Source organism: Rhizobium centroccidentale, from assembly GCF_030182565.1.
In the GTDB taxonomy this organism is placed as follows: domain Bacteria; phylum Pseudomonadota; class Alphaproteobacteria; order Rhizobiales; family Rhizobiaceae; genus Rhizobium.
In genome coordinates this window covers 1-91,087 of sequence record NZ_JAQJCG010000023.1, presented here as the reverse complement: position 1 = coordinate 91,087, position 91,087 = coordinate 1, and the positions used below count along the sequence as shown (strand labels likewise).

The 91,087-nt window shown below is 60.4% G+C and carries 77 protein-coding genes, 1 pseudogene and 2 riboswitches; of the genes and pseudogenes, 40 read left to right on the top strand and 38 right to left on the bottom strand.

Features of this window, described 5'->3' with window-relative positions:
- Window positions 1-281: 281 nt before the first annotated feature.
- Window positions 282-1,577, bottom strand: coding sequence for an ABC transporter substrate-binding protein (locus PH562_RS24925; RefSeq protein ID WP_285176392.1), 1,296 nt, complete (start codon window positions 1,575-1,577; stop codon window positions 282-284).
- 151 nt (window positions 1,578-1,728) lie between these two features.
- Between PH562_RS24925 and PH562_RS24920 the strand changes: the two genes are divergently transcribed.
- The 4 genes from PH562_RS24920 to PH562_RS24905 all read left to right on the top strand — a co-directional run bounded on the left by PH562_RS24920 (window position 1,729) and on the right by PH562_RS24905 (window position 6,476).
- Complete coding sequence (locus PH562_RS24920) at window positions 1,729-2,751, top strand: LacI family DNA-binding transcriptional regulator (protein ID WP_285176390.1); 1,023 nt, start codon at window positions 1,729-1,731, stop codon at window positions 2,749-2,751.
- Window positions 2,752-2,792: 41 nt separating this feature from the next.
- Entirely contained in the window at window positions 2,793-4,649 is a 1,857-nt protein-coding gene (locus tag PH562_RS24915) for a DUF2264 domain-containing protein (RefSeq protein ID WP_285176389.1), read from the top strand.
- Window positions 4,646-5,671: a hydroxyacid dehydrogenase gene (locus PH562_RS24910; protein WP_285176387.1), complete on the top strand. Its 1,026-nt coding sequence runs from the start codon at window positions 4,646-4,648 to the stop codon at window positions 5,669-5,671. Before PH562_RS24915 ends, PH562_RS24910 begins: the two co-directional genes overlap by 4 nt.
- Before the next feature lie 217 nt (window positions 5,672-5,888).
- Complete coding sequence (locus tag PH562_RS24905; protein ID WP_113231365.1) at window positions 5,889-6,476, top strand: transglycosylase SLT domain-containing protein; 588 nt, start codon at window positions 5,889-5,891, stop codon at window positions 6,474-6,476.
- 153 nt (window positions 6,477-6,629) lie between these two features.
- Here the strand turns inward: PH562_RS24905 and PH562_RS24900 are convergent, their stop codons facing one another.
- From PH562_RS24900 to PH562_RS24890, 3 genes are all read right to left on the bottom strand, one after another.
- The gene (locus PH562_RS24900; RefSeq protein ID WP_285176385.1) at window positions 6,630-7,892 is read right to left on the bottom strand and encodes a Gfo/Idh/MocA family protein; all 1,263 of its coding nucleotides are present in this window, start codon (window positions 7,890-7,892) and stop codon (window positions 6,630-6,632) included.
- A 260-nt stretch (window positions 7,893-8,152) separates the two neighbouring features.
- Window positions 8,153-9,574, bottom strand: coding sequence for a mandelate racemase (locus tag PH562_RS24895; protein ID WP_285176383.1), 1,422 nt, complete (start codon window positions 9,572-9,574; stop codon window positions 8,153-8,155).
- A gap of 445 nt (window positions 9,575-10,019) precedes the next feature.
- Window positions 10,020-10,715: a TetR/AcrR family transcriptional regulator gene (locus PH562_RS24890; protein WP_285176382.1), complete on the bottom strand. Its 696-nt coding sequence runs from the start codon at window positions 10,713-10,715 to the stop codon at window positions 10,020-10,022.
- Window positions 10,716-10,895: 180 nt separating this feature from the next.
- Between PH562_RS24890 and PH562_RS24885 the strand changes: the two genes are divergently transcribed.
- The 6 genes from PH562_RS24885 (at window position 10,896) to PH562_RS24860 (ending at window position 17,330) form a co-directional block, all read left to right on the top strand.
- The gene (locus PH562_RS24885) at window positions 10,896-12,179 is read left to right on the top strand and encodes an ABC transporter substrate-binding protein (RefSeq protein ID WP_285176381.1); all 1,284 of its coding nucleotides are present in this window, start codon (window positions 10,896-10,898) and stop codon (window positions 12,177-12,179) included.
- 61 nt (window positions 12,180-12,240) lie between these two features.
- The gene (locus tag PH562_RS24880; protein WP_095436072.1) at window positions 12,241-13,152 is read left to right on the top strand and encodes a carbohydrate ABC transporter permease; all 912 of its coding nucleotides are present in this window, start codon (window positions 12,241-12,243) and stop codon (window positions 13,150-13,152) included.
- A complete protein-coding gene (locus tag PH562_RS24875) occupies window positions 13,145-14,029 on the top strand; it encodes a carbohydrate ABC transporter permease (protein ID WP_483315378.1) in 885 nt (294 codons plus the stop codon). Before PH562_RS24880 ends, PH562_RS24875 begins: the two co-directional genes overlap by 8 nt.
- 73 nt (window positions 14,030-14,102) lie before the next feature.
- Window positions 14,103-15,128 carry a Gfo/Idh/MocA family protein gene (locus tag PH562_RS24870; protein ID WP_285176380.1) on the top strand — a complete coding sequence of 342 codons (1,026 nt, stop codon included), beginning with the start codon at window positions 14,103-14,105 and terminating at the stop codon, window positions 15,126-15,128.
- 7 nt (window positions 15,129-15,135) lie between these two features.
- Window positions 15,136-16,206, top strand: a complete 1,071-nt coding sequence (locus tag PH562_RS24865) for a Gfo/Idh/MocA family protein (protein WP_285176379.1) — start codon at window positions 15,136-15,138, stop codon at window positions 16,204-16,206.
- Between the two features lie 44 nt (window positions 16,207-16,250).
- Window positions 16,251-17,330, top strand: coding sequence for an ABC transporter ATP-binding protein (locus PH562_RS24860; protein WP_285176377.1), 1,080 nt, complete (start codon window positions 16,251-16,253; stop codon window positions 17,328-17,330).
- Window positions 17,331-17,383: 53 nt separating this feature from the next.
- Here PH562_RS24860 and PH562_RS24855 read toward each other — a convergent pair whose 3' ends face one another.
- From PH562_RS24855 to epmA, 7 genes are all read right to left on the bottom strand, one after another.
- The gene (locus PH562_RS24855) at window positions 17,384-19,852 is read right to left on the bottom strand and encodes a glycoside hydrolase family 2 protein (protein ID WP_285176375.1); all 2,469 of its coding nucleotides are present in this window, start codon (window positions 19,850-19,852) and stop codon (window positions 17,384-17,386) included.
- A 77-nt stretch (window positions 19,853-19,929) separates the two neighbouring features.
- A complete protein-coding gene (locus PH562_RS24850; RefSeq protein ID WP_285176403.1) occupies window positions 19,930-20,889 on the bottom strand; it encodes a DUF1839 family protein in 960 nt (319 codons plus the stop codon).
- A gap of 8 nt (window positions 20,890-20,897) precedes the next feature.
- Window positions 20,898-21,806: an amino acid--[acyl-carrier-protein] ligase gene (locus PH562_RS24845; protein ID WP_285176373.1), complete on the bottom strand. Its 909-nt coding sequence runs from the start codon at window positions 21,804-21,806 to the stop codon at window positions 20,898-20,900.
- Window positions 21,807-21,811: 5 nt separating this feature from the next.
- Entirely contained in the window at window positions 21,812-23,005 is a 1,194-nt protein-coding gene (locus tag PH562_RS24840; RefSeq protein ID WP_285176372.1) for an acyl-CoA dehydrogenase family protein, read from the bottom strand.
- Complete coding sequence (locus PH562_RS24835; protein WP_075853503.1) at window positions 23,005-23,256, bottom strand: acyl carrier protein; 252 nt, start codon at window positions 23,254-23,256, stop codon at window positions 23,005-23,007. The genes PH562_RS24840 and PH562_RS24835 overlap by 1 nt, the downstream gene beginning before the upstream one ends.
- Before the next feature lie 357 nt (window positions 23,257-23,613).
- Window positions 23,614-24,666, bottom strand: coding sequence for a lysine-2,3-aminomutase-like protein (locus PH562_RS24830; RefSeq protein WP_285176368.1), 1,053 nt, complete (start codon window positions 24,664-24,666; stop codon window positions 23,614-23,616).
- Window positions 24,663-25,727 (bottom strand): EF-P lysine aminoacylase EpmA, encoded by a 1,065-nt coding sequence (epmA, locus tag PH562_RS24825; RefSeq protein ID WP_113231352.1) that lies wholly within the window; start codon window positions 25,725-25,727, stop codon window positions 24,663-24,665. The genes PH562_RS24830 and epmA overlap by 4 nt, the downstream gene beginning before the upstream one ends.
- Before the next feature lie 152 nt (window positions 25,728-25,879).
- On the opposite strand from epmA, the gene efp reads away from it, so the two are divergent.
- Entirely contained in the window at window positions 25,880-26,449 is a 570-nt protein-coding gene (efp, locus tag PH562_RS24820) for an elongation factor P (protein ID WP_028751515.1), read from the top strand.
- A 118-nt stretch (window positions 26,450-26,567) separates the two neighbouring features.
- Here the strand turns inward: efp and PH562_RS24815 are convergent, their stop codons facing one another.
- The gene (locus PH562_RS24815) at window positions 26,568-28,418 is read right to left on the bottom strand and encodes an ABC transporter ATP-binding protein/permease (RefSeq protein WP_113231351.1); all 1,851 of its coding nucleotides are present in this window, start codon (window positions 28,416-28,418) and stop codon (window positions 26,568-26,570) included.
- A 163-nt stretch (window positions 28,419-28,581) separates the two neighbouring features.
- Here PH562_RS24815 and PH562_RS24810 point away from each other — a divergent pair, with 163 nt between their 5' ends.
- The 10 genes from PH562_RS24810 to PH562_RS24765 all read left to right on the top strand — a co-directional run bounded on the left by PH562_RS24810 (window position 28,582) and on the right by PH562_RS24765 (window position 37,767).
- Window positions 28,582-29,424: an AAA family ATPase gene (locus PH562_RS24810; RefSeq protein WP_285176367.1), complete on the top strand. Its 843-nt coding sequence runs from the start codon at window positions 28,582-28,584 to the stop codon at window positions 29,422-29,424.
- Window positions 29,424-29,846 carry an NUDIX domain-containing protein gene (locus tag PH562_RS24805; RefSeq protein WP_285176366.1) on the top strand — a complete coding sequence of 141 codons (423 nt, stop codon included), beginning with the start codon at window positions 29,424-29,426 and terminating at the stop codon, window positions 29,844-29,846. Before PH562_RS24810 ends, PH562_RS24805 begins: the two co-directional genes overlap by 1 nt.
- A 79-nt stretch (window positions 29,847-29,925) precedes the next feature.
- Window positions 29,926-30,003: riboswitch (SAM riboswitch) on the top strand.
- Between the two features lie 47 nt (window positions 30,004-30,050).
- A complete protein-coding gene (gene metA / locus PH562_RS24800; protein ID WP_285176365.1) occupies window positions 30,051-30,977 on the top strand; it encodes a homoserine O-acetyltransferase MetA in 927 nt (308 codons plus the stop codon).
- Window positions 30,978-30,980: 3 nt separating this feature from the next.
- Window positions 30,981-32,174, top strand: a complete 1,194-nt coding sequence (locus tag PH562_RS24795; protein ID WP_285176364.1) for a vWA domain-containing protein — start codon at window positions 30,981-30,983, stop codon at window positions 32,172-32,174.
- A gap of 109 nt (window positions 32,175-32,283) precedes the next feature.
- Window positions 32,284-32,775 carry a hypothetical protein gene (locus tag PH562_RS24790; protein WP_285176363.1) on the top strand — a complete coding sequence of 164 codons (492 nt, stop codon included), beginning with the start codon at window positions 32,284-32,286 and terminating at the stop codon, window positions 32,773-32,775.
- A 133-nt stretch (window positions 32,776-32,908) separates the two neighbouring features.
- Window positions 32,909-33,934: an aldose epimerase family protein gene (locus PH562_RS24785; RefSeq protein WP_285176362.1), complete on the top strand. Its 1,026-nt coding sequence runs from the start codon at window positions 32,909-32,911 to the stop codon at window positions 33,932-33,934.
- Window positions 33,935-34,056: 122 nt separating this feature from the next.
- Window positions 34,057-34,830, top strand: a complete 774-nt coding sequence (locus PH562_RS24780; protein ID WP_285176361.1) for a GntR family transcriptional regulator — start codon at window positions 34,057-34,059, stop codon at window positions 34,828-34,830.
- A complete protein-coding gene (locus tag PH562_RS24775) occupies window positions 34,827-35,858 on the top strand; it encodes an SIS domain-containing protein (protein WP_285176360.1) in 1,032 nt (343 codons plus the stop codon). The genes PH562_RS24780 and PH562_RS24775 overlap by 4 nt, the downstream gene beginning before the upstream one ends.
- Window positions 35,858-37,015 carry an N-acetylglucosamine-6-phosphate deacetylase gene (gene nagA, locus PH562_RS24770; RefSeq protein WP_285176359.1) on the top strand — a complete coding sequence of 386 codons (1,158 nt, stop codon included), beginning with the start codon at window positions 35,858-35,860 and terminating at the stop codon, window positions 37,013-37,015. Before PH562_RS24775 ends, nagA begins: the two co-directional genes overlap by 1 nt.
- A gap of 23 nt (window positions 37,016-37,038) precedes the next feature.
- The gene (locus PH562_RS24765) at window positions 37,039-37,767 is read left to right on the top strand and encodes an SIS domain-containing protein (RefSeq protein ID WP_285176358.1); all 729 of its coding nucleotides are present in this window, start codon (window positions 37,039-37,041) and stop codon (window positions 37,765-37,767) included.
- A gap of 107 nt (window positions 37,768-37,874) precedes the next feature.
- Here the strand turns inward: PH562_RS24765 and PH562_RS24760 are convergent, their stop codons facing one another.
- The 5 genes from PH562_RS24760 to PH562_RS24740 form a co-directional block, all read right to left on the bottom strand.
- Entirely contained in the window at window positions 37,875-41,048 is a 3,174-nt protein-coding gene (locus tag PH562_RS24760; RefSeq protein WP_285176357.1) for an efflux RND transporter permease subunit, read from the bottom strand.
- Complete coding sequence (locus tag PH562_RS24755) at window positions 41,045-42,220, bottom strand: efflux RND transporter periplasmic adaptor subunit (RefSeq protein ID WP_285176401.1); 1,176 nt, start codon at window positions 42,218-42,220, stop codon at window positions 41,045-41,047. Before PH562_RS24755 ends, PH562_RS24760 begins: the two co-directional genes overlap by 4 nt.
- A 322-nt stretch (window positions 42,221-42,542) precedes the next feature.
- On the bottom strand, window positions 42,543-44,372 hold the full coding sequence (locus tag PH562_RS24750; protein ID WP_285176356.1) for an ABC-F family ATP-binding cassette domain-containing protein: 1,830 nt from the start codon (window positions 44,370-44,372) through the stop codon (window positions 42,543-42,545).
- Between the two features lie 2 nt (window positions 44,373-44,374).
- A complete protein-coding gene (locus PH562_RS24745; protein WP_285176355.1) occupies window positions 44,375-45,028 on the bottom strand; it encodes a thiamine diphosphokinase in 654 nt (217 codons plus the stop codon).
- Between the two features lie 72 nt (window positions 45,029-45,100).
- Complete coding sequence (locus PH562_RS24740) at window positions 45,101-45,628, bottom strand: MarR family winged helix-turn-helix transcriptional regulator (protein WP_167078080.1); 528 nt, start codon at window positions 45,626-45,628, stop codon at window positions 45,101-45,103.
- Window positions 45,629-45,795: 167 nt separating this feature from the next.
- Here PH562_RS24740 and PH562_RS24735 point away from each other — a divergent pair, with 167 nt between their 5' ends.
- The 5 genes from PH562_RS24735 (at window position 45,796) to PH562_RS24715 (ending at window position 52,773) form a co-directional block, all read left to right on the top strand.
- The gene (locus PH562_RS24735; RefSeq protein ID WP_285176354.1) at window positions 45,796-47,334 is read left to right on the top strand and encodes an MDR family MFS transporter; all 1,539 of its coding nucleotides are present in this window, start codon (window positions 45,796-45,798) and stop codon (window positions 47,332-47,334) included.
- A 71-nt stretch (window positions 47,335-47,405) separates the two neighbouring features.
- Window positions 47,406-47,521, top strand: a riboswitch (TPP riboswitch).
- Between the two features lie 51 nt (window positions 47,522-47,572).
- Window positions 47,573-48,601, top strand: coding sequence for a thiamine ABC transporter substrate binding subunit (thiB, locus tag PH562_RS24730; protein WP_285176353.1), 1,029 nt, complete (start codon window positions 47,573-47,575; stop codon window positions 48,599-48,601).
- Between the two features lie 10 nt (window positions 48,602-48,611).
- On the top strand, window positions 48,612-50,249 hold the full coding sequence (gene thiP / locus PH562_RS24725; RefSeq protein ID WP_285176399.1) for a thiamine/thiamine pyrophosphate ABC transporter permease ThiP: 1,638 nt from the start codon (window positions 48,612-48,614) through the stop codon (window positions 50,247-50,249).
- Complete coding sequence (locus tag PH562_RS24720) at window positions 50,242-50,970, top strand: thiamine ABC transporter ATP-binding protein (protein WP_285176396.1); 729 nt, start codon at window positions 50,242-50,244, stop codon at window positions 50,968-50,970. Before thiP ends, PH562_RS24720 begins: the two co-directional genes overlap by 8 nt.
- Before the next feature lie 378 nt (window positions 50,971-51,348).
- Complete coding sequence (locus tag PH562_RS24715) at window positions 51,349-52,773, top strand: M48 family metalloprotease (protein WP_285176395.1); 1,425 nt, start codon at window positions 51,349-51,351, stop codon at window positions 52,771-52,773.
- 33 nt (window positions 52,774-52,806) lie between these two features.
- Here the strand turns inward: PH562_RS24715 and PH562_RS24710 are convergent, their stop codons facing one another.
- From PH562_RS24710 to PH562_RS24690, 5 genes are all read right to left on the bottom strand, one after another.
- Complete coding sequence (locus tag PH562_RS24710; RefSeq protein WP_092719018.1) at window positions 52,807-53,670, bottom strand: RNA polymerase factor sigma-32; 864 nt, start codon at window positions 53,668-53,670, stop codon at window positions 52,807-52,809.
- A 407-nt stretch (window positions 53,671-54,077) separates the two neighbouring features.
- A complete protein-coding gene (locus tag PH562_RS24705; protein WP_069611538.1) occupies window positions 54,078-54,650 on the bottom strand; it encodes a CarD family transcriptional regulator in 573 nt (190 codons plus the stop codon).
- Between the two features lie 399 nt (window positions 54,651-55,049).
- Window positions 55,050-55,388, bottom strand: coding sequence for a ferredoxin FdxA (gene fdxA, locus PH562_RS24700; RefSeq protein WP_113231334.1), 339 nt, complete (start codon window positions 55,386-55,388; stop codon window positions 55,050-55,052).
- Between the two features lie 206 nt (window positions 55,389-55,594).
- Window positions 55,595-55,999 carry an RNA-binding S4 domain-containing protein gene (locus PH562_RS24695; RefSeq protein ID WP_113231333.1) on the bottom strand — a complete coding sequence of 135 codons (405 nt, stop codon included), beginning with the start codon at window positions 55,997-55,999 and terminating at the stop codon, window positions 55,595-55,597.
- A gap of 3 nt (window positions 56,000-56,002) precedes the next feature.
- Window positions 56,003-59,134, bottom strand: coding sequence for a helicase-related protein (locus PH562_RS24690; protein WP_285176352.1), 3,132 nt, complete (start codon window positions 59,132-59,134; stop codon window positions 56,003-56,005).
- Between the two features lie 1,262 nt (window positions 59,135-60,396).
- Here PH562_RS24690 and PH562_RS24685 point away from each other — a divergent pair.
- The 3 genes from PH562_RS24685 (at window position 60,397) to PH562_RS24675 (ending at window position 61,172) form a co-directional block, all read left to right on the top strand.
- Window positions 60,397-60,552 carry a DUF3309 family protein gene (locus PH562_RS24685; protein ID WP_285176351.1) on the top strand — a complete coding sequence of 52 codons (156 nt, stop codon included), beginning with the start codon at window positions 60,397-60,399 and terminating at the stop codon, window positions 60,550-60,552.
- A 46-nt stretch (window positions 60,553-60,598) separates the two neighbouring features.
- Window positions 60,599-60,853, top strand: coding sequence for a YMGG-like glycine zipper-containing protein (locus PH562_RS24680; protein WP_112410958.1), 255 nt, complete (start codon window positions 60,599-60,601; stop codon window positions 60,851-60,853).
- A 145-nt stretch (window positions 60,854-60,998) separates the two neighbouring features.
- On the top strand, window positions 60,999-61,172 hold the full coding sequence (locus tag PH562_RS24675) for a hypothetical protein (RefSeq protein WP_285176350.1): 174 nt from the start codon (window positions 60,999-61,001) through the stop codon (window positions 61,170-61,172).
- Window positions 61,173-61,318: 146 nt separating this feature from the next.
- Here the strand turns inward: PH562_RS24675 and phbB are convergent, their stop codons facing one another.
- Window positions 61,319-62,044, bottom strand: a complete 726-nt coding sequence (gene phbB, locus PH562_RS24670; protein ID WP_113231331.1) for an acetoacetyl-CoA reductase — start codon at window positions 62,042-62,044, stop codon at window positions 61,319-61,321.
- 164 nt (window positions 62,045-62,208) lie between these two features.
- Window positions 62,209-63,390: an acetyl-CoA C-acetyltransferase gene (locus tag PH562_RS24665; RefSeq protein WP_285176349.1), complete on the bottom strand. Its 1,182-nt coding sequence runs from the start codon at window positions 63,388-63,390 to the stop codon at window positions 62,209-62,211.
- A gap of 242 nt (window positions 63,391-63,632) precedes the next feature.
- Between PH562_RS24665 and phaR the strand changes: the two genes are divergently transcribed.
- On the top strand, window positions 63,633-64,205 hold the full coding sequence (gene phaR, locus PH562_RS24660) for a polyhydroxyalkanoate synthesis repressor PhaR (RefSeq protein WP_112341594.1): 573 nt from the start codon (window positions 63,633-63,635) through the stop codon (window positions 64,203-64,205).
- 335 nt (window positions 64,206-64,540) lie between these two features.
- Here phaR and rpmF read toward each other — a convergent pair whose 3' ends face one another.
- From rpmF to mtgA, 3 genes are all read right to left on the bottom strand, one after another.
- The gene (gene rpmF, locus PH562_RS24655; RefSeq protein WP_006724402.1) at window positions 64,541-64,726 is read right to left on the bottom strand and encodes a 50S ribosomal protein L32; all 186 of its coding nucleotides are present in this window, start codon (window positions 64,724-64,726) and stop codon (window positions 64,541-64,543) included.
- 172 nt (window positions 64,727-64,898) lie between these two features.
- Entirely contained in the window at window positions 64,899-65,546 is a 648-nt protein-coding gene (locus PH562_RS24650) for a glutathione S-transferase family protein (RefSeq protein WP_285176330.1), read from the bottom strand.
- A 127-nt stretch (window positions 65,547-65,673) separates the two neighbouring features.
- Window positions 65,674-66,468, bottom strand: coding sequence for a monofunctional biosynthetic peptidoglycan transglycosylase (mtgA, locus tag PH562_RS24645; protein ID WP_285176328.1), 795 nt, complete (start codon window positions 66,466-66,468; stop codon window positions 65,674-65,676).
- A gap of 134 nt (window positions 66,469-66,602) precedes the next feature.
- Here mtgA and PH562_RS24640 point away from each other — a divergent pair, with 134 nt between their 5' ends.
- Together PH562_RS24640 and PH562_RS24635 are read left to right on the top strand one after the other, a co-directional pair.
- The gene (locus PH562_RS24640) at window positions 66,603-67,517 is read left to right on the top strand and encodes a polyprenyl synthetase family protein (RefSeq protein WP_285176326.1); all 915 of its coding nucleotides are present in this window, start codon (window positions 66,603-66,605) and stop codon (window positions 67,515-67,517) included.
- 231 nt (window positions 67,518-67,748) lie between these two features.
- Window positions 67,749-68,390, top strand: coding sequence for a LysE family translocator (locus PH562_RS24635; RefSeq protein ID WP_285176324.1), 642 nt, complete (start codon window positions 67,749-67,751; stop codon window positions 68,388-68,390).
- A 261-nt stretch (window positions 68,391-68,651) separates the two neighbouring features.
- Here PH562_RS24635 and ispG read toward each other — a convergent pair whose 3' ends face one another.
- Window positions 68,652-69,905 (bottom strand): flavodoxin-dependent (E)-4-hydroxy-3-methylbut-2-enyl-diphosphate synthase, encoded by a 1,254-nt coding sequence (ispG, locus tag PH562_RS24630; RefSeq protein ID WP_285176322.1) that lies wholly within the window; start codon window positions 69,903-69,905, stop codon window positions 68,652-68,654.
- Between the two features lie 127 nt (window positions 69,906-70,032).
- Window positions 70,033-71,232, bottom strand: a complete 1,200-nt coding sequence (locus PH562_RS24625) for an MFS transporter (RefSeq protein ID WP_285176320.1) — start codon at window positions 71,230-71,232, stop codon at window positions 70,033-70,035.
- Between the two features lie 256 nt (window positions 71,233-71,488).
- Between PH562_RS24625 and PH562_RS24620 the strand changes: the two genes are divergently transcribed.
- Complete coding sequence (locus PH562_RS24620) at window positions 71,489-72,361, top strand: DMT family transporter (protein ID WP_285176318.1); 873 nt, start codon at window positions 71,489-71,491, stop codon at window positions 72,359-72,361.
- Between the two features lie 82 nt (window positions 72,362-72,443).
- Here the strand turns inward: PH562_RS24620 and PH562_RS24615 are convergent, their stop codons facing one another.
- Complete coding sequence (locus PH562_RS24615; RefSeq protein ID WP_285176316.1) at window positions 72,444-73,517, bottom strand: acyltransferase family protein; 1,074 nt, start codon at window positions 73,515-73,517, stop codon at window positions 72,444-72,446.
- On the bottom strand, window positions 73,510-74,583 hold the full coding sequence (locus tag PH562_RS24610) for an SGNH/GDSL hydrolase family protein (protein ID WP_285176314.1): 1,074 nt from the start codon (window positions 74,581-74,583) through the stop codon (window positions 73,510-73,512). The genes PH562_RS24615 and PH562_RS24610 overlap by 8 nt, the downstream gene beginning before the upstream one ends.
- Window positions 74,584-74,971: 388 nt before the next feature.
- On the opposite strand from PH562_RS24610, the gene PH562_RS24605 reads away from it, so the two are divergent.
- From PH562_RS24605 to PH562_RS24590, 4 genes are all read left to right on the top strand, one after another.
- Window positions 74,972-75,745, top strand: a complete 774-nt coding sequence (locus PH562_RS24605; RefSeq protein WP_285176312.1) for an amino acid ABC transporter substrate-binding protein — start codon at window positions 74,972-74,974, stop codon at window positions 75,743-75,745.
- A gap of 85 nt (window positions 75,746-75,830) precedes the next feature.
- Complete coding sequence (locus tag PH562_RS24600; protein ID WP_015341657.1) at window positions 75,831-76,511, top strand: amino acid ABC transporter permease; 681 nt, start codon at window positions 75,831-75,833, stop codon at window positions 76,509-76,511.
- Window positions 76,508-77,269, top strand: coding sequence for an amino acid ABC transporter ATP-binding protein (locus PH562_RS24595; RefSeq protein ID WP_113231317.1), 762 nt, complete (start codon window positions 76,508-76,510; stop codon window positions 77,267-77,269). The genes PH562_RS24600 and PH562_RS24595 overlap by 4 nt, the downstream gene beginning before the upstream one ends.
- A gap of 264 nt (window positions 77,270-77,533) precedes the next feature.
- Entirely contained in the window at window positions 77,534-78,790 is a 1,257-nt protein-coding gene (locus PH562_RS24590; RefSeq protein WP_285176310.1) for a multidrug effflux MFS transporter, read from the top strand.
- Window positions 78,791-78,887: 97 nt separating this feature from the next.
- On the opposite strand, the gene pyc is transcribed toward PH562_RS24590, so the two are convergent.
- Window positions 78,888-82,349, bottom strand: a complete 3,462-nt coding sequence (pyc, locus tag PH562_RS24585; protein ID WP_285176308.1) for a pyruvate carboxylase — start codon at window positions 82,347-82,349, stop codon at window positions 78,888-78,890.
- Between the two features lie 116 nt (window positions 82,350-82,465).
- A complete protein-coding gene (locus PH562_RS24580) occupies window positions 82,466-83,206 on the bottom strand; it encodes a helix-turn-helix transcriptional regulator (protein ID WP_285176306.1) in 741 nt (246 codons plus the stop codon).
- Between the two features lie 377 nt (window positions 83,207-83,583).
- Here PH562_RS24580 and PH562_RS24575 point away from each other — a divergent pair, with 377 nt between their 5' ends.
- Entirely contained in the window at window positions 83,584-85,353 is a 1,770-nt protein-coding gene (locus tag PH562_RS24575; protein WP_285176304.1) for a glucan ABC transporter ATP-binding protein/ permease, read from the top strand.
- Window positions 85,354-85,443: 90 nt separating this feature from the next.
- On the opposite strand, the pseudogene PH562_RS24570 reads toward PH562_RS24575, so the two are convergent.
- Window positions 85,444-85,815, bottom strand: a pseudogene (locus tag PH562_RS24570) (transposase); the annotation flags it as partial.
- 329 nt (window positions 85,816-86,144) lie between these two features.
- Here PH562_RS24570 and PH562_RS24565 point away from each other — a divergent pair.
- Together PH562_RS24565 and PH562_RS24560 are read left to right on the top strand one after the other, a co-directional pair.
- Entirely contained in the window at window positions 86,145-87,467 is a 1,323-nt protein-coding gene (locus PH562_RS24565) for a type II toxin-antitoxin system HipA family toxin (RefSeq protein ID WP_285176302.1), read from the top strand.
- Window positions 87,468-87,483: 16 nt separating this feature from the next.
- Window positions 87,484-87,762 carry a helix-turn-helix transcriptional regulator gene (locus PH562_RS24560; RefSeq protein ID WP_285176300.1) on the top strand — a complete coding sequence of 93 codons (279 nt, stop codon included), beginning with the start codon at window positions 87,484-87,486 and terminating at the stop codon, window positions 87,760-87,762.
- A gap of 367 nt (window positions 87,763-88,129) precedes the next feature.
- Here the strand turns inward: PH562_RS24560 and PH562_RS24555 are convergent, their stop codons facing one another.
- The 4 genes from PH562_RS24555 to PH562_RS24540 form a co-directional block, all read right to left on the bottom strand.
- Complete coding sequence (locus PH562_RS24555; RefSeq protein ID WP_285176393.1) at window positions 88,130-89,326, bottom strand: OpgC family protein; 1,197 nt, start codon at window positions 89,324-89,326, stop codon at window positions 88,130-88,132.
- A 14-nt stretch (window positions 89,327-89,340) separates the two neighbouring features.
- Complete coding sequence (locus PH562_RS24550; RefSeq protein WP_483315377.1) at window positions 89,341-89,865, bottom strand: GH36-type glycosyl hydrolase domain-containing protein; 525 nt, start codon at window positions 89,863-89,865, stop codon at window positions 89,341-89,343.
- Window positions 89,866-90,218: 353 nt separating this feature from the next.
- Window positions 90,219-90,377 (bottom strand): hypothetical protein, encoded by a 159-nt coding sequence (locus PH562_RS24545; protein WP_167078058.1) that lies wholly within the window; start codon window positions 90,375-90,377, stop codon window positions 90,219-90,221.
- Window positions 90,378-90,539: 162 nt separating this feature from the next.
- Window positions 90,540-90,728 carry a hypothetical protein gene (locus PH562_RS24540; protein WP_113231310.1) on the bottom strand — a complete coding sequence of 63 codons (189 nt, stop codon included), beginning with the start codon at window positions 90,726-90,728 and terminating at the stop codon, window positions 90,540-90,542.
- Window positions 90,729-91,087: the final 359 nt, after the last annotated feature.

Sequence of the window (91,087 nt, the reverse complement as noted above, 5' to 3'; positions counted from 1 at the left end):
TGCGACCATCAATGCTGACCTCCTCTCAGCCAGCATCTTGAATCATATTCGACATCAAAAGGGAATCCACGATTCAAACAAAATCTGAACCGCTCTAGCCTTCTCCCCGCAAGCGGGGAGAAGGAACGATCAAGAAACCGCCGATCGTCAAGGAGACTGAAGCTAAGTGAGGCACGATACCCCCTCGCCCCGCTTGCGGGGAGAGGGTTGGGGTGAGGGGCCAGGCACAAAATCAAGGCATAGCCGAACTGGCCTGACAGCCATCCACATAATCGGCCTTATCAGCTCTTCCGCTTCAGCTTCGTCGCACCTTCCTCCACCAGCCGCTGCGCTGCCTCGGCGACCGTGATCTTGCCGAAGGCGAGCTGGTCGGCGACGGGGCGGGCGACGTTCGCGTCGAATTCCTGGGAGCCGAGCGGCGCCGGTACGGGATAAGTACCGACCTGATCCTTCAACAGCTCGATATAGTGCACCGTCTGCTGCTCCACCGGATTGAGTGTCGGCAGGATGGCGGCGCGTACGGCGGGCGACATCGGCACGCCGCGCTCGACGCCGAGAATCTTACCGGCGTCGACATCGTTGACGAAGAAATTGATGAATTTCGCCGCCGCTTCGCCGTTCTTGCTGGTGGCGCCGACGCTCCAGATCAGTGCGGGGCGATAATAGTGACCGGAGGGGCCGTCCTTCTTTTCGCGCGGCAGCGTGGTGACGGCGAGCTTGCTCTTGACCACGAGCTGATAGCCGACCAGCTGGTTGGAATAGGCCATGCCGATCGCCGATTTTCCGAGTGCCAGGCAGTTGCTCTCGATGACGTTCTGGTCGAGCGTCTGGACATCGGCGGAGACCGTGCCGCCGCGTTTGCGCAGATCTTCCCAATAGCTGTACCATTCCTTGGCGTCGTCGACGCCGAAGCCGAGCCCGCCCTCCTCAGTAAAGAGGCTCTTGCCGCGCTGGCGCAGCCAGACATCGAGCACATAATTGTAGCGCGCGCCATAAGGGCCGCCCCAATAGCCGCGCTTGCCGGCAGCCTTGGTCATTTCCACCGCGAGATCGGCATATTCCGTCCATGTCGTCGTCGGACCGGGCGGCGTCAGGCCGGTCTTCTTGAACATGTCCTCGTCATAGAACATCGCAAAGGAATTCAGCCCGAGACCGACGCCATAAAGCTTGTTGTCGACTGTGGTCAGCTTCAGCACGTCCTTGCCGAAGCTGTCGACATTCAGCGTCGAGGGCACAAACTGGTCGAGTGGCATGCAGGCGCCGCGCTTCGAATAATCAGAGATCGTGCTCGGCTCGAGCTGGAAGACATCGGCGATGTTCTGGCTGGCCATTCCCGTCGCGAGCTTGGCCCAGTAGCCGTCGCCGCTGATGCTCTCACCGATGACGGACAGATCGGGGTTCTTGCTATGGAACAGCTCGGCAACGGCGACGGTGCGCTTGCCGCGATCGGGCGAACCCCACCACATTGCCCGAAGCTGCGTCGTATCGGCAAAGGCGGGCATTGCGCTTCCCCCGAAGGCAAGACCAGCTGCGGTTCCGGCAGCTCCGATCATGAACGAACGACGATTCATGCGCATGAGATTCCTCCTTCTCTTGCGTTGTCATCCGCGGCGATCTCCCCGACGCCTTGAGCGGACAAGTCTGCGCGACGATATGCAACTTCCTTGCACAGTGCAATAAAAAATCTTTCTGTTGCAAATTTGCATAATTTTGCATAGCGTTTGCGATATGAACGATATTCGCTCCAAACGCATCAGGCAGGCCGACATCGCCACTGCCGCCGGCGTCTCCGTCTCGACGGTGTCGCGGGTCCTCACCAATGAACCCGGCATCAGCGAGACGATCCGCCAGCACATCTTCAAGGTAGCGAGCGATCTCGGCTATCCGCTGAAGACCGCAGCCGAGACGGCGGCCGGTGGCCTGGCATTGATCGCCAGCGACAGCGTCACAGGCGGCCTCAGCGTCTTCTATGAGGGTATTCTGGAGGGCCTTCGCGCAGGCGCTGCCGAGCGCGGAATGCGTTTCGACATCCGCCTCATCCGCGAGGCAAGAACGGAACCGGAACTGGTGAAGGAGTATCTGCAGACCGCCGGCGCCGATGGTCTCTTCCTCGTTGGCATCGACCCCTCGGAAGAGCTCTGCCGGTGGCTCGACGCCAGCGGCACGCCGACCGTGCTCGTCAACGGCACCGATCCGAAGCTGCGCTTCGACGGCGTTTCACCCTCGAATTTCTTCGGCGCCTATAACGCGACCGGGCGCCTGCTTGATGCCGGTCACCGCCGCATCCTGCATTTGACCGGCTCGCATCGCCAGACGATCCGCGAGCGCATCCGCGGCTTCGAAGCGGCGATCGCTTCGGTGGAAGGCGCTGAAGGCCGCATCATGCCGATGAATTTCAGGGGCAGCTCCAGCCAGGAAGCCCACGACAAGACCGCCGAGATCCTTGCGGCAGACAAAGGCTATACCGCCGCCTTCTGCATGAACGATTTCATCGCCGTCGGCGTGCTCGACGCCGTCATTGAAGCCGGCCTGCGGGTGCCGGAGGATTTCGCCATCGTCGGCTTCGACGATCTTCCCTGCGCCCTGATGACCAATCCTCGGCTGGCAACCATGCGCGTCGATCGCGCAGCCCTCGGTCGTGAAGCGATTGGCCTGATGATCGCACGCTTCCGCGATCGCGATGCGCCGGCCCGCCACATCTGCCACGGCGTCCAGCCGATCGCCGGCGGCACGCTGCCACCCGAAACCTGAAGCTCAATCCCACCGCGGAAACGATCGAGAAGGCCGAACCGATGATCTATGACCCCGCCAGCTCCAATCCGCTTGCCGGCAACCCGTTGAAAACCCTCCCGGACATGCGCCGCGCGCTGACCGATCTGTTCGATCCGCTGCTGCCCTATTTTTCGCAAGGCAATGCCCGCGTCCGCATCGATGGCGCAGGCGCGCACTTCGACCGCGCCGCCGCCGATCTCGAGGGTTTCGCCCGCCCGCTCTGGGGCTTGGCGCCACTCGGCGTCGGTGGCGGCGACTTCCGCCATTGGGATCGTTACGCCGCAGGTCTCGCCAATGGTGTCGATCCGAAGCATCCGGAATATTGGGGCACGGTCAACGGCCGCGACCAGCGCATGGTCGAGCTGGCAGCCCTCGGCTTCGCGCTAGCCCTCGTGCCGGAAAAGATCTGGGAACCGCTCGATCAGCGCGCCCGCGACAATCTGATTGCCTATCTCAAGCACGCCCGTACCTTCGATTATGCCGACAACAACTGGAAATTCTTCCGCATCTTCGTCGATATCGCGCTCGATCGGCTCGGCGTCTCCTTCGACCGCAGCCTGACCGAAACCTATCTGAACGAACTGGACGGCTTCTACATCGCTGACGGCTGGTATCGCGACGGCAATATCCGGCGCATCGACCACTACATTCCCTTCGCCATGCATTTCTATGGGCTGATCTATTCCAAGCTGGTGGATGACGATCGCGCCAATCGCTATCGCGAACGCGCAATTCTCTTCGCGAGGGATTTCCGCCACTGGTTCGCGCCCGATGGCGCCACGATCCCCTTCGGCCGCAGCCTCACCTATCGCTTCGCCTGCGCCGGCTTCTGGTCGGCGCTCGCCTTTGCCGATGTCGAGGCGCTGCCATGGGGCGAAATCAAGGGCCTGTGCCTCCGGCATCTGCGCTGGTGGGCCGACAAGCCGATCGCCCATCGCGACGGCACCCTGCCGATCGGCTTTGCCTATCCCAACCTGCTGATGTCGGAGAATTACAATTCCGCCGGCTCCCCCTATTGGGCTTTCAAGGCCTTCTTGCCCTTGGCGCTGCCTGAAACGCATCCATTCTGGACAGCGGAAGAAAAGGCCCCGGAAAATGAGCCGGCTATCATCCCGCAAAAGCATCCCGGCATGGTCCTGCTGCGTGGTAGGGATGATGTCGTGGCACTCTCCTCCGGCCAGGAAAACCAGCAGATGCGCTTCGGCGCCGAGAAATATTCGAAATTTGCCTATTCCACCCGCTACGGCTTCAGCATTGAAAGCGACGAACGCATCTTTACCGGCGGCGCCTTCGACAGCATGCTCGCCTTCAGCGATGACGGCCTGCACTACCGCGTGCGCGAAACAAATGAAGAGGCGAAACTTGCCGGCGATACGCTCTATGCCAAATGGTCCCCCTATCCGGATGTGACAGTGGAGACCTGGCTGGCGCCGGCTGCGCCCTGGCACATCCGCCTGCATAGGATCAACACGCCGCGGCCGCTGCAGACGGCCGAAGGCGGCTTTGCCATCGCGCGGCGGGATTTCGAAGCCGACACGCTCTCCTCCACGACCGGTGCCGCCTATGCCATCGGCGAAGAGGATTTCAGCGGTATTCTCGACCTCGGCTCGACGATCCCTCGCGAAGGCGTCGCGCAGAAGGCCCCGCCGAACACCAATCTCATCGTTTCCAAAACGCTGGTGCCGCAGCTGCGTGGCACAATTCCGGCTGGCGAGACCATTCTCATCTCCGCCGTGCTTGCGGCGAAAGACCCATCCGCTGTCGATCACGCCTGGAGCAAGCCGCCAGCCAAACCCGATATCGATGCGCTGCGCGCACTCATTAAAGATAAGGGCGTCACGGTCAGCGCCATCGAGGCACCGGGTCGCCTGCCATGACGCCATCCCTCTCCAGTCGCCCGGCCATCGCCTTTGCCATGCTGCCGTCACGCACGCAGCATGTTCTGCCGGACGCACTCATTCAACGCCTCGGTGCCATCGGCCGTGTGCTCGATGCCGCACCGATGCAAAGTTTCGAGGATGAGCGTGCGGCCAAGCTGCTCGCGGAAACCGAAATCCTGATCACCGGCTGGGGTTCGCCGACGATCGATGCTGCCGCACTGGCGCAGGCGCCGCATCTGAAACTGGTGGTCCACGCGGCCGGCACAGTGAAAGGCCTGCTCGGCGACAGCCTCTTCGATCGCGGCATTCTCGTCAGCCATGCCGCGCAGGCCAACGCGCTTCCGGTCGCCGAATTTACGCTTGCTGCCATCATCTTTGCCGGCAAGAAGGTCTTCCGGTTCCGTGATTTCTACGTTGCCGACCGCAACCGCAATCGGACTATACCGATGCAGACCGACGCCATCGGCAATTACGGCCGCACCATCGGCATCATCGGCGCCTCGCGGATCGGCCGGCGGGTGATCGAGTTGCTTGCCCCCTTCAACTACCGCATCCTGCTCTATGACCCCTTGGTCGATATCGCAGAAGCGGCACGCCTCGGTGTCGAAAAGGCCGAGCTGGACACACTGATGGCATCGGCCGACATCGTCTCGCTGCATGCGCCTTCGCTGCCCGCCACACGGCACATGATCGACGCCCGACGCCTCTCGCTGATGAAGAAGGGCGCGACGTTCATCAATACGGCACGCGGCGCGCTGGTGGATGAAGCAGCCCTGATCGCCGTCCTAAAGACCGGGCGTATCGACGCTATCATCGACGTCACCGATCCAGAAATTCCGGAGGCCACCTCGGCGTTTTACGAGCTGCCGAACGTCTTCCTGACGCCGCATATTGCCGGTGCCGTCGGGCTGGAACGGACCCGCCTCGGCGAGATGGCGGTGGACGAAGCCATCCGCTTCATCAAGGGCAAACCGCTTCTCTATGAAATCCGCCGTGAAGACATGGTGCGCATGGCATGACGCAACGTAGCAAATCCATGAAAACACCCTGAAATCGCCTCATTTCGGCACAGGCCAACAACCCGTTTTTAATCATTCCGCGCTAGCAATCTCATGAGCGTGTGTCCGTCAAAAGCTCGGTTTCGAATTTTTGGCAGGGATCATGCGCCGGCAGGTTGTTGCTGCGTACCTTGTGCCTCCGGAAGACGCACGGCGCAGCAATGAAGAGGTTCTAGTAATGCGTAGCCGCGTCCTTTCCATTCTGGCGGTAATGCTGCTCGGTGCGCTGGCGGGCTGCGCCACCGCACCGTCGCACACCCGCAACATCTGCGCGATCTTCGACCAGCGCGACGGCTGGTTCAACAATTGGCAGCGGGCGGCAGAGCGGACGGAACGCAAATATGGTGTGCCGGTGCCGATCCTGATGGCGACGATCTATACCGAATCCGGTTTCCGGCCTCGCGCCCGTCCGCCGCGGCGCTATTTGCTCGGCTTCATTCCCTGGAAGCGCCCGACGACCGCCTATGGCTACTCGCAGGCGCTCGACGGCACGTGGGACAAGTACAAACGCGAGACGGGCAACTGGACGGCAAGCCGCACCAATTTCGCCGACGCCATCGACTTCGTTGGCTGGTATCATTACCAGACCCACCTGCAGACGGGCGTTGCCCTGAATAATTCCTACGATCTCTATCTCGCTTATTACTCAGGGCCGAAGGGCTACCTGCAGGGATCGTGGCGCGGCAATTCGACCGCTCTCGCCGGCGCCAGGCGCTTCAACGGCATGACGCGGATCTACGCGCAGCAGCTGCCCAGCTGCAATTGATACCAACGTTGGGCAGGAAGCCGCTTCCGTTCAAATATGGAGTGGAAAACCCTGGAGCAATTCCAGGAAAAATGCGCAGCGGTTTTTCGTCCGGAATTGCATGAAAACAAAGAGATAGAGCGGCTCAGAGATTCCGTGAAAAACTGAGCCGCTCTAGGGCCGCGGCTCCAGCAGATTGAGGCCGCCATCCTCGCCCCAGATATCGGCAACCGATACCTGCTGGTCCGTGCGGCTGCTCTGCAATGCCGCGATGCCGCAGAGCACGGACATCGCCCCTGCCCGCGAGCCCGCGCGCTGCTTGAGTTCGTCATTCGGGCCGGAACGCAGGAGCATGTTGCGCAGCCGGTCGTCGCCGCCATAATGCCCGCCGGATGAGTGTGGCACCCAGATGCGCTCGACATCGCCGAAATTCTTCATGACAACGATTTCGTCGGCTGGCGGTGTCGTCCAGTTCTGCTTCTCGTATTGACGCAGCTCGATGCGCCCCTTGTGGCCGTTGAAGGCGATGTGATGGCCTTCGATCGGCATATAGGTATTAAGGGAATAGGAGACGTTGACGCCGTTGCGGTATCGGATGGAGGCGACCATCGTATCGGGGATATCGATATCCTCGCGGAAGACGCAGGCATCGCGGACATAGCCGTCCACAGTCGACGGTTCCTCATAGAGGCTTTCGAGCAGCGGCGCCTCGCTGATGTCGAGATAATAGTCGCATTCGTCCTTGTAGCGACAGGTGCGACAGCGCTCGCCGCGGAACGGGCCCTTGCGGCCGTAGTGCTTGAGATCGGCAAAGGCGGCGACCGATTCCGGATCGGAATCCAGATACCAGTTCAGAAGGTCGAAATGATGCGTCGCCTTATGAACGAAGAGGCTGCCGGAATTTTCGACGTAAGCATGCCAGCGGCGGAAGTAATCGGCGCCATGGCTGGTATCCAGATACCAATGGAAGTCGACCGAGGTGACATCGCCGATGACGCCGGAATTGATCAGCTCCTTGATCTTCGCCGCCGTCGGTGCGAAACGGTAGTTGAAGGAGATATCCAGCCGTTTGCCGGTACGCGCCTCCGCATTGAGGATGCGCTTGATCTTGTCGACAGTCGTCGTCATCGGCTTCTCGCTGATGACATCCGCGCCAGCCTCCATCGCCTTGACGATCAGATCGTCATGGGTGGAATCGCGGGTGCAGACAATGACAAGATCCGGCTTTTCCGTCCGCAGCAATTCGTCGAAATCGGTATAGATGGGCACCGAAGCGCCGATATACTCCAGCGCCCGCTTCGCACGCATGGCATTGAGATCGCAGACCGCCACGAGTTCGACCTCGTTGCTCCAGCGCTCCACCAGATCCTTGCCCCACATGGTCGCACCCCGGTTTCCCGTGCCGACCAGAACGTAACGTTTCCTCGATGACTGCATCTGCTCCTCCACAATCTGCAAACAGCGATGATGAGGCCGCGGCGGCCTTCATTTACTTCGGCAGAGGCCCCTCACCCCAACCCTCTCCCCGCAAGCGGGGCGAGGGGGCTTTCCCCGCCAAATCAGCACCCAGCCAGCACAATGAACTTGAGTATCTTGCTCCGTCGTCCCCTCGCCCCGCTTGCGGGGAGAGGGCTAGGGTGAGGGGCCAAGCACGAGGGCAGGCATCAACGCAAAACCCTCATCAACTTGCTAAAATCCTACCTCGGCGACCTCTCCATTGCCGCCCAATCCGGCGCGACCGACGAACCGAGACCGATAGCACCGATAACGGAGCCGATCGCAAGCTGCCCCGCTTCGATCCGCAATCGTGTGCGACCATTGCTGATACGGTAGAGATCGGAATGCGCCCCGGCGAAATCAGCCTGCTCCGCCTCCGGCGCACCGGCCATGCCGTCGACGTAGTGGTGACCGTTGCGCTCGATATGCGTCATGCCGATGAGGGAAGCGAGCGCCAGATCCTGCTGCACGGCAAGACCGCCCTGCGTGGTCAGATCCTCGGCCGACATGAAATAGGGAATACCGTCCTCGGCACTCCATTTGGCGACGCGGGCACGGTTCAATAGCGAGCGATAGAAACCCTTGCAGGACTTTGAAGAGATACCGGTATAGCCGAGCCCCCTCGCCGTGACGAAGGCATCGATATCGGCATCGGATTCATCGATCTCCACCGGCTTGAAGGAGGCAAGCACCTTGACCGGCTTCTCGAAAGCATGGGCGCGAGCGATCGGCTGCTCGACGAACAGGATGGAAGAGGCGAAACGCGCAAGCCTCGGCTCCGCCTTCACGCGGCCAAGCAGATCAGCGACCGCCTCGGCGGATGAGAATTGCTCGTTGCCGTCGAGCGTCACCGAGTAATTAGACACCTTGGCATCGATAACGGCAGCGACGCGGCAAAGGCGGTCGATATCCGCATCGGGAACGCCCGACACCTTCACTTTGAAGAAAGTCAGGCCATAGGCGTCGATCGCCTCTTCGAAACTTTCCGGCAGGCCGTCATTCAGCCGCTCGCTTGCCGGAATATCGCCTGGCACGATGGCGTCCACCAAGCCGATGGTATGGCGCGCGGCAAGGCTTGCGGATGGCTGCAAGGTCGAGAGGAAAGCTGAGAGATCGAAGCCTGAGAGATCGCGCGCGGTGGAAGCATCGATGCCGGGGCGGTTCGCCTTGATCGCTTGCGCGACGGTCAGCCCTTCCAGCCGACAGAGCGCATCGAGAATAGCCCGATTGGCAAGCGCGAGGCCAAAGGATGCAACAAGCCCGTTCAGCTTCTCCGCCGCCGCCCGTGCATGATGCGATGCCTCGACAGAAGCATACAATCCAAAGGCCGTTCCCGACCCGGCACTTCGCAGCGCATCGAGCGCCAAAGCCAGCGACCGGCGCAGCTGGTTTTCATTGTCGGCATTGGAAAGTTCGGGCGATTTGTCAAACCATTTCGGCACCATCAGCTCGGCGGCCATGCCCTCAGCCGACCGTCCCTGTGCATCCTCGATGCGCACGCGTAGAAAAATCTGCCGCGCCTCCCGCAAAGTCGCTGCCCCGAAACGGAAGGGAAGCCGCAGCTTGACCAGGCGCTCGAATGTCTCGGCCTCGACAAGCCTGATTTTCAATGGATCGGTCATGATGCTGGTCGGCTCCTGTTATGGGTAGGCAAGTCTATTTGCATAAGGCACCAATATGCGTGGCCCCTCACCCGATCTTCTCTCCGCTTGCGGGGAGAGGGAGTCTTCCAGCCTATATCCAACTCGAAATAGGGATAGCGAGTTGGCTTGCTCTGTCGCCCCCTCTCCCCGTTTCAACGGGGAGAGGGCTGGGGTGAGGGGCTATTCAGAATCATTGCAGAGGCAGTCTACCGCCAGCCAATTGCATCGCCCTGTAGCAGGAGTAGATCGTGTCGGTACGACAAGACTTCATGATTTTCCTCCATGCCCGATTCCCTCCAGAACCAGGAAAAGCAAATGTTTGGCCACCCAGGCAATGTAACCATATGGTTACAAGATCGCGCGTTATCATCAACCTTGTCAATCGCCTTTTAAAAATTTCTCGAGACCATCGCGTCAGGATCACCTACGCGCGAATCGAAGCGAGCGTGACGGCAACGATATGCTCACCCCACTCATTCAGCGCATCCGGGGCCGTCAGCTTCCGCGCGAAAATCGTCGACAAGGTGTGGCGGTTAGACAGATAGAAAAAGCCGAGAGCCGCGATCGTGAGATAGACGGATATCGGATCGACCGCCGCCCGGAAAATGCCGAGAGCCTCCCCGCGCCGCAGCACATCCGCAAGTTCATCGATCAGATGCGAATGCATGGCCGAGACCTTATCGGATCGCTGCAGATAATGCGCGTGATGCAGGTTTTCGGTGGCAAGCAGGCTCAAAAACTCCGGATGGGCGAGAAAATGCCGCCAAGTGAACAAGGCCAGCTCCCGCATCCCTTCCTCCGGATGACGATGCGCCAGATCCAGCTGCTTTTCAGCATTGCGGATCGTCGCATAGCTCGCCTCCAGCACGGCGAGGTAGAGCCCCTCCTTGTCGCCGAAATAATGATAAAGCATCCGCTTGTTGGTCTGTGCCCGCGCTGCAATCGCATCTACCCGGGCGCCGCCGAAACCATGCGCGGCAAATTCTTCCGTCGCCGCGTCGAGGATGGTGGCATGGGTGCGTTGCGGATTGCGCGATGCTTTTCTCGACCGCTTGCCCATGGACTTGTCGGCATCCGCTTGTGCTTTATTTTCAGTCTCTTGTCTCGCCCTGACCGCCATGGACGATCTCCTTCCGAACGGTAGCATTAGCGGCGGATGCGGCCGATTCCGGCATGCATCGTTTTGATTGTCGCGCGATTGGCGCTTGACAGCGGTCGCGTTTCTATCCAACTTGTAACCAAATAGTTATATCATGCAAAGCAGTTCGTAAATCATCGGTTCGCTGGGGAGGAGACCAGGATGACGTTGACGATCGACCGCCGGCAGTTGCTTGCCGGCATGGCAGCCACGCTAGCTTTCAGCAGTATCGGACTTTCCCGCGCCAATGCGGCAACCGCGATGCGCCTTCTTTGGTGGGGGTCGAAGGAGCGCAGCGACCGGACATTTGCAGCGGTAAAGGCCTATCAGGCCAAGAACCCGGATATCACCATCGCCGGCGAATCCTTCGGCTGGGACAGCTATTGGACGCGCTTGGCCACCCAGACCGGCGGCGGCAACGCGCCCGACCTCATCCAGATGGATTACCGCTACATCTTCGAATATGCCCGTCGCGGCGCGCTGCTCGATATGACGCCTTACCTCGGCAAGAGCCTGGCGATCGAGGATTTCGGCCCGGCCAACATCGATTCCGGCAAGGTTGATAACAAGATCTACGGCGTCAGCCTCGGCGTGAACTCCTCGATGGTCGTCGTCAATACGGCCGCGTGGAACGAAGCCGGCGTCGAGCCGCCGCGTGACGGCATGACATGGGAGCAGCTCGGCGATGCCTGCGCCAAGGTGACCGCCGCCAAGAAACGCCGCGGCTTTTACGGCACGGCGGACGCAAGCGGCGGCGAACCGGCCTTCGAATGCTGGCTGCGCCAGCGCGGCAAGGCGCTCTATACGGCCGACGGCAAGCTGGCTTTCGAGGCCAAGGATGCCACCGAATGGTTCGACTTCTGGGGCCATATGCGAGAGATCGGCGCTTGCACGCCGGCCGACGTTCAGGCTCTGGACCAACAGACCCTCGAAACCGACATGCTGGTGACCAAGAAGGCGGCGGTCAGCTACGCCCATTCCAACCAGTTCGTCGCCATTCAGGGCCTGAACAAGGAAAAGCTTGATATCGTCTCCTATCCAGCCAATGCCGACAGCAAGCCCGGCCAGTATCTGAAGCCGTCGATGCTGATGTCGGTTTCGGCAACATCCCAAAACAAGGATGCTGCCGTCGCCTTCGTCAACTACCTGGTGGAGGACCCGGAAGGCACCAAGGCACTCGGAGTCGAGCGCGGTGTTCCGCCTTCAAAAAAGATCCGCGATCTGCTGACGCCGAGTCTGGATCCCGTCAGCAAGCAAGTGGTCGATTATATCGGCCGGTTGACGCCGCATGTCGGCCCACTGCCGCCGTCTCCGCCGAACGGCGCCGGCGAAAATGCATTCCTGCTGAAGAAGATCGCCGAGGAGGTGGCCTTCGGCAAAACCAGCGCACAGGACGCTGGAACGAAGTTCACCGAACAGGCAGCAGCAAACATTACGCGAGGCTGATACCGTGGGTACAAACAGCAAGAGCGTTGCCGGCGGCTTGGCCGTCGGCGCGCGCGCGCCGTTGCGCGTGGAAACCGCTTATAAGGCGCCGAGCGCATTCGCGCGCAACGCACCCGGCTATCTCTTCCTTCTGCCGTGGTTCATCGGCTTCTTCGGACTGACCCTCGGGCCTGCGATTGCCTCGCTCTATCTCTCCTTCACCGATTACAATCTGCTGCAGTCGCCGAACCTGGTCGGCATGGAGAACTACGTGCGGATCGCAACGGCCGACGACAAGTTCCTGTCGTCGATGAAGGTGACGCTGTTCTATGTCGTCTGTTCGGTGCCGCTGAAGCTCGCCTTCGCGCTGCTGGTAGCGCTGCTGCTCAACCGCGGCATCAAGGGCCTGCCGGTCTACCGTGCCATCTTCTACCTGCCCTCGCTGCTCGGCTCCAGCGTCGCGATCGCGGTGCTGTGGCGGCAGATCTTCGATGCCGACGGCATCGTCAACACCCTGCTCTGGTACGCCTTCGGCATCAACGGGCCGAGCTGGATCTCCAATCCCGACTATTCGCTCTATACGCTCGTCATTCTCGCCATCTGGCAGTTCGGCTCGCCGATGATCATCTTCCTCGCAGGACTGCGCCAGATCCCGACCGATCTCTACGAGGCCGCCAGCCTCGACGGCGCCTCCAAGGCGCGGATCTTCTTCAAGATCACCCTGCCGCTTCTGACCCCGGTCATTTTCTTCAACGCGGTGGTCCAGACGATTGACGCCTTCAAGGCCTTCACGCCGGCTTATGTGATTTCATCCGGCACCGGCGGGCCGATCGATTCGACGCTGTTCTACACGCTCTATCTCTACCAGGAGGCCTTCGGCTATTTCCGCATGGGCTATGCCTCGGCGCTTGCCTGGATCCTAGTGATCATCATTGCGATCTTCACCGCCTTCTCCTTCCTCTCCGCTCGTTATTGGGTCCATTACGATGACTGACGCGAAGCTCACCCATTTTGCCGAGGACATGAAGCCGCCGCGCGAGCGCCCGTGGTTCCTCTCCGTCCTCATCCACATCGCTCTCGTCGCCGCGTCGATCGTGATGCTCTATCCGCTGCTGTGGATGCTCTCGGGCTCGATCAAGGACCAGAACGAGATCTTCGGCACGGCCTCGCTGATCCCCTCGCAATTTGACTTCAGCTCCTATGCTCGCGGCTGGTTCGGCGGCCAGGTCACCTTCGGCAAATTCGTCTGGAATTCGGCCGTCATCGCCGTGCTGTCGGTCATCGGCAACGTCATTTCCTGCTCGCTGGCAGCCTACGCCTTCGCGCGGCTGAACTTCTGGGGCAAGAATTTCTGGTTCGCCCTGATGCTGGGCACGCTGATGCTGCCCTACCACGTCACGCTGATCCCGCAATATATCCTCTTCCTGAAGCTCGGCTGGGTGAAGACCATGCTGCCGCTCGTCGTGCCGAAATTCCTGGCCGTCGACGCCTTCTTCATCTTCCTGATGGTGCAGTTCTTTCGCGGCATCCCCCGCGAGCTGGACGAGGCCGCGATGATGGACGGCTGCAGCCCATGGCGCATCTACTGGCGCATCATGCTGCCGTTGTCGCTTCCCGTTCTGGCGACGGCCGCCATCTTCTCCTTCATCTGGACCTGGGACGATTTCTTCGGGCCGCTGATCTATCTCTCCGACATCAACACCTACACGGTACAGCTCGGCTTGCGCTCTTTCGTGGATTCCACGGGGAGTTCCGACTGGAGCAGCCTGTTTGCCATGTCGAGCCTGTCGCTGATCCCGGTCTTCCTGATCTTCCTCTTCTTCCAGAGGCTATTGATCGACGGCATCGCGACCGCCGGCCTCAAACGCTGATTATGAACCCCGCAGTCCCGAATACCCAAGATTTGGGGCTGCGAACCAACGAACCCACGAAAGGAAATGTCGCATGAGCGCGCTGCGCTTCGCCGCCATCGGCCTCAATCACGATCATATCTACGGGCAGGTCAACGTCATGCTGCGAGCCGGCGCCGAACTCGTCGCCTTCCATGCGTTGGAGGACGATCTCGCCGCCGTCTTCGCCGACCGCTTCCCGCAGGCACGACGCGTTGCCGATAAAAGGGAAATCCTCGAGGATAGCTCCATCGCGCTGATCGTCAGCGCCGCGATTTCCAACGAGCGCGCCAGCCTTGCCATAGAGGCCATGCGCCACGGCAAGGACGTGATGCTCGACAAGCCCGGCATGGTGACGCTGGATCAGCTGGCAGACGTCAAAAAGGTACAGGCCGAGACCAAGCGTATCGTCTCCATCCTTTACTCCGAGCACTTCGAAACGGCATCGACCGTCAAGGCCGGTGAGCTGGTCAAGGCCGGCGCCATCGGCAAGGTCATTCACACGACGGGCCTCGGTCCCCATCGGCTCCGCAAACCTACTCGGCCGGACTGGTTCTTCGACCGCAAGCGCTATGGCGGCATCATCGCCGACATCGCCTCGCATCAATGCGAGCAGTTCCTGTTCTTCGCAGACTCCCTTGAAGCCGAAGTGTTGTCGGCAACGGTGTCCAATCGCGCCAATCCGGAAACACCGGGCCTGCAGGATTATGGCGATTTCCATGTGAGGACGCCTGATGTCACCGGCTATGTCCGCGTCGACTGGTTCACGCCGGACGGGCTTTCCACCTGGGGCGACGGCCGCCTCTTCATCGTCGGCACCGAAGGCACGATCGAGCTGCGCAAATATATCGATGTCGCCGGCCGGCCCGGCACCGATCACCTTTTCCTCACCGACCGCAAGGGCATGCAGCATATCGACTGCGCCGGAGTGGAGCTGCCCTATGGCCGCCAGCTTGCAGCCGACATAAGAGACCGCACCGAAACGGCCATGGGTCAGGAACATTGCTTCAAGGCCATGGAGCTAGCGCTGAAGGCGCAGGCGCTCGCCGAGGCTACATCGCACAAGAACATTCAGAGGTAATTGCGACATGTCCGACATCAAGAAAGTCGCGATCATCGGCCTCGGCATCGGCCGCTCCCACATCGTCGAAGGCTATCTGCCGTATCCGGATCGTTTCGAGGTCGCCGTTCTCTGCGATCTCAACGAGGAACGCCTGAACGCCGTCGGCGACGAATTCGGCATCGCGAGACGCCTCAAGGACTTCTCCGAAGTCCTCAACATGCCCGATATCGACATCATCGACATCTGCACGCCGCCCGGCTCGCATTTCCAGCTCATCATGCAGGCGCTAGCCGCCGGCAAGCATGTGGTCTGCGAAAAGCCACTCGTGGGATCGCTCGCCGATGTCGATGCAGTTATCGCCGCCGAAAAGACGGCGAAGGGCCGGCTGATGCCGATCTTCCAGTATCGCTATGGCGACGGCATCCAGAAGGCCAAGCGCATCATCGCATCAGGCATTGCCGGCAAGCCTTATGTCGCCACGTCGGAGACGCATTGGGTGCGCGGCGCCGATTATTATGCGGTCCCCTGGCGCGGCAAGTGGGACACAGAACTCGGCGGCGTGCTGATGACGCAGTCCATCCATCTGCACGATATGCTCACCTATCTGATGGGGCCGATCGCGGGCCTTTTCGGCCGCGTCGCCACCCGCGTCAACGATATCGAGGTCGAGGATTGCGCCAGCGCCAGCCTGCTGATGGAAAACGGCGCGCTCGCCACCATCAGCGCGACCCTCGGCTCGCAGGAGCAGATCAGCCGCCTGCGCCTCGCCTTCGAAAACGTCCTGATCGAAAGCAACCACGAACCCTACAGCCCCGGCCAGGACCCCTGGAAGATCGTCCCCGCCAATGACGAGATCGGCGCGAAGATCGATGCACTGCTCGCCGGCTGGTCGCCGATCCCCAACCGTTTCAACACGCAGATGAAGCTGTTCCATGAGGCCCTGGTGTCCGGCGGACCGCTGCCGGTGACCACAGTCGATGCCCGTCAGGCGCTGGAGCTGGTCACGGCATTCTATGAATCGTCGGAAACCCGCACCGAAGTCCGCTTTCCGGTCGGGCCGGAAGCCAAGAAATACAAGAGCTGGAGGCCGTCATGAACGTTGACCCGCGAGCCATCAGGACCAACAGGGAGGGAGCGCCTATGGCGACAAGCGTATCGCTGCAGAAGGTTATCAAGCGCTATGGCGAGCTTCAGGTGGTTCACGGGATCGATCTGGAAATCGAGCCGGGGGAATTCACCGTCTTCGTCGGCCCCTCCGGCTGCGGCAAGTCCACGCTTCTGCGCATGATTGCCGGGCTGGAGCCGATTTCCGGCGGCGGGCTTTATCTCGACGGCAGCCGCATGAACGATGTCCCCGCCTCCAAGCGCGGCATCGCCATGGTCTTCCAATCCTATGCGCTCTATCCGCATATGACCGTCTACAAAAACCTTGCCTTCGGCCTCGAAACGGCCGGCATGAAGAAGCAGGACATCCAGCCGCGCGTCGAAAAGGCAGCCGAGATCCTGCAGATCAAGCAGCTGCTGCAGCGTAAGCCGAAGCAGCTTTCCGGCGGCCAGCGCCAGCGCGTCGCCATCGGCCGCGCCATCGTGCGCGAACCCAACATCTTCCTCTTCGACGAGCCGCTCTCGAACCTCGATGCCGAACTGCGCGTGCAGATGCGCGTCGAGATCGCCCGCCTGCACCAGCGCCTCGGCAATACCATGATCTATGTCACCCACGACCAGACCGAAGCCATGACCATGGCCGACAAGATCGTGGTACTGAACGGCGGCAAGATCGAGCAGGTCGGCGCTCCCCTTGACCTCTACAACAGACCGAAGAACAAGTTCGTTGCCGGCTTCATCGGCTCGCCGAAAATGAACTTCCTCGATGCAAAGATCGTCGCCTCCGACGACGGCTCCGCCGTCATTGATCTCGCCGGCCAAACCGTGCGCCTGCCGCGACGGCTTGGCAGCCTGCAGCCAGGGCAACCCGTCACCCTCGGGGCCCGCCCGGAGCACCTGAACGTCGGCGATCGTGGCCTGGGGCTCGGCAATGCCCGCGTCGATCTCGTCGAACACCTCGGCGGCCAGACCATCCTCTATGTCACACTGCATGGCGGTCAGGCGCTGACGGTTGCGCTGGAGGATCAGCAGGCCATTCGCGCTGGCGAGACGGTCAGTATCCATATCGATCCTGAGCGCTGCCATCTGTTTGGGCCGGATGGTGTGACGTTGTGAGCTGAGCTGGCAGCACGACGGGTTATCTCGCCCCCGGCAGGCGAGATAACCCCTCAAACCTCAACGATCCGCCGGCTGCCGATAGCGCGGATCTGGCCGGATGGAATGACATCGGCCGGAACGCCCTCCCGCCGGTGCAGCCGAATCCGCCGGCTGCCGGGCGCAAGATGGAACCAGTCATCCTCCGCCCGATAGGCTTCCAGATCGATCTGTACCGATTGCGCAAAGCGATCGCTGCTCAGATCAAGAAACCAATCCTCGCCCTCCTGCACCGCAGACGCCGTGATTTCGGCATCATGGAACGCCTTGGCTCGGCCAAGCGGGAAGTAAAAGGCCTGGGCGATAACAGCGCCGGTCGCCGAGGCCGTCAGCCGCGCCACCGTAACGTCATGCGATGGTGGACCGAAGCGGAAGGCATAGGTCGTGTCGAAGAAGGCGCCGAAAAGATCAGTGCAGGCGATCTTTTGCTTGCTGCGCGCCTCAAGCACCAAATCGCGGCCGCCACCGACGACGATCTGACGGCCGTCGCGCAGGCAGGAGACCTCGACGGTCAGGTCTAGGGCCGCATCGCTCTCGTTGATGACATGCACGTCGAGGCCGTTCGTACCCTCGTCCATCAATAATACCTGCACCGGCCGGAAGGCACGGCGCAGCCCGTACCAGACAGGTTTCGGCTCCCCTGTGGAATCGATCACGCCCCAGCCGGCGCCGGGAAGCAGGTCCTGCAGCGTCCAGACGAGCGCGCCATTGCAACCGGAACCATGGCGGCGCCACTCGGCATAGGTCTCCTCGGCCACCTCGCCGGTCACCGCGCGCGAAAGGTTGAGATAGAGATCCGGGTCTTCCCGCCGCAAGCGGTTGGGCTCAAAGCCGTAGAGTTCCTGCAGATAATGATCGCGCACATCCTCGAAATCCCAGGACGCGCCGCGATCGCGCGGGACGCGCTCTTTCCATAGCGGGCTATGGACTGCCGGAACCGGCAGATGCTGGCCGAGCGTGCGGGCTTGCGGCACATGCGCGAAAGCCAGGCTCTCGGCGGCGAAGCGAACATCGGCGCGGCGGGCATCGGCAAGCGGCCGCATATAGGCGCCGACGCCATAGTAATGCGTGACACCGGCATTCGGTGAAAACGGCATCGGCCCGCCCGACGGAGAATTGACGACATAGGGCACATCCGGCCGTAGCGATTGCACCAGGGGCGGGATGATCTCCTCGACAACAGGGCTTTTCCAGAACTGCTCCGGCAGGCCCATCATGGCTGCCTGCTGGTAGATCTCACTGCCGCCGCAAAGGACCGCCAGCGAAGGCGAGAGGCGTGTGCGGCTCAGAAGCTGCGAAACCTCCGTTTCGACATGGGCATTGAACGCCTTGTCGTTCTTCGGATAGTCGAAATTGGCAAACATGAAATCCTGCCAAACCATCAGGCCAAGCTCGTCGCAGAGGCGGAAGAATTCCGGTGTTTCGTATGCCATGGTGCCACCGATGCGGATCATGTTCATGCCAGCCTCGGCGGCGAGCCGCAGCCAGCGCTCGTAATCATCGCGGCCACCGGGCAGGCGCACGATATCCGCTGTGGTCCACACGGCACCCCGGCAGAAAATCCGCTCGCCATTGACGATGACAGCGAAATCCTGCCCATCGGCGCCACGATCGACCGAAATCCGGCGAAAACCGGTCTGCCCCAGTGCGCGTTCCACGCCATCGACGACAAGCGTGACATCATGGAGTTGCGGAACGCCGTGCGTGTGCGGCCACCAGGGCGCCACATCGGGCATTTTCAGGATAGCTGTATAGCGGCCGGCACCAGCCTTCTCGAAAGCCTGTTCCGTCTCTCCGCATCGCAAAAGCAACTCTTCGACATCGCCTTCGATCGAAAGCGAGGCATAGAGCCTGCCCTCGCCATTCTCGAGCAGCTCCGGCCGCAAGGAGAGATCGCGGATCACGGGAGCGCCGGGACGCAGCAGCGAAATCGGCCGCCACGGGCCGACGGCCTGAACCTCGGGGCACCAGCCGGGCATATGACCGAGCAGCGTCGTGCGCACCATCCGCAAGCCCTGCGGTGTGATCATCTGTGGCCGCCAGCGGGCGCGAGGCCCCGGCTCGGACAACCTCGGCTCCAGCGCGCGGAAGCATAGCGCCAACTCGTCGCCGCCAAGCAGGATGACGTCGACGTCGTGAGCCTCGAACATGCTCTCGGACACGAGGATTTGCTGGCCGTTTAGGAAGACTTCGCAGAGTGTCGCCAACCCTTCCAGCCGCAAGACCGCCTCACCGGCCTCGGCATCCACCAGACGGCAGATGTACCAGGCATCGCGGTCGTGAAGCGGCTGTGGCTTCGTCCGGTCGAAGCGCCCGGCCCTTTCCAGTGCTTCCGCCACCGTGCCGGGCACGGGCGCCGGGATAAAGCCAGACGTCAGTGGCACATCGGACGGCGAGATGCAGGTGCCCGCCTCCGTCAACACCAGATTCCAACCTTCGCTCAGCCGCATTCCGCCGCCGAGATCCGCCAAGCGCCCGCCCATGACATCTTCCGGGGGATTTCCCCCGCCCCAATATGTTCAGAAATAACCCAGCCGTATCGCATTCGGACGGAAGCCGATCAAAGCTTCCGTTCGAGTTCGCTCATCATGGAATCCCACGCATCGGCGGCGGGATCAAGCGCCGTGCGCAACGGCTCGAATTTCTTGCGCGTAATGGCCCGGGCAAGCTGGAACTGGACCGACTTCGCCGTCTCGGAAATTTTCCGCGCCTCTACCGCCGCTTCGGACAGAGCGGCCGAGAGCCAATCGAAATGGCTGCCGGCCAGTTCGAAATTGGCGCCGAGCTGGCGCAGCGTGTTGAAGGCATATTTATGGAAGAAGCCGAAAGGCCGTTCGGCGACCGCTTCCACCTGCGCCGGGAAGACCTCCGCGAAGGCGCGGATCGGATTGGCCAGCGGACGACGACGGAAATGGAAGGACAGGAGCTGCTGCGCCGTCTGACGGATCGCAGCTTCGCTCGGTGCCTTCTCCGGAAATTTCGCAAATTCCGTGTAGGGCAGAAAGGGCAGATCCTCATCCGTCAGATGCAGCTGGAAGAGCCCGTCGAAATCCTCGCCCGACAGCTGGAAGAACCCGCCATTGTGGAAATAGTCGACCGTGCGGCCGTGCATGTCGAGCCGGTTGATCGCGACCGTCGTCTTGCCGTGTTCGCGGCGATAGCCGACGCCCTGCGTGTCCGGCATGAAGAAGGAATCCATCTCGATCAGGCAGAGCCGGCCGCGACCGATCTGTTCGGCGACATGGTTCTGTACCTTGTCGTAGATCGCAAGCTCGGTGCAGCGCACGCCGTAGAGCGCTTCCAGATCCTCGAGCGGCACCTTGAAGAAGGTGAACTGGTCGCCCTCGAAATCCTGTGTCAGCGTAAAGCCGAGCATGGCTTCCGGCGGCAGCTTCAACGTCGAAAGCACCTCGATCCAAAGATCGATGTAGCAGTTGGTCTCGGGCCACATGCGCTCGCTGTCATGCAGCGCATGTGGCTTGTAGGCGGCGGGATCCAGTCCCTGAAACACGGCAGCCATCGGTGCGATCAGCCCCAAAGCGTCTTGCGCACGCTCTCGGGCCATTCCTTGACGTCGAGACCGTGGGTGTGGAACAGCGCCAGCGCGATGCGCTCCAGGCCGAAGCCGACGCAGGCCGTGTGCACGACGCTGCCATCGGCAAAGTTCAGGCCCCATTTCGTGCCGAAGGCATCCTGGTGGTAGTTGAAGCTCATGCAGGCGGTCGGCTTCGCGGTCGAGGTGATCGGGATCAGCAGCTCGAACTTGAGGTTCTGGTCGCGCTGGTTGTTGGCAAGCATCTTGCCGGCTCGGCCGAAGAAGGGATCGTTGGCGACGTCGATGGTCACGTCGAGACCGACGGCCTTCATCATCTCGATGCCGCGGTCCATCCAGCTCTGGCGGAAATCCGTGACATGCTTTTCGCTGCCCATGCAGACATATTCGCGCATGCGGAACAGCTGCTGGCGGGCTGGATCCTTCGAGGGTTCATGGCGGAAGCAATAGGACTGCAGATCGTAAAGTGCGCCGTTTTCCGGAATGGCACCGCGCTTGGCAACCGTCGGATAGAGCGGATAGCACGCAGCCGGCGTCAGCACGATATCGGTCGCCTGCTGATCTCTAGTCCAGTCGTCGCCGACTTCCATGCACTTCAGCAGGCTCATATGGTCGAGCTCGTTACCGCAGAAGCTGTGTACCGTGCCGGCAAGCTGCGGGAAGCTCTTCATATAGCCGCTCGTCTCAAAGAAGGCGCGGTTCATGCCGGGCGGAAAACGGATGGCCTCGGCACCATCGGCGCCGCCGAACGTGTCGATCAAGCGCTCGAAGGCGGAAATCACGTCTTCAAACTGGCCGCTGCGGCCGTAGAGACCATCAACGCCGGTGTCGATCAACAGGCCAGAATCGAAAAGACGGTCGAGAAACGATGTTTGCATATCCATGACGATTACCCCAACAGGCTGGTATCTTGTTTGTGGACGAGCAGCATGGTCGACGTATTGCCGAGAATGCGGTCATTCGAGATCATCAATTGTGCCGAGTGCGCATCGCGCAGGTGGCGACCGAGGCTGTAGGGCGTACCGTTCTTGTAGCCCATGATGCCGCAGATGAGCATCGCGTGGTTGATGATCGGCAGGATCATCTCCGACGACGCGATCTTGACGTTGTTCATCGCCACGGCGAAAGCCATCGACGACAGGCGGTCCGCGTCGAGCTTCGCCTCCTCATAGGCCTTCAGCCCGGCAACTACATTGGATTTCACCATCTGTAGCATGCTGGAGGCTTCGGCAAGGCGCAGGGCGCCGGGCGGCGGTGCGCCGGGAGACTTGCGGGCGGCGGCGCGCACGAAAGCCTGCGCGCGGGAAACCGCATCGGCTGCAATGCCATACCACACGCCGCTCCAGAGCAGATGTGAGCTTGCCAGCATCGACTGTGCGGCGATCTCGGCAAACGGCTTCGGCAGGATCTGCTTGGCCGGAGCTTTACCCTTGAACAGGAAGCCATCGGAGCAGGTGCCGCGCATGCCGAGCGTGTTCCACTCGACGGTGCGCTTGATATCGTATTGATCTTTCAGGAAGCAGGTCAGTACCTGATCGGAAGACGCCGCCTCGGCATGGCTGCGCGAGGTAATCAGAATGGCGTCGGCATGAGCGCCGTAGGAAATGACCGTCGCATCCTTTTCGAGGGTGCAGGTATCGCCTTCGACCTTGATGGCGCAGATGCTGTTGCGCAGGTTGCCGCCGATCCCGCCTTCGGTCGTCGCCGAAGCGAGCAGCAGCTGTTCCCTCGCGATGCGGCGCATGAAGTCGCGGTGCCAATCGCTATCGACGCCGTGCTCGACCAGGCTCGAAAGCTTGATCTGGTGCATGGCGAAGACCATGGCGCTCGCCGCGCAAGCCTGACCGAGGATCGAGCAGAGCTCGGCGATTTCGGTCATCGACGCGCCTTCACCGCCGAGATCGGCGGGGATCTGGATGGAGAGCAGCTTTTCGGCGCGCATGGCGTCGACAGCCTCGCGCGGGAACCGGCCCTCGGCATCGACGGCATCGGCGTGCTGGCTGGCGATCGCTGCGACGCGGGCGGCGCGTATCGCCGCTCCCTCGCCCGTCCCAACCTCGAGTAAAGCGACCGCCGCAGTCATTACGCGACCTTTCTACTGTCGAGGATCATGCCGACGGTTCTTTCGATCGCGGCGATGCTGGCGAAGGACTTGCGGTTCAGCAGGTTGTCGGGAAACTCGATGTCGAAGGCTTCCTCGATGCCGAGCATCAACTGCACGGAAGCGAAAGAAGACAGGCCGGTCGCGTAAAGATCGGCGTCGTCTTCGATCTGGTCGATAGCAACGGGAAGCGCGCCGAACTTGGCCAGCAAATCGCGAATCGTCTTGTTCATAGTCTAGTCCCTTCTGGCAGTGATAAGCATAACTGGAGTTACACCGTCTTATCGTTCGCCAAGAAGTAACAGGTAAAATAGAACATTCCGCTAAGCGACGTGGTAAATACAAACAACTTATACTTTGTCGAAAAATGATATATTCCACACTTGTCTGATTAAAATTTACCTTCCGTAAGTCATATAAACGATGACTTCTGCACAAATATTAAATTGACCTAATATTGCGCCATGTCGATTTTTGGAAGAGCGAGGTACCGAAGAAGGTTAACGCACCAAAATTCGCCACTACGTTTTATTCGAAAATGACAATCACAATCAGAGCGTCAGTGCAATATAAGATCATAAGTATGCACTTTAGCTTTGCGGCGGATAGATATGCTCGCCGCCACGATAGTCCGAAATCGAGTAGCAACCTTCGCCCAGCTCGCGAACGGAGCTTTGACCGATATCGGCCTTGCCGTAGCCGCCGGGGATATCGAGAATGTAGGTGGGCTGACAAAGGCCGGAGATGCGGCCGCGCAGCGCCGCAACGATTGCCTGTCCCTCGGCGATGCCAAGGCGGAAATGGCCGGTGCCAGGTGCAAGGTCGGGATGATGCAGGTAATAGGGCTTTACGCGCGTCTCGACGAAAGCCTTCATCAGCGCCGCCAGCACATCGGGATCGTCATTGACCCCCTTCAGGAGAACCGACTGGCTGACAAGCACGATGCCCGCATCGACCAGCCGGGCGCAGGCAGCGCGCGCCTCGTCGGTCAACTCCCGCGGATGATTGGCATGCAGCGCCACATAGATGGTCTTGCCGCTCGCCTTCAGTGCCGCAATCAGCGCCGTATCGATCCTTGACGGGTCGACGACGGGGATGCGGGTATGGAAACGGACGATCTTCACATGGTCGATCTCGGCAAGCTGCCCGAGAATCTCTTCCAGCCGCCTTGGCGAGAGAACCAGCGGATCGCCACCGGTGAGGATGACCTCCCAGATCTCCTTATGATCGTGAATATAGGCAAAGGCGCTGCCAAGCGCATCGCCATCCAGCGTGCCGAGCCCCTGCGGCCCGACCATTTCGCGGCGGAAACAGAACCGGCAATAGACCGGGCAGATATGCACGGCCTTCAGCAAGACGCGATCGGGATAGCGATGAACGATACCCTCGACCGGGCTATGCGCATGATCGCCGATCGGATCGGCGCGCTCATCCGGGCTGACGACGAGTTCGGCGGCATCAGGCACGAACTGTCGGGCAATGGGATCGGCAGGATTTTCGGGGTCGATCAGGCGCGTCACGGTCGGCGTCAGGGCAACGGCATAGCGCTCCGCTACGGCTTCCAGCGCCACTGCCTGATCGGCATCGATCAACCCGGCACGCTCAAGCTCGCCGATAGTCCGGATCGGTCGCATCGCATTCATGCGTCGAACTCCGCGACCGGTGCCCACAGCACTTGCTCGATCCGCGAGGCGCCGGTCGCCAGCATCACGAGCCGGTCGAAGCCCAGCGCGATGCCGCTCGCCTCGGGCATGACGGCAAGCGCCTCCAGAAACTCCTCGTCCAACGGATAGGTTTCGCCATAGACGCGCTGCTTTTCCGCCATCTCGATATCGAAGCGGCGGCGCTGCTCTTCGGCATTGGTGAGCTCGCCGAAAGCGTTGGCAAGCTCGACGCCACAGGCATAAAGCTCGAAACGCTCGGCAACGCGATGATCCCTGGCCGATGGCCGCGCAAGCGCCGCCTCGGAAACAGGATACTCGTCAAGAATGGTGGCGCGTTCGAAACCCAGATTCGGTTCGATCTTCTCGACGAGCACCCGGCTGAAAAGATCCTGCCATAGATCGTCGTCGGCAACGCGAATGCCAGCCTGGCGCATATCTGCCGCCAGACGCTCGCGATCCGTCGATCCATCGAGGCCGATGGAGGCGAAGAGATCGATACCGGCATAGCGCTCGAAGGCAGCCGCAACGCTGATCCGCTCGGGCGGCAGGAACGGATCGGTTTCCGCGCCGCGATAGCTGAATTTCTTCGCCCCGACGGTCTCAGCCGCAAGCACCAGCAGCGCGGCACAATCGGCCATCAGGGCCTCATAGCTCTCGCCTGCCCGATACCATTCCAGCATGGTGAATTCCGGATGATGCAGCGGCCCACGCTCGCGATTGCGATAGACATGGGAAAAGCAGGCAATGCGTTCTTCGCCCGCCGCAAGCAGCTTCTTGCAGGCAAATTCCGGCGAGGTATGCAGATAAAGAGGCCATGCCTTGCCGTCGGTCGTCAGCGCCTCGGTCTCGAAAGCATGCAGATGCGCCTCGTTCCCCGGCGACACCTGCAGCGTCGCCGTATCGACCTCGATGAAGTCGTTGCGCGCAAAGAAAACGCGCAAGGCAGCCTGAATGGCATTGCGGCCGATGAGGAACGGCCGCCGGTCCGCATGGACATTGCGGGTCCACCAGGGGGACGCTTTGCTCGTCTTTGGCTTCATTCCTAGCTTTCTTCGGGGCACGAGCCACGCAAGGGGGTGGCAATTTCCATTGATTTAGGGTAGTTGCGCCCCCAAGCAAACAATTGCTGCGTCTCGGAGAGCATTTCGACAGTCCCTCTACGACGCAAAACGCAGCGTTACAAGGAAGTCTTATGGTCAAGGTCATCGCCTCTTCGGTCCGCAAGGGCAACGTTCTCGACGTCGACGGCAAGCTCTACGTCGTTCTCACCGCACAGAACTTTCATCCGGGCAAGGGCACCCCGGTCACGCAGGTCGACATGCGCCGTATCGTCGATGGCGTGAAGGTGTCCGAACGCTGGCGCACCACCGAGCAGGTCGAGCGCGCCTTCGTCGAAGACGTGAACTTCCAGTATCTCTACGAAGACGGCGAAGGGTTCCACTTCATGAATCCGGCCAACTACGATCAGGTCGTGGTCGACGTCGAAACCATGGGCGACCAGAAGGCCTACCTCCAGGAAGGCATGACCTGCATCCTGTCGATCCACGAAGGCATTCCGCTGGCGCTCGAACTGCCGCGCCATGTCACACTCGAGATCACCGAGACCGAGCCGGTCGTCAAGGGTCAGACGGCATCCTCATCCTACAAGCCCGCCATGCTGTCGAACGGCGTGCGCACCATGGTTCCGCCGCACATCAACGCCGGCACCCGCGTCGTCATCGCGACGGAAGACAATTCCTACGTCGAGCGCGCCAAGGACTGAGCCTCGGCCACCTGCTTGCATGAAGAACGCCTCGTCCTGGTGACGGGGCGTTTTGCGTTTTAGGGGAATTGAAGCCGAAGCGGCAGCGACTGCGTGAAGACTCGCCGCGCCGCTCTCGTTAGGGAGCGCTGGCCTTCTTCTCGTCCGCCTGCATCGCACTGGCGGTTTCGGGAGGCGCTTGCATATCGGTGCTGTGCTCGTGCGGAGCCAGAGACTGCAAATGCAGGACGCGTGGTGACATGGCGTGCATGAAGGCGTCGGAGCGGCCGATATAGATCAGGGTCGCATCTTCCAGTTCGGCCAGCAGAGCAAAGGCCTTCGCCTGAACTTCGGCCTCCAGCCCTTCCAGGGCATCGTCGAAGACGACCCATTTCGGCTTTGCGAGCAGCAGATGTGCAAAGCCGACGGCTTTCTGCTCTTCGGTATCGAGCAATCGATCCCAGCGCGCCTGCGTATCGAGACGGCTCTTCAGACGGCCAAGCCCTACCTTGTCGATGACGGTGTCGACAGCAGCATCGTCATAGGCGTCCCGATCATCCGGAAAACAGATTGCCTCCCTGAGGGTGCCGGTCGGCACATAGGGCGTGTGCGGCACGAACAGCATGTCGTCCATCGGCGGCAGGCTGACCGTGCCGGAGCCGCTATACCATTGATGCGCCAGCACTTCGAACAGCAGCCTGCGGTTCACGCCATGATCGCCGTTGATCATCACATGCTCACCGGCCTTGATCGTGACCGTACCCTCCGCGATCCGGAAGCCGTTTTCCGTCGCCTCGTCGCTGGTCTTCGTCGAAATTTCCAGGTCGGTCCAAACCATCGTGCCCGGCGCCGCCTTCTCAAAGACGAGGGTGTGCGGCATCGGCGTCTTGTCGTCCATTTCCGTCAGCGCCTTGCGGAAATCAGTGACGCGCATCAGCGTCGCGCGCCATTCGGCAATCGGCCCGAAATTGGCGACATACCAGCGCAGCGCCGAATTGACCTGATTGAAGGCACCGACCGCCACCATCAGCTGGCCGAAGGTCAGGCCGCCGGAGAAATAGGCCGGCGCGGCAACGAGGATGGGAATGATCAGCACCAGCCAGCCATAGCCGGCCGAAACCCATGTGAGATTGGTATTGGCGATGGCAAGCTGCCGGATAACGGCGAGCACGGCCGATATATCGAGATTGATCCGCCGGCGCTCGTTCTCCTCACCGCCGGCAATCGTGATCGCCGGCATATGCTCGTTGGCATGCATGAGCGCGAAGCGCAGTTCGGCTTCCTTCGAATAGCGATCCGCATTCAATCGCACGAGGCGGCGGCCGACGAATTGGCTGAGGAAGGAGGCGGATCCGGCATAGAGGATCGCCGCCCAGACCATGTAGCCGGGAATGGAGAAGCTCATGCCCCTGAGGTGGAAGACCATGCCGCTGGAGAGCTCCCAGAGCACGCCGATGAAGCTCAAAAGCAGGATCGTCGCCTGCACCAGTCCGATGGCAAGCCCAGTCGAGCTTTCGGCAAGATTGCGGGCGTCCTCGTGCAGCCGCTGGTCGGGATTGACGCCGATCAGCCCGGATGAGGCAAGACGAAGCGCACGCTTGGCCTGCAGCCATTGATCGACGAGATCGCGCGCCAGGCCCTCGCGCATGTAAAGGGCGGTCATCTGGTTGAGCCATGCCTGAACGACGTTGAGGACCAGCAGCGAGCCGGCGATGATGCCGAAGACGCCGAGCTGATGGAAGAACGCGGAAATATCGCGCCTTGCCAGCGAATCGTAGAAAGGCGCATTCCAACTGTTGAGCAGCACCTGGACATAAGCCGTGACCAGAATGATCACGAAAAGCGCGATAGTCAGGGAAATGATCTTGATGCGAACAGCCGAATTCCAGAAAGCGGAGAACATCATCCTCAGCCGAAAGAAAAGACTTAAATCGTATCCGACCTGTTCATTTCCCTGGATATTCGGCTTGGCTTGCTTTTCAACTGCCATCAGCACTTCCCTGCGACACGTCCCGTCAGTTAATCATGACCCGCCCTCATGTCCACCCTTGCAATAGATCGGTGGGATCACATTCCTATATACACGGTTTCGCGTCTTGAACCGAATAAGGTCAGCAATTAGCTTGCACTCGAAAGATTGAGAAAGCCTTCCGATGCAATTTCAGGGAACCGCCGACTATATCGCCGACAAGGATCTGATGGTCGCCGTCAATGCCGCTATAAGGCTGGAGCGCCCGCTTTTGGTAAAGGGCGAGCCCGGTACGGGCAAGACCGAACTTGCACGCCAGGTGGCCGCCGCTCTCGGCTTCGAACTGATCGAATGGAATGTCAAATCGACGACGAGGGCTCAGCAGGGTCTCTACGAATATGATGCCGTTTCGCGCCTGCGCGACAGTCAGCTCGGCGACATCAGAGTTCACGATGTCAGGAACTATATCCGCCAGGGCAAGCTCTGGCAGGCCTTCACTTCGCCGACGAAATGCGTGCTGCTGATCGACGAGATCGACAAGGCCGATATCGAATTTCCGAACGATCTCCTGCAGGAACTCGACCGCATGGAGTTCCACGTCTACGAGAGCGGCGAGACGATCCGGGCCGCCGTCCGCCCGATCGTCATCATCACCTCGAACAACGAGAAGGAACTGCCGGACGCCTTCCTGCGCCGCTGTTTCTTCCACTATATCCGTTTTCCCGACATGGAGACGCTGAAACGCATCGTCGAGGTGCATTATCCTGGCATCAAGCAGACGCTCGTCCATGCGGCACTGACGCAATTCTTCGAAATCCGCGACGTGCCGGGCCTGAAGAAGAAGCCATCGACCTCCGAAGCGCTCGACTGGATCCGCCTGCTGGTCGCAGACGACATCGATCCCGAAACGCTGCGCGCGGATGCAAAGGGCGTTTTGCCGAAACTGCATGGCGCACTGCTGAAGAACGAGCAGGATGTGCACCTTTTCGAACGGCTGGCCTTCATGGCGCGAGGACAGGGACGATAATGCGACCCGATGCCGTCAAGGTCCTGATCTATGCCGTTCGGGATGGGCATCTGCTTGTCTTCGACGAACCGGATTTTCCCGCTGTCCAGCTCCAGGTTCCTGGCGGCACGGTCGAAGCTGGTGAGGACATTGCGGCGGCCGCAGCGCGCGAATTCGAGGAGGAGACCGGTTTTGCGCCACACGAACTTTATCCGCTTGGTGTCCACGACTACCGTTTCGAAAAGAACGGCCGCGATTACTATCACCAGCGGCACTATTTCCGCTGCTGTATCTCGGAACGAGCGCCTGCCACTTGGCTCCACTACGAAATGACGCCTTTCGACGGTGGCGACCCGATCGGCTTCCGCTTCTTCTGGCTACCGATCGAGGCTGCCAGGCATCGCCTCGGTTACGGCATGGAAGCCCTCCTTAAATATCTGTAGGCCACATCGCGCCTCCGAGTTCAGCCCCGGAATTTCCCCGACGCCTGCCCATTGACCCGCCGAGATGACAGGTCTATTGAATTTCCCTCGTGGTGATTTGGCCGGCCGGCTTGCAGCCACGTTAAATAAGTCGCTAAAGGGCCGCGTGCGGACCGGTAGCGATTCTTATCGCGGCCGGTTTTTTTGTATTTGGCGAGTGAAACAATGCCCATCAAGATTCCCGATACGCTCCCCGCGTTTGAAACCCTCCAGAATGAGGGTGTGCGGGTGATGACTGAAACGGTGGCGTTCCGTCAGGATATCCGCCCTCTTCAGATCGGGCTTCTCAACCTCATGCCAAACAAGATCAAGACCGAGATCCAGATGGCGCGCCTGGTCGGCGCATCGCCGCTGCAGGTGGAATTTTCGCTGGTGCGCATCGGCGCACACAAGGCCAAGAACACCTCCGAAGAGCATCTGCTTGCTTTCTACGAGACCTGGGAAGAGGTGAAGCACCGCAAGTTCGACGGCTTCATCATCACGGGCGCCCCGATCGAGCTGCTGGAATATGAAGACGTCACCTATTGGAAGGAAATGCAGGAGATCTTCGACTGGACGGCGACCAACGTCCACTCGACGATGAACGTCTGCTGGGGCGCGATGGCGGCCGTCTATCACTTCCACAATGTGCCGAAATATACGCTGAAGGAAAAGGCCTTCGGCGTCTATCGCCACCAGAACCTGAAGCCCTCCTCGGTCTATCTCAACGGCTTCTCCGACGATTTCGCCATTCCGGTTTCGCGCTGGACCGAAGTGCGCCGCGCCGACATCGAAAAGGTGCCTGGCCTGCAGATCCTGATGGATTCGAGCGAGATGGGCGTCTGCCTCGTGCACGAGCGGACTTGCAACAGGCTCTACATGTTCAATCATGTGGAGTATGATTCCACGTCGCTGGCGGATGAGTATTTCCGCGATGTGAATGCCGGCGTGCCGATCAAGATGCCGCACAACTACTTCCCGCATAACGACCCGGAAATTCCCCCGCAGAACCGGTGGCGCAGCCACGCGCATCTGTTCTTCGGCAACTGGATCAACGAGATCTACCAGACCACGCCGTATGATCTGGAGGAGATCGGCCAGGAAAGGACTTGAGGCTTGTTCATTCCCTTCTTCCTGAAACTCAAGGAAGCGAAGGTTCCGGTGACGCTCCGGGAGTTCCTCTCGCTGCTTGAGGGAATGGAAGAAGGGATTGCCGATTACGATGTCGAGGCCTTCTACTATCTGGCCCGCGCGACGCTGATCAAGGACGAGCGCTTCATCGACCGTTTCGACCAGGTCTTCGCCGATTACTTTCGTGGCTTCGAGGCGATTGCCGGCAATGCCGAGGGAGAAGCAGTGGAGCCTTCCGCCATTCCTGACGAGTGGCTGCGCAAGCTTGCCGAACGGCATCTGACCGAAGAGGAAAGAAAAGAGATCGAGGCACTCGGCGGCTTCGACAGGCTGATGGAGACGTTGCGCGAACGGCTGGCGGAACAGAAGGGCAGGCACCAGGGCGGCTCGAAATGGATCGGCACGGCAGGCACCTCACCCTTCGGCGCCTATGGCTACAATCCGGAAGGCGTGCGCATCGGCCAGGAAACCTCGCGATATCGCCGTGCCGTCAAAGTCTGGGATCGTCGCGACTTCAGGAATCTCGACGACGGCGTCGAGCTCGGCACCCGCAACATCAAGGTAGCGCTGAAGCGTCTTCGCCGTTGGGTGCGCGAGGGGGCAGCCGAGGAACTGGATCTCTCCGGCACGATCCGTTCCACCGCCGAACATGGTTATCTCGATGTTCAGACGCGGCCGGAGCGCCGCAACGCCGTCAAGCTGCTGATGTTCTTCGATGTCGGCGGCTCGATGGACGATCACATCCGCGTCGTGGAAGAACTCTTCTCCGCCGCCCGCGCGGAGTTTCGCCACATGGAGTATTTCTACTTCCATAATTGCCTCTACGAGGGCGTCTGGAAGGACAATCGCCGCCGGCGCGTCGATATCACGGCAACGATGGATCTGATCCGCACCTTCGGCCCCGACTACCGCGTCATCTTCGTCGGCGACGCATCCATGAGCCCCTACGAGATCACTCAAGCGGGCGGCTCGGTGGAGCACTGGAACAAGGAGGCTGGCGAGACTTGGCTCGCCCGAATGACAGGCCATTTCCGAAAGTGTATCTGGATCAACCCCGTGCCGGAAAGCTATTGGGGCCATACGACCTCCATCTCCATCATCCGCCGCTTGATGAACGACCGCATGTATCCGCTGACGCTCGGCGGGCTGGAAAAGGCGACGCGGGAATTGTCGCGCTGAATGTTCAGCATTTCCCCGTCGCGGCGCCACCAAGTAACCACAACCATTTGTAGAAAGAGAAGGGCGACAGATACCTCCCGCATCCTCGGGGAAATCGGTGGAGATGTGCGTGCGCTACGCTGTGAAATTTCTTCTCTTCACCGCAACCATTTTGCTCGTTTCGCAGCAGGCAAGATCCGAAGAAGGGGGCTTCTCCGGACAATGGGAACAGATCGACTTCAACGCCAGCGTCGGTGAAAAGTGCCGCATCGGAATAATCAGGCAGGGCAGGTTTATGAGGATCAGCACCAGCAATGGCTGGAGCGCTACTGCGGAAACGAGCAGTTATGGAAACGCCAGCTACGCGGCAGGTATGGGACGCTGGAGCTCCTATGTGGAAAAATACAGTCAAAAGGCGTTCTATATCCTTCTCGCCGTTCGCGGCGACAGGTTGATGGTGATCATGGAGGCCGAAAAAGCGGATGGGTCGAACCAATTAATTCGCACGCTTTTCAGCAGACGGACGACCAACTCTCTTCACGACAAGCCGGACGGATCAGGACGAAATCGACCGCCTTTCTTATGCGCCTCACATTCACAGTATAACGTGTCAGTCTACTAGCGATGGACAAAGCCTAATCAGACCTTGCTTCCTTTCCACCCGCGCCTAAATTTCGCCAGGGAATCGGTTGCGGAACCGCGCGAATGGAGGCAGGGTCTGGCCTCGCATACTCAAAAGCAATGGATGAGCTGATATGACGGAAAGCACTTTGCAGCGGGAACATTTTGGGACAACGGCCGATGGAGAGACCGTCTATCGCGTCAAGATCGTCGGTGGCGGCCTGACGGCCCATATCATGTCGTGGGGCGCAGTCATTCAGGATCTTCGCCTTGAAGGCCACGAGCCCTCGCTTCTGCTCGGTTTCGACGATTTTGCCGATTATCCTGCCCATTCCTCCTATTTCGGCGCCACGCCCGGCCGCTGCGCCAACCGCATCGGCGCCGGCCGCTTCACACTTGACGGCATGCAATATCAGCTGGAGCTCAACGAAAAGGGCGTCACCCACCTGCACGGCGGCAAAGACAATATCGCCAAGCGCAACTGGACCATCGTCGAGCACGATACCGACCGTGTCGTCCTCAAGATCGTCGATCCCGACGGCCGCGCCGGCTATCCTGGCAACTGCACGATCCAGGCGACCTATCGCGTGCATGGCAATGGCGAGCTTTCCGTCGCCTATGAATCGACCACCGATCAGCCAACCCTCGCCAATGTCTGCCAGCATGCCTATTTCAACCTCGACGGCCGCGACGATGCCCTCGGCCACGATATCATGATCGCCGCCGACCATTACACACCGACGGATGACAAGCAGGTGCCGACGGGTGAGATCCGTTCCGTCGAAGGCACCGTCTTCGATTTCCGCGAGATGGCGCCGATGAAACGCTTCGAAGGAAGCGAGCAGGCGCTTTACGACCACAATTTCTGCCTCTCGACCGAGCGCACCGCCAAGCGATCCGTCGTCCTTGCCCGCAGCGTCAATTCCGGCGTATCGCTTGAGGTCCGCACCACCGAGCCCGGCGTGCAGTTCTATACCGGTTTCAAGCTGGATGTGCCGGTTCCCGGCCATGACGGCCGCAAGATCGGCCCGTTCGCCGGCTTCTGCCTGGAAACGCAGGTCTGGCCCGACGCCATCAACCACGAAGGCTTCCCCAATGCCGTACTCCGCCCGGGCGAGGTATTGCGGCAGGAAACGGACTACATCTTCACCAAAAACTAGGTCGAGGATGCCTGCTCGCTTGAAAAATCGGCCGGGCGTCCAAAAGCGCCCGGCCGATTCTTTTTTGCCTGGAGACAGATTCATCTTGTGAATTGGTTCTAAATAGGTTCTATATGGCAGCCATGGATAGAACCAGTTTGATCGCCGAATTGAACAATCGCGGCCTCAGCGACGGGACCGGAAGCGGGCCGCTGTACAAGCGCCTGGCACAGGCGCTGACCGGCCTGATCCAGGAGGGCCTGCTGAAACCAGGCACGGCACTTCCGGGCGAGCGCGATCTCGCCAGTGCCCTGCAGATCGGCCGCGTCACGGTGAGAACCGCCTATCGCGATCTTCTTGCCTCGGGCGTCATCGAATCCCGTCATGGCAGCGGCACCTTCGTTTCGCAGCATGTCGAGCGCATCGAGCAGCCGCTCTGGCGCCTCTCCTCCTTCTCCGCCGACATGCGCTCGCGCGGTCGCGAACCGGCGGCCCGCATCCTGTCACGCACCGTCAGCGCCCCGGCGCCGGAAGAATCCTTCCTGCTCGGCCTCGGGCTCGACGAACCCGTGCTGCGCCTCGACCGACTGCGTCTGGCGGACGGCCAGCCGCTCGCCATCGAGCGCGCCGTCGTTCCAATCAAGTTTCTTGGCGAAGACGCCATATCCGAAGGGTCGCTTTACGATGCGCTGGCCGCCAAAGGCTTCAAGCCCGTACGCGCCCAGCAAAGGCTGACCGCCGTGACGCTCGACCCGACCTCCGCATCGATCCTGACCGTCAAGGCCGGAGCGCCCGCACTTCTGATCGAGCGCGTCTCCCGCCTGGCCGACCAGCGCGTCGTTGAATATACCCGCTCGCACTATCGCGGCGATGCCTATGATTTTGTTGCTGAATTGAGAATTGGAGATGACCTATGAGCGAGACCCAATCCCTGATGCTGACGGAAGCCGGCCAATCGCCCGAGGTGGTTGCGACGCTACTTGAAAAGGAAAAGCCTGCCTTTGCCGAGATCGCGAAGCTCTTCTCGGCCGGTCGTCCGTCGCTGATCACGACGGCCGCGCGTGGCTCGTCCGACCACGCCGCCACCTTCTTCAAATATCTGTTCGAAATCTCCTGCGGCATTCCGGTCGCTTCTGTCGGCCCGTCGATCGCCTCCGTCTATGGCGCGCCGCTGCATCTGAAGGGCGGTATCCATTTCACCGTCTCGCAGTCCGGCGGCAGCCCCGATATCATCGCCATGCAGGCCGCCGCCAAGAAGGGCGGCGCCACCACGATCGCCGTCGTCAACGTCACCGACAGTCCGCTTGCCAAGGAAGCCGACATCGTGCTCGGCCTCAACGCCGGCAAGGAACAGAGCGTCGCCGCGACAAAATCCTTCATCGCCTCGGTTGCGGCTCTTGCCGGTGTCACGGCTGCGGTGTCTCAAGACAAGGCGTTGATCACTGGCCTTACCAAGTTGCCGGAGGCGCTTGCTGCAACCTCGGGCATCGACGGCAGTATCGCCGAAGATGTGCTCTTCGACGCCTCCTCGCTCTATACCGGCGGCCGCGGCCCGGCTTTCGCCATCGCGCTGGAAGCAGCGCTGAAGGCCAAGGAAACCGCCGGGCTTCATGCCGAAGCCTTTTCGCTCGCCGAACTGATGCACGGCCCGATGCGCCTCGTGCAGCCGGGCTTCCCGATCGTCGCCTTCTCACCCGACGACGCCGCTTTCGCCAACAATGCCCAGGCGCTCGAGCGCCTGCAGAAGCTCGGCGCCACCGCCGTTTCCTTCTCGACCGCGCCGCTTGCCGGCATCAACCTGCGCATGCCGACGACAGGCAACGGCCTGCTCGATCCGCTGGTGTCGCTGCTGTGCTACTATCGTCTCATCGAGTCGGTGACGCGCCGCAAGGGTTTCGATCCGGACAAGCCGGCTAATCTCCTCAAGGTAACGGAGACCATGTGATGGACTACAAGGTCTTTACCGGAGCCCGCATCTTCGATGGCGATCGGTTTCACGAGGATAGCGCATTGGTAATCGGCAATGGCCGCATCCATGCCATCACCGGCATTAACGATGTGCCCGATAATGCTGAAACCATTCAGCTGAAAGGCGGCGTCCTCTCTCCCGGCTTCATCGATGCGCAGGTCAACGGCGGCAGCGGCCGCATGCTGAACGACGAGCCCTCGCCCGCCTCCATGTACATGATCGCCGAAGGGCATCGCCCCTACGGCACGACGTCGCTGCTACCGACGCTCATCACCGATGTCGCAGCCGCAACGACGGCCGCGATCGAAGCGGCCATCGAAGCCGTAAAAGCCAATCGCGGCGTCGCCGGCCTGCATCTGGAAGGCCCGCATCTGGCGCCGGCCCGCAAGGGTGCGCATCTGGCCGAACTGATGCGTCCGGTCGAAGACAGCGACGTCAAGTCTTTCATCCGCGCCCGAGAGGCGATCGGCACGCTGCTGGTCACCATGGCGGCAGAGCAGGTGACGGAGCGGCAGGTGCAGGCGCTCGCCGAAGGCGGCGTCATCGTCAGTATCGGCCATAGCGATTGTACGGCTGAAGCCGCCGATGCACGCTTCGATGCCGGCGCCCGCGGCGTTACCCACCTTTTCAATGCCATGAGCCAGATGGGCCATCGTGCGCCCGGTCTCGTCGGTGCAGCGATCGACCATCCCGCCCCCTGGTGCGGCATCATCGCCGATGGTCATCACGTCGAGCCGACGGCGCTCAGGGTTGCACTGCGCGCGAAACGCGGCGAAGGCCGGCTGTTCTTCGTCACCGACGCCATGTCGCTGGTCGGCACCGATCTTCCGAGCTTCACGCTGAACGGCCGCACGGTCTATCGCACCAAGGGCGGCTATTGCTCCAAGCTGACGCTCGACGACGGCACGCTGGCTGGCTCCGATGTCGATATGGCCTCCACCATCCGCTATGGCGTCAATATTCTCGAGCTGCCGCTGGCCGAGGCCCTGCGCATGGCGACCTCCTATCCCGCCCGCTTCCTGCGGCTTGCCGATCGCGGCCACCTGACGCCGGGAATGCGCGCCGATCTTGTTCACATCAACGACGGCATCGAAGTCACCGAAACCTGGATCTCGGGTCAACCTTCGGCCTGACACAGCATATAAGGAGGCTCGACATGAGCGCAGTCACGGACAGCTATTTCTCCGCTCTCATCGGTCGGCTGGAAACCCTGCGCGAAACGCTGGCTAGGCCCATGTCCAAGGCTTCAGCTGCCATCTGTGCCGCCGCGCGCGCCGACCGCCGCGTCTATGTCTTCGGTACCGGCCACTCGCATATGCTGGCGGAAGAGGTGCATTATCGCGCCGGCGGCCTCGCCTTCACTATCCCTGTGCTGGTGGGCTCTGCCATGCTGCATGAAGGCGCCGTCATCAGCTCTGTCTATGAGCGAACCGAAGGCCTTATCCGCCCGGTCTTCGAGCGCTACGGCATGCAGCCGGGCGACGTGCTGGTCATCGCCTCCAATTCCGGCGTCAACGCCGCGCCGATCGAGGCCGCCGATTATGGTCGAGAAATCGGCGCGACGGTCATCGCCATCACATCGCTCGCCTATTCGGCCGCCATCGCCAATGGACGCCGGAGACTTGCCGATATCGCCGATATCGTGCTGGACAACGGCCTGCCGCCGGGCGATGCCATGATCGATCTGCCGGGCACGGAGCTGAAGGTCGGGCCGGCTTCGACAGCCGTCGGTACGACGGTCCTGAACGCCATCTTCGCCGATGTCGCTGCCGAACTCTGCAAGGATGGAAATCCGCCCGTCTACCTCAGCGCCAACATGCCGGGCGCCAAGGAAACCAACCAGCAACTGGTCAAGAAATACCGGCCGCGCAACCCGCATCTTTAAGGCATCTGCGGAAGACGCCTAGCCATTTCCCATCTGGAACTGCGTGAAAACAATCAGATAGAACGGCCGAGCGATTCCCGTGAAACGCTCGGCCACTCCATTAGAGATCATTGCGCTGCGTCGGCCGCCGAAGGCTCCTGCGCGGTCTCCGCCTGCTTGCGCCGCCGGCGCAGGACGACGTAGAAGACCGGCGTCAGGAACAGGCCGAACAGCGTCACCCCCAGCATGCCGGAGAAGACGGCCGTGCCGAGAGACTGGCGCATTTCCGCGCCCGGGCCTGTGGCGATCATCAGCGGCACGACGCCGAAGATGAAGGCAAAGGCGGTCATCAGGATCGGGCGCAGACGCAGATGGCTCGCCTGAATCGCCGCTTCGACGGCGCTTTTTCCTTCAAGCTGCGCCTGTCGGGCAAACTCCACGATCAGGATCGCGTTCTTGGCCGCAAGACCGATCAGCACGATCAAGCCGATCTGTGTCAGGATGTTGTTGTCCATCCCTCGCAGATACACGCCGATCAATGCCGCCAGAACCGCCAACGGCACGATGAGGATGATCGCAAGCGGCAGAACCCAGCTTTCATACTGCGCAGACAGCGCCAGGAAGACGAAGATGACCGACAGGGCGAAAATATAGATCGCCGTATTGCCGGTATGCTTTTCCTGATAGGCAAGCTCCGTCCATTCGAAGGTCGTGCCCGAAGGCAGGAGGTTCTTCGCCAGCCCCTCCATGATATCGAGGGCCGAGCCGGTGGAGACGCCCGGCCCCGGATTGCCCTGGAGGGGGACCGAGACATACATGTTGTAGCGCTGGACGAGCGTCGGCCCGGTCGTATCCCGGATATCGACCAGCGTGCCGAGCGGCACGAGCGCTCCGGTCGCCGAGCGCACCTTCAGTGCCAGAATATCCTCCCGGTCCATACGATATTGCTGATCAGCCTGCGCCCGCACCTGGTAGACGCGGCCGAAGGCATTGAAGTCGTTGACATAGGACGTGCCGAGGTTGATCGAGAGGGTCTCGAAGATATTCGGGATCGGCACGTTGAGCGCCCGCGCCTTGTCACGATCGATCGCCAGGAAATATTGCGGGCTGTTGGCGGAGAAGGTGGTGAAGACGCCGCTGACGCCCTTGTTCTGCGCCGCGACGCCCATCATCTGGTAGGCGAGAGGCAGGATACGGCGCATGTCAGCGTTTTCCCGGTCCATGATCTGCATCTTGAAACCGCCCGAATTGCCGATGCCTCGGATCGAGGGCGGCGGAATGGCGATGATGAAGGCCTCCTGGATGCCCTGCAGGCTGCCGAAGAGCTGGCCGATGATCTTGGTGGCGGTGTCGCCGCTCTTCAATCGCTCCTCGAATGGCTTGAACGGCGTGAAGATGACGCCGGAATTCGAGGCGTTCGTAAAGGTCGCGCCGTTGAAGCCGGCAAAGGCGACGGCATTGGCAATACCAGGCGTCTTGCTGATGATATCGGTCGCCTTCTGGATGACGGCATTGGTGCGCGCGAGCGAAGCCCCGTCAGGCAATTGGACGACGACGATGGCATAGCCCTGGTCCATTGTCGGCACGAAACCCTGCGGCACGATCCGGCCCATGTACCATGTGCCGGCGAGTAGACCGGCAAAGACGAGAAGCGCGCAGGCGAGCGCTGCCCACGTCGTCACGAGATGGCGGACGATCCAGGAATATCCCTGGCTCATTCGCTCGAAACCCCGGTTGAACCCATCACCCAAGGCACGGCCGAACCGCGCGAAGATATTGTTGGATTTCTCGTGGCTGTGCGGGCGCAGCACGATCGCGGCGATCGCCGGTGAGAGCGTCAGCGAGTTCAGGCAGGAGATCGCCGTCGCGACCGAGATCGTGACCGCGAACTGCCGGTAGAATTGCCCGGAAATGCCGGGGATGAAGGCTGTCGGCACGAAGACTGCAATCAGCACCAGCGAGATTGCGAGCACGGCCGTACCGACCTCGTTCATGGTCACATGTGACGCCTCTTTCGGCGTCATGCCGAGTGCGAGGTTGCGCTCGACATTCTCCACCACCACGATCGCATCGTCGACGACGATACCGATGGCGAGCACCAGGCCGAACAGTGTCAGCATGTTCAGCGAGAAGCCGAAGGCGAGCAGGAAGGCGAAAGTGCCGATCAGCGAAACGGGGATTGCGACAATCGGAATGATCGCGGTTCGCCAGGATTGCAGGAAAACCAGCACGACGATGGCGACGAGAACTGCCGCCTCGAAGATCGTCTTGTAGACCTCGTGGATCGACTCGGCGATGAACTCCGTAGGGTTGTAGATGATGCGGTATTCCAGCCCTTGCGGGAAATCCTGCGACAAGTCCTCCATGGTCTTCTGGATATCGGCGGCGGCGGCGAGCGCATTGGTGCCGGGCCGCGCGAAGACGCCGAGCGCCACCGCCGGACTGCCGTTCAGATAGCTGTTGGTGACGTAATCCTGAGCGCCGAGCTCGATGCGTGCGACATCTTGCAACTGCACGAGACGACCGTTGCCGGTCGCCTTGACGATGACGTAGCGGAATTGCCGCGCGTCGGAAAAACGCCCCTGGGTCGTGACGGTGTATTGGAAGGCGTTGGTGCCCGAAACCGGCGGCCCGCCGATCGCGCCGCCCGACACCTGCACGTTCTGATCCCGCAGCGCCTGCACGATATCGCCGGCGGTCATGCCGTAGGCCGCGAGCTTTTCCGGATCGAGCCATATGCGCAGCGAATATTGCCGTTCGCCGAAGAGCTGCACGTCGCCGACACCATCCAGGCGGACGAGAATGTCGCGGATGCGCGTACGCGCATAGTTGGAAATATAGAGCTGATCGTAGCGGTTGTTCGGCGAGAGAAGATGCACGACCATCATCAGGTCGGGCGAGCTCTTGACTGTCGTAATGCCGATGCGGCGGACGTCGTCGGGCAGTCGCGGCTCAGCAATGGCGACGCGGTTCTGCACCAGCACCTGCGCCTTGTCGAGATCGGTGCCGAGCTTGAACGTAACCGTCAGCGACATGGAGCCGTCGGCGCTGGAATATGAGGACATGTAGAGCATGTCCTCGACGCCGTTGACCTCTTGTTCGATCGGCGTCGCCACCGTATCGGCGATGGTCTGTGCGTCGGCGCCGGGATAGGAGGTGCGAATGACGATGGTGGGAGGCGCGACCTCAGGATATTGCGCTACCGGCAACTGGAAATAGGCGATGCCGCCGACGATCAGCAGCACGATGGATAGGACCGATGCAAAGATCGGCCGATCGACGAAGAAGTGGGAAAACCTCATTGGCTCGTCCCCTGTGCATCGGCCTGAGCCGGCGGCTCGTCATTCGTCGCCTGCTGCGGCAGCTCGATCAGCTGCGGCGTCACCTTGGCGCCGGGCCGGATGCGCATCAGCCCATTGACGACGATCGTCTCGTCGCCGGTCATGCCGTCACGGATGACGCGGTAGCCGTAGAGCTTCGGCCCGAGGCGCACCGGCTTCGGCGTGATATTGCCGGCGGTATCGGCGACATAGACGACGCGTTGGTTTTGATCCGAACCGATAGCTTCGTCGGGAACGAGGATTGCCTTATAACTGTTCGAGCCTTGCACCTGAACGCGTCCGAACAAGCCGGGCTGCAGGATGAGATCGGGGTTCGGGAACCTGGCGCGGACGCGGATCGTGCCGGTTTCGTTGTCGACGCGGTTTTCGGCGAAATCGAGCTTGCCTTTGAACGGCTTCTGGCGGGAATCGGCGATGGTCACGGTCACATCGAGCCCGCCTCCACCCTGCTGCAGAGCGCTACCATTCTTGCGAGCCTCGTCGGCATAGGAGAGCAGCCGCCGTTCATCGACATCGAAATAGAAGTCGATAGGGTCGAGCGACACAATGGTCGTCAGCACGGTCTGATCGGCCTGCACCAAGTTGCCGACCGAGATCAGGCGCCGGTCGATGCGGCCGCTGAGCGGTGCAGTAATCTTGGTGAAATCCATGTCGAGATTGGCGCGATCGACAGCGGCCTGTGCGCCGCGCACATTCGCCTCGGCGGAAACGAGATCGCGGCGGCGGTCGTCGAGGGTCGACGCCGACTGGCTGCCCGTTGTCGACAGCGATTGTGCGCGCTTGAATTGCGCATCGGCGAGCGTCAGGGACGACTTGGCGACTTCCAGCGAGGCCGTCGATTCGTTCAGCGCGGTGACAAAGGGCCGCTGATCGATGACGAAAAGCAGGTCGCCCTGCTTGACGATAGCGCCATCCTTGAAATGCACTTCCTGCAGGTAGCCGCCCACCCGCGAGCGCACGGAAACTTCATCGACCGCCTGGAAGCGCCCGATGAACTCGTCGCTGTCGACGACATCGCGAACGACAGGCTTGGCGACCGTCACAGGCGGGGCCGGCGGCGCACCCTGCGCCAGCGCCTGGGCGCCCGAGAAAACGGCAAGAACACAGCTGAACAAAACGGCACGCGGCAGCATCGGCATGAAGCCCCCCTCGAAAAACCGCATGCGGCATCAAGCGCCGTCATCGCGGTAAGCGCTCACGAAATTTGCCTGCAACTTTCCACGAAGAACCTGTCGCCATCAGGCGCAATCCAATCAGGTCGCTTCGGACTTCCCCAACATGCGCCACGGGCCACGTCGGCCCGGGGGTATCAACCGGCGCGTCGTCCGGCAGCATGCGTTAATGTATAAACGGTTTATCGGATTCGACAACAGGGAATGAACCGGCCGCGATCGAGCGCAACCGATTGTTTTTACTGCATAGTGAAGACGCGCATAGGATGAGCCGATATAAGCCTCAGCCCTCCAGCTCCTCGCGCAGCATTTCAAGCTCCAGCCATTCCTCTTCCATCTTGATCAGGCTTTCGCGCAGCTTTTCCATCTCCGCAGCAAGACGGTTGAACGTTACGGCATCCTTGGAAAAGAGGTTCGGATCGGCCATTTTCTTTTCGCGGGCGGCAATCTCGGCTTCCGCCTTCGCCATTTCCTTCGGCAGGTTTTCGAGCGCAAATTTCTGCTTGTAGGAAAGCTTGCCTTTACCCTTCGAAGCCTCGGAAGCCGGCGCCGAAGTTTCGGTCGATTTCGGCTTTTCGGCCGCCTTTTCAGCCCGTTTCCGCTCCTCGATCGCTCCCTTGCGCTGGGCGAGCATGTCGGAATAGCCGCCGGCATATTCGATCCAGCGGCCATCAGGATCTTCGGCATCGGCGGGCGCGATCGTCGAGGTCACGGTACGGTCGAGAAAATCACGATCGTGGCTGACGAGGATGACCGTGCCGGCAAAACTGGAGACGATTTCCTGCAGCAGGTCGAGCGTCTCGATATCGAGATCGTTCGTCGGTTCGTCGAGGATCAGAAGATTGGTCGGCCGCGACAGGATGCGCGCCAGCATCAGCCGCGCGCGCTCGCCGCCGGAAAGGTTCTTGATCGGTGTGCGCGCCTGCTCCGGCTGGAAGAGGAATTCCTTCATGTAGCCTGTCACATGCCGTTGCTCGCCATTGACGAGAAGGTTCTCGCCGCGACCGTCGGTCAGATAGTTGGCGAGCGTATCTTCAGGGTTCAGCTCTTCGCGCTTCTGGTCGAGTGTCGCGATCTCCAGATTGGTGCCGAGCTTCACCGTGCCACTGTCCGGCTCCAGCTGCCCGGTCAGCATCTTCAGAAGCGTCGTCTTGCCGGCGCCGTTCGGACCGACGAGACCGATGCAATCGCCACGATGCACGCGGATCGAAAAAGGCGCAACGATCGGCCGATCGCCATAGGTCTTGGTGATCCTGTCCGCCTCGATCACCAGCTTGCCGCTTTCCTGAGCATCGGAAGCCGCCGCCTGTACCGTGCCCAAAGCGCCTTTGTGACCGCGATAGCGCGAACGCATGTCCTGTAGCTCGCCGAGGCGGCGCATGTTGCGCTTGCGCCGCGCCGTCACGCCGTAGCGCAGCCAATGCTCTTCGCGTTCGATCTGCTTGCCGAGCTTATGCTGCTCCAGCTCTTCCGCCTCGAGCACCTGATCGCGCCAGGCCTCGAAATGAGCAAATCCTCTGTCCAGCCGGCGCGAAGTGCCGCGATCGAGCCAGACGGTCGCAGTCGAAACCTTTTCGAGGAAACGACGGTCGTGCGAGATCAGCACGAGCGCGCTGCGGCTCTTCTGCAGCTCGCCTTCCAGCCATTCGATGGTCGGCAGGTCCAGATGGTTCGTCGGCTCGTCGAGCAGCAGGATATCCGGTTCGGGCGCCAGAACGCGCGCAAGAGCCGCACGGCGCGCCTCACCGCCGGAGAGGTTCTTCGGATCCTCCTCCCCGGTCAGGCCGAGATGCGAGAGGAGGTAGGTGACGCGATAGGGATCGTCACCAGGCCCAAGGCCAGCCTCGGCATAAGCCGCCACCGTCTTGTACCCGGCGAAATCAGGTGCCTGCTCGAGATAGCGCACGGTCGATGACGGATGGCGGAACACTTCGCCCGATTGCGCTTCGACGAGACCGGCAGCGATCTTCAGCAGCGTCGATTTGCCGGAACCATTGCGTCCGACAAGGCAGATCTTGTCGCCCGGCTCCACCTGCAGGCCGGCACCGGCGAGCAAGGGCGCACCGCCGAAGCTCAGGAAGATGTCGTCGAGTTTCAGAATGGGAGGGGCCAAGATCAGACTCCGGAAAGGTCATAAGGGCGGGCAAGAACGATCGCCCTGCCGCTGCCGAGCGAAAAGCGCACGTCGCCTTCCGCTACATTGGAAATGGTGCGCGACGCGCCGAAGGGCAAATGAAAATCGCGCAAGGGATAGCGGGCATTGTCGATGAACAAGCCCGTCAGATCGCTGAAACCGAGAACTGAAAACAGCGAGCCTGATGGTAGCGCCAGCGTGAGATCGCCCGGCGGAAGCGGCACCGCCTCCTCGTCACCGGAGGTCAGCAAGATATCGAGGCCCTTTTCGGCCAGATGCACGCCGTAAAGCAGGTGCTGGATCGCATGGTCGGAGCGTTCGCCGCCCATGGCACCCGCCAGGATCAGTCTCGTGGCGCCGCGATCGATCGCTTCCGAGACGGCAATTTCTCCGTCCGTCGCAGCCTTCGCCGCCGGATACGGCTGCTTGGGCACCTTGGGAAAGGCGGCTTGCAAATCCGCAGGCGTGGAATCGAAATCGCCGACCCACAGCTCAGGCTTCACACCAAGCGTGATCGCATGGCGCATGCCGCCATCGGCCGCGATGAAACGGCTGCCGGAAACGGCATCGCGCAGCCGCTCGGTCAAACGAAGCTCGCCGCCAAGCAGAATAGTGAAGGTGGTGGACTGGCTCATGAGGCAAGCCCATAGCGCAAAGTCGTATCTCTAGGGAAGAGCGCCATGCTCAAGAACAACCGCGCCGACCGCTCAGTCGTCCGTTTCCTTGATGCGCGCTTGGAAAACCTGCTCGTAGCCGCTGACATAGCGATCGAACAGCAGCGAGAAGCTCTCGATCTCCTCCTGCGTCCAGTCGGCGAAGATGCTGCCGATGACGGAGAATTTCTGCGCCTGGATCTCCGACAGCAATCTTTGACCCAGCGCGGTGAGCACCACCACGATACGCCGAGCATCCGCCTGCGATGCCTTGCGGCGCAGGACGCCGCGCGTCACCATGTCGGCCACGATGCGGCTTGCCCGGGACGGATCGATCCGCAGCATCTCGGCAATCGTGCCGACGGTGACTTCGCCCGTCGCCTCTGCCCGCCTCACGACATCGAGCACGTCGAGATGCGAAAGCTCGAGGCCCGGTGCCACGCTCTGGATGGCAAGCCTGCCGATCATGCGGCGGCCCGTCAGCAGACGCATGCGCGTCATCGCATGGCCGATGCGCAGGAGATTCTCGTCTTCGGTCAGCTCCGAGGCTTCAACTTCACGTGTATTGGTCGCAGATGTCATCTTTCCACCATATCAGAGGCAGAAAACAAATAAAACATGCAAACAGCATTCACCTGTCATTGACAATTATATGCTATTGGCACACATATATAAACTATGAAAACCGGGGCGTCCCGCGCATTCGATCGACCGCGCAGCGTTTCGGCCAAGCTCGGATTTCCTGCCCCATGGACATGCAGACAACTTTCGCGCCGCTCGTGGCGGATCATAAACGGCGGCTCATACTCTTCCTGTTTCTGATGACTGCCATGTTCATGGCAACGCTCGACAACCAGATCGTCTCTACGGCACTGCCGACGATCGTCGGCGAGTTCAGACATCTGGAGCGCTTCGGCTGGATCGGATCGGCCTATCTTCTCTCGCTCTCCGCCGTCATGCCCGTCTACGGCAAGCTCGGCGATCTCTTCGGCCGCAAATATGTGATGATGACGGCGATCGCGATCTTCACGATCGGCTCCGCCGTCTGCGGCCTTGCCGTCTCGATGGATACGCTGATCGCCGCCCGCGTCCTTCAAGGCTTCGGCGGCGGCGGTATCATGGTCTCGATCTTCGCCGTGAACGCCGATCTCTTCGAGCCGCGCGAGCGCGCACGCTACCAGAGCTATTCGAGCCTCGTGCTGATGGCGTCGGGCGCCATCGGCCCCGTTCTCGGCGGCACGATGAGCGATCTCTTCGGCTGGCGTTCGATCTTCCTCGTCAACGTGCCGATCGGCTTCATCGTGCTTACCGGCCTCGCCTTCATGCTGCCCTACCGCAAGCCGGCCCGCCGTCCGAAGATCGATTATGCCGGCGCCATCCTCCTTGCCCTGACGACGACAAGCATCGTGCTTGCTGCTGACGGAAGCGAACTCTTCGGGTCGCTGCTCTCGCCGCAATGCCTCGGTATTATCGCCTTCGGGGTAATCTGCGCCATCGCCTGGGTCTTCATCGAGCGCCGCGCACCCGAGCCCATCGTGCCGATGACGCTGTTCCGCAATCCGACATTCGGCCTTCTGCTGATCCTCTCGATCACCAGCGGTGCCGTGGCCATCGGCATGGTGAATTATTTCGCGCTCTTCCTGCAGACGACGACGGGCCTTTCGCCCTCCATGGCTGGGCTGCTGTTCATTCTCCTGACCGGCGGCATCGTCTGCGGTTCGCTATCGGCCGGCCGGCTGATCGCCGCAAGGGGCCGCTACAAGCCCTTCGCCGTCGCAAGTGCTGCCTGCAGCACAATCGCATTCGCTTCACTCGCCTTCGTCCATGCCGGCACGCCCATCGCCCTCATTGGCGGCCTGATGCTGCTGCACGGCGTCGGCATCGGCCTTGCCCAGCAGGTGCCCGTCATCGGCGTACAGAATGCAGCCGCAGCGCGTGACGTCGGCGCGGCGACGGGTGCCGTCACACTGTCGCGCATGGGCGGCGCCTCCATCGCCATTTCCGTCTATGGCGCCATCATCGCCGCCAAGCTCGGCAATGTCGGCGTCTCCATATCAGGCATATCCGACATCGAGCAGCTGACTCCGAAGATGATGGCCGCGTTGCCCGAGGCGACCCGCGAGGCCGTCGCCAATGCCTATGCGAGCGCCTTCAGCCCGCTGTTCATGACCGCCGCCGGCATCTGTCTCATCGGCCTGCTGACGGCGCTGACGCTGAAGAACGTGCAGCTTCCAAGTGCGGCGAAGAAATTCGACAGCCCGACGGCCGCCGCGCACGCCGCCGAGTAAGCTCCTTCGGCCTGCAATCGACAAGGGAATCATTTCCCTTGTCATCCCTCCGTCACAAGGCTAAATCTGCCGACGCTCTAACGGGGTGCCTATGTCCTTCAGGACATTTGGCTGAGAGGCTTTCATCGGCCAACCCGCGGAACCTGATCCGGCTAACACCGGCGGAGGGATTAGACGCGTGACAAAAATCATAGCGCCCTTTTCCCCTTCAAGACGAAACCAAAGAGGAGGCGCTACCATGCACAACCGTTCGCCATTGTCATTTTTTGCCGGCTTGGCGCTTGCCGCCGGAACGGCCTTTCTGGCTGCACAGCCTGCCGCTGCAGCCGACAAGACCCTGACCATCTACACCTATGAGAGCTTCACCGCCGATTGGGGTCCGGGCGCCAAGGTCAAAGCTGCCTTCGAAAAGACCTGCGGCTGCACGGTCAATTATGTCGCTGTCACTGACGGCGTCGCACTTCTCTCCCGCCTGAAGCTGGAAGGCGCCGGCACCAAGGCCGATGTCGTTCTCGGCCTCGACACCAATCTCGTCGACGAAGCTAAGGATACTGGCCTCTTCGATGCAAGCGGCGTCGACACCTCGGCACTCAAGGTTCCCGGCGGCTTCAAGGACGACGTTTTCGTGCCCTACGACTACGGCCATTTCGCCGTGATCTATGACAGCCAGACGGTTAAGAACCCACCGAAGAGCATGAAGGATCTCGTCGAGGGCGATCCCTCGCAGAAGATCGTCATCGAGGACCCGCGCACCTCGACGCCGGGCCTCGGCCTGCTGCTCTGGGTCAAGTCGATCTATGGCGACAAATCCGCCGATGCCTGGGCGAAGCTCAAAGGCCGCATCCTGACCGTCACCCCCGGCTGGTCGGAAGCCTATGACCTCTTCACCAAGGGCGAAGCGCCGATGGTGCTCTCCTACACGACGTCGCCGGCCTATCACATGATCGAGGATAAGACCGATCGCTATCAGGCCGCCGCCTTCTCGGAAGGACATTACATCCAGATCGAGGTTGCCGGCCTCATCAAGTCCTCGCCGAACAAGGAACTTGCGCGCGACTTCCTGAAGTTCATGATCTCGCCAGGCTTCCAGAATATCATTCCGACAAGCAACTGGATGATGCCGGCCTCGGCCACTTCGGAACCGCTGCCGGACGCCTTCAGCAAGCTCGTGGTGCCGTCGAAGACCTTCCTGATGAGCCCTGCCGACGTCGACAAGAACCGCAAAGCCTGGATCGACGAATGGCTGGCCGCCACCAGCGGCAACTGATGCTTTGACGATACTCACGGCACCAGAGCGAAGACGCGCCATTTCCGGCGGGACTTTCAGTCTCGCCGGCATCGTGCTCTTCGTCGGGATCGCCGTACTCGCCCTGCTCGCCGCCGGGATCGAATCTGGCGGCACCAATCCCCTGGCAGACCCCTACCTGCTGCGCGTCCTGCGCTTCACGCTGCTACAGGCGGTGTTCTCGACGCTGCTTTCCGTTATGCTCGCCATCCCGGTCGCCCGCGCATTGGCGCGCCAGCCGCGCTTTCCCGGCCGATTGTGGCTGATCCGGCTGATGGCCGTGCCTATGGGCCTGCCGGTGCTGATCGGCGCGCTCGGCCTGCTCGGCATTTGGGGCCGACAGGGGCTTATCAATCAGGCGCTATCAGCACTCGGCCTGTCACAGCCCGTCAGCATCTATGGCCTTGCCGGTATCCTACTTGCCCATGTCTTCTTCAACATGCCCCTCGCCTGCCGGCTGATGCTGGCCGGGTTGGAGCGTGTGCCGGCTGAATATTGGCTGGTGGCCGGCGGACTCGGCATGAGGCCTGCCTCGGTCTTCCGCTTCATCGAATGGCCTGTCCTGCGCGGCCTCATTCCCGGCATTGCCGGCCTTATCTTCATGCTCTGCGCCACCAGTTTCACGCTGGTCCTGATCCTCGGCGGCGGTCCAGCTGCGACGACGCTGGAAGTGGCGATCTATCAGGCCCTCCGCTTCGATTTCGATCCCGGCCGCGCCGTCCTGTTGTCGCTGCTGCAAATCGTCGTCACTCTCGTCATCCTTGGCGCCATGACGCTGTTTCGCACACCGGACGATCATGGGCTAACCAGCGGCCGCGCCCTGCGGCGCATCGATGGGCAGGCGCCCGCCGCCCGATGGATCGATGCCATCATGCTGTCGACCGCCACGCTCTTTCTCGGCCTGCCGCTTGCTTCGGTCGTCGTCACCGGCCTTGAGGCGAACCTCTTTAAGCTCGCCGGCCAGCCGATCTTTCTGCAGGCGGCAGTCACAAGTCTTGCAATCGCGCTTGCTGCGGGCCTTCTGGCCGTACTGATATCCTTCGCGATCATTCGCGCCCGCTCGGTGATATCTGCGGATCGCCGAAAGTCCCTCGGTCTGCGCGGCCTGGCGATCGCATTAGGCGCAAGCTCCTCCCTCATCCTGCTGGTGCCACCGATTGTGCTGGCAACCGGCTGGTTCCTGGCACTCCGGCCGTTGGGAGATCCGAGCCGCTTTGCGGCCACCCTGATCGTCGTCATCAACGCGCTGATGGCGCTGCCTTTCGTCATCCGCGTCATCGAGCCGGCCTATGCGGTCCATGTCAGTCGCACCGAACGGCTGGCGGCGAGCCTTGGCGTTCACGGCATTTCCCGCCTTCGCCTCATCGATTGGCCCGGTCTGCGCAAACCGCTCTTTACGGCACTGTCTTTCGCAATGGCCCTGTCGCTAGGCGATCTCGGCGCCGTGGCCCTCTTCGGCTCGGACAGCCTGATGACCCTGCCCTGGCTGGTCTATAGCAAACTCGGCAGCTACCGCACCAATGATGCCGATGGATATGCCTTGATCCTTGGCCTTGTATGTCTTCTCCTGACCATTGCCGGCACGGCCGGCCAAGGCGCACGCGATGACGAAAGCAGGCGGCATGACTGACGGCCACGACAGGAACGAACGGGGCATTGCCATGGCCGGCGTTGAGCTGCGCCTTGGCACCCATGATTTCCGTTTCGACTGTGATTTGCCACAAGGCAAGATCATAGCTGTCGCCGGCCCATCGGGATCAGGAAAATCGACCTTCCTCAATTTGCTAGCCGGCTTCGAACCGCCGGATCGGGGCCGCATTCTGCTTGCCGGACAGGATGTAACCGGCCTGCATCCCGCCGAGCGGCCCGTGTCGCTCGTCTTCCAGGACAACAACCTCTTTGCCCATCTCGACCTCTTCACCAATATCGGTCTCGGCATCAACCCCTCGCTGAGGCTCTCGGCGCAGGACCGGCAAAAGGTCTCGAAAGCCCTGGCGCGCGTCGGACTGCCCGGTTTCGAGACGCGCAAACCGGGGACGCTCTCCGGTGGCGAACGGCAGCGCGCTGCCTTCGCAAGGGCGCTGGTGCGCGACAAGCCGATCCTTTTGCTCGACGAACCCTTCGCCGCCCTCGATCCCGGCCTGCGCTCCGGCATGGTCGAACTTCTGAAAACCCTGCATCGCGACACCGGCAATACGGTGCTGATCGTCTCGCATGATCCCGCCGAAGTGCGGCGCCTTGCCGACCACGCCGTCTTCATCGATGGCGGCACGATCAGGCTCGCCGCTCCCATCGGAACCTTCCTAGAGACGGACAGCATTCCGGCATTGACCACATTTCTGCAACATTGATTGTGTCATGGCATCTTGTCGCTGGTTTTGCCTTAATTTCGTCGCGGCAAGCGGCTGAAAGTCCTGGGGAATGCTTGCTAAAATACAACGCCGCCACATTTAAACGGAGTCTCGCTATGCAACCGGTGCCAAAATCGGCTACAGCAAGGGGTGGAGACCGTCCGGGTAAACGCGGATCGATGGGGGCGGAAACAACCTTTGTCGGCGCACGACGATGATCGGCCCGGTAAGGATCAACCGGATTTGGCGCCGAGCCGGCATGACAGCGAAATGAGTAGGATACAGGTCCTGAAGCAGAGCAAGCGAGCAGAACGAAGGATCAATGTGACCGTCGCAGCCCGTTTGCGCCGCTTTGTGCCCTTCCTTACGGCCGCGGCAATGTTGAACAGCTGCCAGACGGTGATGGATCAATCCTATCAGCCGAGCGTTTCGCCCTCCGCCAATCCGCAGATCGTTTCCGAAGTGCAGAAGAACGATCCGCGCGCACAGATGGGCGCTCGCGAGCATCCACGTATCCTCGCAAGCTATGGCGGCGAATACAAGGATGCCAAGACCGAGCGCCTCGTTGCCCGCATCGCCGGCGCGCTGACCAGCGTGTCGGAGAATCCGCAGCAGTCCTACCGCATCACCATCCTCAATTCGCCCTCGATCAACGCCTTTGCGCTGCCAGGCGGCTATCTCTACGTGACACGCGGCCTTCTGGCGCTTGCCAATGATGCATCCGAAGTCGCCGCGGTGCTATCGCACGAGATGGCTCACGTAACAGCCAATCACGGCATCGAGCGGCAGAAACGCGAGGAAGCCGAAGTCATCGCCAGCCGTGTCGTTTCGGAAGTTCTGTCGAGCGATCTGGCCGGCAAGCAGGCGCTCGCCCGCGGCAAGCTGCGTCTTGCCGCCTTCTCGCGCCAGCAGGAACTCCAGGCCGACGAGATCGGTATTCGCACACTCGGTCAGGCCGGCTACGATCCTTACGCCGCGGCGCGCTTCCTGAACGCGATGGAGGATTATAGCCGCTTCATGTCGGCCAATTCCGACGTGGACCAGAGCCTGGACTTCCTTTCGAGCCATCCGAGTACGCCGCAGCGTATCGACCTTGCCAAGGCCCATGCGCGCGAATTCGGCGAAGAAGGCAAGGTCGGCGACATCGGCCGCGACTATTATCTCAACGGCATCGACGGCCTCCTCTATGGCGACAGCCCGGAGGAGGGCTATGTGCGTGGTCAGACCTTCCTGCATGGCGGCCTCGGCATCCGCTTCGACGTGCCGCCCGATTTCCGTATCGACAACAAGGTCGAAGCCGTCATGGCGACTGGCCCCGGCGACATCGCCATCCGCTTTGACGGCGTTGCCGATACCCAGAACCAGAATCTGACCAACTATATTTCCAGCGGCTGGGTCACGGGCCTCGATCCGAACTCGATTCAGTCGATCACCGTCAATGGCATGCCGGCGGCGACAGCGCGCGCTTCGGCCGATCGCTGGGATTTCGATGTCACGGTGATCCGCGATCGCACGCAAATCTTCCGTTTCCTGACGGCAGTGCCGAAAGGAAATATCGCCCAGCTCGATCAGACCGCCAATGTCCTGCGCGCAAGCTTCCGGCATATGACACCGGACGAGGCGGCCTCGCTGAAGCCGCTGCGCGTACGTGTCGTCACCGTCAAGCCTGGCGACACCATTACCACGCTTGCTGCCCGCATGATGGGCACCGATCGCAAGCTCGACCTGTTCAAACTAATCAACGCCCTACCAACCGGAGCGACGATTGCGCCGGGCGACAGGGTCAAAATTATCTCGGAATAGATCGATCTTCTCCCGGCGGGGAGAAGATCTGCCTCAGGCGTAGCTTGCCATGCGCGGGTCTGCGTCGACAAGCGCGTTGCGGAGCTTGTCCATGGCGCGGCTTTCGATCTGCCGCACGCGCTCCTTGGAAATGCCGAGATCGGCGCCGAGCTCTTCCAGCGTTGCGCCATCTTCGACCAGGCGGCGCGCCCGGATGATCTTCATTTCCCGCTCGTTGAGATGCTTCAGAGCCGATGCTAGCCAGATGCGACGGCGTTCGCCATCGATCATGTCGGAGACCTGCTCGTCGGGAAGCGGTTCGTCGCTGATGAGAAAATCGATGCGTTCGGCGCTTTCGGAATCACCGGCTATCGAAGGCGCCTGCAGAGAGGTGTCGCTACTGGAAAGGCGCGCATCCATCGTCTGCACGTCGGCGAGGCTGACGCCAAGCGTGACGGCGATTTCCTCATGGATGGACTGGACAGTGACGCTGGAATTGCTGCGGGCAAGCTTGGCGCGCAAACGGCGCAGATTGAAGAACAGCGCCTTCTGCGCGGAACTCGTTCCACCGCGTACGATCGACCAATTGCGCAGGATATAGTCCTGGATGGAAGCGCGTATCCACCAGCTTGCATAGGTGGAGAAGCGAACCTCCCGTTCCGGTTCGAAGCGGGCGGCCGCTTCCAGCAGGCCGACGTAACCCTCCTGCACCAGATCGCTCATCGGCAATCCGAAATTACGAAATTTCCCCGCCATGGAAATGACGAGGCGCATATGGGCGGTTGCGATCTGATTGCGGGCACCACGATCCTCGTGGTCCTTCCAGCGAATGGCGAGATCGTGTTCCTCGTCGCGATCGAGATAGGGAGCAGCCATCGCAACTTTGATCATGCGCCGATCTGCAGACATATTCGTCATATGCATCTCCTAGGTTCGGCCTCAAATCGTCTCTATGCCGCAGTCGACGAAAAGGGCAGCAAGCATCGTTTCCGGACATCGCTGTTCGGATGGAAATCAATGAATGAAATTGCGAATTGGAAATCGATATCCGGCTGGCCGGATGATCGATGACTAGTCTAGTTCGATCTCATCGAACGGGTCTGACGATTGAAGCATCTTCAGATCGCCGGGGAGCTTCGAGTGAAAACGCATAGGCCGGTCCTCGTGAATGTCTATAATACGGCCTGTATGGAACCCCTCTCCACAGGAGCGCACCCACACCGACCGCCAACACGAGGCTTAAACGCGGCAGAACGGAAAAGGTTCCAAAGAAAAAAACCCGGCACGAAGGCCGGGTTTTTTGAAGCAATGTTGGTGTTTTGGCCTTATGCGGCTTCGTCTTGCGAGTCGTCGTCGTCGACGACCTTGCCGCGCTTCGGGCCCTTGTTCAAATTGGTCTCGACAAGGCGAACGGCTTCGGTTTCCGACATCTTGTTGACGGCGGCGATTTCGCGCGCCATGCGATCAAGAGCAGCTTCGTAAAGCTGGCGTTCGGAATAGGACTGTTCCGGCTGGTTCTCGGCGCGATAGAGATCGCGAACGACCTCTGCGATCGAGATCAGATCGCCGGAATTGATCTTGGCATCGTATTCCTGCGCGCGGCGCGACCACATGGTGCGCTTTACGCGGGCCTTGCCCTGCACGACCTTCAATGCACGCTCGACAAAATCCGTCTCGGAAAGCTTGCGCATGCCGATGCTCATGGCCTTGGCCACCGGCACCTTCAGGCGCATCTTGTCTTTCTCGAAGTCGATTACGAACAGCTCGAGCTTCATGCCTGCGACTTCTTGTTCTTCGATCGCAGTGATCGTGCCGACACCATGGGCCGGATAAACGATCGCTTCACCAGTCTTGAAGCCGTGGCGTGCTGCTGAAGGTTTTTTCTGCTGGGTCGTCATTCTTTTCAAAAACTCCCTGTTACGCGCCCCGTTAGGGCCGGGGTGCCGGGTCAGTCAGGCCCGGATGAGACGGGCGTACCGTCGGGTCACTTCATCCTGGTCCAGCCAGACTTATGCAAACAGAAACCCACCCATCGCGATCTAAGACCCGACAACACAAACGGTTGATATGTCAAGGAAACCGCGTACGGATTGGTGATTTGCTTTCGTGATGGTTTTGGGCATGCGAAATGCCGCAGTGGATCAGTATGAGAAACCTATCACAAAAATCTGAGGAAATCAATAATTTGCTGCGCGCGCGCCAAAATGGCCACGTTGACCGACCAGCGGCCCAACGGCAATGATTCGTTTTCTGCGATATCGACTACACCTTTATCGACGGCCTGTCACGACCTTCGATCAGTCGCCCGAACCGGGGTTGGTCGAGAAATATTTCTCGAATTTGCCCTGCTCGCCGTCCATTTCCTTGGCTTCCGGCATCGGGTCGCGCTTAACCGTGATGTTCGGCCAGATGGCGGCATATTCCGCATTGACCTTCAGCCACTTGTCGAGACCCGGCTCCGTATCGGGCTTGATCGCCTCGGCAGGACATTCCGGTTCGCAGACACCGCAATCGATGCATTCGTCGGGATGGATGACGAGGAAGTTCTCGCCTTCGTAGAAGCAGTCGACGGGGCAGACTTCCACGCAGTCGGTATATTTGCAGCGGATGCAATTGTCGGTCACGACATATGTCATGAAGCACTCCAGGAATGTCTCTAGTTCCCGCGGATGCGCAACCTGGAACGTCGCACCTTGTCCACGGAGCCGAACGAGCTAACGAATGCGTCACACACAAACGCGCCGTCCGGCGGTTACCGGCAGGTTGATCGTGAGGTATCCACTTTGTCAGCCAATTTCAAGGACAAACAATCTTGAAAACCGCCTGCGACAGACAGAGTTTTCTAATCGTCGTCGGAGGTGAGGCGGTCGATTGCACGCCGCTCCCGTTTCGTGGGTCTGCCGCTGCCCGGCGCTCGCGACGCCTGCTCGAACGGGGTGAGACGTTTTGTCTCATCCGGCGGCGGCGTCAGATCTTCGTAAAGCAGCCTGGCTTCCTCGAATGGCCCTCTGCGATCGCCGGGTGCGCGCACGATCAGGATGACATCGCGCCGCTCCAGCGACAGCTCGACGCGGTCGCCGGCCTTGACACCATGGCTCGGCTGTACGACCCGCTGGCCATTCACCCTGACACTGCCGTTTTGCACATAGAGCTGCGCCAGCGATCGGGATTTCACCATGCGGGCAAAGAACAGCCATTTGTCGATGCGCTGGCGCGAACCGGAAAATGGCTGTTTCTCGTCCGTCATGGCCTATTTCTTCATCTGCTCCTTCAGGGCAGCGAGCTTGGCGAAAGGAGAATCGGGATCGATCGGCTTTTCCTTGCGCGGCGGCTTGGCCTCGAAACGAAGCGGCTGCGATGCGCCGCGGTTGTTGCGATCATTCCGATCGCCACGATCCTGACGATCACCCCGTTCGCCACGGTTGCCCTGATGCTGCGGACGGCCACCCTCGCGATTGCCGCGCGGACCCTTGTTGTCGCCGCCCCGATTGTCTCGGCCATCACGACGATCGCGTCCCTCACGATTGCCCTCGCCACCGCTGGCCTGCTGTTCGCCGCCGCCACGGCGATTGCCGTGCTGACCGCGACCCTCGCCCTGCTGGCCACGACGGTCACCATGACCGCGGCCACCCTGGCGCTGCTGGTTGTCGTTTCGGCCACCCAGGCGCCATAGCAGAACCGGCTTCGGCTCCGCAGGTTCGGCGGCAACTTCCGCAACGGCAACGGCTTCGACAGCGACCGCCACTTCGGTCTCAGCCGGCGCCTCGGCGGGAGCGTCTGTTTCCTGCGAAACGGCTTCTGCTTCCTTAGCCGGCTCGTCAGTCGCAGCATCGCCATCGTCATGATCAGCCTTTTCGGCCGCGGCTTCCCCAGCGGCCGTGGCCGGTGCTGCAGCCGCGTCCTGCTGGGCGAGGAAGGCCGTGGCCTCCTCCGCCTTTACCGAATCGGCGCGGTAGCCGAGGCCCTTGAGGATCTCTTCCATATCCTCGAGCGTTGCGCCGAGAATGGAGAGCATCGCGGTGGTCGTGGTGAAGCGACGGCCATCATAGGCGCCATCAGGGCGCGAAGCCTGGCCGGGCTTCCACTGCAGCAGCGGACGGATGAGGTCCGCCAGGCGCTCCAGAATGTCGATTCGCACCGCGCGCTTGCCGAGGAACCGGAAGCCCGCAAGCTTGTAGAATGTGCGCTCATAGCCGGGATCGGTGACGACCGAAGTGCGGCCGGCAGCGAGAACCGGGATCAGGTCGCCATAGCCCGGCTTGTCGAGACCATCATTCTTCAGCGCCCAGAGCAGCGTGATGAGCTCGGCCGGAGCCGGCTTCAGCAGGGCGGGCACGAAAATATGGTACGCACCGAAGCGAACGCCGTAGCGGCGCATCGAGGCACGCCCGTCCTGGTCCAGCGACTTCACTTCCTCAGTGACATCACGGCGGAACAGAACGCCGAGATTTTCCACCAGCTGGAAAGCCAGCCCCTTGGCAAGGCCCTGCAGATCTTCGGCACGCTGGAGATCGTCCAGCGGCTTCAGAATCGTGCTGATATGGTGGTTCACGAAACGCTCGATACGGGCGGCGACATGATCGCGCGCATTGCCGGTCAGCTGCTCGTCGGCGAGCAGGATGACGCGCGGGCGCATGACATGATCGCTGCCTGACAGGCGCGCGACAGGATCGCCGAGCCAGCGCACGAGGCCATCGGCACTGATCGCGAGATCGCCGTTGCCGGCCGCATGCAGACGTGCGGCACGCGCTTCGAACTCCAGCCCCAGCGCCTTCTGCGAGGCGGTCTGGACAGCCTTGGCATCCGGCCCTTCGGTCCCTGCGATAGGCGTGAACCGGAATCCGGTCAACTGTCCCACATGATGCCCCTCTACGAAGACATCTCCATTCACACTGATTTCAGCTTCCAGCATCGCATTCTCTCTCAGGCGCTTCATGAGCACAGATGTCCTGCGATCAACAAAGCGTTTCGTCAACCTCTCATGTAACGCGTCGGACAATCGATCTTCGATTTCCCGCGTCTTTTCTTGCCAGTGTGTCGGATCGGCAAGCCAGCCGGGCCGGTTCGACACATAGGTCCAAGTCCTTATCTGCGCGATTCGCGCCGAAAGCGTGTCGATCTCGCCATCCGTCCGATCGGCGCGGTGCACCTGTTCGGCAAGGAAATCCTCTTTCACCGTGCCATAGCGCACGAGATCGGAAAAGAGGGCGGCAATGAGATCGGCGTGCTGGGCAGGCGTGATGCGCCGATAGTCGGGAAGCGCACAGGCCTCCCATAATTTCTCAACCCGAGCCGGGTTGCTGGCAAGATCGGCTATCTCCAGATCGCGTGACAGATATTCCAACGCCTGCTGGTCTACCGCAGGCAGCGCCCGCGTCAAGCCCTGCACGCGAGGCGCGTCTTCCAAACTTGCACGCAACGCCGCGATTGAAGCGAAATCCAGATTCTTGCTGCGCCATTGCAGCACCTTGACCATGTCGAATTCGTGTCCCTCGATCCGGCGCACGAGTTCGTCGTCAAAAGGATCGACCTGCCCCGTTACGCCGAAGGTGCCGTCCTTGAGATGACGGCCGGCGCGACCGGCGATCTGGCCGAGCTCGGCCGGATTGAGATTGCGGAACTGATAGCCGTCGAATTTGCGGTCCTGAGCGAAGGCGACATGATCCACATCGAGGTTGAGACCCATGCCGATCGCATCCGTCGCAACCAGATATTCGACATCGCCGGCCTGATAGAGCGCCACCTGCGCATTGCGGGTACGCGGGCTGAGCGCCCCGAGAACGACCGCCGCGCCGCCGCGCTGGCGGCGAATAAGCTCCGCGATCGCATAAACTTCGTCGGCCGAAAAGGCGACGATTGCTGTACGTTGCGGCAGGCGCGTGATCTTCTTCTGTCCGGCGTAGAAAAGATGTGAAAGCCTCGGCCGCTCGAGAACGGTAATACCAGGCAGAAGCTGCTCGAGGATCGGCCGCATGGTGCCGGCGCCAAGCAGCAGTGTTTCATCGCGGCCGCGCAGGTGCAGGATACGGTCGGTAAAGATATGCCCGCGCTCCAGATCGCTGGCAAGCTGCACCTCGTCGATGGCGACGAAGGAAGCGCGCGTCTCGCGCGGCATGGCCTCCACGGTGCAGACCGAATAGCGCGCATTGGGCGGCGATATCTTTTCCTCGCCGGTCACGAGCGCGACATTGTGCGCCCCGACCTTTTCGACGACGCGCGTATACACCTCACGGGCAAGCAGCCGCAGCGGCAGGCCGATCACGCCGCTGCCGTGCGCCACCATGCGCTCGATGGCATAATGGGTCTTGCCGGTATTGGTCGGTCCGAGCACCGCGGTCACGCCGCGTCCGCTCAGGATCATGGGCTGCGAAGTCTGAGTCATAGGTCCGTGCATAGGCGAGAAACAGCCGTCTTCCGATCAGCCAGTTCCTCCTGGAGGAAACGAACAGATGACGACCATATGTGACAAAGGCAAGACCCGAATGAAAAAACAGATGCGGCAACATTCGATTTCATATTTGAGCGCCTCAACCACAAGCTACATTTGCGTTGCATCCCATGCGAGTCCCGACGATTCCGGAACAGCCTGAGAACGAATCGGAGACGAATCGCTGACTCCGTATAGTTCCCTATTTGTTCACGACTACATATGGATTTCAATGAAAAGATTCCCACCAAATGCTGAATCTTGTCTAAGCGGCTTTCCGCATGAAAAAGGAGTCAAGCGGAGAATCCTCAGCCAGCGAAATCTCGCGCCGCACCATGGTTAACAATCTGTAAATGATAAAGTTTCGCATGAATCATACGGACGACAAAACATCTGGGCCAAAGCCGGAACGAATTGGCGACGAATCGCAGATTCCAAGCGATTCTGTCTTTGTTCTCCACAATATCTAGCGCTTTCCCGGTCGGGGGCATGCCGGACTCTGAATGGTTGAGACACGAATCCAAGCCGAATCTGCGATTGCGGTTCGTCTTTCGACGAGCGCAGCTATCATGAATCGACAATTGCACGCAACAGGTGTAGTCGTTAACACAACGATCAAAGCCGGAACGAATCGGTGACGAATCGCGGATAACAGCAGGTATCGCATTTGTTCACGGCTACATGTTGTATTTCGCCGGAACAGCATCGCCACATAGAGGTCAGAATGAATGGCAATGCTGTTGCGGAGTTCGCTGCGAATTAACGAATCCGCCCGCGAACACACCACCTGGACGATATTCGCCGACGGTAGCATCCTTGTATTCGGCGTGTCGGCAAACGCCCCGCCGTTAACCAAAGTTCAAATGCAGAACGAATCGCCGACGAATCACGGACATCCGGCCTTTCTCGTTTCATTCACCACAACCCATTGTATTTTAACGGTATTTTAACCATACACACGAATTTGCCGCCGCGCCTGTAACCCTCACCCGATGCGATCCCATTTAAGGGTTCGCTAAGCATCCCAACTGCCGCGCCCGTTCATTTTTATTTCTTAGCCGGAACAATTGTCGCGCATACAAGTTTCTATGAGCAGAATTGAGGAATTCGTCCATTCACCGGAACAGTTTCGAGTGGGAAAGCTGGAAGGTTAACGCCATGTCGAACAGCGATAATGGCGGAATATTCGAGCCGGACGGACATGGAGGAGACATATCATGCTTGGTACGGTATTGCTTATCATACTGATTCTGCTGCTGGTTGGCGCACTTCCCAGCTGGGGTTACAGCCGGTCTTGGGGGTATGGCCCATCGGGCGGTCTCGGGCTTGTTCTCGTCATTGTCCTCATTCTGTTATTAATGGGGCGCATCTGATCCGCAGGTTATCGTTCAAACCTCGCAACACTAGGGAGCTAACACCATGAAGAAGATCATCGTCGCGATCGCCCTCGTCGGCGCATTGGCGTCGTGCACGGCAACGGAAAAAGGCACGGCCATCGGCGCCGGTACCGGCGCGCTGATCGGCGGCGTAGCCACGCACAGCTGGGGTGGCGCCGCTGTCGGCGCAGTCGCTGGCGGCGTGGTCGGTAACCTCATCGGACGCTCGGAAGAACGTCGCGGCTATTGCATCTATCGCGACCGCTACGGTCACCGTTATGAGGCTCGCTGCCGCTAAGGCATTGCCTGACCGGTCGCCACCGGTGGCCGGTCAGGATTCGCTCTCGGAACGAATCCTGGGAGCGGCAGTTCCCTCAGCAAAATCTACTTCCCGCGCCCTCAGTCACGGCGAGGTGGCAGTGTTTTGAGAAAGGAACGGCATCATGGCCGCAATCATCGCAAGCATTGCAGCAATCGTGCTCATCGGCACGACTTTCTACGCCCTCGCAAGCGCAGCAAGAGCACGCGGCAAGGAAAAGCAGCAGGTAGCCCTTGAAGCCGTCGTCCTGGAATTCAAGCCACGGCAGCGACAACAGGCAAATTCAAGCCGGGGATGATTGCAGATCTAGGCCCGGGAACTCCCATCCGCCCCTGAAACGGCCTGAAGCGGTTCAGCCTCCCGCGAAAGCTCTGAACCGCTCCAATCTCATTGCCTTACGTAGCTTCGCGCGGGTAACCTGCCCTGCGCTTCTCCTGGAATCGCTTATACGAAGAGCTGGCCGCCATTGGCAGTGATCGTCGATCCCGTGATGAAACCGGCATCGTCGCTGGCCAGGAAGACGGCGATGCGGGCGATTTCCTCGGGCTCGCCAAGGCGTCCCACAGGAATTTGCGGGATGATGCGCTCATTCAGCACCTTTTCCGGCACCGCCAGCACCATCTCCGTGCCGATATAGCCCGGGCAAATCGCGTTGACTGTGATGTTCTTGGCGGCCCCTTCCTGCGCTAGCGCCTTGGTGAAGCCGAGATCACCCGCCTTGGCGGCGGAGTAGTTCGCCTGCCCCATCTGCCCCTTCTGACCGTTGATCGACGAGATGTTGATGACGCGGCCGAAGCTGCGGTCGCGCATGCCCTGCCAGACCTGATGCGTCATGTTGAAGAGACCGGTGAGATTGGTGTTGATGACCTCATGCCACTGCTGCGGCGTCATCTTGTGGAACATGGCGTCGCGGGTGATGCCGGCATTGTTGACCAGGATGTCGACATGGCCGAGATCGTCCTCGATCTTGGCGATCCCCTTGCCGCAGGCCTCGTAGTCGGTGACATCCCATTTGTGAACGGAGATACCGGTCACGTCGTGGAAAGCCCGGGCCTTCTCGTCATTGCCGGCATAGGTTGCCGCCACCTTATAGCCCGCATTGTGCAGCGCCATCGAAATGGCAGCTCCGATGCCGCGCGTACCCCCGGTTACCAATGCCACTCTGCTCATGTGCCACTCCCCTTTGTTGCTGTGGAAACTGGACGCGCGAATGTCGGGTCGCCCGCTCCGCTTTCACCACTTCTTCTGGAAAAATCCTTTAGACACGCCTTAGAGCATGATGCCGAAAAGTGTCATACGGTTATCGGGCGACATCATGCTCTGCTTCGTTGATTTTAGAGCGCTTCGAAGCACATGGCGACGCCCATGCCGCCGCCGATGCACAGCGTGGCAAGCCCCTTGCGGGCGCCGCGGCGCTTCATTTCGAACAGCAGCGTATTGAGGACGCGGGCGCCGGAGGCGCCGATCGGGTGTCCGATGGCGATCGCGCCGCCGTTGACGTTGACGATCGACGTATCCCAGCCGAGATCCTTGTTGACGGCGCAGGCCTGGGCGGCAAACGCCTCATTGGCCTCGACGAGATCGAGATCGTTGACGGACCAGCCGGCCTTTTCCAGCGCCTTGCGTGAGGCCGGGATCGGTCCGGTCCCCATGATCTGCGGATCGACGCCGGCGGTTGCCCAGGAGACGATGCGAGCGAGCGGCTGGATTCCGCGGCGCGAGGCTTCCGCCTCGGTCATCAGCACGGCAGCGGCGGCGCCGTCGTTGAGGCCGGAAGCGTTGCCGGCGGTGACCGTGCCTTCCTTGTCGAAAGCCGGGCGCAGCTTCGCCATGCCGTCCAGCGTCGCGCCGTGGCGGATGTATTCGTCGGCATCGACCGTGACGTCGCCCTTGCGCGTCTGGATGGTGAAGGGAACGATCTCGTCCGTGAAGCGGCCGGCCTTCTGCGCGGCTTCCGCCTTGTTCTGCGAGGCAACGGCGAACTGATCCTGCTCCTCGCGCGAAAGCTGCCATTGCCGCGCGATATTTTCGGCGGTGATGCCCATGTGGTAGCCGTAGAAGGCGTCTGTCAGGCCGTCCTTGATCATGGTGTCGATCATTTTCATGTCGCCCATCTTGGTACCGGAGCGAAGGTTCGCGGCATGCGGCGCCATCGACATGGATTCCTGACCGCCGGCGACGATGATCTTCGCATCACCGGTTGCGATCTGCTGCAGGCCGAGCGCCACGGCACGCAGGCCGGAACCGCAAAGCTGGTTCACGCCCCATGCGGTCGCCTCCTGCGGAATGCCGGCTTTCATCGCAGCCTGGCGGGCCGGGTTCTGCCCTTCGCCGGCTTGAAGCACCTGGCCGAGGATCACTTCGTCGACTTCCTTGGCATCGACACCGGCGCGCTCCAGCGCACCCTTGATCGCGGCCACGCCGAGTTCATGCGCCGGAACGGTCGCGAATGCGCCGTTGAACGAACCGACCGCAGTGCGGGCCGCGCTGGCGACGACGATGGATGAACTGCTCATGGAAGCCTCCTCACAGAATGAACACGTATATGAGGCGAAACTGTCAAAGCTTTGCTCCTGAGTCAAACAGCAAGAATTTTCATCGTGCAGATTTCACGAAGCTGTCACCGCCTTCAAAAAATCCAATCAAAGGAAAGGCCTTGCCGCATCGCACAAACCGATTGTCACCAAGCTTCTTTTGCGTCTACACTCCGGAGTGGAGGAATATTCCATACAATCAGACGGGGCCAGGAGACTGATAAATGGCAAAGAATGAGGGCCAGATCGTAATCAAGAAATACGCCAATCGCCGCCTATACAATACCGGCACCAGCACCTATGTGACGCTGGACGATCTGGCGGAGATGGTGAAGAAGGGCGAGGAATTCACTGTCCAGGATGCCAAAAGCGGTGAAGACATTACGCATTCGGTCTTAACACAGATCATTTTCGAACAGGAATCGAAGACCGGCAACACGCTGCTGCCGATTTCCTTCCTCCGGCAGCTGATCGGCTATTATGGCGACCAGATGCAGATGGTCGTGCCGAGCTTTCTCGAGCACTCCATGCGCGCCTTCACGGAGCAGCAGACCCAGATGCGCGAACAGATCAATCGCGCTTTCGGCGAAACGCCGCTTGGAAAGAATCTTCAGCTGCCTATGCAGATGGTCGAGGAGCAGGTCCGCCGCAATACCGAAATGTTCCAGCAGGCCATGCAGATGTTCTCGCCCTTCATGAAGCCGCCGGCGAAGGAAAGCCGCAAGGCCGAAGCCAAGGACATCGACGAATTGAAGGAGCAGCTCCGCGCCATGCAGAGCAAGCTGGATAGCCTTTAATACATGGCAATGCGCTAATGAATCCGTGGAGAGTTCCCCCTCCGTCACTGACGTGACATCTCCCTCACAAGAGGGAGATCGGTAATCGCGGCGCCTCCCTGCCTCAGCTCAACAGCCGATCTGTTGAAACCGGCACGTAAGTTCACATTGGGACGAGCAGCATACTCCCAACAATCTCTCCCTTGTGGGGGAGATGTCCCGAAAGGGACAGAGGGGGAGCAGCCTTTCGGGATACCATTAGGCCGCTTTCACGCATCCCAGCACCCCCCCATCAAAACAGAAAAAGGCCGGCGAAACGCCAGCCTCTTCATTCATGCCATCAAGGCAGCGCTGGATTATGCGCTTTCCTTCGGCGTCAGAACCTGACGGCCGCGATACATGCCCGTCTTCAGGTCGATGTGGTGCGGGCGACGCAGTTCGCCGGAGTTCTTGTCTTCGACGTAGGTCGAAGCCTTCAGGGCGTCAGCAGAGCGGCGCATACCGCGCTTGGACGGGCTCGTTTTTCTCTTCGGTACAGCCATTCTCGTTACTCCATGTACGGACGAAACATATCCACGGCCAGCAAGGCGGCCGAAACAGACATGCATCAATTTCGGAAATTGGGCGGGCTTATACATGGCTTAGCGGGCTTTGACCAGTCCCTAATAGCATTTTTTGGCCATCGCGCCAGATTCGCGGATAGTCGAGACCGCATCAGTCCTCGTCCTCCGGCACGGTCCATGTTTCCTGCAATGCGGCTTCCTCCCATTTTTGCCAGGCAGGCAGCGCCTTCACGGCTGCCATATAGTCCCGCGTATCCGCCGCAACCGCGATGTCATACCGCTCCAGACGGCTGACGACGGGGGCAAACATGGCGTCCGCGCCGGAAAAATTCCCGAACAGGAAAGGGCCGCCAGAAAAGGCTCTCGCTTCGCGCCAGATGGCCTCGATACGCGCCACGTCCGCCGTCACTCCATCGGGGAGATCGCGGCGGGCGACCGGACGGCGCATGTTCATCGGGCAGGCGTTGCGCAGGGCACTGAAACCCGACACCATCTCCATGCTGTAGGATCGCGCGAGCGCACGCGCCTGACGATCCCTCGGCAGAAGCCCGGCATCCGGGAAAAGCTCGGCCGCATATTCGATGATGGCGAAGGATTCCCATACCTTGAAGCCGCCGTGAACCAGCATCGGCACCTTGCCCGTCGGCGACACCTCCCGAATGCGCGGATTTCCGCCTGGAAAATCGAAAGGTATCAGCACCTCTTCGAAAGGAATGCCACACCCCTCCAGCGCAATCCACGGCCGAAACGACCAGGACGAATAGTTCTTATTGCCGATATAAAGCGTGAGCTTGTCCATGATCGCATGTTCCTTTTCAGTGCCGGAATCTGAAGGGAAAGAATTCTTTGAAATGACTCATATCGCCCTTTCATCACGGTCAAGAATGCCAGAGGACGACAAGCCGATCGAACGATAAGTTCTGATATCAGTCATAAAGGCATTTGATGTATGCGTCGGCATTGCGCGCGCGGCGCTGGATCAGCGCGGCGAGCTGGCTGAGACCTCTTCCCGGCTTGCTCGCCACCCGGTCGATCGGGTTCGGCAGCGAAACGGCGAGGAGGGCCGCCTGACGTGCCGTGAGCTTGGAGGCCGGCACCTTGAAATGGTAGCGCGCCGCCGCCTCGATGCCGTAAATGCCTGGCCCCCATTCGGCGATATTGAGATAAATCTCCATCATCCGGCGTTTCGACCAGACGGCCGAGGCGGAAACCGCAAGCGGCAATTCCAGCGTCTTGCGTACGAAAGAGCGGCCGTTCCATAAAAACAGGTTCTTGACGGTCTGCATCGGGATAGTGCTGCCCCCACGGGTGGATTTGCCGCGCAGCGTTTCCTGGACCAACGCGCGCATTTCGCCCCAATCGACGCCGCCGTGATAACAGAATTGTCCGTCTTCCGAGACCATGACGGATTTCACCAGCACCGGCGCGATTTTATCCAGCGGGACCCAGCGGCGGTCATATCCCTGAAAGGTAACGGCGTCGCCTATCATCAGGGTGGAAACGGGGTGGACGAATGGCAGCAGATAAAAGACGATGAAGAGATAGGGCAGCAGCAGGACGCCGATCACCACAAGGACGACGCGCTGCCAGATTGGCCTTGCCTTGAAGCGCGCCAACGGGGAGGAGCGTTGCGGCACCTCGGCTTCCTCCTCCTCACTATCAGTCGATATGTCCAAGTGCCTGACGTCCACGATCGCTCCATCCCGGTACAACCCCTTCATGCATCCGGGAAACGTTCTGATGCTCCATCCCGTCATACCGTCTACACAAAGCGATGACCAGAGTGCGGCGCAATTCCCACCCCGCGTCGACAATTGTCATTGCCAGCAACGGGCTCTCATGCCAAACAGCGCCCATGGACAGCACCCATTCCTCATTCGAGAACCGCCTCAAGGACAATGCCGGCAAGACCGAGGCACTGCTGACCCGGCTTCTCGCCGACGGTAGCCTGAATGACGAGATCGTCCGCCCCGACAGGCTGCTGAGCGCCATGCGCCACGGCGTCCTGAACGGCGGCAAGCGGCTGCGTCCCTTCCTCGTCATGGAATCGGCCGCCCTTCTCGGCGGCAATGCCGAGGCAGCGCTCAGGGTCGGCGCCGCACTCGAATGCGTACACTGCTATTCCCTCGTCCATGACGACCTGCCCGCCATGGACGACGACGATCTGCGCCGCGGCCAGCCGACCGTGCACATCGCCTTCGATTACGCCACGGCGATTCTGGCCGGCGACAGCCTGCTGACCTACGCCTTCGACATTATCGCCGCCCCCGAGACGGAGTTGCCAGCGGATCGAAAAATGGCGCTAGTGCTGGCACTGTCGCGCGCAGCCGGCATCGGCGGCATGGCGGGCGGCCAGGCGCTTGATCTCGCCGCGGAGAAAGAAACGCCCGACGAAAAGGGCATCACCACGCTGCAGGCGATGAAGACGGGGGCACTGATCCGCTTTGCCTGCGAGGCCGGCGCCATTATCGCCGGTGCCTCGGCCGAAGATCGCAAACGCCTCAGGACTTTCGGCGAAAAGATCGGCCTTGCCTTCCAGCTCGCAGACGATCTTCTCGACCTCACAGCCGATGCCACCACCATGGGCAAGGCGACCGGCAAGGATGCCGGCCGCGGCAAGGGCACGCTGGTCGCCCTGCACGGGCAGGAATGGGCAGAAACGACGCTCGCAAGGCTGGTAAACGAAGCAGCCGGCCTGCTGTCCGCCTATGGCCGCAAGGCGGATATTCTGATGGAAACCGCCCGCTTCGTCGCAAACCGCAAAAGCTGATCCCGAAGCGCCTTCATGGTATTGCCCGAGATGAGCCACCCACTCGGCAGCAGCGACCGGCCCGTGGCCCATTCAGCCATGGCCATCCATTCGGCCAGGAAATGTCACCATCACAAGAATCCATGATTGCGCCGGATGATTTCCGCCGGGATTTATGACACATTCCCGTTCCGTATTGGCCTGTAGACGCAGAATTCTCCGCGCCGGCCGAACACCCCCGGGAAATCTTCCATGCATGAGACCCTTGCCTACCTGCCGCAGATCCTGCCGGCCTATATCGCCTACATTATTGCCGTCGTTAGCCCCGGCCCCGCCATCATGGCCATTATCGGCACCTCGATGACCCATGGCCGCAAGGCCGGCATGACGATCTCGCTCGGCATATTCGGGGGATCGATGACCTGGGCGATTGCCGCAGCGGCAGGCCTTGCGACGCTGCTGCAGACCTATGCGATGGCGCTGGAAGTTCTGAAGATCTTCGGCGGCATCTATCTGCTCTATCTCGCCTATAAGGCATTCCGTGCCGTGCGTGCCGGCGGCGAGTTGCAGGCAGCCACGATGGAGCAGAAGACGCCTGGTTTCAAATCGCTGGTCCTGCGCGGCTACGGCATCCACGTCACCAATCCCAAGGCGATCTTCGCCTGGCTGGCCATCATCGCGCTCGGCATGCCGCAGGGCGCGCCCGCTTCCGTGGCGGTGCTAATCATCGCCATCTGCGGCACGACTGGTCTTCTGGCGTTCATGGGCTATGCGATCCTGTTTTCGACATCGCATGCGCTGAAAATCTATCGCAATGCCCGCCGCTGGATCGAGGGCGCCATGGCCGGCTTCTATTGCTTTGCCGGCATCAAGCTGCTGACGAGCAATATCTGATCCGAGCCAAGCAATTCCAGGAAAAGCGCAAAGCGGTTTTCCACCAGGAATTGCATCAATGCAAATGGAGAGAGGCTAGGACAATCGCCTATGGATAGGCGAGCCCCTCAACCGTCCTCTCACAGTCCGCTTCGCTTGACTGTGAGAGTCCACCTTCTCCCCGTTTTACGGGGCGAAGGGGCTTGGTGATGTCGCTCCCTCGCCCCGTCAAAACGGGGAGAGGGCTGGGGTGAGGGGCATTTATTCAGATGCGATAGCCGATCACTCCGCCGCGACGGTCTTCTGGCCGAACCGCTTTTCGATATAGTCGGTAACCAGCGCCTCGAAATCGGAGGCGATGTTCGGGCCGCGCAGCGTCATGGCCTTCTGGCCGTCGATGAAGACCGGGGCGGCTGGCGTCTCACCGGTGCCGGGCAGCGAAATGCCGATATCGGCATGCTTGCTTTCGCCCGGACCGTTGACGATGCAGCCCATGACGGCGACGTTCAGCGCCTCGACGCCCGGATATTTCTCGCGCCAGACCGGCATGTTCTTGCGGATATCGTTCTGGATGTTCTGCGCCAATTCCTGGAAGACCGTCGAGGTCGTGCGGCCACAGCCGGGACACGCCGCAACCACGGGAATGAACTGGCGGAAGCCCATGACCTGCAGCAATTCCTGCGCCACCTGCACTTCGCGGGTACGGTCGCCATTCGGCTCCGGCGTCAGCGAAACGCGGATCGTATCGCCGACACCATGCTGCAACACATAGCCCATGGCGGCCGACGAAGCGACGATGCCCTTGGAGCCCATGCCGGCCTCGGTAAGGCCGAGATGCAGCGCATGATCGGAACGCTCCGACAGCATGGAATAGACGGCGATCAGATCCTGCACCTGGCTGACCTTGGCCGACAGGATAATGCGGTTGCGCGGCAGACCGATTTCCTCGGCAAGATCGGCCGAGATCAGCGCCGACTGCACGATGGTCTCGCGCGTCACCTGCCGGGCCGACAGCGGCGAGCCTTCGGCAGCATTCTTGTCCATCAGCGCGGTCAAAAGATCCTGATCGAGCGAGCCCCAGTTGACGCCGATGCGCACCGGCTTGTCGTAGCGGATCGCCATCTCGATGATCTCGGCGAACTGCTTATCCTTCTTGTCCTTGAAGCCGACATTGCCGGGATTGATGCGGTATTTCGCCAGCGCCTCGGCGCAGGCCGGATGATCGGCGAGCAGCTTGTGGCCGATATAATGGAAATCGCCGATGAGCGGCACGTCCATTCCGAGACGCAATAGCCGCTCGCGGATCTTCGGCACGGCGGCAGCACTTTCATCGCGATCGACGGTGATGCGCACGAGTTCCGAGCCGGCTTTATAAAGTGCGGCGACCTGGGCGACGGTCGAATCGATATCGGCCGTGTCGGTATTGGTCATGGACTGCACGACGACGGGCGCGCCGCCGCCGACGATCACGCCGCCGACATCGACGGCAACGGAGGAACGGCGCGGTTTCGGATCGAAATCGGTGGCGGACGACATGGAAAGCTCTCGCAGGCCTCGAAAATGGGTGCCTTTCAGGTGGATCACGAAGCGGTCGTTGTCAACCGCTCCGGCGATCTCTTTTGATCGGACGGAGCTTAGCCGTTACCGATCAAAAGCGACGAAATTAATGCTTGGCATCCCCGATGCCGTCAGCGTAGCGCGCCAGTGAGGAGAAGGCCAGCACGACGAGCAGCAGCACCGGCAGTGCCATCAGGACCGGCGAGAAGCCGACATGCTCGGCGGCAAAGCCGATCGCGGACGGCGCGACCAGCATGCCGGAATAGCCGAGCGTCGTGACGACCGAAATACCGATGCCGGGCTGCAGCCCCGGAATATTACCAGCGGCGGAAAAAGCGATCGGCACCATGTTGGAAATGCCGATGCCGCAGAGTGCAAAGCCGAGAATGGCGATCGCGGCGTTTGGCGCAAGTGCTGCCGTCAGCATGCCGATGATGGCAAAGACCGTACAGACGCGCAATGTCTTGATCGCGCCGAGCCAATCGCGGACGAAATCGCCGGCAAAGCGCATGGTCGCCATGGTGGCCGAGAAAGCGGCGAAGCCGAAGCCCGACAGCGCCACCGACGCCCCTTTTTCCTGACTGAGATAGAGCGCGCTCCAGTCGAGCACCGCACCTTCCGGCACCATGCAGAACAACGCGACAATGCCGAGGAGCCAGGGCAGCGGAATCATCGGCAGCTTCGCCTTCGGTTTGGCCTCATCATGATGCGGCTGATCGCTGAGGACCATCGGCCAGGCAACGACCAGAAAAACAACGGCGATCGCGGTCGAGGCTTCGGCGTGGCCAAGAATGCCCCAGCGCGAGATCAGCAGGCCGCCCATCGCCGAGCCTAGCAGACCGCCGAGGCTCCAGAAGGCATGGCAGGAAGACATGATCGCCCGGCGCATGGATTTTTCGACCGAGACGGCATTGGCGTTCATCGCCACATCCATGGCGCCGATGAAACCGCCAAAGAGGAAGAGCGCGACGGCCGCCGTCCAGACATTCGGCGTCAGCGTCAGCGCCAGAATCATCGGCAGCAGCAGCACCGCAAAGGCACGCACGACGACACGCGAGCCGCGCACCGCGATCTGAGCGCCGGCAAGCGGCATCATGACGAGCGAGCCGACGCCGAAGACGAGGATCATCAGGCCGAGCTCGAATTTCGTCAGCTGAAGCCGCTCGGCGAATTCGGGGATTTTCGGCGCCCAGCACCCAACCATGAAGCCGTTCAACAGGAACATCAACGAAACGGCCGCACGCGGTTTGGTGAAAAATCCACTCCTGCGCACCTCGAGACCCTCGAATCCAGCCCTGTCGTTCATCAAAATTCCCCCCAGATCGGCATCGCAGTCTATTTAAATCGATTGAAGTCGCAACGACCGAAACAGACCGCCGCAGTCACTTTTCGTCTCCGTCTGTTAAAGCGGAGGCAAAGACACCACAACCCCGAATAAATCATTCATATGTGCACGCCATCGGCGAAATGTCCTATTGACGCGAAAAAAGTAGGCTCCTATCGGTTGAGGCCTGAAAGATTCTTCGGCCGGCCCAAGCCGGGTCATCCTCTGGTGCATCCTCGTGAAAAACTCCATCGGCTATGGCATCCTGCTTACGGTGTTTGCCTACATGCTGTTCACTGCCCATGATTCGGCTGTGAAGCTGCTCGTCGCCTCCATCCCCGTCTGGCAGGTCCTGTTCATCCGTAGCTGCACCATCCTTGCCGGCTGCTTCGTCTTCGAAGGCCCGGCGCTCGTTCATAAGGTGGCGCGCTCGCCGATCATCAAGCCGATGATCGTGCGCAGCATCATCATTCTCATCGCCTGGATTTCCTATTATTCGGCGGCGTCCTATCTGCAGCTCGCCGAGGTGACGACGCTCTATTACGCCGCTCCGATCGTCGGCACTATCCTCGCGACCATCGTGCTGCGCGAGAAGGTCACCGTCGCCCGCTGGATGGCGGTTGGCGTCGGCTTTTGCGGCGTCGTGATCGCCTCCAATCCCGTCGGCCTCTCGATTTCCTGGCCGGTCTATCTGGCGCTGCAGGCCGCCGTCCTCTGGGCATGCGGCATGGTGCTCTTGCGCAAGACGGCGCTGCACGAGAAGAGCCATATCCAGATGGCCGTCTCCAACATCCTGTTCATCATCCTAACCGCGGGCATGGCGATCATCCATTGGCACACGCCGACGCCGTTCCAGATCGTCCTGCTCGCCTTGACCGGCATCATCGCCGGCGCCGGCCAGCTTGCCCTTTTCGAAGGCATGCGCCAGGCTCCCGTCTCGGTGCTGGCACCATTCGAATACACCTCGCTCGTCTGGGCCTTCCTGCTCGGCTACCTGATCTGGGGCGACATCCCCGGCGCCAACACCTTCATCGGCGCCATCCTGATCCTGAGCGCCGGCTTCATCATCATTATCAGCGAACGGATGAAGCGGCGGACGGCGGCGGCTTGAGGTGGATCAATGCGCCTCCCTCGGGCACAAACCAAGATTGCCTCCCGAGCGAAGCTTCCAACCCGCACCGCGGCGTTGGATTTCACTCCGCCACGGCGGCAGTTCCCTCGACAAGTTGTGGCCGCCGCATCAAAAGAGCCTGCATCGGCCGCTCGAAGAACTTGAGAAGCGCCACCGAGATCCCGATCGTGCAAAGCGTGACCAGCGCCAATATCCCGGTCGCAACGGGCAGGGAGAGGTGCTTGCCCAGCAATTTGACCGGAAGCTGAAACGTATAGGGGTGAATGAGGTAGAGCGAGTAGGATGCGTCTCCCAGCAGAACCAGAATGGCCCATAGTTTCCCGGACGGCATCCGCATGAGCAGGAAGCCAGCGACGAACAGGACCGCAAACAGGCTTGAGGCAAAGAGACTGGGACCGGCAAGTGTCACGATGAAGAAGTAAGCCCCGCATGCCAGGAGAACGAGCACGAAGGCGGCAGCATTCGATCCGCTCCTGATGGCGCTGTAAGCCGAATATGCCTTGTGAAGCATCATGCCGAGAACGAATTCGATCAATATCGGATTTGTATAGAAACGCCATTCGACAGATCCCGCGGGCCAAATCGCGTGCAACGCGATCAGGAAGAGGATGACTGCGGAGGCGAACCAGGTTGCCCTGGCGCCAAAGATCAGGCAGGCGCCATAGATTGCGTAGAAAAACACCTCGTAACAAAGCGTCCAACCCAGGAAAAGGATCGGCTGTATGGCGCCTCCGCTTTTCTGATAAGGGATGAAAAGAAGAGATTTGATGACCGTCTCCACGGTCACCACAGTCGAATTGAGCAGGTTGGGCTTCACGAGCGCGATCAAGACGATCACCAGCGTCAGCAACCAATAGAGCGGAACTATTCTCGCAACGCGCTTGCGTGCGAAATAGACAAGCCCCCGTCCCGGATCGGAGGAGTAGCTGATGATGAAGCCGCTCAGAACGAAGAAAATGTCGACGCCGGCAGCACCCATGTCGAAATAATTGCGATCGACATGGTACTCGAGCACGAGTGTGCGTCCGAAATGAAAGAGAACGACGGAGAAGGCGGCCACAAATCGGAGAAACTGGAGAGAGTCCAATTGTTTCGAGTTTGACCGCCGAATGGAAAGCACCTGCTCGTTAACCATGACGGCCCCGATCCGCTTTGATTGCTTGTTCCAACAAATCCGCCATTGCCGCCTGCGTGCTGCGGCTTGGATGCCAATTGCATCCAAAATCCTTCGGTTTGACGCGTAAATTCAGATATCGAAGGCGGCTTTCGCCTTTCGCGGCGCTCGTCTGGACGACGGCCTTGATTGCTTTCTCGGCCGTATCGAAGTCCTTCTGAGGCATCATCGGACCGAGCGCGGCGTAAAGATACGCTTTTGGAAACTGATATCTGAGCCTGGAGAGAAGCTTGGCGTACTCCCCGCCGAAATCGTCGGGATGCTTGCCGTCCGAAAAATCGTTCGTCCCCAGATTGATGACGACGGCGGAAACGCGCTCGTCGGGAAGACCGGGCGCACCGCTTCTCAACAGCGTCCCATTGTCGATGACGTCAGGCATGGTTTTCGTGCCCTTGCGAGCGCGCGAAAGGCCGATTCCCGAAACCGCGAGCGTCGTAAGCTCCATCCCGAGATTACGTGCGGCAACGGCGGCATATGTCAGATATTGATTTTCAGTTCCGGGGGTAAATTTGCAGCCGGGACCGACACCCTCGACGCCGTAGCCTGCAGTGATGGAGTCTCCTATTGCCACCATCTCTTCGGCCGATGCTTCCACTGGAAGAAACGACCCGTCGGTTTCGGCGGAAACGAATGTGGTATCGCCAACCCATCCTTCGGTGCGACGCGTCGCGCGAACGCTATGGACGCCTCGCTGCAAGCTATCGGCAAGCTGGTATCGGTGCTGGCCTGCCTGCAGGTCAAGGCGCTGGGGAACGCCGTCCAATTCGATCTCCAGGCTGTTCTGTCCGGTGTCAACGAGGGTAACCGAGAGCGAGGTGCCTTCGAAACGCAACGCAAAACCGCTGCCGGGCCAGCCAAAAGCCGCATCGCTGGCCGCAACACGGCCGATCCATTTCGATGGCCGCTCGATCGTTTCCGCCGCAAAGGTCGGCGAGATGGTGCACAAACTCAGAATCAGAAAAAGAGACGCGACCGCGATATCAAGCCCGGTAATCGGCCGAAGCCGCCAGCGCGCATCGATAGGCAATTCGTTACCTCTCCGGCTGTGTCAGATAGATTCTTGTGTTTTTGCTTTGTGATAGAAACGCCATTTGATCGCTGCCGGCGTCTCGCAGCGAGCCGCCAGGACGCATGTTCGACGCACATGCCTTGCGCGAAGGATGCCGCACCGGGACAATAATCAGATGACGAAATAGGGCGGTGTTGAGAATTGTCACCATGCCGCTCATGTCACGCGGCCGGCGATTCTTGACGATAAGCGGGAGCGGCGGCGCTCTTAGCAGCGTAATCCCGATCTTTTGAGAAAAATATTCGCAATTGCCCATTTATCCCGCAGTTTTCTACGCTTTCGCGATGCAATTTTTCTGCGATGTATGCGACATTGAATGAAACCGCTCCAGAAACGGAAGAGAACGATGAACTGGTTGAAGACTGTTGCCGCCGCCGCCCTCGTGCAGGCTGCGTTCCTGCTCCCCGCCCATGCTGGCGAAAACCTCAAGGCGATCCAGTCGGCCGGCGTATTCAAGGTCGGCACGGAAGGCACCTATGCGCCTTTCACCTTTCATGACGAAAGCGGCAAGCTGACCGGCTTTGACGTCGAGATCGCGGAAGCCATCGCCGGCAAGCTCGGCGTCAAGGCGCAGTTCCTGGAAGGCAAGTGGGATGGCCTGATCGCCGGCCTCGACGCCAACCGCTACGATGCCGTCATCAACGAAGTCGGCGTCACCGAAGCGCGCAAAAAGAAGTATGACTTCTCCGAGCCCTACATCGCCTCCAAGGCCGTGCTGATCGTCAAGGACAGCAACAGTGCCATCAAGGATTTCGCCGATCTCAAGGGCAAGAAGGCGGCACAGTCGCTGACCAGCAACTTCGGCAAGCTCGCAACGGAATCCGGCGCCGAACTCGTCGGCACCGACGGTTTCGACCAGTCGATCCAGCTCGTTCTGACCGGCCGCGCCGACGCCACCATCAACGACAGCCTTTCCTTCCTCGATTTCAAGAAGCATAAGCCCGACGCGCCGGTGAAGATCGTCGCCCAGCAGGCCAATGCCGATTTCTCCGCCGTCATCATCCGCAAGGGCGAGCCGGAACTGCTTGCTGCGATCAACAAGGCGCTGGCCGATATCAAGGCCGACGGCACCTATGACAAGATCTCCAAGAAATACTTCGGCCAGGACGTTTCGAAGTAAGAAGGCATAGGCAGAGACATAAAACTGTGAAAAAGATGCGTCCGGGGTCACCTCCGGACGCATTCTGTTATCGAAAGGCTTCTCCTTGGAGCATTGGCTGCAACTGATGTGGGAGTCACTGGGCACGCTGCTTTGGGCGGGGCTCGTCTTCACCATCCCGCTCACCTTGATTACCTTCGTTCTCGGCCTTCTGCTCGGCCTGCTCACCGCCGTCGTCAGGCTGTTCGCCCCGGCGCCGTTCGTGGCCATCGCCCGCTTCTATGTCTGGGTGATCCGCGGTACGCCGCTTCTCGTGCAGCTCTTCGTCATCTTCTACGGCCTGCCGAGCCTCGGCATCCTGCTCGACGCTTTCCCCGCAGCCATCATCGGCTTTACGCTGAGCGTCGGCGCCTATACGTCCGAAATCATTCGCGCCGTCATTTCCTCCGTGCCGAAGGGTCAGTGGGAAGCCGCCTATTCGATCGGCATGAACTGGCGCCAGGCGATGAGCCGCACCATCCTGCCGCAGGCAGCCCGCGTCGCCGTGCCGCCGCTGTCGAACACCTTCATTTCGCTGGTCAAGGATACGTCGCTCGCCGCCGCCATCACCGTGCCGGAGCTGTTTCAGGCCGCGCAGCGCATCGTGGCGACGACCTATGAGCCGCTGATCCTCTATATCGAGGCCGCCATCATCTATCTCGTGCTCAGCACCTTTCTGTCGACGCTGCAGGGCTACCTCGAACGCCGCTTCGCCCGCTCGGGCGGCACGCTGGAGGCACAGGCATGATCGAGCTTTCGCATATCGAAAAGCGCTTCGGCGACAATGTCATCCTCAAGGATATCAGCCTGATGATCCCCGAGGGAACGGTGACGGCGCTTGTGGGGCCTTCGGGCGGCGGCAAGAGCACGCTGCTTCGCTGCATCAACCTTTTGGAAATCCCAACCGCCGGAACGATCCGCATCGGCGGGGAGACGGCCACCTTCCAGCCGGGCAAGAAGCCATCCTGGCAGGACATCCAGAAGATCCGCCGCCAGACGGGCATGGTTTTCCAGAATTTCCAGCTCTTTCCGCATCAGACCGCGATCGGCAATGTCATGGAAGGGCTGACCACTGTGCTGCGCTGGCCGGCAGACAAGGCCCGCGCCCGCGCAGTCGAACTTCTGACCAAGGTCGGCATGGCGCACAAGATAGATGCCTGGCCCTCGACGCTTTCGGGCGGCCAGCAACAGCGTGTCGCCATCGCCCGCGCGCTCGCCCCCTCGCCGCGCGTGCTGCTCTGCGACGAACCCACCTCGGCGCTCGATCCGGAACTGGCGGCCGAAGTGGTCGACGTGCTGGGCAAGCTCGCCAACGAAGGCACGACCATGGTCATGGCAACGCACGATCTGCGCCTCGCCTCCAAGATCGCCAACAATGTCGTGTTCCTTGAGGCGGGCAACATCGTCGAGACCGGCTCCTCACGCAATATCTTCTCCAACCCGGCACAGGAGCGGACGAAGCAATTCATCTCCACGCTGAATTCCGGGCTCAGCTACGATATTTGAGCCCGCCAACCCGGGTCGAAACGGCGTCATATTGGGGCAGCCGCGCATTGACGCTGCGCAGCTTTGCGGTTAGCTCTAGTGCCATGAACACGGCACTCGTTATCGTAGTGGTAGGAAGGCGCATGGGCAGGATGGCGTAGCCATCCGGCGAAAGCACCCATGCGCGGTAAGCAGGCTCCTGACGGGGGCCTTTTTTATTGCCTGGAGTCCAGGCAACGCCTCGTCAGATCTCCCTCGACTTCCCCACACACGATGGACAAGGCCATGACGCGCCCCAAAAGCCGCATCGATCATTCATCCAACCAAGCAACCGACGACACGATCACCGAAAGAGCAGCCGAACAGCCGCGGCTGATAACCCTCATCCTGCTCTCGGCGCTTGCCGTGCTGCCCGTGAATATGATCCTGCCGTCTCTGCCGAAGATATCGGCGGCATTCCATGCCGATTTCGCTCTCGTGAACCTCTCCGTCGCCGGCTTTTCCATCGTGACTGCGTTCCTGGAAGCGATTGGGGGAGCGATATCGGACCGGTTCGGACGCCGACCGGTTGTCCTGGCGGCGCTCGCAATCTTCATCATCGCCTCGCTCGGCTGCGTTCTCGCTCCGACTATCGGCATTTTCCTGCTGTGCCGCATGATGCAGGCCTGCATCGGACCGTGCTATTCCGTCGCCCTCGTCATCATCAAGGAAACATCCGACGAGCGCCAGGCTGCCAGCAAGTTCGGCTATCTCGCAATGGGATGGGCATTGGCGCCGATGGTCGGACCGCTATTCGGTGGTTCGCTGGACGAGATTTTCTGCTGGCGGGCAAGCTTCATAGTCCTTGCGATCCTTGGCGTCGCCGCCTTCCTCCTGTCCTTGCGCGAACTGAAGGGATCGAAAGCGCCCGCGTCCGCTGCACGCAGAAACTATCTTGCCTCCTATGTCCTGCTTTTGCGTTCGGCGCGTTTTTGGGCCTATACGCTCTGCATGGCCTGCTCGATGGGCGTGCTCTACATCTTTCTCGGCGGAGCGCCGCTGACGATAGGTGATGCGCTCGGCGGTTCGAGCGCCAGGCTAGGCTTTTATATGGGCATGGTTCCCGCCGGCTTCATTCTCGGCAGCTATCTCGCGGGTCGCTATGGCGCAAAAATCCCCATCGGCACAATCCTCATCATCGCGCGGCTGCTGACCTGCATCGGCCTGTCAATTGGGCTCGCCTTGTCGCTATCGGGCATGACTGAGGTTCTGGCGCTCTTCGGCCCCTGCATCTTCATAGGCATCGGCAACGGTTTGACCATGCCGGCCGCCAATAGCGGCGCCATGTCGGTCAAATCGGATATTGTGGGAACGGCAGCAGGGCTTGCCGCTGCCATGCGAATTGCCGGTGGCGCACTGATCGGCTCGATCGGCGGGCTGTTCATTGCCCGATCGCCAACGATCCACACGCTTTTCACGCTGATGCTGGCATCCGCACTGCTCGCGCTGCTGGCGGCAATCTGGGCCGCCATCGTCGGGCGGCATGCCCACAAATCGGGTTAAAAAAACTCCGTCGCAAAGCCGGCAATAGCCAGGCTTTGCGACGGAAGACATTCAGCGTTTCAGTCAGCTGCCAGGATTGAAAGCCGTCCTTTGCCGCTCAGGCGCCATAGACGACGAGCAGATCCTTGGCGTCGATCTGGTCGCCGGCGCGCACCAGCACCTCGGAGATCGTGCCGTCCTTTTCCGCGTGCAGCGCCGTCTCCATCTTCATGGCCTCGATGGAAACAAGCACGTCGCCGGCCTTGATCGCCTGGCCGGGCGAGACAAAGACGGTTGAGATGACGCCCGGCATCGGCGCGCCGACGTGAGCGGCATTGCCGGTCTCGGCCTTGCGGCGCACCGCACTGCCGGAAGCCCCATGGGCGCGATCCGGCACCTTGATGCGGCGCGGCTGGCCGTTGAGCTCGAAAAAGACAGTCACCATGCCCTTCTCGTCGGTCGCCGTCATCGCCTGGTTCACGATGACGAGCGTCTTGCCCTTCTCGATCTCGGCAAAGAGTTCATCACCTTCCTTGAGACCGTAGAAATAGGCCGGCGTCGGCAGCACCGAGACCGGGCCATAGGTGTCGGCGGCCAGCGCATAGTCGGTGAAGACCTTCGGATACATCAGATAGGAGGCGAATTCGAAATCGTCGACCTTGCGCTCGAGCTTCGTCTCGATGACCTTGCGCTCCGCATCGAGATCGGCCTCGGCAAGCAGCGAGCCGGGGCGGACGGTATAGGGCTTGTCGCCCTTCAGCGCCTTCTTCTGCAGCGCTTGCGGCCATCCGGACGGCGGCTGGCCGAGATCGCCCTTGAGCATGGAAACGACCGAATCCGGGAAGGCGATATCCTTGGCCGGGTTCTCGACATCGGCAACCGTCAGGTCTTGGCTCACCATCATCAGCGCCATGTCGCCGACGACCTTGGAGGACGGCGTCACCTTGACGATATCGCCGAACATCTGGTTGGCATCGGCATAGGCCTGCGCCACCTTGTGCCAGCGGGTCTCGAGACCGAGCGAGCGGGCCTGCTCCTTGAGGTTGGTGAACTGCCCGCCGGGCATTTCGTGCAGATAGACTTCCGAAGCTGGTCCCTTGAGATCGCTTTCGAAGGCGGCGTACTGGTGTCGAACGGCCTCCCAGTAGAAGGAGATCCGGCGGATCCATTCCGGATCGAGGCCCGGATCGCGCTCGGAGCCCTTGAGTGCTTCGACGATCGAGCCGAGGCAGGGCTGCGAGGTATTGCCCGACAGCGCATCCATCGCCGCATCCACGGCATCGACGCCGGCATCGACGGCAGCGAGTACCGTCGCAGCCGCAATACCCGACGTGTCATGCGTGTGAAAGTGGATCGGCAGACCGGTCGCCTCGCGCAGCGCCTTGAACAGCACCTTGGCTGCAGCCGGCTTCAGCAAGCCCGCCATGTCCTTCAGCGCGATGATATGGGCGCCGGCCTTTTCCAGCTCGACGGCGAGATCGGTGTAATATTTCAGATCGTACTTCGGCCGCGCGGAGTTGAGGATATCGCCCGTATAGCAGATCGCCGCCTCGCAGAGCTTGTTCTCCTCGGCAACGGCATCCATCGACACGCGCATGTTCTCGACCCAGTTCAGGCAGTCGAAGACGCGGAAGAGATCGACGCCGCCCTTGGCCGCCTGGCGGACGAAGTATTTCACGACATTGTCGGGATAGTTGGTGTAGCCGACGCCGTTGGCGCCGCGCAAAAGCATCTGCAGCAGCAGGTTCGGCGCGCCCTCGCGGATCAGCGCCAGACGCTCCCACGGGTCTTCCGTGAGGAAGCGCATGGAGACGTCGAAGGTGGCGCCGCCCCAGCATTCTAGCGAAAGGAGCTGCGGCAGGGCGCGTGCATAGGTGCCGGCGACGCTGGCAATATCATAGGTACGCATGCGGGTGGCAAGCAGTGACTGATGGCCGTCCCGCATCGTCGTGTCGGTCATCAGCACGCGCTTTTCATTGCGCATCCACTCGGCGAATTTCTGCGGGCCGAGCTTGTCCAGCAACTGCTTGGTACCGTCGGGGATATTACTGTCGATGTAGGGCAACACAGGCTCGGCAACCTTGGGCGAAGGCACCGGACGGCCGCGCGTTTCCGGATGTCCGTTGACCGTGACGTCGGCGAGATAGGTCAGAAGCTTGGTGGCGCGATCCTGACGCTTGACCTGCTGGAACAGTTCCGGCGTGGAATCGATGAAGCGCGTCGTGTAGCTGTTGTCGCGGAATTTCTCGTGCGTGATGATCGCTTCGAGGAAGGTGAGGTTCGTCGCCACGCCGCGGATGCGGAATTCGCGCAGTGCGCGATACATGCGGGCGATCGCCTCCTGCGGGTTCGGCGCCCAGGCGGTCACCTTCACCAGCAACGGATCATAGTAACGGGTGATGATCGCGCCGGTATAGGAGGTGCCGCCATCGAGACGGATGCCGAAGCCGGATGCAGAACGATAGGCGGTGATGCGACCGTAATCCGGAATGAAGTTATGTTCCGGATCTTCCGTCGTCACGCGGCACTGCAGCGCATGGCCGTTGAGGCGAATGTCTTTCTGCTTCGGAACGCCCGATTCCGGCGTGCCGATGGCAAAGCCGTCGAGAATATGGATCTGCGCCTTGACGATATCGATGCCGGTGACGACTTCGGTCACCGTGTGCTCGACCTGGATGCGCGGATTGACTTCGATGAAGTAGAATTTGCCAGTGTCTGCATCCATCAGATATTCGACGGTGCCGGCGCCGATATAATTCGTCGCCTTGGCGATCTTCAGCGAATGGGACGCCAGCTCCTGACGCTGCGCATCGCTGAGATAGGGGGCCGGTGCACGTTCGACGACCTTCTGGTTGCGGCGCTGAACCGAACAGTCGCGCTCGAACAGATGCACGACATTGCCATGCGTGTCGCCGAGGATCTGGCTTTCGACATGGCGGGCGCGCTCGACGAGCTTTTCGAGATAGACCTCGTCCTTGCCGAAGGCGGCCTTGGCTTCGCGCTTGGCTTCCGTCACTTCCTTGGCGAGATCGGCCTCGGAGCGGATGACGCGCATGCCGCGCCCGCCACCGCCCCAGGAGGCTTTGAGCATGACCGGATAGCCGATCTCAGCCGCCATCTTGGCGACTTCGGCCATATCGTCAGGCAAGGGATCGGTTGCCGGCACGACCGGTACGCCGACCGAAATCGCGAGATTGCGAGCTGCCACCTTATTGCCGAGCTGGCGCATCGTATCGGCGCGCGGGCCGATGAAGATGATGCCGGCGGCATCGCAGGCATCGACGAATTCCGGGCTTTCCGACAGCAGGCCGTAGCCTGGATGGATCGCGTCGGCGCCGGAAAGCTTGGCGACGCGGATGATCTCGTCGATCGACAGATAGCTCTCGATCGGCCCGAGATCGCGAGCAAGATGCGGACCGCGGCCGACCTGATAGCTCTCGTCCGCCTTGAAGCGGTGCAGCGCGAGTTTGTCTTCCTCGGCCCAGATGGCTACCGTTTTTATGCCAAGCTCGTTGGCGGCGCGGAATACGCGGATGGCGATTTCAGAACGGTTGGCAACCAGGATCTTGGAAATGGGCAATGCTGTCTCCTCACGGCATCGAAACGGGCAATGCTGCACCCGCGAAGAGAATTCTTAACTTCTTGTCACAGGAAGTTCAATTTCTCCTGCGACATCCGACATCAAAATAGTTGCCGTTATGGAATAAGTCCGTTTCTGAAAGCGATGGCAACGATGTGCTGCCGATTTCTGGCCTTAAGCTTCTCCTGGATGCTGTTCATGTACCAGTCGACCGTATGATTGGAGATGACAAGCAGCCGGCTGATCTCGATCGACGTCATGCCGTCGGCAAGATGGTTGAGCACCTCCATCTCGCGCTTGGTCAATTTCAGATCGGCCGCTCCCGCTCTCTCGAAGTATGGGGCCTCATCCCGAAATTCCAGAAGTCGCCAGAAGACCTTTCTAGCAACCGCGTCGAAAACAGAAATCTCTGTTGGAGAGAGATCGACCGCCTCGCCGCCGATCGTCATGCTTCCCAGCAGGCCGTTCCGACCGTGGATCGGAAAAAGATAGCCGTCGGCAAGCCCGTTGGCGCGGGCATCCGCCATCATCTGCTCCATCCGGCGCCGGAGCGGATCCGATTTCTGCGCAGCCACAGCATCGCTCCAGCGAAAGGGGCGCTGCGCCCGGGAGGCATAGCGCGCCACCGGATCGACGAGCATGTACCTCTTGCGGACATAGGTCAGCGGCCATTGATCGGGCCAACGGCCCGCCAGGATGAAATTCGCGACATCGACATTCGGTCGCGTCTGTTTCAATACCCCATAGAAATCGAACTTATAGGAGCGGAGCACGAGTTCCAGTTCGGCCACGACGTCCTTGGCGAGCTTGCATTCTTCGATGACCACAAGCAATTGTATTAGCGAATGGATATTCACATTTACCCCTCGGCCTCGCAGCCTGAATTGTCGGCAGACGAGCGTTGCAACCCTGCTCGCCAGGCCCCATAGCGCGCTTAATCGCCGGCAACATACTCAGGCCGGCGCAAAATTGAACGCCTTTGGCGATTTTTTTGCCGTTCAACCCTGAATGGCCGCCTTGGGCGTGACTTAATAGTAACGGACGATATGGCGGCAGGGTCGTCCCCAAATTGTCACATTTCTGCGGCGACCGATAGCACCTCGCTGCGGCAGCACGCGCCAGGCGGGAAATTCTCCTGAAAAAACAGCTTCAGATTCCGTTAATCGCCGGTTCAGGTACCGATCTGTAGTGTCGCAGCATTCCGAGTTTTGCTGATGCACAGAGGGTGCCTGACGTGTCACTGTTCAAAGTCTATGCAAGAGCCCTGAAGTATCTTGGCGCGTATCGATACCGCGTTTGGATGGTCGTAGCCGCAAACATCGCGCTTGCGATGACCACCATCTATGAGCCGGTTCTGTTCGGCCGCATCTTCGACGCCATTGCCAAGAAAGAAGCCGTCACGCCGACCATGATGCTGTGGGCCGGCTTTGCCGTCTTCAGTGCTATCGCCTTCATCGTGGTGTCCCGCGAGGCCGACCGCCTTGCGCATGGCCGCCGCGCCTCCCTGCTAACAGAAGCATTCGGCCGCATCATCTCGATGCCGCTCTCCTGGCATAGCCAGCGCGGCACCGCGAGTGCGCTGAACACGCTGCTTCGCGCCTGCGAAGCGCTGTTCGGCCTGTGGCTGGAATTCATGCGCAACCACCTCACGACCGCAGTCGCGCTCGTCGTCATGATCCCTACGGCCATGGCCATGGACCTGCGCCTATCCGCAGTCCTCGTCCTGCTCGGTGTCTTCTACTGGATCATCGGTCGTCTGGTCATGAGCCGCACGAAGGATGGCCAGACTTCGGTCGAAAGCCATTACAATACCGTCTTCTCGCATGTGAGCGACTCGATCAGCAACGTGTCGGTGCTGCACAGCTACAACCGCATCGAAGCTGAAACCAAAGCGCTGAAGTCGTTCACCGAACGTCTGCTGGAGGCCCAGTATCCAGTTCTCGACTGGTGGGCGCTTGCCGGCGCGCTGAACCGCACGGCCTCGACCGTCGCCATGATGGCGATCCTGATGATCGGCACAGTTCTTGTCCAGGATGGCAGCCTGAGCCTCGGCGCGCTCATCACCTTCATCGCCTTTGCCAACGTGCTGATCGGCCGCCTGGAGCAGCTGCGCAACTTCGCCAACCAGATTTTCGAAGCTCGCGCCAAGCTCGAAGACTTCTACACGCTGGAAGATTCGGTTCGTGACCGCGAAGAGCCGGCCGGCCTTGCCGAAATCAAGGACGTCAAGGGCGAAGTGGAGTTCCGCGATGTCTCCTTCGGCTTCGCCAATTCGTCGCAGGGCCTGCACGACATCTCCTTCAAGGTGAAGGCTGGCCAGACCGTCGCCATCGTCGGCCCGACCGGCGCCGGCAAGACGACGCTCGTCAACCTGCTGCAGCGTGTCTTCGATCCGCAGAAGGGCCAGATCCTCGTCGATGGTCACGACATCACCAAGGTGACCCGCAAGTCGCTGCGCCGCTTCATCGCCACCGTCTTCCAGGATGCCGGCCTGCTGAACCGTTCGATCAGCGATAACATCCGCCTTGGCCGTGAAGGTGCGACGCAGGAGGAAATGATCCGCGCCGCCCAGGCCGCCGCCGCCAACGATTTTATCGAAACCCGCGAAGGCGGCTACGATACCCGCGTCGGCGAGCGTGGCAACAAGCTCTCGGGTGGTGAACGCCAGCGTATCGCGATCGCCCGCGCCATCCTCAAGGATGCGCCGATCCTCGTGCTCGACGAAGCGACCAGTGCGCTCGACGTCGAAACCGAAAACCGGGTCAAGACCGCGATCGACAACCTGCGCCAGAACCGCACGACCTTCATCATTGCGCACCGCCTGTCGACGGTTCGCGAGGCCGACATGGTCCTCTTCCTGGACAATGGTCGCATCATCGAGAATGGCAGCTTCAACGAGCTCAGCCAGAGCAACGGCCGCTTCGCCGCCCTGCTGCGCGCCAGCGGTATCCTGACGGACGAGGAAGTCCGCAAGGCACACGCAACGGAAAACGAAGCCGCCTGATCTTCGCAAGGGGCCCAAGATCGAAGCCGGGAGAGCGACGCTCTCCTGGCTTTTTGTTGCCTGGAGCGCGCCCATTTTACGCGAGGTCAATCCGCGCGCCGTGAAGTAGTCGGAGCATTCTTGGGGTTTGAGAAACGCAACGATCTCGCCGACTGTGTCCCACAGTGCTTCGACGGTGCGCTTTGCTCTGGCTTGAAGGAGCGCTTTGAGCTTGGAAAAGGCATTTTCGGTGGGGTTAAAAGTCCAGGCTATAGGGCGGGTGGTAGAGCAGCTGGCAGCCGGCCACTTCAATAGCCTGCCGCACGCCTTCGGCTTTATGCGCAGGCAGGGTATCCATCACGATAGGTCGCCGGGGATCAGTGTTGGCACGAGAACCTTTTCGACCTAGGTACGGAACGCTGTGGCATTCATTACGTCGTCGAGCAGCACCATAGCCGACGATCCGGTCGAACGGTATTCGCCATCGTCCTCTTAATCCAGCATCTTCCCTTCGACAATTGCGCGCCATGCGGCCTTGATCTCTTCCACATCCAGCGTCGCAAGGACCCGATCTCGATACCCTTCGGCATCGGGCCACGAGGAACCCAGTCATCAAACGTTGAAATACAAGCTGGCCGCGGCTTCCGCCCGGCTTACGGCAATCTTGGATGTTGTCGATAGGAACACTAGTCCGCGATAAACGTTGGCCGCGTTTTTGGTAGTTGGCAATTTGACAGAAATTATTCAACCCACTTTGATGGGTTGAATAAATAAAAAAGATGCGTTAATTGATCCACTGAAAGGGTCATTAAATGCGCCTAACGCTCCAAACCCATTTAAATCGTGAGTGGCATTACTCTGCGACCCTAGAGCTAAAGGACGACGACGCCGGCTTTCAGGGCGCGTCCATCGTCGATTACGATCTCGACTACTTCGTTACAATGGCATCGGCGGAATTTGCGGCCGGAAAGACAGTTCATGACCATCGCGCCTTGTCGGTCCGTTATCCCGTAGATCTCGAAAATCGATATAGCCGTAGCTGGCCGCCCTTCCTCTTGGACCTTATGCCACAGGGCCATGCAAGGCGAAAGCTTGCCGAACACCTCGGGCTCGCGGAAGGCTCGCGCGCCTCCGATCTCCCGCTGCTTCTGCGATCAGCTACAGGTGGCATTGGCAACATCCGCATCAAGGAAGCGGCTGAAGCCGAAACGGAAAGATTGCGAGGTGTTGAGCGTCAAGGCGTTACAGAAGCGGAGATTCTTGAGCGCTCAGATCGTTTCATGGAAGTCGCTGATCGCTTTGGAATGCTCGCCTCTGGCTCAAGCGGCCTCCAAGGCGAATGGCCGAAGGTCTCAATGACCAAGGCGAAAGACGGGCTCTACTATCCTGACAGTTTCGTCACCGACGATGAGGCCATGCGCCATGTCATCGTCAAGCTGGTCCGCAGCAACGAGCCTGTAGACCGCCTCATTCTGGAAGGCGAAGCCCTCTATTCGCGGATCGCCCAAGAGATTGGTCTGAACGTCAGCGAACCCTCGACTTACGCCGAAGGCGTCTTGATCATTCCCCGTTTCGATCGGAGGAAGATGGAACGCGGGGAAACAGTCCGACTGGGTCAGGAAAGCCTGGTATCAGCGGTTGGAGTGGCCGACTTCGGCCATGTCGGCACGCATGAGGCCTATATTGAAGTTCTGCGTCAATTTTCAGCCGATCCCTTCGCGGACATAGTCGAATACCTAAAGCGCGACATCGCTAACCTAGCGCTGGGCAATCCCGACAATCACGGCCGGAATTCAGCACTCAGCAAGCATCAAGACGGCACGGTCCGCCTGTCTCCGCTCTTTGACTTCGCTCCTATGCGGCTCGCCAAGGAGGGAATTGTCCGTTCCACCCGATGGGCCATGATGCGCGACGGTGGTCGCGACCATCTTCCGGATTGGAAACGCATTTGCACTGAACTGATGCCCGTTCCTGCCGAGCAAGAACTCCTAACGGCTTCGATCTGTGCATTTGCACAACATCTACAGCACGCACCAGAGCTGGCGAAGCGCATGGGGGCATCTCCAGAGGTGTTAGAGCGTGCCATGGGGCGCTGTAAGGAAATCGCGGATAACGTTGTGGCGGCATGCCAGTGATGCCTGAGGAATGTTAATGGCCCGATGGAAGAAGCCCACGAAGGAAGAAATTCTTGAAAACAGACGAAAGCTGGCGGAGCGTGCTCGACAAGGGGACCTTAGGCTGCCGGATGCTGTGATGGAGATACGAAAAGGGTTCGGAATGACCCAAGAGGAATTCGCCAAGACCCTGTCACTTACAAGGCGCCAAGTTGCCGAGATTGAATCAGGTATGACAAACCCCACACTTGAAACCTTAGAAAAGATTGGTCGATTGTTTGGGTTCGGAATTGGCTTTGTTCCTAAAAGCAGTTGAATCGCTGCCTGTTCCAGGAGTTTTCGGTGCTCGTCCCACATATGCGATAGCTCTGCCGCAGACGGGGTGAGGGTGAAGGGCCTCTACCTGCACGAACTTACGCCGGTCAAATACAGGCCAGCCAAAACGAAGAAAGACCCGGCGGGAAAACCGGGCCTTTCCGTTTTCTGATCGGAGGTCAATACGGACGAATGCCGACTGGAGTTAGGGTCGGCACCCGACCGGCATCGGATCAGAACTTGCACTCGAAACTAAGCAGGCCGTCCGGTTGTCAGTGCCGATTCCCATGAGCCGGGCCGTCGCACGCTCGACAACGACGGGAGATCGACAGGCCGAACCGCGCAAGCACGCGGCGCGGAAGAACCCTTCAATGACGCTTTCCGAAATGAGCAGGCATTGCGATCGGTGCTGCAGGCGCCTTCGCCGCACGCTGGCCGGCAAGCTCAAGCCGCTTGTGCTCGAGATGATAGGCATAGAGGAACTGCACAGCGATGCCGAAGACGACATAGACAGCACCGACGACGGGGCTCTTGTTGGTCACGTAGAGAAGGACCTGGCCTGCCATGGCAAGGATGGTGCCGGCAACGAAGATGTTCAGCGAATGCCGCCCGAGGATCGTCAGCGGGTGATTGGCCGAGCGGCGCAAGAACGCGGAAATGGCGGGGATGCTAACGATCAGATACGCGAGCGCCAACACATGCAGCAGCCGCGGCAGGGACAGGAAGGTCTTGTCGAAGCCGGTGACGACGGTCGGCAGACCGAGCGTGGCGAGATAGTCGCCGAGTACCCATAGCTTGTCGGTCACCCAGATGAAGGACACGAGCACATAGGCACAGGCCAGCGCGATCAGGACCGGATGAGCAGGAATTTGCCCGCCGCGCTTGACATGCATGCTGGCGACGAAGCCGATGACAAAAAGCAGCTGCCAGGATAGCGGATTGAGGAACCAGAAGCCGTCAAGCAATGTCGTATGCGGCGCGATGTAATAGATGCCGGATACCAACCAGACGGCGACCGAAATCGCGAGCAGAAGCAGGGGGCTCCTTGCCTCCAACGGCATGATCAGCGGCAGCATCAGGAACAGGGCGCCGTACATGGGCAGAATGTTATTGTAGCCGATCTGGTGCCCGAGCGTCAGCAGCGCGGGAATGCCGCGCGCCGGGTCCATCAGCAGGGCAAGGATGTTCACTTCGCAGAGCAAGCCCTTTTGGTGGAAAATCCACGCGCCGGAAATGAAGAGTACCAGCGTCACGAAGGTTGTGATCATATGCGCGGTATAGAGCGTGAAGGCGCGCCTGACCGCTTTCCAAGCCATTGTCAGCCGACTGCCCGGAAGAAACTTGGTTCCGTAGGCAAGACCGACGGAGATGCCGGAGATCAGCACGAAAGCCTCGGCGCCGTCGGAGAATCCGAAATTCTTCGAGGTGAAATCCTCGAAGATCTGCCCCGGCACATGGTTGATGAAGATCATGATCAGAGCCAAGGCCCTGAGAACATCCAGTCGAGTATCCCTCTGGGAGACCGGCTTCGGCAAACTCACGCGTTGTGCCAGCACCGGGCTCATATTCGCCCTCGAATTCATAAAACTCTCCTGTTCCGACACTCAAATGCAATCGGGGCCAAAGAGTTCCCCCTTTTGGCCCCGATCGTCGAAGCGAAACAGTGCAAAACGCTACTGTCCGACCGGATAGCCCTCTTCGGGATGGGCGATCGCCCTGTCATTGATGGTGACCGAGTATGTCGCTGCATCGGGCGCTTTTGAGACGGAAATACGGTAATTTCCGCTCGGCAGTTCGATGTCCGCCGCAAAGCCGTCCCAGTTCGAAGGCGGGGGGCCGGCTTGACGAAGAGCCGGCCGTTTTTCACGCGGAAACCGAGAATGCCTTCGACAACGACGCGATACGGCGAGCCGGCGGAGCCTGTGTACCATGTCCAGCCGCCACGGCCCGTCAATTGTCCTTCGCCGTAGATAGCAGCAGCAACCACATAGGGCTCTACACGATAGGTATCGGACTGATCACGATCGCGTGCATGGTTGATGGGGTTCAGCATATCGAAGCAATTGCCAGGCATCCCGCCGGGATCCATCTCCGCCAGCGGCATGACGACCCAGATGGCCGCATGGGTATACTGGCCGCCGTTCTCCCGCACACGAGGCGGTTAGGACTTGATGTAGCGCGGATCTCGCGCCGACTTCGCGAAAGGTGGCGTGAACTGCCGGATGATCCGGTTTCGTCATCGACGAGCTTGTCGGGCACGGCATTCATCGCCTTCTCGACGCGCCCTGTCGCCTTCGCCGGAGAGAATGTTTGCCAATGAAATGAGATCGGAAGTTGCACGAGGAGAAAAACGGCCAGACTTGATCGACCGGACCCGCAAACTTGTCAATTTTCAAGAGATGGGCCGCATCGGCCTCACATCAGCAACGGAACAAGCCGCCGCCCGCCAACGTCGCCTTAGACAACGATACCGCAAACAATGGCCGCAACGAAGAGGAATGCAGCCGAAAACAGGACGACATGAACAGCCGTTTGAATCTTCTGCCGCGTCTTGGCGGCGCGCTTGGAACCACCGAACTGATTCACATGCGTATTCGAAATACCCAAATTCGCCATGTGTCGCCTCCGTTCGTTTCTTATATGTCTCTCAGGCCAAGCCTGGGACGAATATTCATATATTTTCTATCAACTAGGTAGAGATGAATTTCCGTCCAGAGCATCAGCTGAGAAAAATTAAACCACTGGATTTCGAGGACCCGAAAGATCGGCAATGCCACTTCAGCAAAGAATGCGGCGGGCCCAAATCAAGCTGCGCTCAATGGCGCTGGCATCGGCCGTCTGCTCTTCGGCAGATCCGGTCTGGCGGCGGCTGTTTTCGTCAGAAAGAGTAGCGGACCGTGCACCTTCCCGTTTCGCCGGAACCGGCGGATGAAGATAGCCCATGGTCATGCCACCCATGAAAAACATGCCTGCCTCCACTTAACGTGTGACCCCTCATCGGGATCACGAAAGTTAACTGCCATTAACGAGATCATGACAGAATTGCGGCAGGTGTCAATAGTCTATACGATTGGTCGTGTTTAAGCGGCCCATTCGTTAACGCGCCGCTGGGGCAAAAGTCGCCCGCTAAGAGCAATTCCAGGAAAAGTGCGAAGCGGTTTTGCGTCCGGAATTGCGTAAAACCAAAGAGATAGAGCCTTTCCGCGATTCGAAGAAAAGCGGAAAGGCTCTAGGGAGACCTGTGCGCGGATATTTGTAGACGTATGGAAACATTGATGATTCAATGCCTTTATCGAGAGATAGAGGTTTGTAATGAGCCGTCGCCG

Excerpts from the sequence above, each read along its gene's own strand:
- PH562_RS24925 (WP_285176392.1), bottom strand. The coding sequence starts at position 1,577 with ATGCGCATGAATCGTCGTTCGTTCATGATCGGAGCTGCCGGAACCGCA.
- PH562_RS24920 (WP_285176390.1), top strand. The coding sequence starts at position 1,729 with ATGAACGATATTCGCTCCAAACGCATCAGGCAGGCCGACATCGCCACT.
- PH562_RS24915 (WP_285176389.1), top strand. The coding sequence starts at position 2,793 with ATGATCTATGACCCCGCCAGCTCCAATCCGCTTGCCGGCAACCCGTTG.
- PH562_RS24910 (WP_285176387.1), top strand. The coding sequence starts at position 4,646 with ATGACGCCATCCCTCTCCAGTCGCCCGGCCATCGCCTTTGCCATGCTG.
- PH562_RS24905 (WP_113231365.1), top strand. The coding sequence starts at position 5,889 with ATGCGTAGCCGCGTCCTTTCCATTCTGGCGGTAATGCTGCTCGGTGCG.
- PH562_RS24900 (WP_285176385.1), bottom strand. The coding sequence starts at position 7,892 with ATGCAGTCATCGAGGAAACGTTACGTTCTGGTCGGCACGGGAAACCGG.
- PH562_RS24895 (WP_285176383.1), bottom strand. The coding sequence starts at position 9,574 with ATGACCGATCCATTGAAAATCAGGCTTGTCGAGGCCGAGACATTCGAG.
- PH562_RS24890 (WP_285176382.1), bottom strand. The coding sequence starts at position 10,715 with ATGGCGGTCAGGGCGAGACAAGAGACTGAAAATAAAGCACAAGCGGAT.
- PH562_RS24885 (WP_285176381.1), top strand. The coding sequence starts at position 10,896 with ATGACGTTGACGATCGACCGCCGGCAGTTGCTTGCCGGCATGGCAGCC.
- PH562_RS24875 (WP_483315378.1), top strand. The coding sequence starts at position 13,145 with ATGACTGACGCGAAGCTCACCCATTTTGCCGAGGACATGAAGCCGCCG.
- PH562_RS24870 (WP_285176380.1), top strand. The coding sequence starts at position 14,103 with ATGAGCGCGCTGCGCTTCGCCGCCATCGGCCTCAATCACGATCATATC.
- PH562_RS24865 (WP_285176379.1), top strand. The coding sequence starts at position 15,136 with ATGTCCGACATCAAGAAAGTCGCGATCATCGGCCTCGGCATCGGCCGC.
- PH562_RS24860 (WP_285176377.1), top strand. The coding sequence starts at position 16,251 with ATGGCGACAAGCGTATCGCTGCAGAAGGTTATCAAGCGCTATGGCGAG.
- PH562_RS24855 (WP_285176375.1), bottom strand. The coding sequence starts at position 19,852 with ATGGGCGGGCGCTTGGCGGATCTCGGCGGCGGAATGCGGCTGAGCGAA.
- PH562_RS24850 (WP_285176403.1), bottom strand. The coding sequence starts at position 20,889 with ATGGCTGCCGTGTTTCAGGGACTGGATCCCGCCGCCTACAAGCCACAT.
- PH562_RS24845 (WP_285176373.1), bottom strand. The coding sequence starts at position 21,806 with ATGGATATGCAAACATCGTTTCTCGACCGTCTTTTCGATTCTGGCCTG.
- PH562_RS24840 (WP_285176372.1), bottom strand. The coding sequence starts at position 23,005 with ATGACTGCGGCGGTCGCTTTACTCGAGGTTGGGACGGGCGAGGGAGCG.
- PH562_RS24835 (WP_075853503.1), bottom strand. The coding sequence starts at position 23,256 with ATGAACAAGACGATTCGCGATTTGCTGGCCAAGTTCGGCGCGCTTCCC.
- PH562_RS24830 (WP_285176368.1), bottom strand. The coding sequence starts at position 24,666 with ATGAATGCGATGCGACCGATCCGGACTATCGGCGAGCTTGAGCGTGCC.
- epmA (WP_113231352.1), bottom strand. The coding sequence starts at position 25,727 with ATGAAGCCAAAGACGAGCAAAGCGTCCCCCTGGTGGACCCGCAATGTC.
- efp (WP_028751515.1), top strand. The coding sequence starts at position 25,880 with ATGGTCAAGGTCATCGCCTCTTCGGTCCGCAAGGGCAACGTTCTCGAC.
- PH562_RS24815 (WP_113231351.1), bottom strand. The coding sequence starts at position 28,418 with ATGGCAGTTGAAAAGCAAGCCAAGCCGAATATCCAGGGAAATGAACAG.
- PH562_RS24810 (WP_285176367.1), top strand. The coding sequence starts at position 28,582 with ATGCAATTTCAGGGAACCGCCGACTATATCGCCGACAAGGATCTGATG.
- PH562_RS24805 (WP_285176366.1), top strand. The coding sequence starts at position 29,424 with ATGCGACCCGATGCCGTCAAGGTCCTGATCTATGCCGTTCGGGATGGG.
- metA (WP_285176365.1), top strand. The coding sequence starts at position 30,051 with ATGCCCATCAAGATTCCCGATACGCTCCCCGCGTTTGAAACCCTCCAG.
- PH562_RS24785 (WP_285176362.1), top strand. The coding sequence starts at position 32,909 with ATGACGGAAAGCACTTTGCAGCGGGAACATTTTGGGACAACGGCCGAT.
- PH562_RS24780 (WP_285176361.1), top strand. The coding sequence starts at position 34,057 with ATGGATAGAACCAGTTTGATCGCCGAATTGAACAATCGCGGCCTCAGC.
- PH562_RS24775 (WP_285176360.1), top strand. The coding sequence starts at position 34,827 with ATGAGCGAGACCCAATCCCTGATGCTGACGGAAGCCGGCCAATCGCCC.
- nagA (WP_285176359.1), top strand. The coding sequence starts at position 35,858 with ATGGACTACAAGGTCTTTACCGGAGCCCGCATCTTCGATGGCGATCGG.
- PH562_RS24765 (WP_285176358.1), top strand. The coding sequence starts at position 37,039 with ATGAGCGCAGTCACGGACAGCTATTTCTCCGCTCTCATCGGTCGGCTG.
- PH562_RS24760 (WP_285176357.1), bottom strand. The coding sequence starts at position 41,048 with ATGAGGTTTTCCCACTTCTTCGTCGATCGGCCGATCTTTGCATCGGTC.
- PH562_RS24755 (WP_285176401.1), bottom strand. The coding sequence starts at position 42,220 with ATGCTGCCGCGTGCCGTTTTGTTCAGCTGTGTTCTTGCCGTTTTCTCG.
- PH562_RS24745 (WP_285176355.1), bottom strand. The coding sequence starts at position 45,028 with ATGAGCCAGTCCACCACCTTCACTATTCTGCTTGGCGGCGAGCTTCGT.
- PH562_RS24740 (WP_167078080.1), bottom strand. The coding sequence starts at position 45,628 with ATGACATCTGCGACCAATACACGTGAAGTTGAAGCCTCGGAGCTGACC.
- PH562_RS24735 (WP_285176354.1), top strand. The coding sequence starts at position 45,796 with ATGGACATGCAGACAACTTTCGCGCCGCTCGTGGCGGATCATAAACGG.
- thiB (WP_285176353.1), top strand. The coding sequence starts at position 47,573 with ATGCACAACCGTTCGCCATTGTCATTTTTTGCCGGCTTGGCGCTTGCC.
- PH562_RS24720 (WP_285176396.1), top strand. The coding sequence starts at position 50,242 with ATGACTGACGGCCACGACAGGAACGAACGGGGCATTGCCATGGCCGGC.
- PH562_RS24715 (WP_285176395.1), top strand. The coding sequence starts at position 51,349 with ATGTTGAACAGCTGCCAGACGGTGATGGATCAATCCTATCAGCCGAGC.
- PH562_RS24710 (WP_092719018.1), bottom strand. The coding sequence starts at position 53,670 with ATGACGAATATGTCTGCAGATCGGCGCATGATCAAAGTTGCGATGGCT.
- PH562_RS24705 (WP_069611538.1), bottom strand. The coding sequence starts at position 54,650 with ATGACGACCCAGCAGAAAAAACCTTCAGCAGCACGCCACGGCTTCAAG.
- fdxA (WP_113231334.1), bottom strand. The coding sequence starts at position 55,388 with ATGACATATGTCGTGACCGACAATTGCATCCGCTGCAAATATACCGAC.
- PH562_RS24695 (WP_113231333.1), bottom strand. The coding sequence starts at position 55,999 with ATGACGGACGAGAAACAGCCATTTTCCGGTTCGCGCCAGCGCATCGAC.
- PH562_RS24690 (WP_285176352.1), bottom strand. The coding sequence starts at position 59,134 with ATGACTCAGACTTCGCAGCCCATGATCCTGAGCGGACGCGGCGTGACC.
- PH562_RS24685 (WP_285176351.1), top strand. The coding sequence starts at position 60,397 with ATGCTTGGTACGGTATTGCTTATCATACTGATTCTGCTGCTGGTTGGC.
- PH562_RS24680 (WP_112410958.1), top strand. The coding sequence starts at position 60,599 with ATGAAGAAGATCATCGTCGCGATCGCCCTCGTCGGCGCATTGGCGTCG.
- PH562_RS24675 (WP_285176350.1), top strand. The coding sequence starts at position 60,999 with ATGGCCGCAATCATCGCAAGCATTGCAGCAATCGTGCTCATCGGCACG.
- phbB (WP_113231331.1), bottom strand. The coding sequence starts at position 62,044 with ATGAGCAGAGTGGCATTGGTAACCGGGGGTACGCGCGGCATCGGAGCT.
- PH562_RS24665 (WP_285176349.1), bottom strand. The coding sequence starts at position 63,390 with ATGAGCAGTTCATCCATCGTCGTCGCCAGCGCGGCCCGCACTGCGGTC.
- phaR (WP_112341594.1), top strand. The coding sequence starts at position 63,633 with ATGGCAAAGAATGAGGGCCAGATCGTAATCAAGAAATACGCCAATCGC.
- rpmF (WP_006724402.1), bottom strand. The coding sequence starts at position 64,726 with ATGGCTGTACCGAAGAGAAAAACGAGCCCGTCCAAGCGCGGTATGCGC.
- PH562_RS24650 (WP_285176330.1), bottom strand. The coding sequence starts at position 65,546 with ATGGACAAGCTCACGCTTTATATCGGCAATAAGAACTATTCGTCCTGG.
- mtgA (WP_285176328.1), bottom strand. The coding sequence starts at position 66,468 with ATGAAGGGGTTGTACCGGGATGGAGCGATCGTGGACGTCAGGCACTTG.
- PH562_RS24640 (WP_285176326.1), top strand. The coding sequence starts at position 66,603 with ATGGACAGCACCCATTCCTCATTCGAGAACCGCCTCAAGGACAATGCC.
- PH562_RS24635 (WP_285176324.1), top strand. The coding sequence starts at position 67,749 with ATGCATGAGACCCTTGCCTACCTGCCGCAGATCCTGCCGGCCTATATC.
- ispG (WP_285176322.1), bottom strand. The coding sequence starts at position 69,905 with ATGTCGTCCGCCACCGATTTCGATCCGAAACCGCGCCGTTCCTCCGTT.
- PH562_RS24625 (WP_285176320.1), bottom strand. The coding sequence starts at position 71,232 with ATGAACGACAGGGCTGGATTCGAGGGTCTCGAGGTGCGCAGGAGTGGA.
- PH562_RS24615 (WP_285176316.1), bottom strand. The coding sequence starts at position 73,517 with ATGGTTAACGAGCAGGTGCTTTCCATTCGGCGGTCAAACTCGAAACAA.
- PH562_RS24605 (WP_285176312.1), top strand. The coding sequence starts at position 74,972 with ATGAACTGGTTGAAGACTGTTGCCGCCGCCGCCCTCGTGCAGGCTGCG.
- PH562_RS24595 (WP_113231317.1), top strand. The coding sequence starts at position 76,508 with ATGATCGAGCTTTCGCATATCGAAAAGCGCTTCGGCGACAATGTCATC.
- PH562_RS24590 (WP_285176310.1), top strand. The coding sequence starts at position 77,534 with ATGACGCGCCCCAAAAGCCGCATCGATCATTCATCCAACCAAGCAACC.
- PH562_RS24565 (WP_285176302.1), top strand. The coding sequence starts at position 86,145 with ATGCGCCTAACGCTCCAAACCCATTTAAATCGTGAGTGGCATTACTCT.
- PH562_RS24560 (WP_285176300.1), top strand. The coding sequence starts at position 87,484 with ATGGCCCGATGGAAGAAGCCCACGAAGGAAGAAATTCTTGAAAACAGA.
- PH562_RS24555 (WP_285176393.1), bottom strand. The coding sequence starts at position 89,326 with ATGAGCCCGGTGCTGGCACAACGCGTGAGTTTGCCGAAGCCGGTCTCC.
- PH562_RS24550 (WP_483315377.1), bottom strand. The coding sequence starts at position 89,865 with ATGCCGCTGGCGGAGATGGATCCCGGCGGGATGCCTGGCAATTGCTTC.
- PH562_RS24545 (WP_167078058.1), bottom strand. The coding sequence starts at position 90,377 with ATGGCGAATTTGGGTATTTCGAATACGCATGTGAATCAGTTCGGTGGT.
- PH562_RS24540 (WP_113231310.1), bottom strand. The coding sequence starts at position 90,728 with ATGTTTTTCATGGGTGGCATGACCATGGGCTATCTTCATCCGCCGGTT.